This is a genomic window from uncultured Thioclava sp., assembly GCF_913064665.1.
In the GTDB taxonomy this organism is placed as follows: Bacteria; Pseudomonadota; Alphaproteobacteria; order Rhodobacterales; family Rhodobacteraceae; genus Thioclava; species Thioclava arctica.
This window is the reverse complement of record NZ_CAJYBT010000003.1, coordinates 56,618-147,321: the sequence shown is the minus strand read 5'-3', so window position 1 is coordinate 147,321 and position 90,704 is coordinate 56,618. Positions and strand designations below refer to the sequence as shown.

The 90,704-nt window shown below is 59.5% G+C and carries 90 protein-coding genes, 1 tRNA gene and 1 pseudogene (1 of these 92 cut by a window edge); 41 read left to right on the top strand and 51 right to left on the bottom strand.

The window, feature by feature from the left end; all coding sequences use genetic code 11:
* A partial coding sequence (gene infB / locus QZ571_RS02295) for a translation initiation factor IF-2 (RefSeq protein ID WP_295531078.1) occupies positions 1-1,398 on the top strand: 1,398 nt, incomplete at its 5' end.
* Between the two features lie 354 nt (positions 1,399-1,752).
* Here the strand turns inward: infB and mutT are convergent.
* The 3 genes from mutT to QZ571_RS02280 are packed head-to-tail and all read right to left on the bottom strand — an operon-like array spanning position 1,753 to position 4,438.
* The gene (gene mutT, locus QZ571_RS02290) at positions 1,753-2,151 is read right to left on the bottom strand and encodes an 8-oxo-dGTP diphosphatase MutT (RefSeq protein WP_295531075.1); all 399 of its coding nucleotides are present in this window, start codon (positions 2,149-2,151) and stop codon (positions 1,753-1,755) included.
* Positions 2,148-3,518: a bifunctional glutamate N-acetyltransferase/amino-acid acetyltransferase ArgJ gene (gene argJ / locus QZ571_RS02285; protein WP_295531072.1), complete on the bottom strand. Its 1,371-nt coding sequence runs from the start codon at positions 3,516-3,518 to the stop codon at positions 2,148-2,150. Before argJ ends, mutT begins: the two co-directional genes overlap by 4 nt.
* Before the next feature lie 17 nt (positions 3,519-3,535).
* Positions 3,536-4,438, bottom strand: coding sequence for a peptidylprolyl isomerase (locus tag QZ571_RS02280; RefSeq protein ID WP_295531069.1), 903 nt, complete (start codon positions 4,436-4,438; stop codon positions 3,536-3,538).
* 189 nt (positions 4,439-4,627) lie between these two features.
* Here QZ571_RS02280 and secA point away from each other — a divergent pair, with 189 nt between their 5' ends.
* Positions 4,628-7,309, top strand: a complete 2,682-nt coding sequence (gene secA, locus QZ571_RS02275) for a preprotein translocase subunit SecA (RefSeq protein ID WP_295531066.1) — start codon at positions 4,628-4,630, stop codon at positions 7,307-7,309.
* Positions 7,310-7,586: 277 nt separating this feature from the next.
* Positions 7,587-8,549 carry a hypothetical protein gene (locus QZ571_RS02270; RefSeq protein ID WP_295531062.1) on the top strand — a complete coding sequence of 321 codons (963 nt, stop codon included), beginning with the start codon at positions 7,587-7,589 and terminating at the stop codon, positions 8,547-8,549.
* Here the strand turns inward: QZ571_RS02270 and radC are convergent.
* From radC to dnaK, 3 genes are all read right to left on the bottom strand, one after another.
* Positions 8,540-9,313, bottom strand: coding sequence for a DNA repair protein RadC (radC, locus tag QZ571_RS02265; RefSeq protein ID WP_295531059.1), 774 nt, complete (start codon positions 9,311-9,313; stop codon positions 8,540-8,542). The two genes, QZ571_RS02270 and radC, sit on opposite strands and share 10 nt — an antisense overlap.
* Positions 9,314-9,409: 96 nt before the next feature.
* Entirely contained in the window at positions 9,410-10,570 is a 1,161-nt protein-coding gene (gene dnaJ / locus QZ571_RS02260; protein ID WP_295531056.1) for a molecular chaperone DnaJ, read from the bottom strand.
* 76 nt (positions 10,571-10,646) lie between these two features.
* The gene (gene dnaK, locus QZ571_RS02255) at positions 10,647-12,560 is read right to left on the bottom strand and encodes a molecular chaperone DnaK (RefSeq protein WP_295531054.1); all 1,914 of its coding nucleotides are present in this window, start codon (positions 12,558-12,560) and stop codon (positions 10,647-10,649) included.
* A 199-nt stretch (positions 12,561-12,759) separates the two neighbouring features.
* Between dnaK and QZ571_RS02250 the strand changes: the two genes are divergently transcribed.
* Positions 12,760-13,380, top strand: coding sequence for an alpha-ketoglutarate-dependent dioxygenase AlkB (locus tag QZ571_RS02250; RefSeq protein ID WP_295531051.1), 621 nt, complete (start codon positions 12,760-12,762; stop codon positions 13,378-13,380).
* A 16-nt stretch (positions 13,381-13,396) separates the two neighbouring features.
* Here the strand turns inward: QZ571_RS02250 and smc are convergent, their stop codons facing one another.
* Positions 13,397-16,855 (bottom strand): chromosome segregation protein SMC, encoded by a 3,459-nt coding sequence (gene smc, locus QZ571_RS02245; RefSeq protein WP_295531049.1) that lies wholly within the window; start codon positions 16,853-16,855, stop codon positions 13,397-13,399.
* Positions 16,856-17,344: 489 nt separating this feature from the next.
* On the opposite strand from smc, the gene QZ571_RS02240 reads away from it, so the two are divergent.
* Together QZ571_RS02240 and QZ571_RS02235 are read left to right on the top strand one after the other, a co-directional pair.
* Positions 17,345-17,701: a CidA/LrgA family protein gene (locus tag QZ571_RS02240; protein ID WP_295531047.1), complete on the top strand. Its 357-nt coding sequence runs from the start codon at positions 17,345-17,347 to the stop codon at positions 17,699-17,701.
* A complete protein-coding gene (locus tag QZ571_RS02235; protein WP_295531045.1) occupies positions 17,694-18,407 on the top strand; it encodes an LrgB family protein in 714 nt (237 codons plus the stop codon). The genes QZ571_RS02240 and QZ571_RS02235 overlap by 8 nt, the downstream gene beginning before the upstream one ends.
* On the opposite strand, the gene QZ571_RS02230 is transcribed toward QZ571_RS02235, so the two are convergent.
* The 6 genes from QZ571_RS02230 to map all read right to left on the bottom strand — a co-directional run bounded on the left by QZ571_RS02230 (position 18,404) and on the right by map (position 22,386).
* A complete protein-coding gene (locus tag QZ571_RS02230; RefSeq protein WP_295531043.1) occupies positions 18,404-19,060 on the bottom strand; it encodes a trimeric intracellular cation channel family protein in 657 nt (218 codons plus the stop codon). The genes QZ571_RS02235 and QZ571_RS02230 overlap by 4 nt on opposite strands.
* On the bottom strand, positions 19,057-19,521 hold the full coding sequence (rnhA, locus tag QZ571_RS02225; protein ID WP_295531041.1) for a ribonuclease HI: 465 nt from the start codon (positions 19,519-19,521) through the stop codon (positions 19,057-19,059). The genes QZ571_RS02230 and rnhA overlap by 4 nt, the downstream gene beginning before the upstream one ends.
* Complete coding sequence (locus tag QZ571_RS02220) at positions 19,514-20,122, bottom strand: glutathione S-transferase family protein (protein ID WP_295531039.1); 609 nt, start codon at positions 20,120-20,122, stop codon at positions 19,514-19,516. The genes rnhA and QZ571_RS02220 overlap by 8 nt, the downstream gene beginning before the upstream one ends.
* 5 nt (positions 20,123-20,127) lie before the next feature.
* Entirely contained in the window at positions 20,128-20,562 is a 435-nt protein-coding gene (locus tag QZ571_RS02215) for a DUF3429 domain-containing protein (protein ID WP_295531037.1), read from the bottom strand.
* Positions 20,562-21,509: a 4-hydroxy-3-methylbut-2-enyl diphosphate reductase gene (gene ispH, locus QZ571_RS02210; protein ID WP_295531035.1), complete on the bottom strand. Its 948-nt coding sequence runs from the start codon at positions 21,507-21,509 to the stop codon at positions 20,562-20,564. Before ispH ends, QZ571_RS02215 begins: the two co-directional genes overlap by 1 nt.
* Positions 21,510-21,576: 67 nt before the next feature.
* On the bottom strand, positions 21,577-22,386 hold the full coding sequence (map, locus tag QZ571_RS02205) for a type I methionyl aminopeptidase (protein WP_295531033.1): 810 nt from the start codon (positions 22,384-22,386) through the stop codon (positions 21,577-21,579).
* A 116-nt stretch (positions 22,387-22,502) separates the two neighbouring features.
* On the opposite strand from map, the gene QZ571_RS02200 reads away from it, so the two are divergent.
* Genes QZ571_RS02200 through QZ571_RS02190 form a run of 3 tightly spaced genes read left to right on the top strand, consistent with a single transcriptional unit; the run spans position 22,503 to position 24,909 of the window.
* A complete protein-coding gene (locus tag QZ571_RS02200) occupies positions 22,503-23,231 on the top strand; it encodes a molybdopterin-binding protein (protein ID WP_295531031.1) in 729 nt (242 codons plus the stop codon).
* The gene (locus QZ571_RS02195) at positions 23,228-23,953 is read left to right on the top strand and encodes a GNAT family N-acetyltransferase (RefSeq protein WP_295531029.1); all 726 of its coding nucleotides are present in this window, start codon (positions 23,228-23,230) and stop codon (positions 23,951-23,953) included. Before QZ571_RS02200 ends, QZ571_RS02195 begins: the two co-directional genes overlap by 4 nt.
* Entirely contained in the window at positions 23,950-24,909 is a 960-nt protein-coding gene (locus QZ571_RS02190) for an OmpA family protein (protein ID WP_295531028.1), read from the top strand. Before QZ571_RS02195 ends, QZ571_RS02190 begins: the two co-directional genes overlap by 4 nt.
* Positions 24,910-24,948: 39 nt before the next feature.
* On the opposite strand, the gene QZ571_RS02185 is transcribed toward QZ571_RS02190, so the two are convergent.
* On the bottom strand, positions 24,949-25,854 hold the full coding sequence (locus QZ571_RS02185) for a LysR family transcriptional regulator (protein WP_295531026.1): 906 nt from the start codon (positions 25,852-25,854) through the stop codon (positions 24,949-24,951).
* A gap of 289 nt (positions 25,855-26,143) precedes the next feature.
* Here QZ571_RS02185 and QZ571_RS02180 point away from each other — a divergent pair, with 289 nt between their 5' ends.
* The gene (locus QZ571_RS02180) at positions 26,144-28,159 is read left to right on the top strand and encodes an NADPH-dependent 2,4-dienoyl-CoA reductase (protein ID WP_295531024.1); all 2,016 of its coding nucleotides are present in this window, start codon (positions 26,144-26,146) and stop codon (positions 28,157-28,159) included.
* Between the two features lie 40 nt (positions 28,160-28,199).
* Here QZ571_RS02180 and zapE read toward each other — a convergent pair whose 3' ends face one another.
* Positions 28,200-29,285 carry a cell division protein ZapE gene (gene zapE / locus QZ571_RS02175; RefSeq protein WP_295531022.1) on the bottom strand — a complete coding sequence of 362 codons (1,086 nt, stop codon included), beginning with the start codon at positions 29,283-29,285 and terminating at the stop codon, positions 28,200-28,202.
* A gap of 79 nt (positions 29,286-29,364) precedes the next feature.
* On the opposite strand from zapE, the gene QZ571_RS02170 reads away from it, so the two are divergent.
* From QZ571_RS02170 to lpxK, 4 genes are all read left to right on the top strand, one after another.
* On the top strand, positions 29,365-30,186 hold the full coding sequence (locus tag QZ571_RS02170) for a sugar phosphate isomerase/epimerase (RefSeq protein WP_295531020.1): 822 nt from the start codon (positions 29,365-29,367) through the stop codon (positions 30,184-30,186).
* Positions 30,187-30,274: 88 nt separating this feature from the next.
* On the top strand, positions 30,275-30,532 hold the full coding sequence (locus tag QZ571_RS02165; RefSeq protein ID WP_295531018.1) for a DUF4170 domain-containing protein: 258 nt from the start codon (positions 30,275-30,277) through the stop codon (positions 30,530-30,532).
* A gap of 22 nt (positions 30,533-30,554) precedes the next feature.
* Positions 30,555-31,781 (top strand): glycosyltransferase N-terminal domain-containing protein, encoded by a 1,227-nt coding sequence (locus tag QZ571_RS02160; RefSeq protein ID WP_295531016.1) that lies wholly within the window; start codon positions 30,555-30,557, stop codon positions 31,779-31,781.
* Positions 31,781-32,770 (top strand): tetraacyldisaccharide 4'-kinase, encoded by a 990-nt coding sequence (gene lpxK, locus QZ571_RS02155; protein WP_295531013.1) that lies wholly within the window; start codon positions 31,781-31,783, stop codon positions 32,768-32,770. The genes QZ571_RS02160 and lpxK overlap by 1 nt, the downstream gene beginning before the upstream one ends.
* Before the next feature lie 51 nt (positions 32,771-32,821).
* Here lpxK and QZ571_RS02150 read toward each other — a convergent pair whose 3' ends face one another.
* Entirely contained in the window at positions 32,822-33,499 is a 678-nt protein-coding gene (locus QZ571_RS02150; RefSeq protein WP_295531010.1) for a DsbA family protein, read from the bottom strand.
* Positions 33,500-33,502: 3 nt separating this feature from the next.
* On the bottom strand, positions 33,503-34,048 hold the full coding sequence (locus QZ571_RS02145) for a DUF721 domain-containing protein (protein ID WP_295531007.1): 546 nt from the start codon (positions 34,046-34,048) through the stop codon (positions 33,503-33,505).
* Positions 34,049-34,132: 84 nt separating this feature from the next.
* On the opposite strand from QZ571_RS02145, the gene mutY reads away from it, so the two are divergent.
* Together mutY and QZ571_RS02135 are read left to right on the top strand one after the other, a co-directional pair.
* Positions 34,133-35,185, top strand: coding sequence for an A/G-specific adenine glycosylase (mutY, locus tag QZ571_RS02140; protein ID WP_295531004.1), 1,053 nt, complete (start codon positions 34,133-34,135; stop codon positions 35,183-35,185).
* A gap of 55 nt (positions 35,186-35,240) precedes the next feature.
* Positions 35,241-36,383, top strand: coding sequence for an alkane 1-monooxygenase (locus tag QZ571_RS02135; RefSeq protein WP_295531000.1), 1,143 nt, complete (start codon positions 35,241-35,243; stop codon positions 36,381-36,383).
* 5 nt (positions 36,384-36,388) lie between these two features.
* On the opposite strand, the gene QZ571_RS02130 is transcribed toward QZ571_RS02135, so the two are convergent.
* From QZ571_RS02130 to QZ571_RS02120, 3 genes are all read right to left on the bottom strand, one after another.
* The gene (locus QZ571_RS02130; protein ID WP_295530997.1) at positions 36,389-37,660 is read right to left on the bottom strand and encodes a folylpolyglutamate synthase/dihydrofolate synthase family protein; all 1,272 of its coding nucleotides are present in this window, start codon (positions 37,658-37,660) and stop codon (positions 36,389-36,391) included.
* Between the two features lie 85 nt (positions 37,661-37,745).
* Positions 37,746-38,699, bottom strand: coding sequence for an acetyl-CoA carboxylase, carboxyltransferase subunit beta (gene accD, locus QZ571_RS02125; RefSeq protein WP_295530994.1), 954 nt, complete (start codon positions 38,697-38,699; stop codon positions 37,746-37,748).
* A gap of 67 nt (positions 38,700-38,766) precedes the next feature.
* Positions 38,767-39,621, bottom strand: coding sequence for a type II CAAX endopeptidase family protein (locus QZ571_RS02120; RefSeq protein ID WP_295530990.1), 855 nt, complete (start codon positions 39,619-39,621; stop codon positions 38,767-38,769).
* Between the two features lie 211 nt (positions 39,622-39,832).
* Here QZ571_RS02120 and QZ571_RS02115 point away from each other — a divergent pair, with 211 nt between their 5' ends.
* Positions 39,833-40,594, top strand: a complete 762-nt coding sequence (locus tag QZ571_RS02115) for a TSUP family transporter (RefSeq protein ID WP_295530985.1) — start codon at positions 39,833-39,835, stop codon at positions 40,592-40,594.
* Here the strand turns inward: QZ571_RS02115 and QZ571_RS02110 are convergent.
* The gene (locus QZ571_RS02110; protein ID WP_295530983.1) at positions 40,591-41,916 is read right to left on the bottom strand and encodes a FliI/YscN family ATPase; all 1,326 of its coding nucleotides are present in this window, start codon (positions 41,914-41,916) and stop codon (positions 40,591-40,593) included. The genes QZ571_RS02115 and QZ571_RS02110 overlap by 4 nt on opposite strands.
* 81 nt (positions 41,917-41,997) lie before the next feature.
* Between QZ571_RS02110 and QZ571_RS02105 the strand changes: the two genes are divergently transcribed.
* The 9 genes from QZ571_RS02105 to QZ571_RS02065 are packed head-to-tail and all read left to right on the top strand — an operon-like array spanning position 41,998 to position 46,539.
* Positions 41,998-42,384 carry a FlgB family protein gene (locus tag QZ571_RS02105; protein ID WP_295530980.1) on the top strand — a complete coding sequence of 129 codons (387 nt, stop codon included), beginning with the start codon at positions 41,998-42,000 and terminating at the stop codon, positions 42,382-42,384.
* Between the two features lie 2 nt (positions 42,385-42,386).
* Complete coding sequence (flgC, locus tag QZ571_RS02100) at positions 42,387-42,779, top strand: flagellar basal body rod protein FlgC (protein ID WP_295530977.1); 393 nt, start codon at positions 42,387-42,389, stop codon at positions 42,777-42,779.
* A 16-nt stretch (positions 42,780-42,795) separates the two neighbouring features.
* Positions 42,796-43,089, top strand: a complete 294-nt coding sequence (gene fliE, locus QZ571_RS02095; RefSeq protein ID WP_295530974.1) for a flagellar hook-basal body complex protein FliE — start codon at positions 42,796-42,798, stop codon at positions 43,087-43,089.
* Positions 43,089-43,355, top strand: a complete 267-nt coding sequence (locus tag QZ571_RS02090) for a flagellar biosynthetic protein FliQ (RefSeq protein WP_295530971.1) — start codon at positions 43,089-43,091, stop codon at positions 43,353-43,355. Before fliE ends, QZ571_RS02090 begins: the two co-directional genes overlap by 1 nt.
* A 4-nt stretch (positions 43,356-43,359) precedes the next feature.
* Positions 43,360-44,076 carry a flagellar hook-basal body complex protein gene (locus QZ571_RS02085; protein ID WP_295530969.1) on the top strand — a complete coding sequence of 239 codons (717 nt, stop codon included), beginning with the start codon at positions 43,360-43,362 and terminating at the stop codon, positions 44,074-44,076.
* 12 nt (positions 44,077-44,088) lie between these two features.
* Positions 44,089-44,874: a flagellar basal-body rod protein FlgG gene (gene flgG, locus QZ571_RS02080; protein ID WP_295530965.1), complete on the top strand. Its 786-nt coding sequence runs from the start codon at positions 44,089-44,091 to the stop codon at positions 44,872-44,874.
* The gene (gene flgA / locus QZ571_RS02075; protein ID WP_295530961.1) at positions 44,874-45,296 is read left to right on the top strand and encodes a flagellar basal body P-ring formation chaperone FlgA; all 423 of its coding nucleotides are present in this window, start codon (positions 44,874-44,876) and stop codon (positions 45,294-45,296) included. The genes flgG and flgA overlap by 1 nt, the downstream gene beginning before the upstream one ends.
* A 10-nt stretch (positions 45,297-45,306) precedes the next feature.
* Complete coding sequence (gene flgH / locus QZ571_RS02070) at positions 45,307-46,032, top strand: flagellar basal body L-ring protein FlgH (RefSeq protein WP_295530958.1); 726 nt, start codon at positions 45,307-45,309, stop codon at positions 46,030-46,032.
* A gap of 9 nt (positions 46,033-46,041) precedes the next feature.
* Positions 46,042-46,539, top strand: a complete 498-nt coding sequence (locus QZ571_RS02065; RefSeq protein WP_295531090.1) for a flagellar basal body-associated FliL family protein — start codon at positions 46,042-46,044, stop codon at positions 46,537-46,539.
* 43 nt (positions 46,540-46,582) lie between these two features.
* Here QZ571_RS02065 and QZ571_RS02060 read toward each other — a convergent pair whose 3' ends face one another.
* The 10 genes from QZ571_RS02060 to QZ571_RS02015 form a co-directional block, all read right to left on the bottom strand.
* A complete protein-coding gene (locus tag QZ571_RS02060) occupies positions 46,583-46,921 on the bottom strand; it encodes a hypothetical protein (RefSeq protein ID WP_295530955.1) in 339 nt (112 codons plus the stop codon).
* Entirely contained in the window at positions 46,918-48,003 is a 1,086-nt protein-coding gene (locus QZ571_RS02055; protein ID WP_295530952.1) for a flagellar biosynthesis protein FlhB, read from the bottom strand. The genes QZ571_RS02060 and QZ571_RS02055 overlap by 4 nt, the downstream gene beginning before the upstream one ends.
* Positions 48,000-48,776, bottom strand: a complete 777-nt coding sequence (locus QZ571_RS02050; RefSeq protein WP_295530949.1) for a flagellar biosynthetic protein FliR — start codon at positions 48,774-48,776, stop codon at positions 48,000-48,002. The genes QZ571_RS02055 and QZ571_RS02050 overlap by 4 nt, the downstream gene beginning before the upstream one ends.
* Positions 48,773-50,860, bottom strand: coding sequence for a flagellar biosynthesis protein FlhA (flhA, locus tag QZ571_RS02045; RefSeq protein ID WP_295530946.1), 2,088 nt, complete (start codon positions 50,858-50,860; stop codon positions 48,773-48,775). The genes QZ571_RS02050 and flhA overlap by 4 nt, the downstream gene beginning before the upstream one ends.
* A complete protein-coding gene (locus QZ571_RS02040) occupies positions 50,860-51,654 on the bottom strand; it encodes a transglycosylase SLT domain-containing protein (RefSeq protein WP_295530942.1) in 795 nt (264 codons plus the stop codon). Before QZ571_RS02040 ends, flhA begins: the two co-directional genes overlap by 1 nt.
* Before the next feature lie 105 nt (positions 51,655-51,759).
* Positions 51,760-54,096, bottom strand: coding sequence for a hypothetical protein (locus QZ571_RS02035; protein ID WP_295530939.1), 2,337 nt, complete (start codon positions 54,094-54,096; stop codon positions 51,760-51,762).
* Positions 54,096-54,965 (bottom strand): flagellar motor stator protein MotA, encoded by an 870-nt coding sequence (gene motA / locus QZ571_RS02030; RefSeq protein ID WP_295530936.1) that lies wholly within the window; start codon positions 54,963-54,965, stop codon positions 54,096-54,098. Before motA ends, QZ571_RS02035 begins: the two co-directional genes overlap by 1 nt.
* A 64-nt stretch (positions 54,966-55,029) precedes the next feature.
* The gene (locus QZ571_RS02025) at positions 55,030-55,641 is read right to left on the bottom strand and encodes a hypothetical protein (RefSeq protein WP_295530933.1); all 612 of its coding nucleotides are present in this window, start codon (positions 55,639-55,641) and stop codon (positions 55,030-55,032) included.
* A gap of 8 nt (positions 55,642-55,649) precedes the next feature.
* A complete protein-coding gene (locus QZ571_RS02020) occupies positions 55,650-56,003 on the bottom strand; it encodes a hypothetical protein (protein WP_295530930.1) in 354 nt (117 codons plus the stop codon).
* Between the two features lie 11 nt (positions 56,004-56,014).
* Positions 56,015-56,518: a flagellar basal body-associated protein FliL gene (locus QZ571_RS02015; RefSeq protein WP_295530927.1), complete on the bottom strand. Its 504-nt coding sequence runs from the start codon at positions 56,516-56,518 to the stop codon at positions 56,015-56,017.
* A 65-nt stretch (positions 56,519-56,583) separates the two neighbouring features.
* Between QZ571_RS02015 and fliF the strand changes: the two genes are divergently transcribed.
* Genes fliF through fliP form a run of 4 tightly spaced genes read left to right on the top strand, consistent with a single transcriptional unit; the run spans position 56,584 to position 59,890 of the window.
* Positions 56,584-58,266 (top strand): flagellar basal-body MS-ring/collar protein FliF, encoded by a 1,683-nt coding sequence (fliF, locus tag QZ571_RS02010; RefSeq protein WP_295530924.1) that lies wholly within the window; start codon positions 56,584-56,586, stop codon positions 58,264-58,266.
* On the top strand, positions 58,266-58,862 hold the full coding sequence (locus QZ571_RS02005) for a flagellar biosynthesis protein (RefSeq protein ID WP_295530922.1): 597 nt from the start codon (positions 58,266-58,268) through the stop codon (positions 58,860-58,862). The genes fliF and QZ571_RS02005 overlap by 1 nt, the downstream gene beginning before the upstream one ends.
* Positions 58,855-59,136, top strand: a complete 282-nt coding sequence (locus tag QZ571_RS02000) for a FliM/FliN family flagellar motor C-terminal domain-containing protein (protein ID WP_295530920.1) — start codon at positions 58,855-58,857, stop codon at positions 59,134-59,136. The genes QZ571_RS02005 and QZ571_RS02000 overlap by 8 nt, the downstream gene beginning before the upstream one ends.
* Before the next feature lie 4 nt (positions 59,137-59,140).
* Positions 59,141-59,890 carry a flagellar type III secretion system pore protein FliP gene (gene fliP / locus QZ571_RS01995; protein ID WP_295530917.1) on the top strand — a complete coding sequence of 250 codons (750 nt, stop codon included), beginning with the start codon at positions 59,141-59,143 and terminating at the stop codon, positions 59,888-59,890.
* 1,602 nt (positions 59,891-61,492) lie between these two features.
* Here the strand turns inward: fliP and QZ571_RS01990 are convergent.
* Both QZ571_RS01990 and QZ571_RS01985 read right to left on the bottom strand, forming a co-directional pair.
* Positions 61,493-61,668: pseudogene (locus QZ571_RS01990) on the bottom strand (IS481 family transposase); the annotation flags it as partial.
* A 460-nt stretch (positions 61,669-62,128) separates the two neighbouring features.
* A tRNA-Lys gene (locus QZ571_RS01985) sits at positions 62,129-62,204 on the bottom strand.
* 106 nt (positions 62,205-62,310) lie between these two features.
* Here QZ571_RS01985 and dapF point away from each other — a divergent pair.
* Positions 62,311-63,147, top strand: a complete 837-nt coding sequence (dapF, locus tag QZ571_RS01980) for a diaminopimelate epimerase (protein WP_295531087.1) — start codon at positions 62,311-62,313, stop codon at positions 63,145-63,147.
* Positions 63,144-64,403, top strand: coding sequence for a tRNA (N(6)-L-threonylcarbamoyladenosine(37)-C(2))-methylthiotransferase MtaB (gene mtaB, locus QZ571_RS01975; RefSeq protein ID WP_295530914.1), 1,260 nt, complete (start codon positions 63,144-63,146; stop codon positions 64,401-64,403). Before dapF ends, mtaB begins: the two co-directional genes overlap by 4 nt.
* Positions 64,404-64,641: 238 nt before the next feature.
* On the opposite strand, the gene QZ571_RS01970 is transcribed toward mtaB, so the two are convergent.
* Positions 64,642-64,815: a DUF1328 domain-containing protein gene (locus QZ571_RS01970; RefSeq protein WP_295530911.1), complete on the bottom strand. Its 174-nt coding sequence runs from the start codon at positions 64,813-64,815 to the stop codon at positions 64,642-64,644.
* Between the two features lie 263 nt (positions 64,816-65,078).
* On the opposite strand from QZ571_RS01970, the gene QZ571_RS01965 reads away from it, so the two are divergent.
* Together QZ571_RS01965 and QZ571_RS01960 are read left to right on the top strand one after the other, a co-directional pair.
* A complete protein-coding gene (locus tag QZ571_RS01965) occupies positions 65,079-65,495 on the top strand; it encodes a phage holin family protein (protein ID WP_295530908.1) in 417 nt (138 codons plus the stop codon).
* Positions 65,492-66,496, top strand: coding sequence for a hypothetical protein (locus QZ571_RS01960; protein WP_295530905.1), 1,005 nt, complete (start codon positions 65,492-65,494; stop codon positions 66,494-66,496). Before QZ571_RS01965 ends, QZ571_RS01960 begins: the two co-directional genes overlap by 4 nt.
* A 146-nt stretch (positions 66,497-66,642) precedes the next feature.
* Here the strand turns inward: QZ571_RS01960 and QZ571_RS01955 are convergent, their stop codons facing one another.
* Positions 66,643-66,840: a CsbD family protein gene (locus QZ571_RS01955; RefSeq protein ID WP_295530902.1), complete on the bottom strand. Its 198-nt coding sequence runs from the start codon at positions 66,838-66,840 to the stop codon at positions 66,643-66,645.
* 139 nt (positions 66,841-66,979) lie between these two features.
* Between QZ571_RS01955 and QZ571_RS01950 the strand changes: the two genes are divergently transcribed.
* Complete coding sequence (locus QZ571_RS01950; RefSeq protein WP_295530899.1) at positions 66,980-68,020, top strand: AI-2E family transporter; 1,041 nt, start codon at positions 66,980-66,982, stop codon at positions 68,018-68,020.
* Here QZ571_RS01950 and QZ571_RS01945 read toward each other — a convergent pair whose 3' ends face one another.
* Genes QZ571_RS01945 through QZ571_RS01930 form a run of 4 tightly spaced genes read right to left on the bottom strand, consistent with a single transcriptional unit; the run spans position 68,021 to position 72,251 of the window.
* Complete coding sequence (locus QZ571_RS01945) at positions 68,021-69,598, bottom strand: phospholipase D family protein (RefSeq protein WP_295530896.1); 1,578 nt, start codon at positions 69,596-69,598, stop codon at positions 68,021-68,023.
* Positions 69,599-69,655: 57 nt separating this feature from the next.
* Positions 69,656-71,509 carry a sensor histidine kinase gene (locus QZ571_RS01940; protein WP_295530893.1) on the bottom strand — a complete coding sequence of 618 codons (1,854 nt, stop codon included), beginning with the start codon at positions 71,507-71,509 and terminating at the stop codon, positions 69,656-69,658.
* Entirely contained in the window at positions 71,506-72,096 is a 591-nt protein-coding gene (locus tag QZ571_RS01935) for an RNA polymerase sigma factor (protein WP_295530889.1), read from the bottom strand. The genes QZ571_RS01940 and QZ571_RS01935 overlap by 4 nt, the downstream gene beginning before the upstream one ends.
* Positions 72,093-72,251 carry a NepR family anti-sigma factor gene (locus tag QZ571_RS01930; protein ID WP_295530886.1) on the bottom strand — a complete coding sequence of 53 codons (159 nt, stop codon included), beginning with the start codon at positions 72,249-72,251 and terminating at the stop codon, positions 72,093-72,095. The genes QZ571_RS01935 and QZ571_RS01930 overlap by 4 nt, the downstream gene beginning before the upstream one ends.
* A gap of 87 nt (positions 72,252-72,338) precedes the next feature.
* Here QZ571_RS01930 and QZ571_RS01925 point away from each other — a divergent pair, with 87 nt between their 5' ends.
* Positions 72,339-73,136 (top strand): response regulator, encoded by a 798-nt coding sequence (locus QZ571_RS01925; protein ID WP_295530883.1) that lies wholly within the window; start codon positions 72,339-72,341, stop codon positions 73,134-73,136.
* A gap of 58 nt (positions 73,137-73,194) precedes the next feature.
* Here the strand turns inward: QZ571_RS01925 and mgrA are convergent, their stop codons facing one another.
* Positions 73,195-74,226, bottom strand: a complete 1,032-nt coding sequence (mgrA, locus tag QZ571_RS01920; RefSeq protein WP_295530880.1) for an L-glyceraldehyde 3-phosphate reductase — start codon at positions 74,224-74,226, stop codon at positions 73,195-73,197.
* Positions 74,227-74,329: 103 nt separating this feature from the next.
* Between mgrA and QZ571_RS01915 the strand changes: the two genes are divergently transcribed.
* Complete coding sequence (locus tag QZ571_RS01915; RefSeq protein ID WP_295530877.1) at positions 74,330-75,169, top strand: YihY/virulence factor BrkB family protein; 840 nt, start codon at positions 74,330-74,332, stop codon at positions 75,167-75,169.
* Here QZ571_RS01915 and QZ571_RS01910 read toward each other — a convergent pair.
* The 5 genes from QZ571_RS01910 to QZ571_RS01890 form a co-directional block, all read right to left on the bottom strand.
* The gene (locus tag QZ571_RS01910; protein WP_295530874.1) at positions 75,163-78,774 is read right to left on the bottom strand and encodes a translocation/assembly module TamB domain-containing protein; all 3,612 of its coding nucleotides are present in this window, start codon (positions 78,772-78,774) and stop codon (positions 75,163-75,165) included. The two genes, QZ571_RS01915 and QZ571_RS01910, sit on opposite strands and share 7 nt — an antisense overlap.
* The gene (locus QZ571_RS01905; RefSeq protein ID WP_295530871.1) at positions 78,774-80,567 is read right to left on the bottom strand and encodes an autotransporter assembly complex family protein; all 1,794 of its coding nucleotides are present in this window, start codon (positions 80,565-80,567) and stop codon (positions 78,774-78,776) included. Before QZ571_RS01905 ends, QZ571_RS01910 begins: the two co-directional genes overlap by 1 nt.
* 120 nt (positions 80,568-80,687) lie before the next feature.
* Entirely contained in the window at positions 80,688-81,212 is a 525-nt protein-coding gene (locus tag QZ571_RS01900; RefSeq protein ID WP_295530868.1) for an NUDIX domain-containing protein, read from the bottom strand.
* Positions 81,213-81,352: 140 nt separating this feature from the next.
* On the bottom strand, positions 81,353-81,856 hold the full coding sequence (secB, locus tag QZ571_RS01895) for a protein-export chaperone SecB (protein ID WP_295530864.1): 504 nt from the start codon (positions 81,854-81,856) through the stop codon (positions 81,353-81,355).
* Positions 81,857-81,940: 84 nt separating this feature from the next.
* A complete protein-coding gene (locus QZ571_RS01890) occupies positions 81,941-82,441 on the bottom strand; it encodes an FxsA family protein (RefSeq protein ID WP_295530862.1) in 501 nt (166 codons plus the stop codon).
* Between the two features lie 120 nt (positions 82,442-82,561).
* On the opposite strand from QZ571_RS01890, the gene QZ571_RS01885 reads away from it, so the two are divergent.
* Genes QZ571_RS01885 through QZ571_RS01875 form a run of 3 tightly spaced genes read left to right on the top strand, consistent with a single transcriptional unit; the run spans position 82,562 to position 84,703 of the window.
* Positions 82,562-83,221, top strand: a complete 660-nt coding sequence (locus QZ571_RS01885) for a Tim44/TimA family putative adaptor protein (protein WP_295530860.1) — start codon at positions 82,562-82,564, stop codon at positions 83,219-83,221.
* 4 nt (positions 83,222-83,225) lie between these two features.
* The gene (locus QZ571_RS01880; protein WP_295530858.1) at positions 83,226-84,113 is read left to right on the top strand and encodes an MltA domain-containing protein; all 888 of its coding nucleotides are present in this window, start codon (positions 83,226-83,228) and stop codon (positions 84,111-84,113) included.
* Positions 84,110-84,703, top strand: a complete 594-nt coding sequence (locus QZ571_RS01875) for a Smr/MutS family protein (protein WP_295530855.1) — start codon at positions 84,110-84,112, stop codon at positions 84,701-84,703. The genes QZ571_RS01880 and QZ571_RS01875 overlap by 4 nt, the downstream gene beginning before the upstream one ends.
* On the opposite strand, the gene QZ571_RS01870 is transcribed toward QZ571_RS01875, so the two are convergent.
* Genes QZ571_RS01870 through hslV form a run of 4 tightly spaced genes read right to left on the bottom strand, consistent with a single transcriptional unit; the run spans position 84,700 to position 88,772 of the window.
* Positions 84,700-85,794 carry an alpha/beta fold hydrolase gene (locus QZ571_RS01870; protein WP_295530853.1) on the bottom strand — a complete coding sequence of 365 codons (1,095 nt, stop codon included), beginning with the start codon at positions 85,792-85,794 and terminating at the stop codon, positions 84,700-84,702. The two genes, QZ571_RS01875 and QZ571_RS01870, sit on opposite strands and share 4 nt — an antisense overlap.
* Positions 85,795-85,849: 55 nt before the next feature.
* The gene (hslU, locus tag QZ571_RS01865) at positions 85,850-87,157 is read right to left on the bottom strand and encodes an ATP-dependent protease ATPase subunit HslU (protein ID WP_295530851.1); all 1,308 of its coding nucleotides are present in this window, start codon (positions 87,155-87,157) and stop codon (positions 85,850-85,852) included.
* A gap of 3 nt (positions 87,158-87,160) precedes the next feature.
* Entirely contained in the window at positions 87,161-88,222 is a 1,062-nt protein-coding gene (locus QZ571_RS01860) for a hypothetical protein (RefSeq protein ID WP_295530848.1), read from the bottom strand.
* Positions 88,215-88,772 carry an ATP-dependent protease subunit HslV gene (gene hslV, locus QZ571_RS01855; RefSeq protein WP_295530845.1) on the bottom strand — a complete coding sequence of 186 codons (558 nt, stop codon included), beginning with the start codon at positions 88,770-88,772 and terminating at the stop codon, positions 88,215-88,217. Before hslV ends, QZ571_RS01860 begins: the two co-directional genes overlap by 8 nt.
* Before the next feature lie 91 nt (positions 88,773-88,863).
* On the opposite strand from hslV, the gene QZ571_RS01850 reads away from it, so the two are divergent.
* Complete coding sequence (locus tag QZ571_RS01850) at positions 88,864-89,769, top strand: hypothetical protein (protein WP_295530842.1); 906 nt, start codon at positions 88,864-88,866, stop codon at positions 89,767-89,769.
* Between the two features lie 43 nt (positions 89,770-89,812).
* Here QZ571_RS01850 and trxA read toward each other — a convergent pair whose 3' ends face one another.
* Both trxA and addA read right to left on the bottom strand, forming a co-directional pair.
* Entirely contained in the window at positions 89,813-90,133 is a 321-nt protein-coding gene (gene trxA, locus QZ571_RS01845; protein WP_038127961.1) for a thioredoxin, read from the bottom strand.
* Between the two features lie 54 nt (positions 90,134-90,187).
* Positions 90,188-90,704, bottom strand: the final stretch of a protein-coding gene (gene addA / locus QZ571_RS01840) for a double-strand break repair helicase AddA (RefSeq protein WP_295530825.1). It continues 2,876 nt past the right edge of the window; the window shows 517 of its 3,393 coding nt (coding positions 2,877-3,393); the start codon falls outside the window, past its right edge — the gene reads right to left on this strand; the stop codon is at positions 90,188-90,190.

Here is a 90,704-nt window from a genome sequence, read left to right as displayed (position 1 = left end):
CATATCGGCGCCTATCAGGTGACCACCGAAAGCGGCGCGGTTCTGACCTTCCTCGACACACCCGGTCACGCCGCCTTTACGGCGATGCGCGCACCCGGTGCGAACGTCACGGATATCGTCGCGCTCGTTGTGGCTGCCGGTGATTGGGCGATGCCGCAGACGAGCGCAGCGGTCGACCACGCCAAAGCAGCCAAAGTGCCGATGATCGTGGCGATCAACAAATGCGACAAGCATGGTGCCGAGCCGCAAAAAGTGCGCACGCAGCTGCTGCAGCATGAAGTTGTCGTCGAGGCGATGTCGGGTGATGTGCAAGATGTCGAGGTTTCGGCCAAGACGGGCAAAGGGCTCGACAATCTGCTTGAGGCAATCGCGCTGCAGGCAGAACTGCTTGAGCTCAAGGCCAACCCGACGCGCGCCGCTCAGGGCGCTGTGATCGAAGCCAAGCTTGATGTGGGCCGTGGTCCGGTTGCGACCGTGCTGATCCAGAACGGCACCCTGCATCGCGGCGATATCTTTGTCGTGGGCGAGCAGTGGGGCAAGGTCCGTGCGCTGATCAACGATCAGGGCGCGCGTGTCGAAGAGGCGGGCCCGTCGGTTCCTGTCGAGGTGCTGGGCCTGAACGGCACGCCCGCAGCGGGTGATGTGCTCAACGTCGTCGAGACCGAGGCGCAAGCCCGCGAGATCGCCGATTACCGCGAGCAAGCCGCGAAAGACAAACGTGCTGCGGCCGGGGCTGCGACCACTCTGGAACAGCTGATGGCGAAGGCCAAGGCGGATGAAAGCGTGACCGAACTTCCGGTGCTGGTGAAAGCCGACGTGCAGGGCTCTGTCGAGGCGATTGTTCAAGCGCTTGAGAAGGTCGGCAACGACGAGGTGCGCGTGCGTATCCTGCATTCGGGTGTCGGCGCGATCACCGAATCCGATATCGGTTTGGCCGAGGCATCGGGTGCGCCGGTTATCGGCTTCAACGTGCGTGCCAACGCATCGGCCCGGACCACTGCCAACCAGAAAGGTGTCGAGATCCGTTATTACTCGATCATCTATGATCTGGTGGATGACATCAAAGCTGCTGCCTCTGGCCTTCTGTCGGCCGAGATCCGCGAACATTTCATCGGCTATGCGTCGATCAAAGAGGTGTTCAAGGTCACGGGCGTGGGCAAGGTTGCGGGCTGTCTCGTGACCGAAGGTGTTGCCCGCCGCTCGGCTGGTGTGCGCCTGCTGCGCGACGACGTGGTGATCCACGAAGGCACGCTCAAGACGCTCAAGCGCTTCAAGGACGAGGTCAAGGAAGTGCCCTCAGGTCAGGAATGCGGTATGGCGTTTGAAAATTACGACGATATCCGCCCCGGCGATGTCATCGAAATCTTTGAGCGCGAAGAGATCGAGCGCTCGCTCTGATTCTGGTAGACTGACGACAATAGAAAACGGGGGCTCTGACGGGCCCCCGTTTTTCGTATTTCACAGCGGGCATTCAAGACGCACCGCAGGGCAAACTTAGCCGCAGACAGGCCGACCTGCAAAAAGGCTGTCACCCACGCGCACAAGAATACGTCCACATTCAAGTTTGCGTTCAAACACGCCCTGAATAGAAACGCTGCTACCAATCAAAATTGTTCTGAGCATGCTGATATCTCCTTCTCCCTGAGACAGGTTTGGAAAAAATCTTAACAAATTGCAAATGTAATCCGCATGGTTGTTCGCAATTTGTTATATACGCAGCGCCTTGTGGAAACGTTTTCGTTCCCAGCGCGGCTACAACCAGTCACGCAAGATCGGGATAAGTGGCTCATCCGCAGGGGGCATCGGGTAGTCGCGCAGGTCTTTCGCACGCGCCCAAGTCAGTTTCTGCCCCTCTTGCGGGGACACGATTCCTTGCCACCTACGGCAGGCGAACAGCGGCATAAGCAAATGAAAATCATCGTAATTATGGCTGGCGAAGGTCAGTGGCGCAAGACAGCTTTCCTTTGTCTCAATGCCCAGTTCTTCACGCAACTCGCGGATCAGGCAAGCTTCGGGGGTTTCGCCCGGCTCGACCTTGCCGCCGGGAAATTCCCACAAACCCGCCAAAGATTTGCCCTCAGGACGTTGAGCCAGCAAAATTCGACCCTCAGCGTCAATCAGGGCCACGGCCGAGACCAGCAGCAGCTTCACGAACGGTAATCCGCGTTGATGTCGATGTAGCGATGGGTCAAATCGCAGGTCCAGACCGATTTGTTCGCTCGCCCAAGCCCCAGATCAACCCCGATCACCAACTCGTCGCCCTTCATGTAGGCGCTGGCATCGGCCTCGGAGTAGCTTGGCGCGCGCCAGCCCTTCTCGGCCAGCACCATATCGCCAAACGAGATCGTCAGCTTGTCACGATCCGCCTTGGCGCCGGACTTGCCAACGGCTGCCACCACGCGGCCCCAGTTGGCGTCTTCACCCGCGATTGCGGTTTTCACCAGCGGAGAATTTGCCACCGCCATCGCGACCTTATGGGCATCCTCGGCGCTGGCAGCACGGGTCACGCGCACTTCGACGAATTTCGTCGCGCCCTCGCCATCGCGCACCACCTGATGGGCAAGATCCATCATCACAGTGCGCAGGGCGGCTTCGAAATCTTTCGCCACTTGCGACCGCAGATCGTGGATTTCGCTTGCCGGAGATTGCCCCGTCGCGGCCATGATCAGCGCGTCAGAGGTCGAGGTATCGCTATCGACGGTGATCGCGTTGAACGTGTCATCGACCTGCCGCGACAGCATCTTTTGCAGCCGTGCGGGCGTGATCTTCGCGTCGGTAAAGATATAGACCAGCATGGTCGCCATATTGGGCGCGATCATCCCCGAGCCCTTGGCGATCCCGGCGATGGTGATCGGCCCGCCTTCGCCTTCGATCACGGCACTGGCACCCTTGGGATAGGTGTCTGTCGTCATGATCGCGCGCGCCGCATCTTCGATGCCGTCCCCTGACAAGCGTTGCGCCAGACCATCAACCGCCAGCACGATGCGCTCAAAGGGCAGCGGCTCTCCGATCACCCCGGTCGAGGACGAAAACACCCGACTAATAGGCAGATCAAGCGCCTTGGCCACGGCTCCGGTCACCATATCGACCGCTTTTTGACCATTTTTACCAGTGAACGCATTGGCGTTGCCCGAGTTGACGATAATCGCAGCGCCCGCGTCTTTGGGCACGCGCATCGCCAGTTTCGACTGACAATCGAGCACGCAGGCGGCGCGGGTCGACGAGGTGGTGAATACCCCCGCGATCGAGGCCCCCGGCGCGATGCGCGCGAGCATCACATCGGTGCGCCCGGCATATTTCACCCCCGCCGCAGCGGAGGCAAATTCGACTCCCGCAATCGCGGGCAATTCCGGGAAATGGGCGGGCGCGAGTGGCGAAACAGAGACCGACTTTGCCTTGGCTTTCGCTGGCGCAGCGGTGGAAACATCGGATGTCAGCGCCTTGACCTTGGCGCGCAGCTTTTTGACCTTGGCCTTCAGCTTAACGTCCTTATCGTCCTTCTTCTTCTCTTTCGCCATCACGCCCGCCGTTCAGATCAGTTCCCCAAAATCGACTGATCCTTCAGCACGGACGGATCAATCCCTTGCGTCATCTTGTCGATTTTCGCGGCGTTCACAACATCCGTCACACGCTTTTCGACAGCTTGCTGACGAATATCGCCTTCAAGTTTCTTGCGCACATCTGCCAGTTTGGGGGCGTCGACCATTTTTGTGCCGATCAGTTCCACGACATGCCAGCCATATTGCGTCTGGATCGGGCCTACGACTTCGCCATCCTTCATGCCCACCAGCGCATCGCCAAACGGTTTGACCATGTCAGCCAGCTTGAACCAACCCAGATCGCCGCCATTGGCTGCTGCGCCATCGGTCGAGTATTTCTTCGCCTCATCGGCAAATTTCGCGCCGCCGTCGATCTCTTTCTTGATCTTCTCGGCCTCTTCCTTGGTTTTCACGATGATATGGGCGGCGTGATATTCCTTGGTCGGCTCGGCCTTGGCATATTTCGTATCGTAGGCTTTTTGAACGGCTTCATCGGTCACGGCCTTGTCGGCAGTGTAATTGAGCAGCGAACCAGACAGGTAGGCGCGTTTTTGCACCTCAAGCGCGATCTCGTCGCGATGGGTCATGCGTTTTTCGCCGATTTCGGCCAACGCGGTCTGCTGGATCAACTGTTGCAACACGCCTTCAAACAGCTTGTCATCGGGCAAAGACTGATATTGCGCGGGCAGGCCATCGCGCACCGTAATCATCTGGCCCAGCGTGATGTCTTTGCCATTGACCGTTGCAACCACCGTGTCAGCGGTCAGATCGGTGCGCGGCTTGGCCGGGGTTGCGGCCTTGGCGGCATCGCTTGCAGGGGCCGGGGTTTTGGCGTCTTCGGCCATTGCAGCCCCGCCGATCAGGGCCAGTACTGCGACGCTTGCGAAAAGTCTTGTCATTTTGGGCATCCTTGCCACTCCATCTTGGCCGCGTCCTTGGGCGGCGTTGACACTGTGACGGTCGCCGCTTACATCGCCTAAGGTCTGTAAGAGGCGCACCGCCCTTGTTTCGTTCGCTGTTCTAACAGGCCCGCTCGGCGCGACAAGGCGCTCGGTTACACGAAATGGTCAGATACCCCCGGAGAATACATGCTTGGCATCGGAACAGTCGCAAAGAAGGTCTTCGGAAGCTCGAATGACCGCAAAGTGAAGTCGGTGCGCCCGTTGGTGGCGAAGATCAACGCGCTCGAACCTGAATTTGCCGCACTCAGCGATGAGGGAATCATCGAAAAGACGCGCGAATTCCAGCGTCGGGTGCAGGAAGAGGGTGAGAGCCTCGACAAAATCCTGCCCGAAGCCTTCGCCAACTGCCGCGAGGGGGCGCGCCGTGCGTTGGGTCTGCGGGCCTTTGATGTGCAGCTTGTGGGCGGAATTTTTCTGCATCAAGGCAATATCGCCGAGATGAAGACGGGTGAGGGGAAAACCCTTGTCGCAACTTTTCCGGCCTATCTGAACGCGCTTGCTGGCAAGGGCGTGCATATCGTGACCGTTAACGACTATTTGGCGCGGCGCGATGCGGACTGGATGGGCAAGGTTTACAATGCCATGGGGATGACCTGCGGTGTCGTTGTGCCGTTCCAGCCCGATGGCGAGAAACGCGCCGCCTATGCCGCCGATGTCACCTATTCGACGAATAACGAACTGGGCTTTGACTATCTGCGCGACAACATGCGCACCTCGGTCGAGGAGATGGCGCAGCGTGGCCATTTCTACGCCATCATCGATGAGGTCGACTCGATCCTGATTGACGAGGCGCGCACGCCGTTGATCATTTCGGGACCCTCTGATGACCGCTCAGAGCTATATATCACCCTCAATGAGTTCATCCCGAAGCTGACGGAAGAGCACTATGAGGTGAACGAGAAAGACCGCAACGCGACGCTTACCGAAGAGGGTAACGACTATCTCGAAAAGCTTCTGCTTGAAGGTGGAGTCTTGCCCGAAGGTCAGTCGCTTTATGATCCCGAGAGCACCACGATCGTGCACCATGCCAGCCAAGCCCTGCGCGCTCATAAACTGTTCTTCAAAGATCAGAACTATGTCGTCGCAGACGGTGAGATTGTTCTGGTGGACGAATTTACAGGTCGGATGATGAAGGGGCGTCGTCTGTCAGATGGCCTGCATCAGGCGATCGAGGCCAAGGAAGGCGTCGAAATTCAACCCGAAAACGTGACGCTCGCCTCGGTGACGTTCCAGAATTATTTCCGCCTCTATAACAAACTTGGCGGCATGACCGGTACGGCTGCGACCGAGGCCGACGAATTCGCCGAGATTTATTCGCTTGGCGTTGTCGAAGTGCCCACCAACCGCCCGATCGCGCGTAAAGACGAACATGATCGCGTCTATCGCACCGCACGCGAGAAATATGAAGCTGTAATCAAATCGATCGAAATCGCCCATAAAAAGGGCCAGCCAATGCTTGTTGGCACCACCTCGATCGAGAAGTCCGAGATGCTGTCGGACATGCTCAAAAAGGCGGGCATCGCGCATAGTGTGCTGAACGCGCGCCAGCACGAGCAAGAAGCCAAGATCGTCTCGGATGCGGGGCGTTTGGGTGCTGTGACCATCGCCACCAACATGGCGGGTCGCGGGACCGATATTCAGCTTGGCGGCAACGTCGATATGAAACTGCTCGAAGAGCTGGATTCAAACCCCGACGCCGATCCTGATGAGGTGCGCGCGCGCATCGAAGCAGAGCATGCTGACGAAAAGGCCAAAGTGCTTGAAGCGGGTGGTCTGTTCGTTCTGGCCACGGAACGCCATGAAAGCCGGCGCATCGACAACCAGCTGCGCGGCCGCTCGGGTCGTCAGGGCGATCCTGGTCGTTCCCTGTTCTTCCTGTCGCTTGAAGACGATCTGATGCGGATCTTTGGCTCGGACAAGCTGGATGCGGTGCTCTCGAAACTTGGCATGAAAGAGGGCGAGGCGATCATCCACCCTTGGGTGAATAAGTCCCTCGAGCGGGCGCAGGCCAAAGTCGAAGGCCGCAACTTTGACATCCGCAAACAGCTGCTGAAATTCGACGACGTGATGAACGATCAGCGCAAGGCGATCTTCTCGCAGCGCCGCGAAATCATGGAGAGCAATGAGGTCGATGAAATCGCGCGCGATATGCGGGTGCAGGTGATCGACGATCTCGTGGACACCTATATGCCGCCGAAATCCTACGCCGATCAGTGGGATGTCGAAGGTATGCATGCGGCCTTGATCGAGCAGCTTTCCATCGATCTTCCGATTGCAGCCTGGGCCGAGGAAGAGGGCGTGGATCAAGATGTCGTCGCCGAGCGCATCGTGGCCGCGACCGACGCGGAAATGGTGCAAAAGACCGAGGCCTTCAGCCCCGAGCAGATGCGCATGATCGAAAAGCAGGTTCTGTTGCAGACGATCGACGGTAAATGGCGTGAGCATCTGGTCACGCTTGAACATCTGCGCTCGACGATCAGTTTCCGCGGCTATGCGCAGCGTGACCCGCTGTCGGAATTCAAAACCGAAGGCTTCCAGCTGTTTGAGATCATGCTGGATGGGCTGCGCGCAGATGTCTCCCAACAGCTTTCGCGTGTGCGCCCGCTAACCGCAGAGGAGCAAGCGCAAATGCTGGAAATGCAGATGCCACAAAGCGCCGCTGCAGAGCCTGAAGCTCTTGAAGGCGCAACGCCCGCACCCGGCTTCGTCGAGACAGATCCCACGACATGGGGAGATCCGGGCCGCAACGACCCGTGTCCCTGTGGTTCGGGCAAGAAGTTCAAACATTGCCACGGTCAGCTGGTCTGATCTCGGCATGAAGGGGCGGCTTCGGGTCGCCCCTTTTGTTATCTGCGCTACAGTCCATCGCCCAAATCCGACAATCTCGATGCTATCGGGCAAGAATTGGGCGGCCATGCGGCGAGACTGACTTCGCGCTCCGCATCTGGTGTTTGGTTAACGCTATCCCACCATAGATTGCGACACATTGTGTTCCTGATTTGGAAACATTTCCCCATTCCCGCCCAAGCTTCGCCGTGATCGCTTGGTAGCTTCATCCGAAGGCAAGAATGCTGGAGGAAAACATATGCGCAAACTCCAAAAAGTGACGTTGGTAGCCGGGACGTTCCTTCTGGCGGCGGCGACCGGGCACGTCATGCAAAGCGTGAGCCCCGATTTTTCGGCATTTTCGCCCCCCAGCCCGACGAGCGGCGCGATGGTGACAGGCCTATCTCTGCCCAATCCTCAGCCGCGTGTTCAGCTATCGGGCATGACCGTTTTGCACAATCCACCGACGCATCGCATTGCGCAGGATACTGGAGTGGGCGCGATTCCGGAAATGCCGGCCGCAAGTGACTCAGGGTTCGTGAATCTGCAAAGCACCGCTTGCAAAGATGCCTCTCTTGATCTGAGCCTTGTGCCGCCCGGCGCGGTCTCGGTAGCACTGACGGCGGGCTGTGCGCACAATGATACGTTGAATATTCATGAAGGCACCCTGCACATCGCTGCCCAAGCGGATGCCGAGGGAAATTGGCAGGGCTTGCTCCCCGCGATGCAGACCAAAAACACAATTTCTGTGCACAACGCGTCCGGGCCGGTCGCATCCGGCACCATCTCGGCTCCCGAGGTTGCCAAACTGGATCGCGTGATTTTCTCGGCTGATGCCGGGTCCGAAATGCATCTCAATATCTATGAAAAAGGGGCCGGTTTCGATGGTGCGGGCCATGTCAGTGTTGCCACCCCGCGCACACCTGACACGCCGATGGGTGGTTTCATGATGCACTATCAGGGTCCCAAAAACAGCCAGATCGAGGTCTATACTGCCCCTGCGACTTTAACGCCCGTGCGCATGCAAATTGAGACCGAAGTCACCCCGAAAAATTGCAACAAAACCATCACTGGTTCGATTCGCCGGGTGATTGCGGGGAAAAGTCAGGCGGCGGTCCCGATTGCCATCGACATGCCCGATTGCGAAGCGATGGGACAATTCGTCGTCTTACCACTGTCCGACTTTCAAGAGGCGCGCAGCAAGCAGTTGGCTCAAAAATAGCCAGCCGAACGCAGGCTGATTTCGGTACTTTTCCCGATGATCAGATGGTCATGCACCACGATTCCAAAAACCCCGGCGGCCTGTTCAATCTGACGAGTCATCGCGATATCGGCCTCTGACGGGGTTGGGTCGCCCGAGGGATGGTTGTGCACGAGAATTAGCGCCGAGGCGTTGAGTTCCAGCGCGCGCTTGACGACCTCGCGCGGATACACGGGGACATGATCAATCGTGCCCTGCGCCTGCTCCTGATCCGCGATTAGCACGTTCTTGCGGTCCAGATAAAGCGTGCGAAACTGCTCTGTTTCACGATGGGCCATCGCAGTGTGGCAGTAATCTATCAGCGCCTGCCATGAACTGAGCATCGGCCGGTTTATCACCCGCGATCGTGCCAAGCGTTGCGCCGAGGCCTCCACAATCTTGAATTCCTGGATCACCGCCTCGCCCACACCACTCACCTCGCGCAGCCGCGCAGGCGAGGCAGACACGACACGGCCAAAATCGCCAAAGGTTTCCAGCAACCGATGAGCCAGCGGTTTGACATCCTGACGCGGGATGGCACGAAACAGAACGAGTTCTAGCAGTTCATAATCCGGCAAGGGCTGCGCGCCCCCTTGCATAAAGCGGGTACGCAACCGCTCTCGATGATCGCGCAGATACGACGGTTGACGCCCTACAGGTCCGGCCAAAGCCATTGCGCGCGCTTCATCGGGATCCGCAAAAAGCGGCAAAGCAGATTCGTGAAAGGAGGACGGGCGCTGGCTCATTCCCGGAGATTGGCTGATTTCAGGTGAACAAACCGTTAAAATCAGAACAAACCATGATTTTTCGGATATAGAAAAAGGCGCCCGAAGGCGCCTTGATCAATTGGTCATCCCTTCCCAGAAGCTTTTGACTTTCTTGAAGAAACTCGCACCTTCCGGGTTGTTTTCGGCTTCGATCTCCTGAAATTCGCGCAAAATTTCTTTTTGCCGCGATGTCAGATTCACCGGAGTTTCGACCGCCAGTTCGATGAACATGTCGCCCACGCCACCCCCGCGCAGCGCGGGCATACCCTTTCCACGCAAGCGCATCTGGCGGCCCGACTGGCTGCCCGGCGGGATCTTCACCCGGCTCCGGCCACCATCAATTGAGGGCACCTCAACCTCGCCACTCAGCGCGGCGGTCACCATTGAAACGGGGACACGGCAATGCAGATCGGTGTTGTCGCGTTCAAACAGCGCATGTGGCGCGACCTCGATAAAGATATAGAGGTCGCCCGAGGGACCGCCGCGCAGCCCCGCCTCACCCTCGCCTGCATGGCGAATTCGGGTGCCCGTCTCGACCCCCGGAGGGATGTTGACCTGCAACTGACGCTCAACCTCGACACGGCCCGCGCCGTGACATTTCCGGCAGGGATTCTTGACGACCTGACCTTGGCCACCACAGGTGGGACAGGTGCGCTCAACCGTGAAAAAGCCGTTTTGCGCGCGCACTTTGCCCAGACCGGAACAGGTCGGGCAGGTTTGCGGCTCGGCACCGCCTTCAGCCCCGGTGCCATTGCACGAGGTACAAGCGGCCGAACTGGGAACGGTGATGGTCTTTTGCGTGCCCGAGAAGGCCTCTTCGAGAGTAACCCGCATGTTGTAGCGCAAATCCGAGCCGCGTTGCGCGCGCGAGCGCCCGCCGCCGACGCCGGGGCGGCCGCCCATGAAATCGCCAAGCAGGTCTTCGTACACATCCGAGAAAGCTGAGGCGAAAGCGCCCTGCCCTGGACCGCCGCCATAGCCGCCACCGGGACGGCCACCGCCCATGCCACCCTCGAATGCCGCATGACCAAAGCGGTCATAGGCCGCCTTTTTGTCAGCGTCTTTCAGGACGTCATACGCTTCGTTTGCTTCTTTGAACTGGGCCTCGGATTCGGGATTATCTTTGTTGCGATCGGGATGCAGCTCTTTGGCCTTGCCCCGATAGGCTTTCTTGATTTCCTCGGCCGTGGCGCCCTTGGCGATGCCAAGAACCTCATAATAATCGCGTTTTGCCATCGGCTACCCCTTTTGGGAGAACATGGAAACGGGCCCGCCTTGTTTTCGGCAGGCCCGATCCAACATTCATCCGCGCTTATTTGCGCTTGTCGTCGCCCATATCTTCGAAATCGGCATCAACGATATCGTCATCGACATCGCGCGGACCGTCTTCGTCGGGAGCGTCGCCCTGACCGGCTTTGTCCTGCTCGGCCTTATAGATGGCCTCGCCAAGTTTCATCGCCGCTTCGGTGAGGTTTTGCACCGCACCTTTGATCTTGCCGACCTCATCGGTCTTGAGGGCTTCTTCCAGCGCATTGGCCGCCAGTTCGATCACTTCGACCGTCGAGGCATCGACCTTGTCGCCATGCTCTTCAAGCGATTTACGCGTCGAGTGCAGCAGCGATTCGCCTTGGTTGCGGGTTTCGACCAGTTCCTTGCGGGTCTTGTCGGCTTCGGCATTCGCCTCGGCATCCTGCACCATCTTCTCGATCTCATCATCCGAGAGACCGCCCGAGGCTTGGATCGTGATCTTCTGCTCTTTGCCGGTGCCTTTATCTTTGGCCGACACGCTGACGATACCATCGGCGTTGATGTCGAAGGTCACCTCGATCTGAGGCATACCGCGCGGAGCCGGCGGGATGTTTTCAAGGTTGAACATACCCAGCAGCTTGTTGTCGGCTGCCATCTCACGCTCACCCTGGAAGACGCGGATCGTCACCGCGTTCTGGTTATCCTCGGCGGTCGAGAAGATTTGGCTCTTCTTGGTCGGGATCGTGGTGTTGCGGTCGATCAAGCGGGTGAACACGCCACCCAGCGTTTCGATACCAAGGCTCAGCGGGGTCACGTCGAGCAGCACCACGTCCTTGACGTCGCCTTGCAACACGCCAGCCTGAATGGCTGCGCCCATCGCCACGACCTCATCGGGGTTCACGCCTTTATTGGGCTCTTTGCCGAAGAAGTTGGTAACCTCTTCCACGACTTTCGGCATCCGGGTCATACCACCGACCAGAACGATCTCGTCGATTTCGTCCTTGCTCACGCCAGCATCTTTCAACGCGGCAGCGCAGGGCTTCATCGAAGCTTTGATCAGATCGTTCACAAGGCTTTCCAGCTTCGCGCGGGTCAGCTTCATGACCATGTGCAGCGGCGAGCCGTCCTTGCCCATCGAGATGAAGGGCTGGTTGATTTCGGTCTGGCTCGACGAAGACAGCTCGATCTTGGCTTTCTCGGCGGCTTCTTTCAGACGCTGAAGGGCCATCTTGTCTTTGGTCAGATCGACGCCGTGCTCTTTTTTGAACTCGTCAGCGAGGTAGTTGACGATCCGCATGTCGAAATCTTCACCGCCAAGGAACGTGTCACCATTGGTCGATTTCACTTCGAACAGGCCATCGTCGATCTCAAGGATCGTGATGTCGAACGTACCACCGCCAAGGTCATAAACGGCAATCGTCTTGGTTTCTTTGCGATCCAGACCATAGGCCAGCGCAGCCGCGGTCGGCTCGTTGATGATGCGCAGCACCTCGAGGCCAGCAATCTTGCCCGCGTCTTTGGTCGCCTGACGCTGAGCGTCGTTGAAATAGGCCGGAACGGTGATGACGGCTTGCGTCACTTCTTCGCCCAGATAGCTTTCAGCGGTTTCTTTCATCTTCTGCAAGATCACAGCGGACACCTGCGCGGGGGAGTATTTCTCACCCCGAACTTCGACCCATGCATCCCCATTGCCACCATCGACAATGTCATAGGGCACGAGTTTCTTATCCTTCTCGACCTCTGCATCCGTCGTGCGACGCCCGATCAGGCGCTTAACGGCAAAGACGGTGTTGGACGGGTTGGTGACGGCCTGGCGTTTTGCCGGCTGGCCGACCAGACGTTCATCGTCGGTATAGGCGACGATCGAGGGCGTCGTGCGCGCCCCTTCGGAGTTTTCGATCACACGGGGCTGCGCGCCGTCCATGATAGCCACGCAGCTATTGGTGGTCCCGAGGTCGATGCCGATTACTTTGGCCATGATATTCCCTCTCTTGGCGATATGGTGGGGTGCGGGTCCTGTAAGGCACCCGGCCCCTATCCCTTGGGTTTAGGTTTCAACTCTCTGCCCAGACGCGTTACTGGTCCGCGACCGGCTTGGGTGCGTATATAAGGAGGCCTAATTCGGGCTGCAAGAACCGTCCCCCTATGAAGTCCGCGGGAATTTGACGAAAATGCCGATGGAAACCGAAAAACGACCCGCCGCGCAGAAGATTCGCGGATTTTTGCATTATCCGGGCTGGTTGAGCCCGCCAGAACAGCGCGCGCTGCGCGATGATCTGCGTGGCGTGGTGGCCGCCGCGCCGCTATTTTCCCCGATGACGCCCTATGGCAAGGAAATGTCCGTGCGCATGACCTCGGCGGGCCGGTTCGGCTGGGTCTCGGATCGGCGCGGCTATCGCTATAGCGAAACCCATCCCAACGGCTCCCCTTGGCCCGCCATTCCGCCCTCAATTTTGGCGATCTGGAGGGCCGTTTCGGAGAGCGCGCGCGATCCAGAATGTTGCCTGATCAATTTCTACTCCGAAGGCGCGAAAATGGGCCTGCACCAAGATCGCGACGAGGCAGATTTCGGTCATCCCGTGGTGTCGATCAGTCTGGGCGATGACGGGTTATTTCGGATCGGCAATAAGACACGCGGCGGCAAGACCGAAAGCCTCTGGCTACGCTCGGGCGATGTGATGGTGATGGAGGGCGACGCGCGGCTGCTGTATCACGGAATCGACCGAATCGCGCCGGGCACCTCGACATTGCTTCCCAAAGGCGGGCGCATCAATATCACTCTGCGGGTGGTGACCTGAACGCATTGTCGCCGCGTCAGGCGACCAGTGCTTCGGCCTTTTTCAGATCGACCGAAACAAGCTGACTGACGCCCTGTTCCTGCATCGTGACGCCAAACAGACGGTCCATCCGCGCCATCGTCACAGCGTGGTGCGTAATGATCAAAAACCGCGTGTCTGTGCGCCGGGTCATCTCATCCAGAAGATCGCAGAACCGGGTGACGTTCGCATCATCCAGCGGCGCGTCGACCTCGTCGAGCACACAGATCGGCGCCGGATTGGCCAAGAATACCGCAAAAATCAGCGCCATCGCGGTCAAAGTCTGCTCACCGCCCGACAGCAGGCTCAATGTGCTCAGCTTCTTGCCCGGCGGTTGGCACATGATCTCAAGCCCGGCCTCCAGCGGATCATCGCTTTCCACCAGTTCCAGCTTTGCCGTGCCGCCGCCAAAAAGATGGGTGAACAGCGTGGTGAAGCTTTCATTGACCTGCTCAAAAGCCGTCAACAGCCGCTCGCGCCCCTCGCGATTGAGCCCGGAAATGCCGGCGCGCAGTTTGCGGATCGCCTCTTCCAGATCGGATTTCTCTTTAACCAGCGCGTCGTGTTCAGTCTCAACTTCACGCGCATCTTCCTCAGCACGCAGGTTCACCGCCCCCAAGGCTTCGCGTTGCCGCTTGAGGCTGTTGACCTGTGTCTCCAACGCCTCGACATCGGGCATTTTATCCGGGTCACCCGCAAGCGTTTCCAGCAGTTGTTGCGGCGTGCATTCCGACTCTTCGCTGATGCGCTCTGCGGCATGAGTCACCGTTTCGCGCGCGGCATCAACGCGGGCTTCGGCGCGAGCGCGGGATTCGCGCGCCTCACCTGCCAGCCGCTCGGCGTCACGCTCGGCCAGTTGGGCCTCGCGCAAGGCGGTTTCCGCCGCCGACAGCGTGTCCGAGGCCGTGGCCAGACGCGCCTCTGCCGTGGTGATCGCTTCTGACAGGTCAGACCGTTTCTCGGCCAGAATCTCGGGAACAGCCCCCGCCTCGTCCAGCTCATCCTCGGTCTCAAGCTTGCGCGCTTCCAGTTCCGCCGAGCGTTTCTCGGCCGTCTCAAGACGATGCCGCCAGCCCGACATTTCCTTGGTGATTTCCTGACGCCGCTTGAGGCGCGCCTCACCCTCGCGGCGAATTTCGTCATGCGCGGAACGCTTGGTCATCATTGTCATGCGCGCGGCTTCAACCGTCATCTTGATCGCATCGACATCAGAGCGCGCGGCAGCCAGATCGGGCAAACCGTTCAGGGTGTTTTCCGCATCGCGCAAAGCCATACGCGCGCCGCTGGCCTCATCTTCGTGACGCGTTACGGCGAGCTGCGCGCTTTCCAGTTTCGAGCCCGCAATCGCGCGATCGCTTTCGGCGCGTGACAAGGCGCGCCCGGCCTCAGCCAGCCTGCGGTCGGCCTCGCGGCGGGCATCGCGTGCGGCGGCATCGGCGCGGGTCGCCTCGGCCAGATGTGCGGTCAGCATCTCATGGGCTTGGCGCGCCCCTTCGGCGCGGGCCGAAATTTCCTCAAGATCACGCTTCAATTCGACCAGACGGTTGAGCTGTTGCAGGCGCAAGGCCGCCGCCGTGGGCGCATCTTCGGCCCCGGCGCGAAACCCGTCCCAGCGCCACAGATCACCCTCACTCGAGACCAGCCGCTGGCCGGGGCGCAGCTGTTCCTGCAAACGCGCGCCCTCGTCCCAATCCGCAACCAACCCGATCTGCGAGATCCGGCGCGCCAGCACGTCGGGCACCTCAACATGATCTGACAGCGGCTCGACCCCGACAGGCAGCGCCTGCGTGTCGTCATAGCCCGCCAGCACCTGCCAACCCGTCGCCTCATCCCCCGAAACCTCGGGGGCGCGCAGATCATCGGCCAAAGCCGCGCCCAGCGCCGCCTCGTAACCCTTGTCGACGCGCACGCGGTCCAGCAATTGCGTGCCACCCGCACTTTCGCGCTCAACCAGCCGTGCCAAAGCCCCGACCTCGGCGCGCAACGCCCCAGCCTCGCCCTCAGCCTCGGATCGCGCCGCGCGCGCGGTACTTTCGCGCGCCTGAATTTCGCCGCGCGCATCATCGGCGGCGGCAAGCGCCTCATCGGCGGCTTCGGCTGCGGCCTGCGCTTGGGCTTGGGCGGTTTCGGCCTCGGTGAATTCTTCGGAAGACTGCGCCAAGGCGGACTGAGCGGCCTGCGCGGCCTGTTTCGCCTGCGCGGCGGCGGTTTCAGATTTCTCGGCCGTTGCGCGATTATCCGTGACCAACCGCTGTGCCGATTGGTGCCGCGCCGCGAGGCGGGCGACATCTTCGGTCAGCTCCGATAGCCGCGCTTCGCGGTCCTGCAAAATCGTGGCCGCCTCATGCGCATCATCGGTCGCGCGCGCCAGCTTGTCCTCATGCCCCTCGGAGGCCTTGGTGATTTGCCCCTGCTCCCATTCGAGCCGCTCAATCGTTTCGCCCGCATCGCGGTTCAGCCCCGCCTCACGGTCCATATCGCGCATCAACTGCTCGATCCGGCCCTGCAAAGTAGCGATCCGGGCGCGCGCCTGATCTTCTTGATCAGACAGCGCATCACGTTCGACCACCAGCCGCTGCAAGATCGCCGCCGCCACGGTCTGTTCCTCACGCAAGGGCGGCAAAGCCTCGTCGCGCGCGACACGGATAGATTCGGCCTCGCGCGCCGTGCGTTCGGCTTGCGCGGCGTTGGTGACCTGTTCGCGCAGTGCAGATTGCGCCGCCTCGCGCGCCAGATCGGCCTCACGCCAACGGCGATACAGCAACATCCCCTCGGCGCGGCGCAGATCATCGCCAATCGTGCGATAGCGCGCGGCTTGGCGGGCCTGACGCGCAAGCTGCGCCAGTTGCGCGGCCAGCTGTTCGATCACGTCATCGACGCGGAGCAGGTTCTGCTCGGCCCCGTTCAGCTTCAACTCGGCCTCGTGGCGGCGTTGATACAGACCGGAAATCCCCGCCGCTTCCTCTAGAATACGCCGGCGCGCCTTGGGTTTGGCGTTGATCAGCTCGGATATCTGGCCCTGCCGCACCAGCGCCGGGCTATGCGCGCCGGTCGAGGCATCGGCGAACAGCATTTGCACATCGCGCGCGCGCACATCCTTGGAATTAACCTTGTAGGCCGAGCCCGCATCGCGGGTGATCCTCCGAATGATCTCCAGCCCGTCACTTTCGTTAAATCCCGACGGCGCGAGGCGTTCGGTATTGTCGATCTGCAACGAGACTTCGGCAAAGTTGCGCGCCCCACGCGAAGACGCGCCCGCAAAGATCACATCCTCCATCCCGCCGCCGCGCATCGCCGAGGGGCGATTTTCGCCCATCACCCAGCGCAGCGCCTCAAGCAAGTTGGATTTACCGCAGCCATTGGGCCCGACAACACCGGTCAGCCCATCGTGGATCACCAGATCGGTGGGGTCCACGAAGCTTTTGAAACCGTTGAGACGTAGCCGTGAGAAGCGCAAATGCCCTGCCTTTCCGAATCTGCGAAGCGTTAAGAAGTGTCCGCAGCCATGGCGCTCGAGTCAACCAAAACGCACCTCATATCGATGCGCAGGCGCGCTTATCCACAAGATATTGGCGTATTCCCGCGCAGATCTGTCGGGTCATGGCCCAAAGGCAGAGCTGCGCGAGATAGCGCGCCCTGAGCGCCTCGAATGGACAAACGCACGTGACGGCAATGCCGTTGAGGATCGCGATGACGATCAATGTCGGCTTCATCCTTGGGATGGTCTTCGTACCCAGCCTGTGATCGGTCGTGGAATATCGGGTCCCGCTGCCGACCTGAATGGTGCTGCATCTTAGTCGGTGTCATTTCGGGCGCATTGCGGCACAGCCGGTGCCTACCGAGTAATTCTCCTCCTTTAAGTCAGAGGCCGCGAAGGATCTCTCGCGCGACCTTTTTCTTATGCGCGGCATGCCCTAGCATCACGCCAACCGCCAAGGAGTCCCCGATGATCCCCGCATTGTCCTTGATCTTGATGTTTCAACTCGTCGGAGAAATCCTGTCGCGCGCCCTTGTGTTACCGTTGCCGGGACCAGTGCTGGGCATGATCTTTCTGCTCATCGCGCTCAGTGCATCGGAGCGTGTGCGCAACGTCGTGCGCCCGGTGGCGCAATTCATTCTTGCGCATCTGTCGCTGCTATTCGTGCCCGCTGGTGTTGGGATCGTCGCCCATCTCAGCGATCTGCAAGAGCACGGCTTTGGCTTGGCGCTGGCGCTGGTGGTCTCGACGATGGCAGCGATCATCGCAGGAGCTGCGGCATTCGTATTCGTGGCCAAACTGATCGGGAGCCGCGCTGATGACTGATCCGTTCAAGCTATGGTCCTATCTGTCTTCGGAACCGCTGTTGTGGCTTTGGGCCACGCTGCTGGCCTATTGGTTGGGCGATTTGATCTTTCGCATGACGCGGCGCAGCCCGTTCGCCAATCCGGTGATGATCGCCGTGGTGCTCCTAGGCAGCGTGTTGCTGGCGACCCATACCCCTTACGAGCGCTATTTCGACGGGGCGCAGTTCGTTCATTTCATGCTGGGCCCGGCGACCGTCTGTCTGGCAGTGCCGCTTTATGACAATCTTCCCAAGGTCAAACGCGCGCTTTTGCCGATAGCGGCAGGGCTGATCGTGGGCTCGACCACCGCGGTTGTCAGCGTGCTGGCGATTGCCAAGGCGATGGGGGCGGGGCCGATCTTGTTGGCCTCGCTTGCGCCGAAATCGGTGACAGCACCCGTGGCCATCGGGATTTCGCAGCAGTTGGGCGGAGAGCCATCGCTGACCGCAGTACTGGTGATCATCACCGGCATGATCGGCGCGATCGTGGTGACGCCGATGCTCAACCTTTTGGGCTTTCGCGACTGGCGTGCGCGTGGATTGGCGGTGGGCGTTGCGGCTCATGGCATCGGCACCGCACGTGCCTTTCAGGTGCATGAAACGGCGGGGGCTTTTGCCTCGATCGGGATGGGGATGAACGCGGTGCTGACGGCGTTTCTCGCGCCGGTTATCCTCAGTCTGTTCTAGAAATTGCGCGGCGGGCGAGGTTTGTAGACCGGCAAGGTCCAGCCAAACCGTAGCGATCCCGCGCGCAACACAAAGGTCGTCGCCGCACAGATCAGCAGCGCCGTGAACCGATCAACCCCTAGGCCACTCGCAATCAGCGCGCTGGCAGCCCCCGCAAAGGCGCAGCTTAGATACAGCTCGCCCTGTTTAAGCATCAAGGGCACCTCGTTGCACACCACATCGCGCATTAGCCCACCAAATGACCCGGTCACGACGCCCATGATCAGCACGATCACCGGCCCGTGGCCCAGCTTCATCGTGATCGCGACGCCCGCAGGCACCGCTATGGCCAGCGCGCAGGCATCCAGCCACAGCAGCGCGCGATAGCGGCTTTCCAGCAGATGGGCGGTGAAAAACACCACGACCGCGGCCCCGGCGGCGATCACCACAAAGGTCGGATCGCCCACCCAGAACACCATGTCACGCCCCAGCAACAGATCGCGCAGCGTGCCACCGCCCACCGCCGTCAGCGCCGCGATAAAGATGAAGCCCACGAGATCCAATTGTTGGCGCGAGGCCACCAGCGCCCCGGTCAGCGCGAAAACCAGCACCGAGGCGTAATCGAGCCCGGTGCCGATGGGTAGATCGCTTAGCCACGCGGGCAGCGGGCTCATCCGGCTTTGCCCAGCTTGAATGGGGCCATGCCGGCGCGGGCCAGTTCGTCAGCCAGCTCGTTCTCGGCGTGGCCGGCGTGGCCCTTGATCCATTTCCACGTCACCGAATGGCGCGCCTGCGCCGCATCGAGGCGTTGCCACAGATCGACATTCTTCACTGGCTTCTTGTTCGCGGTTTTCCAACCGTTGCGCTTCCAGCCGTGAATCCAACCGGTCACACCGTTCTTCACATAGGCCGAATCGGTGGTGATGGTGATTTCCGAATCTCGCTTCAGCGCCTCAAGCGCGTTGATCGCGGCCAGCAATTCCATCCGGTTGTTGGTGGTATCGGCCTCGCCGCCCTTGAGCCTGCGCTCTTTGGCGATCCGCGCGCCATCCATCGCGCGCATCACCACGCCCCAGCCACCGGGGCCGGGATTGCCGCTGCACGCGCCATCCGTCCATGCGTGAATCTCAGCCATCAAGCCCCACATATCCATCCAGCGCCGCGATCCGGTCCAGCCACGCGCCCAGCGCCGGGAAAGGCGACAGATCGAACCCACCACGACTTTCAGCGGTGTGGGTATAGGCGTAAAGGCAGATATCGGCGAGGCTGATCGCATCGCCCACAAGCCAGTTTCGGCCCTTCAGCGCATCCTCCATCACCTGCAATAGCGCATTGCCGCGCTCCAGCAGATCGGCCAAGCGTTGCGGCGTGGCCTCGGGTTTGCGATGCGCATAGTGCAGCAGGGCGGCGCGCACTGCGATCACACCCTCATGTTGGTTTTGCTCCCAGAACATCCATGACAACATCTGCGCGCGCGCAAAGGCGTCTTGCGGGAAGAAATTGCTGCCCTCGCCCAGCCAGAACAGGATCGCATTGGATTCTCCCAACACCCGGCCATCGCTCAGATGCAGGGTCGGTGCTTTGCCAAAGGGCAGCGCGCCGCTTTCATGGGCCTTGGCCAGCGCTTCGGTGTCATATTCCACATCAATGCACTGATAGGCGCGCCCTTGCAGCGCCAGCAGCAACCGCACCTTGTAGCTATTGCCCGACGAGGGCATCGAATACAGCGTCATCATATTATTCAGGTCCTTACCAAGGCCACCAGACAGGCCACGACCACCACCGTCAGCCCAAGGCGCAACTTCATCCACCAGCCAGGGGCCAGCCCGCTGCTTGCAAAGACATAATCAAGCGGTAGCAACAAGATAAACCCGATCAGCAGGACAAAGTTGATCGGCATCCCCAGCACGGCCAGCAGGATAAAGATCAGGATCGGCGCGATGGAAATCGCATAGCCCGCGGACCACTCGGCCTTGGCGGCAAAGCCCCAAAGACAGCCCGCCATAAAGCAATAGATCATCAGCGCATAGCCCAGCACCGCCACGCGCGGATCGACCATGCCCGGCGGTAGCAGCGCGCCGGTCTGCACCACCAACACGCCCCAGACAAAGGGGATCAGCCCGGCGACGCCCAGCATCAGCGCCAGCCCCGGAATGCGCGGTCCGATCGCGCGCATCACGCGGTCTCGCGCAGCACGCGCGGCACTTTGAACTCGATATCTTCGCGTGCGGTCTCGATCTGATCGACGGTCAGGTCATAGCGGTCGCGAAAGGCCACTATCACCTCGTCGATCAGCACCTCGGGCGCGCTCGCCCCGGCTGTTACGCCCACCGCCTTAGCGCCTGCAATGGCACGCCAGTCGATATCATCAGCGCGCTGCACGAGCTGCGCATAGCCACAGCCCGCCGCGCGCCCGACCTCGACCAGACGGCGCGAATTGGACGAATTAGGCGCGCCAATCACCAGCAGCGCATCAATCTGCCCCGCCATCGCCTTGACCGAGGCCTGACGGTTCGTCGTGGCATAGCAGATGTCTTCTTTCGCGGGCCCGACGATCGCGGGAAACCGGTCTTGCAAAGCCGCCACGATGGCCGCCGTATCATCGACCGACAAGGTGGTTTGCGTGATGAAGGCCAACTGATCGGGATCGCGCGGCGTAATCTTTGCCACGTCCTCGATCGTTTCGACCAGCAGCACTTCGCCCTCGGCCAGTTGCCCCATCGTGCCCAGCACTTCGGGGTGACCGGCATGACCGATCATCACCATCTGATGACCATTATCCGAGTGTCGCTCGGCTTCTTTGTGCACCTTGCTCACCAGCGGGCAGGTCGCATCAACATAGATCATCTCGCGCCGCTCAGCTTCGGCGGGCACGGATTTGGGCACACCATGAGCCGAGAAAATCACCGGCCGATCCGTCGGGCATTCGTCCAGCTCTTCGACAAACACCGCGCCTTTGTTGCGCAACGTATCAACGACATATTTGTTATGCACGATCTCATGGCGCACATAGACCGGCGCGCCCCATTTTTCGAGCGCCATCTCGACGATCTTGATCGCCCGGTCCACGCCCGCGCAAAACCCGCGCGGGGCCGCCAGATAAAGGGTCAGGGAAGGTTTCATCGCGCTCTCCTTCGGTCTGGTTACTGACCTAATGCGGGTATTGGCGCAGGTCCAGTGGCCGCGTAGCTTAGCGCCAAGTCGGATGGAAACGCCCTGCCGGTGAGAGTGTGAAAATATCCACCCCATCCGCCGTGACGCCCACCGAATGCTCAAACTGCGCGCTCAGCGATTTGTCCCGCGTCACCGCTGTCCAGTCATCGGCCAGAACCTTGGTTTCAGGGCGACCCAGATTGACCATTGGCTCGATCGTAAAGATCATGCCCTCTTCCAGCATCGGCCCAGATCCCGCGCGCCCGTAATGCAGCACGTTTGGCGGGGAATGAAATACTTCGCCCACGCCGTGACCGCAGAAATCGCGCACCACTGACATCCGGTGACCCTCGACAAATTTCTGAATCGCATGGCCGATATCGCCGAAGGTGTTGCCCGGCTTGACCTGCTCAATCCCGATCATCAGCGCATCATGAGTGACCTGAATCAGCCGTTCGGCCTTGCGTGACAACGTGCCCGCCACATACATCCGCGAGCTGTCGCCAAACCAGCCGTTCAAAATCACAGTCACGTCGATATTGACGATATCACCGTCTTTAAGGCGCTTGTCGCTGGGGATGCCGTGACAAACGACGTGGTTAATCGAGATGCAGCTTGCGTGGCGATAGCCGCGATAGCCAATCGTGGCCGAGGTCGCACCCATCTCGCCGACGCGTTTTTCGATAAACGCATCCAACTCGCCGGTCGACACGCCGGGCTTCACGAGATCGGCGACCTCGTCAAGGATCTGGGCCGTGACCTGGCTCGAGGCACGCATTCCCTCGAAATCATTTTGGTCGTAAATGCGAATGCCGTCTTTGGTCACACGGCCGTGGCTATTGTCCAAGGCTCTACTCCTAACGCTTTTGCGCTTTAGATAGTCACAATTACACCGCTTGGCCAGTGCCCGGCCTTTCCCGCGCAGGGGCTGCGCCCTATACCAAGGCAAAAGGAGGCCAATCCATGCCCAATCCCACCGCCGCAATCTTGATTATCGGAGACGAAATCTTGTCCGGGCGCACCCGCGAAGGCAATGCCCATTTTCTTGCCAGCAAGCTGGTGGAACACGGTATTGATTGCCGCGAAATCCGCGTCATTCCCGATGACCACGCCGGAATCATCGAGGCGGTGCGCGCGCTGTCAAAGCGGTTCGATCATGTATTCACCAGTGGCGGCATTGGCCCAACGCATGACGATATCACCGCCGATGCGGTGGCCGAGGCGATGGGCGTCGGCATAGATGTGCGCGACGATGCGCGTGCGCTCTTGGCCAAGCATTACGCCGCGCGCGATACTGAATTCACCGCCGCACGCCTGCGCATGGCGCGCATTCCCGATGGCGCGACGCTGATCGACAACCCGGTTTCGGTCGCGCCCGGGTTCTCCTGTGACAATGTGCATGTAATGGCAGGCGTGCCCAATATCTTTCAGGCGATGGTTACAGGTCTGCTGCCGCGCCTGACCGGAGGGGCGCCCGTGATCTCGCGCAACTGGCAGGTGATGGAGGCGGAATCGACAGTGGCCGATGAGCTGCGCGCGATTGCGGGACAGTTCGGCGATCTTTCCTTCGGTTCCTATCCCTTTGTGCAAGAGGGGCGCTACGGCACTAATCTCGTGGTGCGCGGACAGGACCCCGCGCAGGTTGAGGCTGGGCTTGGCGCACTGAAATCAGCCTTTCCGGAGGGGCAATGAGCAAGGACCCAAGCACCATCCCAAGCACCATCATTGACGCCACTTGGCCTGCGGCAGCTACGCAAGTTGCGGGCGGCTTCTTGATTCGCGAGGGGCAAGGCGGCGGCTCACGGGTGAGTTGCGCCACGCTGATTGCTCCGTTCGGTGACGCCGACATAACCGCTGCCGAGGCCGCGCATCGCGCCTTGGGCCAGACCCCACGCTTCATGATCCGCCCCGAGGACAGCGCGCTGGATGCCGCGCTCGAGGCTCGGGGATATATTGCCTATGACCCGGTCTTTCTGTGGTCCGCCCCGATCGCGCAGATGCAGGGAGAGGTGCCCCCTGTTACGGCGTTCGCGCATTGGCCGCCGCTGCAAATCGCGCGCGATCTTTGGAGCGAGTTGGAGGTCGGCCCCGAACGCCAAGCGATCATGGACCGGGTGACAGGGCCGAAGGTCTGTGTGCTGGGCCGCAAACAAGATCGCGCCGCCGGGGTCGCCTTTGTCGCGATGCACGAAGGCACGGCGATGTTGCACGCGCTCGCGGTCGCGCCGCAATTTCGGCGCAGCGGGCTGGCGCGCGTGATGGTGCATGAGGGCGCGCGCTGGGCGCTGGCGCAGGGGGCCAGCCAGTTTGAAATGCTTGTCACCCATGCCAATGACGCCTCGAACGCGCTGGCGCAAAGCCTCGGGATGACGCAACGTGCTGGCTATCACTATCGCCGGGAGGGCGGAAAATGAGAGGCGCGGCTTTCGTCTTGATGTTGGTCCTAAGCGGCGCACCTGCGCTGGCAGAGCCGCTCAACCTGACCCTGCCCGCTGGCGCCATTCAAGCGGACCAAGAATCAAGTCCTGCCACCAGCTATGCGCTGGCTGTGGGGCCGTGGAAGGGCGATTCGATGCAGACGCTGGCGCTGGAAGGCGCGCGCAGCGACACCGCTTGGCGGCTGCGCGCGAACCAGAATACCACGCTGCAATTGCTTGCTACGCTGCGCGAACAGCTTGCTCAGGCGGGCTATACGATGCTCTATGAATGCGACACCGAGGCCTGCGGCGGGTTTGATTTTCGCTACGCGCTTGATTTGCTGCCCGAGCCCGCAATGCATGTCGATCTGGGCGATTTTCGCTATTTCGCGGCACATAAGGGCAATGACTACGTGGCGATCACGGTCTCGCGCAGCTCGGAATCGGGCTTTGTCCAGATCACGACGATAAGCGTGCAAGACGTCACCCCGATCGTGCCCGACAATCCGCTCGCGATCCCGCAACAATCCGCACCACTTCCCGGCAGTGCGGCAGCAACGGCCCTCTCACCATCGGTCTTTGCGGCACAGTTGGAATCGCAAGGCTCGGTCGCACTGGATGATTTGGACTTTGCCAGCGGCGAAGTGGCGCTGGGCTCGCGCGAGTATGCCTCGCTCAAAGACTTGGCCAGCTATCTGTCGGACCATCCCAAAGCGCAGGTGGTTCTGGTCGGCCATACCGATGCGGTCGGTTCCTTGGCGGCCAATATCGCGCTGTCCAAACGCCGCGCAACGGCCGTGCGCGCTAAACTCATTGCCGATTTTGCCGCCAACCCGGCCCAGATCAGCGCCGAAGGGGCAGGCTATCTGGCTCCGCGCGCCAGCAATCTGACGAAAGAGGGCCGTGAGAAAAACAGGCGGGTCGAAGTGGTTCTCACTTCGACCCAAATGTGACAGCGTCCGACGGATAGAAAGCACTGTGGGAGGGAAAACTTACCAGTTGTCCGGGCCACGCTTCTCAAAAGTGTTGGCCAGGAAATCAATGAAAGCGCGCACTTTCGGCTGGGTAAAGCGGCCCGGCGGATAGACCGCGTAAATGCCCAGCGTTTCCATCGGCAATTCGGGCATGGCCTCTTTGACAAGGCCATCCTTGAGCGCCTCGGCGTATAGGAAAGACGGCAGATAGGCGATGCCAAGCCCCGCGATCGCAGCATGCAACAGCGACTGCCCGTCATTGACCGTCAGCCAGCCATTGGAGCGCACCTGACGCCGCTCGCCCGAGGGCGCGGTCAGCTTCCAGACATTACCAGCCGATTGGTTGGAATAATGTAGCAACTTGTGCTCGTTGAGATCGTCGATTTTTTGCGGGCGACCATAGCGTTGGAAATAGCCCGGCGAGGCGATCATACGGCGCGAGGTCTCGGTCAGTTTGCGCGCGCGCAGGCTGCTATCTTCCAGCTCGCCCACCCGGATCGCCATGTCGAACCCTTCCGAGATCAGTTCAACATAGCGGTTATTGAGAACCATGTTCACGGTAATCTCGGGAAACTCCTGCAAGAACTCCCCCAAAACCGGAGAGAGCAGATTGACCCCGAAATCGGTCGCGACTGAAATGCGCAACACCCCTGAAGGCGCCAGTTGCATTGAGGTTACCAGCGCATCCGCCTCGCCTGCATCATTGAGCACACGGCGTGCCCGGTCATAATAGGCCAGCCCAATTTCGGTCGGGCTCACGCGGCGCGTCGTGCGATTGAGAAGCCGCGCCCCAAGTCGCGCCTCTAGTGCCGAAACATGCTTCGAAACAGCGGATTTGGAAATACCCAGCTTTTTCGCGGCATCGGTGAACCCCCCCTGATCCACGACCATCGCGAAGGCTTCCATTTCAGTCAGGCGATCCATATGCGCACCTTTTCGGTCTCGGTTTATTGCTTGTTCGGGAACAGTTCTGGCCCCCAATTCGGGCGCAAATGGGGCCAAGGGGGGACAATACCGCGGTATTGTCACACGTTGGTTACTATTGAGAAACGATAGCCGCCCTTGCGCGAAACATCCCACCGGCAGGCGCAGCCGCCTTTCTACCAACGCTCACATGCGCGCAATCACACCCGAAAAGCAGCGTGACGCCGCGTTTGGCGTGACAAGATCGCGGTGCGCTTTCACAGTGACGCGCAGGTTATGGGAGGACGACATGAGCCAGTTTCCGCATCTTTTCGCGCCGCTCGATCTGGGGCATGTGACCCTGCCCAACCGGGTCCTGATGGGCTCCATGCACACCAATCTTGAAGAGCGCGGCGACTGGAACGCGGTGGCGGAATTCTACGCCGAGCGCGCGCGCGGCGGTGTCGCCCTGATGGTCACCGGCGGCATGGCCCCCAATAGCGAGGGTGGCGTGTTTCCCGAAGCGGCGGGCCTGTTCACCTCTGATGACATCGCCCATCACAAGATCATCACCGAGCGCGTGCACGCGGCGGGCGGGCGCATCGCGATGCAGATCCTGCATGCCGGGCGCTATGCCTATGGGCCCGAATGCGTCGCCCCTTCGGCGATCAAATCACCGATTTCGCCGTTTCCGCCCAAGGAGTTGGACGCAGCCGGGATCGAAAAACAGATCGCCGATATCGCAACAGCCGCCGCGCGGGCGCGCGAGGCGGGCTATGACGGCGTCGAGATCATGGGGTCTGAGGGCTATTTCCTCAATCAGTTCCTTGTACGCCACACCAACAAGCGCACGGATGACTGGGGCGGCAGCTTTGAGAACCGGATGCGCCTACCCGTCGAGGTGATGAAACGCGTGCGCGCCGCTGTTGGCGAGGATTTCATCGTGATTTTCCGCATTTCGCTGATTGATCTGGTGCCCGACGGCTCCACCTGGGACGAGGTCGTGACGTTGGCCAAGGCGATCGAGGCGGCGGGGGCGAGTATGCTTAATACCGGCATCGGCTGGCATGAGGCGCGCGTGCCCACCATCGCCACCTCGGTGCCGCGCGCGGCGTTCACGTGGCTAACCGGTCGCTTGCGCCCCGAAGTCTCGATCCCGGTGATCACCTCGAACCGGATCAACACGCCCGGCGTCGCCGAAGAGGTCTTGGCAGAAGGCAGCGCCGACATGATCTCGATGGCGCGACCGTTCTTGGCCGATCCCGATTTCGTCAATAAAGCGCAAGCGGGACGCGCCGCCGAAATCGCGCCCTGTATCGCGTGCAATCAGGCCTGTCTGGATCATACGTTCCAAGGCAAAGTGTCGTCCTGCCTCGTGAATCCGCGCGCGGGCCATGAGACCGAGATCGTGATTACCCCCACCGCCAGCCCCAAGACAATTGCCGTGGTTGGCGCCGGGCCTGCAGGTCTGTCCGCCGCGATCACGGCGGCGCAGCGCGGGCATAAGGTCACGCTATTTGATCGCGCAAATGAGATCGGCGGGCAGCTGACGATGGCGCGCATGGTGCCGGGCAAAGAAGAATTCCACGGCCTCACCGATTGGTTCGCCACGATGGTGAACAAGACCGGCGTCACGCTGCGGCTCAACACGGAAGCCACCGTCGAGGCGCTAACCGATTTTGACGAGGTGATCATCGCCACCGGCGTGCGCCCGCGTGATCCCGAGATTCCGGTCGAGGGCGGGCAAGTGGTGTCCTATATCGACATCCTGAAAGGCCGCGTGAAAGCCGGACCACGCGTCGCCATCATCGGCGCGGGCGGGATCGGCTTTGATGTAGCCGAGTTCCTGACGGTCGATGACAGCCCGACGCTTGATCTGGAGGAGTGGAAGCGCGAATGGGGCGTGGGCGATCCGGCACAAACACCGGGCGGGCTGGCCGAGCCTCATCCCGAAGCGCCCACACGCGCTGTCACCCTGTTACAACGCAAGCGCGAGAAGCTGGGGCGTCGTCTTGGCAAGACGACGGGCTGGATCCATCGCGCCGCGCTGCAGATGAAGAATGTGCAGATGATCGGCGGTGTGAATTACGAGCGCATCACCGATGAGGGCCTGCATGTCAGCTATGGTGAGGCGCGCGAAAACCCCGGCGTGATCGCTGCGGATACCGTGGTGCTATGTGCCGGACAGTTGACCGAGCGCAGCCTTGCCGATGCGTTGATCGAAGCGGGCCGGTCGCCCCATGTCATCGGCGGCGCAGATGTTGCCGCCGAACTCGACGCCAAGCGCGCGATTGATCAAGGCACACGCCTCGCCGCCGCGATCTGAGAGTTGCAATCAAGGGCCGCGTCGAGACACCCGCGCGCCCTTACGCCTCTTGCGCCCAATCGGCCGCCTGCATCTCGCGCAGGCGGCTGGCGGTGCGTTCAAACTCAAACGTGCCTTCGCCCTCGACATACAGCCGTTCGGGCACATCCGCCGCCGAACAGATCAGCCGCACTTTCGCCTCATACAAAGCGTCGATAAGCGTCACGAACCGCTTTGCCTCGTTAAAATTCGATGCCGAAAGCAGCGGGATATCATCCAGCAGCAGTACCCGCACGGCATCGGCAATGGCGAGATAATCTGCCGGGCCCAATGCCACCGCGCAGAGATCCCAGAAAGACGCCCGCGCTACACCGGCATGGAAATGGGGCAGCACGACGTTGCGGCCCTTGACCGTCAGTTCCAGCTTGTGGGTGAGGTCATGGCCAGACAAATCGTCCCAAAGCGCATCCATCCGCGCGCGCGCCTCGCGCCCGACGGGGTGGAAATAGACCTCTTCCCCTGACAGGCGATGCTGGCGATAATCGGTATCGGATGCCAGCTCATAGACTTGCAGCTTGTCGCGGATCAGCGCGATGAAGGGCAGGAAAAGCTGGCGGTTGAGACCGTTCTTATACAGGTCCTCTGGCAAGCGGTTCGAGGTGGTCACAATCGTTACGCCGCGCTCGAACAGCGCCTCGAAAAAGCGCCCCACAATCATCGCATCGGCAATATCGGTGATCTGCATCTCATCAAAACACAGCAGGCGTAGCGACCCGGCCACCTCTTCGGCCACCGGGCGCATCGCATCGACCGTATTCGCGCGGCGCGCATCTTCCAACTTGCCCTGAATTTCCTGCATGAAAGCATGGAAATGCACCCGGCGCTTGGGCACGTCAGTCGCCCCGAAGAACATGTCCATCAGCATCGACTTGCCGCGCCCGACGCCACCCCAGAAATACAGCCCCCGCACCCCTTCGACAGGGGCTGCCTTGCGCGAGAAAAACCCACGTTTGCGTGGCTCTGGAGCCGTTTCAAGCTTGGTGCGAATATCTTCGAGAATTGGCAGAACGGCGCGTTGGGCCGGATCGGGGTTCAGCGCCCCTTCGGCCAGTTTCGCATCGTAGATGTCGGGCAATGTACGTCTCATGACGGTGCGATATAGCGCGTTTGCGGGATTGAAAAGCCCTCATGCTTGCGCAAGCATCCTCCGCAAGAGGAGAATACCCATGACCAAAGACCTGCCATTGCTGGGCGCAGCGCTGAGCCTTGATATGCTGGCCCATCATCAAGACTGGATTTTGGCCGATCATCGCGATCTGGAACTGCAAAGCTTTTGCTGGCCCAACACGCCCGAGGCGGACTTTGTGAAGATGGCGGCGCGCGCCAAAGAATTGCTGACGGGCTATCGTGGGCGGCTGGGGCTGCACGGGCCCTTTTCGGGTTTCAACATCGATTGCACCGATCCCGCGATTGTCGAGGTGATCCGCACGCGGATGCTGCGCACGCTTGATATCTGCGCCGAGCTTGGGGCCGATCAGATGGTGATCCATTCGCCCTACACGATGTGGAAGGAAAGCGATCTGGATGCGAATCCCTCGAAAGGTTTCATGCAGATTGAACGCGTGCGCTACATTCTGACACCGGTGATCGCGCAGGCCCGCGATCTGGGCGTGACTTTGGTGATCGAGAATGTCGAGGATCTGACACCGCGCCTGCGTGTCGATCTGGCCGCGGCGCTTGATAGCAAGACTGTTAAGGTCTCACTGGATACCGGACATGCGCAGTTCATGCATCGGCGTTTGGGCGCGCCCCCAGTAGATGTCTTTGTCAATGCGGCGGGGGCTGCGTTGCAGCATGTGCATTTGCAAGATGTCGACGGGTATGGGGACCGCCATTGGCATCCGGGCGAGGGCTCGATCGCGTGGCATGCGGTATTTGCAGCCCTCAGGCGGCTGCCCAAAATGCCACGCCTGATCTTGGAGGTGAATGACGAGGCGGGGCTGCGCAAAGGCGCACAGTATCTGGCCGATCAGGGATTGGCGCGGTAACGGCTTCGTGCACAATGGGCCAGCGCCTTGTGAACCCCGATGGCAGCGCGTAATCTCTGCGCTGCAGCAAAAGCCGACAGGAGTTAGCATGTCCAAAGCCGATCCGCAGCGTCTTCACCTTGTCTTCGGTGGTGAGCTGGTGAACCCGAGTGTCACCGAATTTACCGATGTCTCGAAAATCGACATTGTCGGGATATTCCCCAATTACGCCAGCGCCTACGCCGCTTGGAAAGGTGCCGCGCATAGCACCGTTGATGACGCGCATACCCGCTATTTCATTGCGCATCTGCATCGTCTGCGCGACGAAGCGGTCGAGGTTTCCCCGACCGAAGAACTCGGCAACTGAGCCGATAAGGACCAGCAGCAGGATGCGCCACACCCTTCCGTCATGGATCGAGCGCCCCCTCGCTGCGATGCGTCCTCCGGGGCCGCGTGCGCGCAACGCAGCGGCCCACTCACCGCCTGACGGGCCACTTTTGTGGATCTGGGACAGCACCGGGGCCGGATCGGGGGCTGCGCTCGTTGCGCGCCGTGTGATCGCGCGGCTGCCCGATCTGCAAATTGCGCTGACCCCGACAAGCGATCCTCCCGATGATGCGGGGCTGCCCCCAGACGCACTGTGCCTGCCCGCCCCCGAAGATCGTCCGGCCTCTGTGAAGCTGGTTCTTGATGCCTGGCGCCCCGAGATGATCTTGCTTTTGGGCAATGTCTTGCCCGCGGCCCTGATTACCGAGGCCGCTCGGCGCGACATCCCGATCGCCTTGGCCGATGCGCAATTCGACACCGGTGTGGCAGCTTTGTCAGGTGACAAAATCACGGCTTTGCTAGGCCGCCTCAGCCGGATTTATCTGCGTGATGGCGACAGTCGGCGCGCGCTGGAGCGACGCATACCCGCAGAGCGCATCGAGGTCAGTGAGGGCGCATTGGTGGAACCCGCCGAACCGCTGACCTGCTCGGAGGTCGAGCGCGCTTCCATGGCCGATGCGATCGGTGCGCGCCCGGTCTGGCTGGCGACGAGCGTTCCGGGAGAAGAGCTTCGCGCCGTTTTGAATGCCCATAGCTATGCCATGCGTCACGCGCATCGCTTGTTGTTGTTGCTTGCGCCTGATCGCGACCAAGATGGCCCGGCCTTGGCCCAACAACTCAGCGATGAGGGCTGGTCGGTGACGCGCCGTTCGCTTGAGGGTGAGCCGCAAGCCACGACCGAGATTTTCGTGGCCGATGATGCGCAGGAATATGGGCTTTGGTATCGGCTTGCACCGCTCTCGTATATGGGCGGCACCCTAAGCGGTTTGGGGCATGCCCCGCGCGCGCCCCTCGAAGCCGCCGCTTTGGGATCAGCGGTGTTGCACGGGCCGCATCTGGGACGCCACCGCGCGCAATATCTACGCCTCGAAGTGGCACATGCCTGTCGTGGAATTCGCACCGAAGATGATTTTCCCGATGCGATGGCCGATCTGATCGCCCCTGATCGCGCAGCGCATCTGGCACATAACGCGTGGCTCGTGTCATCGGGGGGTGCGGGCGCGGTTGAAACCGTTGCAGGGGGCATCGCCGCGTTGCTGGAAGCGCGCCTCACGAAAGGCGGTCGGTGATGGGCGCGCCGCTGTTCTGGTTCAATGCGCCCACAAAGACCGGCCTGACGGCGCGGCTTTTGTCGCCTCTGGGCGCGCTTTATGCACAAGCCACCGCGCGGCGGGTTCGACAGCCGGGAGCGGCGCTGGACGTGCCGGTGATCTCGGTTGGCAATATCAACGCAGGTGGCACCGGGAAAACGCCCACGGTGATCTGGTTGGTGCAACGTCTCGCGGCGCGCGGGGTGACGGCGCATGTCGTCACGCGCGGTTATGGCGGCACCTTGCAAGGCCCGGTGCGCGTCGATGAGCGCACCCATCGCGCCGATCAAACCGGGGATGAGCCGTTGCTGCTATCAGCCTTTGCGCCGACTTGGGTTGCCAAGGATCGCGCTGCGGGGGCACGCGCTGCGGTGGCGGCGGGGGCACAGGTGGTGGTGCTGGATGACGCCCATCAGAACCCAGCGCTGCGCAAGGATCTGTCAATCGTCGTTGTCGATGCGCAAAAGGGGTTTGGCAACGGGCGCTGCTTGCCCGCCGGGCCTTTGCGCGAGCCGGTGGATGCCGGGTTGGCGCGGGCTGATCTGTTGATCTCGATCGGGCCGGATGCTGCGCAGCATGATTTCGCCGCCGCTTGGCAATCGCGCGTGAAAATTCCACATTTGACGGGCGCGCTGATGCCGCTGCAAACAGGGATGGATTGGCAGGATTTGCCCGTTCTCGCCTTTGCAGGCATTGGCCATCCCGAGAAATTCTTTGCCACGCTGCAATCGCTGGGCGCAAAATTGCTGCGCAGCGAAGCGCTGGAGGATCACCAGCCTTTCACCCCCCGATTGCTGACCCGGATCGAGGCCGAGGCCAACCTGCTCGGCGCGCAACTCGTGACCACCGAGAAAGACGCCGTGCGCCTACCTGCCGAATTCCGACCCAAGGTTCTCGCGCTACCGGTGCGGCTGGAAATCGCGGTGGCGGATGCGCTGGATGCAGCGCTCGCCAAGCTTGGACTGTAACGCAAAAGGCCGACCCAATCGGGCCGGCCTTTCGATAAACTCAACCTGCGCTTACTGTGCGGCTTTGGCCAGATCATCGTCGATGATCTTCTTCATATCCGACCAAACCATATTGGAATATTTCGTGCCGTTGATGATGAAGGTCGGCGTTGCGTCGATCTTGTCCGCTGAAGCATTCTTCTGGAAGGTCGCGACCAGTTGCTCGGCGCGCTTTTCATCGTTCATGCATGTGGTGACCTGATCATTGGTCAGCCCGGCCTGCAGCCCGATCTTGTGCAGATTGTCCGAAATCGTCTGCTGCTTGCCATCGCCGATCCAGTCGCGCTGCTTGTTGAACAGCATATCCGAAATCGCGTAATATTTCGGGTCACCGCCACATTGCGCGATCAAGCCAGCCCAAATCCCGAACATGTCGAAATACACTTCGCGCTGAATGAACTTCACCTTGCCAGTGTCGATGTAGTCTTTCTTCAGCGTCGGGTATTCTTCGGTGTGCCAATCGGCGCAATGGGGGCAGGTGAACGAGCTATATTCGATGATCGTCACCGGCGCGTTCTCTTGGCCAAGGCTGACATCGGGCAGGGTCTGCACCGTTTTGTCGGCAGTTGCCTCTTGCGCCTGCGCGGCGGTGATCAGGCTCGCTTCGCTATGCTGAGAGGCAAACCAGCCACCCACTGCAAGAACGCCTGCAACGGCAACGCCGCCAAGGATCGTAAGAGTTTTGCTCATGTATCAGCCTTTCTTCTGCGCGGCCCGTTCCGCGGACCTCGATAGAACGTTTTGTGCCAAAGTTTCCAGCGCTGATCTAAGATCAGCATCCCCACATCCCGCTGCCGTACGCGCTGCCGCCTCAATTATTTGCGGATCAATCGCCTTTGGCTCGGGCTTCGGGGCTGGGGTGAATTGCGCCTGCCCTTCGGCAAAGCCGATGGGCGCGGTCTGTGTCAGCGAAATGCGCGAGATCGCATTATAGCCGTAACACGCGTTTACCTTTTCGCGAATCTGGGGCAGTTGCATTTGCACCATTGGTGCTGCGGCCCCCGTGGTCAGCAGCGTCAGCGTCGCCCCAAATCCGCCCTTGGAATAGCCGATTTTCACCGGGCGGGTCTGGGCGGCAATCTCTTCGCCGACCACCTCGGACCAATGGGTCAACAGGCGCGACACCGCGAATCCCCGCGACTCGCCGGCCGCGCGCACCCTCTGACGCAGCAGCTTGCCTGCGGGCTCAAAGCCGCGCATGCGCCGGTCTGACTTGGATTTCGGGTCTTTCGCACTCATTGCCGATAGGTTCCTCTTGATCGGCCCCATTGTAAGCAGCACATCGGGTCAGGCCAACCGATGGCCAAGAGGGGAGCATAAACATTGCGTGACGGTAAAGGGGCAATCGGCGAAAGCCTGCTGAAATGGTATGATACCGATGCCCGAGTGATGCCGTGGCGGGTGTCGCCGCAGGACCGCGCCTCGGGCGTGCGCCCCGATCCCTATCGCATCTGGCTCTCCGAGGTGATGTTGCAGCAAACCACCGTGGCCGCCGTGCGCGATTATTTCCGCCGCTTTACGGCGCGTTGGCCTGACGTCGAGGCGCTGGCCGCGGCCGAGGATGGCGCTGTGATGGCCGAATGGGCCGGGCTTGGCTATTACGCCCGCGCGCGCAACTTGCTGAAATGCGCGCGTGTGGTGGCGCATGAGATGGGCGGTCAGTTCCCGCAAACGGCGGCTGAGTTGCAAAAACTTCCCGGCATCGGCCCCTATACTGCGGGCGCGATCGCGGCGATTGCCTATGACGAGCCGGTCGCGGTCGTCGATGGCAATGTCGAGCGCGTCGTCTCGCGCCTGTTTGCCGTGCAGACTCCCCTACCCGCAGCCAAGCCCGAGTTGACCAATCTGACCGCGCAGATCACGCCCCAATCCCGCCCCGGCGATTTCGCCCAAGCGATGATGGATCTGGGCGCGACGATCTGCACGCCGCGCAACCCTGCCTGCGCGATCTGCCCGCTGATTGCGGATTGTGATGCTCAATCGCAGGGCATCGCCGCCGATCTGCCGCGCAAGCTGGCGAAGAAACCCAAGCCGACGCGACTGGGATTCGCCTATGTCGCGATGAATGCGGCGGGGGATGTTCTGCTGGAACGTCGCCCCGAGAAGGGCCTGCTGGGCGGCATGCTGGGCTTTCCCGGCTCAGACTGGTCAGAGGCCCCCGCGCCCGCCCCGCCGCTGCGCTCCGACTGGCAGGAGGCCGAGGCCGAGGTGCGCCACACTTTCACCCATTTTCATCTGATCCTACGCGTCTTTGTGACCCGCGCAGAGGGCGCAAATTTTACCCCCGGCGGCGATTTTGCACCCGGTGATCTTCCTACACTGATGCGCAAGGTCTGGGACGCGGCGCAAAGCGCTGATTGGCCGCAACCTGAGTGATTGTATCAGGAAATTCCCGCGCTATCATGGCCGCGCTTGCAACTCCGAGGCCCCGATGTCCAGCCGCGACGAAATCCGCAGCCCCTCTCACGCGTTGCCCTTCTGGCTGTCGCTTGGCACCGTGCCGCTGGCCGTGATCGAGGCGCGCTACGGTGGCTGGACGCTGATCCTGCTGCCGACCTATGCGTGGTGGCTGGTGACATTTCTCGACCAAATTCTGGGGCGCAACGAGGATCAACCCGATGTCGAGACGCCCGAGAGCGAACTGAGTTGGTATCGCGCGATCACGATGATCTGGTTCCCGATTCAGGCGGCGGTGATCTATGGCACGATCTGGTATGTGACGCGCAGTTCGCATCTGAACGGCTTTGAAATCGTGGCGCTGATGTTTGGTGTGGGCGTGATCTCGGGGACGATCGGAATCGTTTATGCCCATGAATTGCTGCATCAAAAGAACAGACTGGAGCGCTGGCTGGGTGATCTTCTGCTGGCAAGTGTTCTGTATTCGCATTTCCGCACCGAGCATCTGCTGGTGCATCACCTCTGGGTCGGCACGCCGCGCGATGCGGTCAGCGCGCGCTATAATGAGGGGTTTCACCGCTTCTTCCGGCGGGTACTGTTCGAGTGCCCCGGCTCGGCATGGAAGGCCGAGGCGCTGATGCTGCGCCGTGCCGGGCGGCCGCTTTGGCATCGTTCTAACCCATTCTGGCGCTACGCTGCGTTGCAGGCGCTGGCGCTGATCGCGGCTTTTGCGGTAGGCGGCTGGATGGGGTTAGGGCTGTTCGCGCTGCAGGCGTTTTTCGCGATCTGGCAGCTGGAGCTGACCAATTATGTCGAGCATTACGGGTTAACGCGCGAATATCGCGGCGAAGGGCGGTATGAGCACGTGCTGCCGCGTCATTCCTGGAATGCCGATCATACCGCGTCGAACTGGCTTTTGATCAATCTACAGCGCCATTCGGATCACCACTACAAGCCCGACCGACGCTTTCCACTGCTGCAAACCTATGATGCCGACGAGGCACCGCAATTGCCGTTCGGCTATCCGGGTATGACCGCGCTTGCGATGATTCCGCCGCTTTGGCGACGGCGGATGAACCCGCGCGTTCGGGCGTGGCGGCGCAAATACTATCCCGAAATCAACGACTGGTCCGATTATAATCGCGGCGCGACACCCTTGCCGCGCGGCTCGTATTAGAGCCTTCAGCCGTTCTCGCGCAGCACTTGACCTGCCAGATAGAGCGAGCCGCAGATCAACACCCGCGCATGCGAGTCCTGCGCGGTGATCGCAGCTAACGCTGCGGCGACATCGGGTGCGGTTGAGGCGGCAATACCGACCTTGCTTGCCGCCGCAGCCGTGTCCTCGGCGCTCAATGTATTAGCCTCGCCGGGGATCGACACGGCGACAAGCTGCGCGGCATGCGCAGCCAGCGGGCGCAGGTAGCCCGTCACATCCTTGGTGTTGAGCATCCCGCAGATCAGATGGGTCGGGCGGCGCGGCATGCTGGCAAGCGTCGCGGCGATCATCTCACCCGCCGCCGGATTATGCCCACCATCAAGCCATAGCTCGGTATTGGGCGCGCAAAGGGCAAGCGGCCCCTGACGCAGGCGCTGCATCCGGGCGGGCCATTCTGCGCGCGTGACAGCCGCCTCACAGGCCAACGCCTCCACCCCGAGATGGCGCAGCGCGGCCAATGCGGCCCCAGCATTCTGGATCTGATGCGGCCCCGGCAGATTGGGCAAGGGCAGATCGAGCAAGCCGGTTTCATCTTGAAAAATCAGCCGCCCGCGCTCCTCCCAGACCTGCCATTGCTGAGCATAGGCCAGAACAGGTGCGCCCAATCGCGCGGCGCGGGCCTCGATCACCTCAAGCGCCAGGTCTTGCTGCGGGCCAATGACAAGCGGCACGCCGCGCTTGATGATCCCGGCTTTCTCACCTGCGATTTCGGGCAGGGTTTCGCCCAAAAATTGCTGATGGTCGATCGAAACAGGGGTGATGATGGTCAGCGCGGGCTGGTCGATCACGTTGGTCGCATCGAGCCGCCCGCCAAGCCCGACCTCAAGCAAGGTAAAATCGGCCGGGCTTCGCGCGAAGGCCAGAAAGGCAGCGGCCGTGGTAACCTCGAAAAAGGTGATCGGTGCACCGTCATTAGCGGCTTCGACCTCATCAAGAAGCGCTGCCAGATCGGGTTCGGAGATCAGCGTGCCTGCCAGCCGAATCCGTTCGTGAAACCGCGCCAGATGGGGCGAGGTATAGGCGTGCACGCGCTTACCCGCCGCCTCGAGCCCCGCGCGAATCATCGCCTGCGTCGAGCCTTTGCCATTGGTGCCCGCGATATGAATCACCGGCGGGATCTGGCGTTCGGGATGGCCCAAAGCGGCCAGCAACCGCTCCATCCGGTCCAGCGAGAGATCAATCACCTTGGGATGCAGGCCCATCAGCCGCGCGAGGATCGTATCGGAAGCGTCGGACATGGTCGGACCTGTCATATTCGTGGATCACGCCGAAAGGGGGCGCTGCCCCCGTCGCGCGCGGCGCGACTCCCCCGGGATATTTCGATCAAGAGGAAGGCGTGAGCGGTGTCTCATCCGTGGGATCGAGCATTGGTGCGGATGTCGCAGCATCCATTGGCTCGGGTGGCGGCAGATCGCCAGCAACAGCGGGAGGCATCCCCATCAACATGCGCAAGATCGTGATCAGTTCGTCGCGCAGTTTCATGCGATGTGTCACGCGATCCAGCATGCCGTGATCAAGCAGGTATTCTGCGCGCTGAAAGCCTTCGGGCAGTTTCTCGCGGATCGTCTGTTCGATCACGCGCGGCCCGGCAAAGCAGATCAGGGCATTGGGCTCGGCGATCTGCACATCGCCCAGCATCGCATATGAGGCCGTGACCCCGCCGGTCGTGGGATGGGTCAGCACTACGATATAGGGCAAGCCAGCCTCTTTGAGCATCTGCACCGCGACAGTCGTGCGCGGCATCTGCATCAGCGAGAGAATCCCCTCTTGCATGCGCGCGCCGCCCGCAGCGGAAAACAGCACCAGCGGACGTTTCAGCAGCACCGCACGTTCGGCAGCCGCGACAATCGCATTGCCGACATACATGCCCATCGAGCCAGCCATGAAGGTAAAATCCTGCGCTGCCGCGACGATGGGCGTGCGCCCGATCTCGCCCTCGGCCACCAGCATCGCCTCTTTTTCGCCGGTCGCTTTCTGCGCCGCTTTCATCCGATCGGGATATTTCTTTTGATCTTTGAAATGCAGAGGGTCGTGGATCGGTTCGGGAACCTTCACCTCGGCAAAGATTCCGCCGTCAAACAGCGCGTTGAAACGCACACGCGGCGTGATTGCGAGGTGATGGTCGCAATTGGTGCAGACATTGAGGTTGTCCGCCAATTCGCGGTGAAACAGCATGGTCCCGCATTCCGGGCATTTCGTCCACAGGTTCTCGGGCGTATCGCGACGCGAGAAAAGCGAGTCGATCCGCGGGCGGACATAATTGGTGATCCAGTTCATCGGCAGGCCCCTGAGCTGTGCTGATTTGGCATCCGCCTCAGATACGCGCAGCGCGCGGGAATTGCAATCAAACGCGCAAGATCAGCCGGATCATAAGCCAGCCGATGAAAATCATAAGCGCGTCAATCGCCAACCAAGGCGCAAGTATCGCAAAATCGCGGGCGTTGATCACAATTGTATAGAGAGCCAGCCCGTCGAGATCGCCGTAAAAACCGACGATGAACATGCTGGTGAAATTATTCACCAGGTGCAGCGCCAGTGCAGCCCCGATATTACCTGTGCGCGCGGTCAGATCGGCGGCAAAGCAGCCAAAGGCAAAGGCCCAGATCGCCAGCCAGATCGCATTTGGCCCAAAACTTCCCGGATCGTAATGCAGCGCGCCAAACAGCGCCGAGGGCAGCACCATCCACATCCAGCGCGAGCGCCATCGCGCCCCCAGTTGCGCCAATAGATAGCCGCGAAACAGCACCTCTTCTGCCGTGATCTGAACCGCCAGCAACGGAAGGGCCAGACCTACCCAGCGCAGCGATGTGCCCAGCCGGGTGGAGCGCCCAACATCACTATCAAATAGCGCCAGAGTGGTGCAGAGCAGCGAGACAATCAGCAGCCAGGGCAGCACAGCCCTCAGATCGCGCAGAACGTTCGGGCCAAACAGGCTGCCTGCCGCGCGCCCATGCCACCAGCGCGCAACAAAAAGCGTGCCCAAAAGGAGCGGCGCGAAGCTTGCGAGCAAAATGACCAAACCACGCGGGCTTGACCCTGTTGCGATCTCGGAGAGCAAGCCGACGAGGCGCAACGACGGCACCGATTGCGTCATGACCAGCAACAGCAACCAACCAGCGCCGACATAGATCGCAACGATCATGATCGCGCCCAGAACGGTGCGCCAGAAGGCGCAGTCATGACGTGCAGGCGCTGTCATTTGCACCAATGCCGGATATCGGGCGCTGGATATCATTGCAGATGCACGCAATCGCAGGCCGTGGCAAAACGTGCGGGATGAATGGTTGGCATGGATGGCCCCCTTTTGGTGCGATCAATTAGCGCCTGCACAAGTGTGCGCGCAACAGCGCAGGGTTTACATTCGCGCGGGCGCGGCGGAAGAAGGCCTGAATTTAGCCAAGGAATACGCGATGTTCGACCTCTCTTACGAATTGGTTGTGATGCTGATTGGCGCAGCCTTTGTCGCAGGGTTTGTTGATTCGATTGCCGGGGGTGGCGGGCTGATCACGGTTCCCGCGCTGCTGCTGGCAGGGATTTCACCACTTCAGGCTTTGTCCACCAACAAGATCCAAGGGACATTCGGCGCGGCCACGGCGGCGCTGTCTTATGCGGCCTCGGGGCGGGTCGATCTGAAGCGCCAGCTTCCGGCGGCGGCGCTGGCCTTTGTGGCGGGGCTGTGCGGTGCGTTGCTTGTCTCGGTGATCCCAACCGAGCATCTGCAAACCGCGCTGCCCTTTGTGTTGATCGCGATCGCGGTGTTTTTTGCGCTGCGTCCGGGTCTTGACGATACTGACCGGGTCGAGCGCATCCGGCCCGCCGCTTTCACCGCGTTTTTCGTGCCGGTCATCGGGTTTTATGATGGGCTGATCGGGCCGGGCACGGGGGCGTTCTTTATGATCGGTTTCGTTATGCTGGCTGGTTACGGCGTGTTGCGGGCCACGGCGCATACCAAATTGCTGAATTTCGCCTCCAATATCGGGGGCCTTGTTGGGTTCATTGCGATGGGCGCACCGCTATGGGGCCTTGGGCTCGCGATGGGTGTGGCGCAGATTGCGGGTGCGCGGCTTGGGTCTAAGCTGGCGATGCGCATTGGCGCGCGGCTGATCAAGCCGCTTCTGGTCGCGACCTCCTCATTGCTGGCGCTCAAGCTGATCTGGGACCGGTTCCTTTAGCGCCCCACTTGCGCCAGAATCCCCCCAAGCTGGGCAAAGCTGCTTGCGACACCTTCCGGTCCGGGCAAGGCGATGAACCCATCCAACTCCGCCCAGATTCGAATCGCTGCATCCACCATCGAATCAGACCCGGCCGCATATAGCCCAGCCTGAATCATCATCTCCGCCCGGTCATAGGCGCCCAGCAAGGCGCGGGCCCGCGCGATCAACTGGTTCTCCTCAATGCTCGCAGCGTCTGGCAAAGATCGCGAAACCGAGCGCAGAAGGTTGATCGCCGGGAATCGCCCACGTTCGGCGATCTCGCGTTCCAGCACGACATGGCCATCCAGCACGCCGCGCAGGATATCCGCCACCGGCTCATCCATATCCGAGCCCGCGACCAGCACCGAAAACACCGCCGTAATATCGCCCGACCCATCAATCCCCGGCCCGGCGCGTTCGCCCAGCGCCATGATCTGATACGAGGTCGAGGGCGGATAACCGCGCAAAGACGCGGGCTCGCCACCCGCCAGCGCCACCTCGCGATGCGCCTCGGCGAAACGGGTCACCGAATCGGCGAGATACAGCACGTGCTTGCCCTGATCGCGGAAGTATTCTGCCACCGACATCGCCGCCCACGCACAGCGCCGCCGCACGAGGGGCGATTGATCGGAAGTGGCCGCAATGATCACCGCGCGCGCCATCCCCTCGGGGCCCAAGGTTTTTTCGACGAATTCACGCAGCTCGCGCCCGCGCTCTCCGATCAAGGCGATCACCACCACATCGGCCTGCACGCCGCGCGCAAAATTCGCCAAAAGCGAGGATTTCCCGACGCCAGAGCCAGCAAACAGCCCAATCCGCTGACCGCGCACAAGCGGCAACAGCGTGTTGAACGCCGTCATGCCGGTTTCCAAACGCGCGCCCAACCGCTTGCGCTGTGCCGCCGGCGGCGGGGCCGCGCGCAGTTCGCGTTCCTGGGCGCCGTGAACCAGGGGCCGCCCATCCAGCGCCACCCCGAACGGGTCGATGATTCGCCCGATCCAGCTTTCATGGGGTGCGATGCCGCCCTGCCCCAACAGCTCCACCTCATCACTGATCGCCACGCCATCAGCGGCACCATCGGGCAGCACCGTCACCCCGCCGCGCGAGAGCGACAACACTTCTGCGCCAATCTCGCGACCCGATTGGCAGCGAATCAACGCGCGATCCCCCAATGCGGCGCGGCGCGTCAGTCCGCTGACATCAATCGTGCCTTGGCGCACCTGCGTGACACGCCCAACCGAGTGCACCGATCCAATGGCGCGCATTTCCGCGCGCAAAAGGTCAAATCCTGCGAAAGCCATTCTGGTCTCCTCATGTTCTCTAAATGTTTTTTAAACGATTCACCCTTAAGGCTTGATTGATAGCTCGGAGGAGAAGCCCCGATGTTCGAAAAAATTGAGATCCTGCAAATGGCCAGCGCGATGGCCACCCATGCGTCCGCTCGGCAAAATGCCGTGGCGCAAAACATCGCGAATGCGGACACGCCGGGTTACGCCGCGCGTGATCTCGCGTCCTTTGAATCGCTGTATCAAAGCGAAAGCACCTCTGGCATGCGCGCCACCCGCGCCGGTCACGTCGGGGCGGATCACACCGTCAGTGCCTCGTTTGAGGCGCGCGTTGATCCCGGCACGATGTCGCCAGATGGCAATTCGGTGTCTCTTGAAGATGAGATGGTCAAGGCCGTGGAGGTGAAGCGCCAGCATGATACGGCGCTCGCAATCTATCGCTCGTCGATGACGGTTCTTCGCACCTCTCTCGGGAGGGGCTGAGCATGAGTGATTTTTCCAATGCTCTCTCCCTATCAGCCTCGGGCATGAAGGCTCAGGCAATGCGCCTGCGCTATGTCTCCGAGAATATCGCGAATACCGACACGCCCGGCTTTCATCGCAAGACCACCGCATTTCAAGAGGTCGTCGATGGCGGTGTTGAAACCGGTCGCGTGCAGCTTGGTCCCGTGCAACTGGACCAACGCGAACTGGCGCAAGTCTATGATCCTGGCCACCCGATGGCGGATGAGAACGGCTACTATGACGGCTCTAATGTCGATCTGGTGGTCGAAATTGCTGACGCGCGCGAAGCGCAGCGCAGCTACGAGGCGAATCTCAAAATGTTCGATCAGGCACGGCAAATGTCGTCCTCTCTGCTCGATTTACTTCGCCGCTAGATAAGGAGACTCCAGAATGGACGTAACTACCTCTCTTGCATCGCAAAGCTATGCCAAAGCCCGCGCCGCTGCGGCCCCAAATCCGCAAGCGGGCGGGCCGGTTGGCGATGCGTTTGAACACACCGCCAATGCCTTTGCCGAAACACTGAAGGCGGGTGAAGACACTGCAAAAGCAGCAATGGCTGGCGGTGCTGATCCACATGCTTTGGTTCAGGCTCTGGCGCAGACCGAACTGGCGGTTGAGACCGCCGTTACCCTGCGCAACAAGGTCGTCGAGGCCTATCAGGAAATCCTGAGGATGCCGGTCTGATGCAGGAAGCCATTTTCTTTGACACGATGCGTCAGGGGCTGTGGATCGCCGTGATGATTGCAGCGCCGATGTTGGCGGTCGCCCTGATCGCAGGCGTTACCATCGGTCTGTTTCAGGCCCTCACCTCGGTGCAGGAAATGACGCTGACTTTCGTACCCAAGGTTGGTGCGATGCTGATCGTTTTCTGGGCCTCAATGTCGTTCATGTCCGATACGCTGGTGGATTTTTTCACCCGGTCGCTCGTGCCATTGATCGCAGGAAGCTGAACCGATGGATAACGCAATTTACGCAACACTCACGCGGCAATCCGGGTTGATGCAGGAAATGCGCACGGTGGCGAATAATATCGCTAACGCCTCGACCACCGGGTTTCGCCGCGAGGGGGTGATCTTTTCGGAATATGTCGCAGGTCTTGAGGGGGACGAACCCTCGCTTTCGATGGCCTATGCGAATGGGCGCAACATCGACCTGCAACAAGGCGGGCTGACCCAAACGGGCGGGCGTTTTGACTTTGCGATCGAGGGTGACGGGTTTTTCATGATCGAGACGCCGCAGGGCAATCAGTTGACCCGCGCGGGCAGCTTCATCCCCTCGCCCGAAGGGGAATTGCTGAGCCCTGATGGCTATCGCCTGCTTGACCCCGGCGGCACGCCCATCGCGGTGCCCAATGGGGCGCAAGATATCGCGCTCGCCTCGGACGGGACTTTATCTGCGGCGGGTGAGCCGATTGCGCAAATCGGGGTGTTCCTGCCGAACGACCCGAACGGGCTAAACCATGTTGGTGGCACCCGCTTCGCAATCCCGGCAGGGGCGCAACCCGTCGAGCAAGCGACATTGCTGCAAGGCTTTCTCGAAGACTCCAATGTCAATCCGGTCTCGGAAATCTCTCGGATGATCGAGGTGCAGCGCGCCTATGAGCTGGGCCAAAAATTCCTCGACCGTGAGGACGAACGTATTCGTGGCGTCATTTCGACGCTCGCAAGATAACAGGAGAGAGCCATGCGTGCCCTTCAAATCGCCGCCTCCGGTATGAGTGCGCAGCAAATGCGCGTCGAGGTGATCTCGAACAACCTCGCGAACATGTCCACCACCGGCTACAATCCGCGCCGCGCCGAGTTTGCCGATCTGCACTATCAACAAATGACGCGCCCCGGCACAATCAACGCAACCGATGGCACGCAAATTCCTGCTGGCGTGCAGCTGGGCCTTGGCGTGCGCCCGACCGCCGTGACCGTGAACCTCTCGCAAGGCTCGCTTTCAGCGACCGGGGGCGATCTGGATTTGGCGATTGACGGTGCGGGATATCTTGAGGTGACGCTGCCCTCTGGAATTTCGGCCTATACTCGCGATGGCGGGCTCAAACGGTCTGCGGACGGTCAGGTTGTGACATCCGATGGCTTTCCTGTCGTGCCCAGTGTCACCATCCCCGAAGATGCCCGCGCCATTGCGATCAACGCCGATGGCGAGATTTATGCCTATTTCACCGATCAGGTTCAGCCCCAGCTTTTGGGGCAATTCACCCTGGCCAATTTCACCAATGACAAGGGGCTTGAGGCGATAGGCTCGAACCTGTTTCGCGAGACTGGCGCATCCGGCCCACCCAATGTGAACACCCCCGGCCAAGACAGTCTTGGCACACTGCGCCAAGGTTATCTTGAAGAAAGCTCCGTCGATCCGGTGCGCGAAATCACCGAACTGATCAAGGCGCAGCGCGGCTATGAACTGAACGCCAAAGTCATCACCGCCGCCGATCAGATGCTTGGCGCAACGACGCAGGTGCGCTGATGAAACGAGCGTTAATCCTTGCCACGCTACTTCTGACACCACTGCCCGCACTGGCAGATTACCTTGTGGCAACGCGCACAATCCGGGCGAAATCAGTTCTGACGCCCGACGATCTGGCACTGAATCCGGGCGATATGCCCGGCGCAATCGCGTCGCCTGCCGATGCCGTCGGTCTGGAAACCCGTGCGACACTTTACGCCGGACGGCCGATCAGCAGCAACGATCTGGGCGCCCCCGCAATCGTCGAGCGCAACCAATTCCTGCCATTGGTCTATCGCAACGCAGGCTTGGAAATTCGCGTTGAGGGTCGCGCGTTGGACCGCGCCGGCATCGGGGACACGATCCGGGTCATGAATGCAAGTTCCAGAACCACCGTGAATGCGCGGCTTGCCGCGGATGGTGCCGCCTATGTCATGCAATGAAGGACCCGTCATGAAATCTCCCGCCCTGCTCTTCCTGATGATCGCGCTCACCGCTTGTGGACGTCTTGAAGACGTCGGCAAAGCCCCGGGGTTTACGCCTGTCGAAAGCGGCAATGAATTCTTTGCAATGTCGAGCGTGCCGATGCCAGAAACAACCTCCAAGCGCCAACCCACAAAAGAGGCATCCCTGTGGTCTGGCGCGCGCAATTCGTTGCTGGGGGACCGGCGCGCAGCACAGCGTGGCGACATTCTCACTGTGGTCATCGAGATCAACGACAAAGCCGAGATTTCCAATTCCTCCGGGCGCTCGCGCTCTGGATCCGAGAGCATGGGAATCCCTTCTCTGCTGGGCATTCCGCAACGCCTCGATCAGCGGCTGCCCGAAGGGGCCTCGATGGCCGATGCTATTTCGACCAATTCGAATTCGGCCTATCAGGGCGATGGCTCTGTGTCGCGCAATGAAAAACTGACCCTGCGCGTCGCAGCCACCATCATCGAGACGCTTCCCAACAGCGTGCTGCGCATTCAAGGCAGCCAGGAGGTCCGGGTGAATTTCGAGGTGCGCGAGCTGATTGTGAGTGGCTTCGTGCGCCCCGAGGATGTGAGCCGCCAGAACGAAATCACCTATGACAAGATCGCAGGCGCGCGCATTTCCTATGGCGGTCGGGGGCAAATCACGGATGTGCAGCAGCCCCGCATCGGCCAGCAAGTCGCCGATATTCTCCTGCCGTTCTGAGGTGACATGATGCTTGGTAAAATACTGCCCATTCTTCTTGCCCTGATCGGGCTCGGCGCAGGCGGCGGCGCTGGATATTTCCTGCGCCCGCCGCCGCCAGATCCAACCGCGATGGCCGAATGCGCGCAGATTCCGCAAGATCACGCCAGCACCGATTCAGAGCATGCCGATGAGGAGATACCGACCACGGAATTCGTCAAACTGAACAATCAGTTCATCGTGCCGGTTGTTGAAGCTGGCCTTGTCCATTCGTTGGTGATCATGTCGCTCAGCATCGAGGTCAAAGTCGGCGCAACCGAAAAGGTCTATCGCGCCGAACCGAAGCTACGCGACGCCTTTTTGCAGGTTCTATTTGATCATGCCAATACCGGCGGGTTCGCAGGCGAGTTCACCAGCTCGGCCAATATGGACCGGCTGCGCACCGCACTTGGTGAAACTGCGCGCAATGTTCTGGGCGATTATGTGGTCGGCGTGCTTGTTTCGGATATCGTGCGCCAAGACACCTAACGCATCTTTGAAACGCTGAGGACGGGGTCGCGATACGCGGCCCCTAAACTTTGCGCGTAAGCTTTTGCAAAACGGAATGACGCCCTACGGCCCGCGCCGCCATTGCGCGCGCCTGATCAATCTCGGGTGTGAGTTCCGCAATCTGCGCATCCAATTCATCCCTGCGTTGATGCGCAAAACTCTCAAAACGCCCCTCTATAATCGCGTTTGCGGGGCTTTCAATTGCAAAGCTATGCGCAGATCGGCGCGCTTTCTGCAGATCAGCCACCTGAGCTTCAATCTGGCGTTGGCGTTGACCCAAGGCGCTCAGTTTGGCCAGTTGCAACTCGCGCTGCATCTCTGCCAAAGCGGTCAGACGCAGCAATTGCTTATGGCGATTCATTTCATCCCCCGAGCACGGGCACGCTGGCGCATCTTTTCAGCGAACCGGATAGCAGCAGCGACGGGCTTGTAATGCTCGGGACGGATCTCATCGCCGACCTCGATCGTTGCGTAAATTGCGCGCGCCGTGGGCGGATCTGAATGGATGGGCACCGCATTTTCCGCCGCAATTTCACGAATGCGCGCGGCAATTTCGTCGACGCCTTTGGTCAAACAGGTCGGGGCCCGACCACTTGCGCGGTCCCATTTCAACGCAACCGCATAATGGGTCGGGTTGACGATGATGACATCGGCATCTGCGGCATTGGCCACCGATTGCCCCATTGCGATCTCATAGCCGCGTTGGCGGCGCTGCCCCTTGAGATGAGGATCGCCTTCGGATTGCTTCATCTCGTCCGTCAGCTCCTTGCGGCTCATCCGGTTGCGGCGCAGGAATTCCGCGCGCTGCCATAGATAATCCAGTGCCCCCATGATCGCGGCAATTGCTGTGACCAAGGCAAGAAACTCGACGATCATTTCCAAAAGGGCACTGGTGGCCTGTCCCGGAGATACGCGCTGCCCCGTCAGAATGACGTCGAATTTCGCCCGTAGATAGAATCCAAGAACGACCGCGATCACCAACAGTTTGACCGCGCTTTTGAAAAACTCGAACAACCCGTTGCGCCCGAATTTCTGCACAGCATTGGCCATCGGATTGATCCGACTCAGCTTAAACTGCAGCTTTTCGGGTGCCACGACGATCGCGCGTTGCGCCCAATAGGCGATCAACGCCGCAATCATCGGGGCCAGCAGGAAAGGCGCGACGGGTGCAAGCACCGAAAACACCGCTCCCATGCCAAGCGTGGTTCCCCCTTCGAAAATATCGCGCGACAAAGTATCTGCTTGTTCGAGCATGACCATGGCACGCGTCCCGAACTGGCGCAGACTGACAGCACCCAACGCCAGGATCGCCAGCAAAAATCCACCATAGACCGCCGCCACAGCAATCTCAGAGGAGCGCACCAGATCACCCTTGCGCCGGGCTTCGTTCAGCTTGTGCTCGGTTGGCTCATATTCCTTTTCGCCAGCGTCTTCCTCACTCATGGAGACACCGTGAACGGGTTGAGCAGGAAATCGACCACCGCTTCGCGCCAGATGATGATACCGCTGGGCAAGGCGATGGCCAGCAGGATCAACCCGCCTGCTGTCAGCGCCGGCGCACCGACAAAGGCCACCATCAACTGCGGCATCGCCCGGTTGATCGCGCCCAGTGCCACGTTGTAAATCAGCCCAGTCATCACGAAGGGGGCCGCGATCATGAAGGCCAGCGAGAACGCCCGCGCAATCCCGGCCAAACCCCAGTCATGAAAGGATTGCGCATCAGGAATCGTCCCGACCGGCATCACGCGGTATGAACCGAGTATGAATTCCGCCAAGTGCACGTGAAACCCCATCTGCATCAACAAAGCGATCCCCGCGACTACCATCAGATTGCCGATGGCGGGTTGAGGCTCACCGCCCATGCCACCCAAAAGTTGCGACAGAGACGTGGCTTGCGCCGCTATCGTGCCCGCCACCTGCAGCGCGAAAATGAACGCGCGCAAACCAAGGCCCAGAAAGACCCCGGTGACGATCTCGAAGAGCATCCAGAAGGGCACCCCGGAACGCGCGCGCAATGGCGCCAGATCGCTCGAGAGTGCCGGGATTAGCAAGATGGTAAAACCAAGCGCGATCACCGTTTTGATCCGCGCAGGCAATGTTGATTCCCCAAAACCTGGCGCAAGCGCCACCAAGCCGCCCACCCGCAACAACACGACGAATCCAAGGAAAAGGGCCTCTTGGCTTGCCTGCAGCAACTGGGAGAGCAACTCATTCATGCTGAGACCAGTCCGACCATGGCAGGGCGTGCCTCAAACCCGATTTCTTCGAAACTCAAAACCGGTGCGGAGATGCCTTTGGCGCTGAGAACTGTGTGCAAAAATCGCCGCCGCCGCCCCGATGTTACCAATGCGGGAAACACGCCTGTTTGACCGGCGGCCGCGACTCGCTCGGCGATATTTGAAGCGAGGCGGTTGAATTTTTCCGGCGGCAACGCGACATCACCCGCGCCACGTTCGGTACCGAAAGTGTAGCTGCCAAAGGTCTCTTCCCATTCCGGCGCTAGCTGAATGAGCGGAATCGTCCCATCAGCGCGACGCAGTTCGGCTACCAACTGGAAACCCAAGCGCTGGCGCACATGCTCGCAGATCGCTTCGGGGGATTGCAGATTGCGCACCTCCGCCACTGCCTCGGTGATCAGCAGCAAATTGCGAATCGAGACCCGCTCTTCGAGCAGCAAACGCAGCACCGCAAGCAGCATATCGATCGATACTTTTTCGGGAATCATCTCGTCCAGAACCCGGCGATTGGCGTCGGCGCGCGCTGGATCAGACAGGTTCACCACCTCATCAAGCAAGCGCCGCAACGCGCGCAGGGTCATCAGCCGCGAGAAATTCGCCTTGATCACCTCAAGCAAGTGGGTTGCCAACACTTCGGTCGGGCTGACCACGGTGGACCCGGCAAGCGCCGCATCCTCTTGCGCATTGACCGACACCCAGCGCGCAGGGGCATTGAACACGGGTTCGCGCACCTCGGGGCCTTCGGGCAGGGCCTCACGATTATCCGCAATCAGCGCCAAAACGCGGTCGGGATAAAGACGGTCACTGGCCTGTTCGACCCCTTGAATGCGAATGCGATAACAGCCCGGTCCCAGACTTGCGTCATCGGTGAGCCGAATTTCAGGCAGGATAAGCCCAAAATTCGCCGCCACATGATTGCGCATATTTGAAATACGCGCATCCAATCCGGTTGCCGGATCAAGCGCCATACTAACCAAATCAGGGGAGAATTCGACATGAATGTCATCAACATCAAGGACGTCCCCCAATGATTTTCGTTGGGTCTTTTCTTCGGGTGCGGGCATTTTCATTGCTTCTCGCCGCAGCCGCGCCTTTTCGGCCCGCGTGAGCATATAGGCCGATCCGCCCAAAATCACTGCGCCCAACATGAAGGGGACAAAGGGCAGGCCCGGGACCAAGCCGAACAACGCCATCAAGACAGCCACAGTCGCCAATGCAGGCGGGTATTTTCCCAACTGGCGGAACATCTCGAGATCGGTGGAGCCTTTGGAGCCCGTGCGCGACAACAAAATCGCTGAAGCGATGGAAATGATCACGGCCGGAATCTGGCTGACCAACCCATCGCCTACGGTCAAAATCGTATAGGTCTCAAGCGCGCGCGCAAGCGGCATACCATGCACCGCTGTGCCGATAATCAGCCCGACGACCAGGTTCAGCATGGTAATCAGCAACCCTGCGACCGCATCGCCTTTGACGAATTTCGACGCACCATCAAGCGACCCGAAAAACGTGGTCTCCGCTTGTTCGCGTTCTCGCCGCTCACGTGCCTCAGCATGATCAATTGCGCCAGCATTCATGTCGCTGTCGATTGCCAATTGTTTGCCCGGCATCGCATCAAGTGCAAAACGCGCACCCACTTCTGCCATTCGGCCAGCGCCTTTGGTGATCACGATGAAGTTCACGATCAGGATCACACAAAACACGACAAGCCCGATCAGAACCGAGCCGCTCATGATGAAATTGGCGAACCCCTCAATCACTTCTCCCGCCGCACCGGTGCCAGTATGGCCCTGTCCGATGATCAGTTTCGTCGAGGTAACGTTAAGCGAGAGGCGCAGCATCAGCGAGCCCAGTAAAATCGTGGGAAAAGCTGAAAAATCAAGCGGGCGCTCGATGAAAAGGGTGACGGTGAAGATTAGGATCGCAAGCGCAAAAGACGTCGCCAGCCCGACATCCAGCACCCAGGAAGGCACCGGCAAGATCATCATCACAATGATCGCCATCAAGACGAGCGCCAACATGATAGTAGGCTGGAAAATCCGTGAGAGAAGCGGCGCAGCCATTAGAGGCCCTCACGTTTTGCAAGTGCATTGGCAAACAAGGACGCGCCTGCAGCGCGGCCTAAGGACGGGGCCCCTGTTTCTTTTCGGATCAGCAAAGGATAGGTGTTTTCGCGCGTTTGTTGGCGTCGGTTTTCTTGCTGTGCCAAAACGATATCTGGAATATCGGGAATCTGCGAATTTCGTGTATCGAGCGGCTTCGCAGACCGTTGCGCCCCAACCAGATCCGCAGGGTCTGACGGAGCACCATCCTCATGTAGGAATTTCTTTCGGATCGAAGAAAAGCGGGTCGAGTAGCTGTCGGCATATTTCTTTGTCCGCGAATGAAACGCCCCGGCCGCCTTTTTCCAATCGCCCATTTCCGAGTAGAGGTCGCTCAAAAACTGCGCTGCGTAGCGACCATTTGCCAGCGGATCAAACATCTCTTCGATCGATGAGAAATGCTCTCCATGCCATTTATAGTTGATCTGAAAACAGCCGACATCGAAACTGCGTGCGCCACGTTTGAACTCTTTGAACACATAGGCCAGCGCCGTGTCGCGCGTCTCAAACCAATGACCCGCACCCTCCATGTTCACCGTCCATGGCCACGGGCGAAAAGCTCCGTTGCGTTTGCGACCGGTCTCGTTCAGGGAGATTGCCTTGAGCACAGAAACCGGCACGCCGCTTTCACGCGACACTTGTTCTGCCGCGGCTTCACAGATAGCGGCAAGATCAAGTGTGCTTGCACGCAAAGCGTGCCCGTTTCCAAGACAGAGCAGGGCAGACAAAGACAGAAGACGGAGTGTTCCGAGCATTGGGTTTTCCCTTCGCGAAGCAATTCTTGCTTTCCAAACTGCTAAGGGAAAAGTCTTGATATTCCGTTTTCGTTCTCCAGATCATCAGGCGAAAACAATCCGCATTCAATTCGTTGGAACAGCTTCGCTCTGGACGGGTTTTTGCGCAGTATTTGCATCTGTCACAGCAAAGCTGCCGAGCAATTTCTCAAATATTTCGCGTTCTTTTTGGCTCGCGGCAATCAACTCCTCCGCTTGAGAAAGCGGGCCGCTCGGCTCCGGCCTGGTGGCAGTCGTGCGAGACGCTGGCGCAAATGTATTGGCAAAATCGCGTTCAGTGCCATCTGCATTTTCACGCACGAAATCCCAATTGCCACCACGCCACGCCTCGCGAATCGCATCTTTGGGCTCATTGGCTTTAGAATAGGCCTTTTGCGCAGATCCATGTTCGCCAATTAATGCAAGCGCCTGGGCACGCAAAGCCTCAACCTCGGGTCCAGCAATACCTGCAAAATGTGTCAGAGCGGCCGCCGCGTCTTGCGATGCCAAGGCCGCTTTGCCCAATAGCAAACGGTCCTGCTCATTCGGTGATTTTGCTTGCGCCAAAAACTGCTTTGCAGTGCTCGCGAAGCCCAGGTTGATCAAGCGATCAGCCAAACCGAAACGCAAATCGGCCTGCATCGCAGAGCGCTGCACAGTTTCCATATGGGCAAACAGAGCACGCAAAAATTTACCATCATCGGGAACCTTGACGAGCAACCTCACCATCTCATCGCGGGTGTTCATCCTAAGCGCAGCCTCAGCTTGAACTGGCCAGCCTGCAAGCAGATCAACAGCTGCGTCAAATTCGCCGACAGAAGCGTGGCCAAGTGTCGCCGCACGCAACAAACGATAAGACAACGGCGTGCCCCTGAGTTCAAATGCCAAGGCGCGCGCATTTTGCGTGGTTTTTGACTCGATCGCCTGTCCGCGGCTCAACTTGTCGTCGATCAAAAGCAACAAGGCCTGCGCCGCATGCAGCCCATCCTGCGCAACGACATCAGCCAAGGAATGATCCGCATCAGCGCCACCTTTCTCAAGTATCAGTTGCGCATCTACCATATGCAAAGCGCTACGATCTTGTTCGGTAATGCGCGAAAGAGCCGGACGGATCGCACGCGCGATGTCGGGAGCGCCAAGTGCAATCAATCGCGCCACCAGATCTGGGCCAATCGTCTGGCGCAATTGCGGCGACAAACCCTGATAGCTCCGTCGCACCGCCGCGAAATTCACATCCTCTTTTGGCGGTAGCGGATCAGCACCCAGCAACGCCCAAGCAGCTACATTCCCATCACATCCCGTCATTTGCGCAAAAGGAGATTGATGTGCGTCTGGCAGTTCATCGAACAAATCGGCAAGATAGAAAAGGGCATCCCGCGCCTCTCCGGGCGCGCCCATATCGTTTAAAAGCATGCGTGATTCAGCCCCGAACCCAAATGCGAGGTAGGTGCGCGCGAGCTTGATGACCTCGTCTTGATTGGGCTTGTCGAATTCCCCCATCACAGCCCGGCGGCCTTTGCCGATTTGATCACTCGCATCTCCATCCCCAATCCACCCACCCAAATCGAACAGGGAATCCGACGCGCAGCGTAGACCGCTTTCCGTAGGATCCGTAGCGGAGCGTGCCGAGTGGTTTGCCTGATCAATCGAAGTTTTCGACTTAAACGCTATTTGATCATTCGTTTTATGGGCCGAAGCGGATTGCTCGGGCGTTACCTCGGGGGCGGCATCAACCATCCCCTGTTCTGTTGGCACCGCAGGTTTGTGCAGCTTCGTTGTATCTACTTCGACCAAACCTTGTGCTGCGGCGCGCGAAAGTTCTTGACGCAAACGCTCCTCTACCGCGCTAACACGCTCGTCGACTTGCTCGATCTGAGGCACAGAAAGCGGGGCCTCCGCTAAAACTGGCTCGTTGGGCGTATGATCTTGCTCTTCTGGCGCGTTTGTCGGTGGCGTGTCTATCAGCCCCTGCCAATACAGGTCGAGATGCGCGGCACCGATGGGAACGGGTTGAAGATTGCGGCTGGTGGACGTCACAGCGTGCGGCGCAACTGTTTCCTCGACAGCCTGCGCGGGTGCATCGTAAAAATCCAGAACGAGCCCCCCCAGGCGAAGGGGGAATGAGCGGATTTTGACCCCTTCGGTCGTTGTAAAAAGCAAACCACTGGCCTTTGCGTCGTCCTTGATCTCAACAACCCGGCTGCGCGGGATCAAACGAAATACATCCTCAATCTGAAATTGCGCCTCATCTACATCGGTCTCAAGGCGATAGCCTTCAGCGGTTGGGTCCAACTTCCAATCTGCCTCTTTCGGCAACATGATGACGAGTCGCGAAAAATCGGCGTGCTCTCCCGAACGCACGGCAATCGGCATTGCCTCAGCAGACAAAGCCATACAGCAGAATATCAGCGCCAGACGCAGCATCACGCCGCCTCCGATTTCACTGCCTTGAGCGCCTCTTCGAGATCAGAGAAGCTAGGACGGATGTGATGCGGAGTATTCTGGCGCCCCACCTCAATGCAGATATTGGTGGCATGGTTGTGCAGGTTCGCCACCAACACCTCGCGGATCAGTTTGTAGAAATGGCTGTCTTCATCAATCACGGACTTCATCCGGGTCGCGAAAGGCCCGATGAAACCATAGGCCATGAACACACCCAAAAATGTCCCGACGAGCGCGCCGCCAATCATCTTACCCAGAATCTCGGGCGGCTGGTCAATTGACGCCATCGTCTTGATTACGCCCAACACAGCCGCCACAATTCCCAATGCTGGCATCGCATCTGCGACTGTTTGCATCGCATGACTTGAGTGCATCGCATGATGATAATTCGCCTCCAACTGCTTATCGAGAACCTCCTCGACCTGATTGGGGTCGTCATAATTCATCGAGGCAGAACGCAAGGTGTCACAGATGATTTCGATCGCCTCGTGATCGTGCAGGATCTTGGGATATTTGCCAAAGATCGACGAGTTTTCCGGGTCTTCAATATGTTCTTCGATCGCGACCGGGTTTTGACGGGCCAAGCGGATCAATTCGAACAGAAGACACAGCAAGTCGCGATAATCTAAGGGTTTCCATTTCGGGCCCTTAAAGACTTTGCCGATATCCTTGAGCGTGTGTTTGATCGCAGCCAAATCATTGGACAGCACGAATGCCCCAACCGCTGCGCCGCCGATCATGATCATCTCGAAAGGCAAAGATTTGAGGATAATCCCCATCTTGCCCCCGGCCGCGACGTAGCCGCCAAAGACCATCGCAAAGATGATAACGATACCAATGATGCCGACCATAAGAGACACTCCAACAACTGCGCCGAAAGCATTGCAGAATAGGATTAAGAAATGACTGGCTTACTTAATTTTTTGGCGCCCCGGCATTTCTGCCAGCCATCATCACGCTGATCGTATAGGCGGTCTTTGGATCAAGGCTCGCCATGACGGCCGCCGCCGAAGCGGGGCGCATCCGACCCAAGAAACCCGCAGCAAACTCTGGTGCCATCTCTTCGAACAAGGGGGCTGCCTGTTTGGGTTTCATATTCTCGTAAAGGGTTACAAGGCGGGTAACATCCTCATCTGCAGCTTTGTCGGCGATTGAGACGGTTTTCGATAAAGCTTGTTCAGCAGCGACCAATTCAGTCAGCCGCGATTCAATGCGCTTTTCAGCCAGCTTGATGGCCTGTTCGCGATCGAGAACGAGCCCCTCACGATCAGACAATTGGCTCTGTCGTAACTGCAACTGAGCATGCAGCTCCATTAAACCGGGCTCTGTCACGCAGTCATCCTGGCCTTTGGCGCCTCCTGCATCAGACGCCAACATCTGCTTGGCCACCGCGAAGCCACCTGTTTCGACAAGTTTAATCGTGCCCGACATCGCAAACAAAAGCGCAATGATCCACAGCATGCCGCGGCCGAGCCAACGCCGCTTGCGCTTGGCCTGTTTTTGACCGCGTTTCGGCTTTGCAGCCACTGGGGTCTTCATTCCGCCGCCTCCAGATCACTGTCGCGATGGCGCCGCCGCTTCACGGTGCGGCGGGGTTCCTGCCCATCGGGCAGATCGTGAAGCGAGGCCAACAGCAGTTCGAGCTTTTGCGCCCCACCCTCGGCACGCTCTGTTAGCGCCCGAAGCTGAATTTCCGACTGACTCGCCGTCATCTGCGCCTTTTCAAGTGCGCGCGTCATGTCATCGACCTGCGCCGAAAGCACCGCAATCGCGCCGCCCATGCCATTTTCCAACTGATTGAATCGCTTCAGTCGCCGTGCAAGCACGAGGCAATAGGCCGCTGCAGCCATAGCTGCGAGGCCCAGAAAAAGATCCGCAATAAGCTGCATCAAGCCCTCCATCAGTTCAGCACAAATTCGACGATTAAGAGGTCGCGCACCCGGCCATCCCCGGTCACGATCTGAACCCGGCGCAACATCTGCGCACGCAGCCGCATCAATGCGGACGGATCTTCGAGCAGCGCAGGATCAACCGCGCGCAAATAGCCATTCAACACGTCCATAACCCGCGGCTTGAGATGCGCGACATCTTTTTCATAGGCTAGGGGCACTTCGAGCTGCGCCACAAAGCGCAAATGTTTCGCGCCATTGCCGGCCAGCGAAATCAACATCGGATCAAGCGCGACGAACCCGATTTCGGGCAAGGCGTCGGGCACAATCTCGGGGTCATGCGCTGCGTCGCCATGCGCATCGCTCTCAGCCGCCGGGCCAAGGATCATCCCGGAATACACCGCATAAAACCCACCGCCGCCAAGCAAGAGCATAAGCACCAGCCCAATCAGCAGAGGCAGTTTCGATTTCTTCTTGGGGGCCTCATCTGCGGCCTCAGTCGTTGCATCTGCCATGTCATCACCGATTTCTTCCTCACAAACAGACTTAACCGAAGACGACTAACCGATTGTTAAGCGCGATGAGGGAATGTGGGGACACGCGACGGGGCAGAACGCCCACTCAAGGGAGGTGCGTCTTGCAACAGTTAATCGGCGTCTGGCAGGCTCTCGATCTGCGTAAACGGATGATTGTGATCGGGGCCACTGCGGCGATGTTCGCCGCGATTCTCGCGATTTCCTCAATGGCCTCGAAACCCTCGATGAGTCTGCTTTACGCGGGCCTCGAAGGGGTCGAATCAGGAGAGGTGGTGAGTGCGCTCGATCAAAGCGGAGTTGCTTATGAGGTGCGCGGTGATGCGATTTTCGTGCCAAGCACTCAACGCGATTCGCTTCGCATGACACTGGCCGCGCAGGGCCTGCCTGCACAGGGCGCAGCGGGCTACGAACTGCTTGATTCGCTGTCCGGCTTTGGCACGACTTCGCAAATGTTCGACGCGGCCTATTGGCGGGCACAAGAAGGAGAGCTGGCGCGCACAATTGCCTCGTCTCCATCGATTCGTTCCGCGCGCGTTCATATCGCGCATTCGACAAATCAGCCGTTTCGCAAAGATCTCAAGCCGACCGCCTCGGTCACCATCACGGCCACGTCGGGTGGGATCGGCGCGGCGCAGGCCAAGGCATTGCGCTACCTCGTGGCCTCGGCGATCAGCGGCATGTCGCCCGACGATGTCTCGGTGATCGATTCGGCGCGCGGATTGATCGCCTCTGGCGATGATGCGAACGTGATGACCTCTGCCAACGATCGCGCCAGCGCACTGAAAAAGAATGTTGAACGCTTGCTGGCGGCGCGCGTTGGCGCAGGAAATGCAGTGGTCGAGCTATCGGTTGAAACCGTCAATGAGCGTGAGGCGATCACCGAACATCACTTCGATCCTGAGGGTCGGGTGGCAATCTCGACCGATTCTGTCGAGACCACGAAGCAATCCGATGCGTCTCAGCCCGGGGAGGTGACGGTGGCCTCAAACCTGCCGCAAAACGCCGGCGGAAATAATGGCCAATCCAAAAGCCAAAGCACCGAGACACGCGAGCGCACCAATTATGAAGTATCCGAGACGCGGCGCGAATTGCTGCGCACTCCGGGGGCGGTCAAACGCCTGAGCGTGGCGGTGCTGGTCGATGGCGTGACCACCACGAACAGCGATGGCACGACCAGCTGGCAGCCCCGCTCCGAGGCAGAACTGGCCGCGCTCAAGCAGCTTGTCGCGTCGGCGGTGGGCTTTGTTGAGGCGCGCGGAGATGTCATCACGCTGCAATCCATGCAATTCGAAGCGCTGCCAGAACTGGGGACAGCCGCCACTGCCGGGGCGCTTGGTGACATCTCATTCGACCTGACACAGATCATCCAGATCGCCGTTCTGGCCTTGGTGGCGTTGATCCTGGGCCTGTTCGTCGCACGTCCGATCCTGATGCAAAAGCTACAAACCTCAACGGCTGAGCTGCCTGCGCCAGAACGCTCGACCACCGCTTTAACCGGAGAAATCGCAGAAGATGAGATGCCCGACATGAATATGCAGTTGGTCTCGGATTTTGACGTGGGTGATCTGCCGATGACCATGAATTCCGCCTTCGACATGGGCGATTTGGACGACATGTCCCAATCCAGTGACCCCGTCGAGCGACTCAAAAAGATGATCGAGGCGCGTCAATCCGAGAGCATGGAAATCCTGCGCAGCTGGATGGAAGACACTGAGGAGAAAGCATGATGGCGCAGCGTCTAAAACTTGAATCCTTCGAGCCCCGTCCGGCAGACGACGCCGCGATCGAGATCGAACCTGTTGCCTTCGAAGAGGCCAAGCTTGCCGCCTTTGAAAAGGGCTATCAAGCCGGTTGGGATGACGCGGTGGCAGCGCAAAACAGTGAAACCGTGCGGCTTCATGGCGATCTGGGACGCAATCTGCAAGCGCTCTCCTTCACCTTTCACGAGGCGCGACGTCATATGCTGGATGCGCTGCGCCCGCTATTGATCGACATGACCGCCAAGGTGCTACCCGAAGTCGCGCGCCTCAGTTTGCCCGCGCTGGTGGCCGACCAGTTAATGCCGCTGGCCGAAGATCTCGCCTCGGCACCTGTTACGGTCATCGCCAACCCCGCCGCGCTGCCTCAGATCGAAGAAATTCTGACCCGCGACGACACCCTGCCACTGGCCTTTGCCTCTGAAAACAGCCTGAGCGAAGGGCAGGTCTATCTGCGCTTTTCCGAGACCGAAACCCGGATCGATCTGGATGCCGTGATCGCCACGATTTCTCAGGCCGTTGCCACTTATTTCAACTCTTCCGCTGAGGAGCCCAGCGATGACTGACGCCACCCAAGACATGCCCAACAGCAATCCGTTCAGCCAAGTCCCGATCGAAATCACGATCTCGGTCGGCAAAGCACGCCCCTTAGTGCGCGACATGCTGCGACTGCAACGCGATTCAGTATTGCCGCTTGATCGGCGCGTCGATGATCCGGTCGAGCTTTATGTCGGCGATAAGTTGATCGCACGGGGCGAATTGACCGAGGTCGAGGGGGATCCGAACGGCCAATTGGCCGTGCGCCTGACCGAAGTCGCCGACTTGCAAAACGGGCTGTGATTTTATGCAAAACGCCCCCTCACGCGCGCTGGCTCTCGCTGGATTTGCGATATTAACCCTAACGCTTTCGCTTCAACCCGTCTGGGGGCAGGATATCTCGCTCTCGATGGGCGATGGCGAAAGTCTTGCGGGCCGCTCGATGTTGATCATTGGCGCGATCACATTGCTCAGCCTCGCGCCGGGGTTGGCGATCATGGTGACATGCTTTCCCTTCATCGTCACCGTGCTCTCGATTCTGCGTCAGGCACTTGGCTTGCAACAATCGCCGCCCAATATGCTGATTGTCAGCCTCGCGCTGTTCCTTACTTGGTTCATCATGGAGCCGGTGTTCATGCAAAGCTGGAACACCGCAGGCCAGCCGCTGATTGACGGCACCATCGATTGGCAAACCGCGTTTTCGCGCGGAATAGAGCCGTTTCGCGCCTTCATGGGCAATCGCACCAATCCCGAGACATTTTCGTCGCTCTCCGCGCTGCGCACCGGCATGCCCTATCAAGGTGATCTGAACGCGGCACCGCTATCGACCCTTGTGCCCTCATTCATGCTCTCCGAGATCACCCGCGCCTTTCAGATCGGATTCCTGATCTACCTGCCGTTTTTGATCATCGATCTCGTCGTATCGGCCGTCCTGATGTCGATGGGGATGATGATGGTGCCACCCGCCGTTGTCGCGATGCCCTTCAAACTTGCCTTCTTTGTGGTGGCAAATGGTTGGGTGCTGATTTCTGGTGCGCTCGTACGAAGTTACTTCTGATTGTCAGATACACAAAAGCCCGGGCCGGACCCGGACTTTTGCTAGGATGGTGAGCCGTGTTGGTTTGAACCAACGACCTACTGATTAGAAGAGAGTGGCGGAGTTTCGGCTAATTGTCATCGTTCGCGTCGTGAATATCCAGGACTATTGGGGCACGGCTAGCTTGCGACTTGGTATTTGGTCGGTCACGCAAAATTCGGACTGCTGGTGACGCTTCATGAGCGGCTCTGATTCCTCGAAAAGCAGGGGCTCATACAGCTTAAAATTGAGCTGAAAGCGTTTCGCCTGCACCGTGGGGAATACTCAAAATTTCCACAAAAAGAATCTAAAGACATGATCTTTGACGCCGTGGCAACAATAGAATCTGCATCTCCTGCGCGATTCATCTCTCTGTTTAGAGACTTGGAAACGCTTCCAAACGAAATTCAGTGAGTCGAAAAAATTGCACGTTTACAATGGACTAAATAGGGATCCCATCGAATCCGGCATTGGATCCTCAAACGCGTTGCATCAGCTTTCTACATACTGTCCTTGCGTCATCTCCAATATCTGCTACAAAAATATCAACGCAACCCAAGCGTGAGTCTTGACATGGAAATGATGCCCATCAACCTACACCAAAGGCAGCATGTTTCGCCGCCTCTGCACCACCGTTCCGCTTGGAGACCAGACTCGCTTCTCCTTGTACCGGCAGGTGAAATATCCCTGTTGGAAAAGGCCCGGAACGGGCGCTTACGAGCCCTCCGCAGCATCAAGGCCCGACCAAAGTCGGCGGCGACCAAAAGGCTTTTGCTTTGGTCAGACAGCAAGAACCAAGAGTAAACTGACGATAGCGAGAACCAGTCGAATTCACTCGGCGCATGTCTCGCCTTTTGAAATGCGCCGCTCCTATGTTGGGTGCGCGGTGACCGCAGACGAATCCGTTGCGTAAATCGGTTGAGAGCCGAACCTCCCTTCCCCTGGTTGCTGTCGGCAAGATGCTGGAACGGCAAGTGTTCATTTATGACAAGCGGCGCGAAGTGATCGACCGCCACAAGCCGATCTGGTGGGATATCTAGAACGCACCCTTGCAGTCGATGACTTGCCGCCGCTCAATCCGACAGACCGCACGGCAAGCCGCGTCTGGCGCGCTGAAATCCGCGCCGTAAAAGACTTGCCCAACGATCGCTGGCCCAATTATCTGCTATGGGATTCGATCAGTGCCTGAACTGAGGGTGATCTGACGGAAATGCGCAGCCCCCTGCCGCAGAACCAAATCAAACAACTCCACCGCGCCGAACCTATCCGCCTGATTATGGCGCAACTTGCACGCTCGCGGCGCTGGAGGGCGCAGAGGCTAAGCTCGCCGATTATATGACCCGAAGACGCCTGCGAGAGGCCATCAAGGCCGATCTGACGTGCGCAGTGAGCAAACTGGATCAGGCGAGAGGTCGGTATCGGTTCGTGGATGGTTGGGCTTGGTGAACCCGTGCTCGATGCATTGGCCTCACAGATCATGTCGAAGCGCATTGCCCGGGAATAGATGGTGTTGCGATGTCCGGGCTGCTCTGCGAACTGAATTCCATTATTCGTTTAGATCGTGTGGACCCTGTTGGGCACGGCCGTCAGGCGCGGGATGGAGAATTGAACGGCATAGAGACTGTCGTCCAGCGGCAGCAGCGTGTTACGCCGGAAATCAACAACCATCGCCTCTTCGGCATCGGTCAGAACCGTGGAGCGCGGCTCTTTGGGGCCGGCCTTAGATCCTCAAGCGTGGTGCGCTTGCGCCACTTCACCATCGTTTTTGGGTTGATCTCAAACTTCAGGCTCTGTTCCGAGAACGAGGCGCCCCTCTCGGGACAGTGCAGTGCAATGCCCTGCCGGGCAGCGGGTCGGTGTATTGCAGCCCTGACGACTTGCGCCCCTCTCGATGAATGCGCGCATTCACCTGCCGGTCAACGGGGTCGTAGCGCTTCCGTCACGAACTTGTCCCAAAATGCCTCCTTCCATCCCTTCGAAAGGATCGCACCAGCAAACCGTGGGATCAAACAGCTAGGGGCCGCGAGCCTCGCCAACGGCTCATCGTCTTCCCCTACCAGCAGCCCACACAAACATCGAAGCTCGGCTCAGTCGATTCGGATGTCGCGAAATCGCAACGCCAGAATTGGCGCACACTTGCTTCCGTATTGCTTCCGGGAACGGCGGGCGCGGTTGGCGTCGATAGCCAGACATCGCGCATCCCTTTGAAAAAGGGTGTGATGGTGAGCCGTGTTGGGTTCGAACCAACGACCTACTGATTAAAAGTCAGTTGCTCTACCAACTGAGCTAACGGCCCATCACAGGGCGCTTCTCTATAAACCCCGGCCATGGGGGTCAAGGCCAAAAACTCTCAAAAATTGCATGTCTGGAAAAAACCTTTGCGCAAGCGTATATCGCGCAGCATGAACAACGCGCAAAACACCGCTGGCCTGCCCTTCATGAAAATGCATGGACTTGGCAATGACTTCGTCGTCATCGACGCCCGAGGCGCGGCCGATCCGGTCACCCCTGCGCTAGCGCGCGCCTTGGGGGATCGTCGTCGCGGCGTGGGCTTTGACCAGCTTGCGGTGATTCGGCCCGGGCAAGGCACCGATTTCACCTTGGATTTCTGGAACTCAGACGGATCACGCGCGGGCGCTTGCGGAAACGCCAGCCGCTGCGTCAGCGACTATATGATGCGCCAACTTGGGCGTGATCAAGTGACGCTAACCACGGAACGCGGGCACCTTTTGGCGCTGCGGCGCGAAGACGGGCTGGTCTCGGTCAATATGGGCGCACCGATTCTCGGCGCGGCGCAGATTCCGATTGTCGCAACCGCCGATCCACAACACTTGCCCTTGGCGGGCGATCCAATTGCCATCGGCATGGGCAATCCGCATTGCATCTTTTTTGTCGCAGATGCCGAGGCCGTCGACGTCGCGCGCCTTGGCCCCGCAATTGAACACGACCCGCTATTCCCGCAACGCACCAATGTCGAATTTGTCAGCCTCATCGGCCCCGACCACCTGCGGATGCGCGTGTGGGAACGTGGCGCGGGAATCACGTTGGCCTGCGGCTCGGGCACTTGCGCCACCGCCGTGGCCGCCAATCTGCGTGGACTGACGGGCAAGCGCGTGCTGGTTGATGTCGATGGTGGCCAGCTAGAGATCGACTGGCGCGACGATGGCGTCTGGATGACGGGCCCAGTCGCGCATGTCTTTGACGCGACCCTCACCCCCGACTTTCTGGCGACGCTATGAAACCACCCGTTTTCTCGACGCTCGGCTGTCGGCTCAACGCCTATGAGACCGAGGCGATGAAGGAACTCGCCGCGCAGGCCGGGCTGGAAGGCGCTGTCGTGGTCAATACCTGCGCCGTCACTGCCGAGGCCGTACGCAAGGCGAAACAGGAAATCCGCCGTCTTGCGCGGGAAAATCCCGATGTGCCGGTGATCGTGACCGGCTGCGCGGCCCAGACCGAACCCGAAACCTTTGCCGCAATGGCGGAGGTGACCCGCGTGATCGGCAATCACGAAAAGATGCAGGCCGAGACCTGGGCCGCACTGGCCCCGCAAGGCCCAGATTTCATCGGCCAAACCGAACGCGTGATGGTCGATGACATTATGTCGGTGCGTGAAACCGCTGGCCATCTGATCGACGGATTCGGCCGTCATCGCGCCTATGTTCAGGTGCAAAACGGCTGCGATCACCGCTGCACCTTTTGCATCATTCCCTTCGGGCGGGGCAATTCGCGATCGGTGCCTGCGGGCGTGGTGGTCGAGCAGATCAAACGCCTCGTGGATCGCGGCTTCAACGAGGTCGTGCTGACGGGCGTCGATCTGACCTCGTGGGGGTCCGACCTGCCCGGCCTGCCGCGTCTGGGCGATCTGGTGATGCGGATTTTGCGGCTGGTGCCGGATCTGGCGCGACTGCGAATTTCCTCAATCGACAGTATCGAGGCTGATGAAAACCTGATGCTGGCGATTGCGACCGAGCCGCGCTTGATGCCGCATCTTCACCTGTCGCTACAACATGGCGACGATCTGATCCTCAAACGGATGAAACGCCGCCATCTGCGCGACGATGCGATTGCCTTTTGTGAAGAGGCCCGCAAACTGCGCCCCGGAATCGTTTTCGGCGCCGACATCATCGCAGGCTTCCCGACCGAAGATGAGGCAATGTTTCAAAATTCGCTGAAACTGGTGGATGAGTGTGGGCTGACATTCCTGCATGTCTTTCCCTACTCGGCGCGTCAGGGCACGCCAGCGGCCCGTATGCCCGCCGTCAAAGGTCCCGCGATCAAAGAGCGCGCAGCACGCCTGCGTGCCAAGGGCCAAGCCGCGCTAAGCGCCCATCTGGACGCGCAAGTCGGACGCGAGCACGTCGTGCTCACCGAAGGTGCGCGCCTTGCACGGACCGAGGGCTTTGCTGAGGTCACCTTTGACACCGACCAACCTGAAGGGACGGTGATGCGCGTGCATATCAAAGGTCACGACGGCACACGCTTGATCGCGTGAATGCTAACTACACAGCCTAAAGTTCTCACTGATGCCATTCGATATAACTTGCGGCGGTAGAACCGGCGCAATCGGATTGTCATCAGGCGGTCTCTCACATGCGCGGCTCTAGAAACGCGATTTTAGGCTCTAAGAAGGCTGATTTGGGCACTTGGGTCGCTGAAAAACACTAAGGGGCCGCCCGATAAGAACGACCCCTTTCAAGTTTCATGTGCCTTCAAGGCTGGCACTGGTGTGATCACATCGGCGGTCTGCCTCTGACTGCACGCGCCACCAGCGCGACCACGAACAGGATCAAGAACACCACGAAGAGTATTTGCGCGATCCCGGCAGATGCACCTGCGATGCCGCCAAAGCCAAGTGCTGCGGCAATAAGTGCGACGACGAGGAACGTTAGGGCCCAACCTAGCATGGGATATCTCCTTACAGCTTGTTTCTACCAATCGTTGACGCGTTTTTGCTCGCGTCTCATGGAGAGATAACGAGAGCTTGAGCAACAAGTTCCGCGAAAAGATTCTGCGTCTTGAGGGGAACTTTCTTGCAGCGATCATGTTTCATGCGCCCTGAAGCGGCCCTACCTGTTACACTGCAGCACCAAGGAACTGTTCGCGCAGTGCAGCGTTATTTTGCTAGAATCGTAACGCGAAACGTGACGCTGGCTTCAAAGGAGCGACGATGAACCCGAAAGATGCCGACCAAGACAGCCAGCACGCCGAGCGGAGTGTTTCCGCGATGCTGGCCCATGTCGTCGAACAAGCCCGCGAGATTGCTCGAGCTGAGGCTGATCTTGCGCGCGCCGAGGCGGTGCATCGCATCTCACTCGTGCGCAACGGCATGATTTTCGCAGCGATCGCGTTGATTCTTGGACTGGGGGCGATTGGGCCATTGGTGCAGTCGATGGTCTTTGCACTTGAATATTATGGGCTAGAGACGGGCCCGGCCACGCTGATTGCAGGCGCCGTTCTCGCCATTTTTGCAATCATTCTGGCGCTGGTCGCGATTGCCCAAATACGCCGCGCCACGCGCCCGATTCACCGGATCAAGGAAAACCTGTCTGCGGATGCGCAGACCATCAAGGAGAGCTTCAAGTGACCGAGAAAGCAACCATCAAAGACATCGAAAGCCGTCTGCGTGATGACCGCGCGGACCTGGCCTCAACCTTGGCTGATCTCACGGGCCGAATCGCCCCGGAATATTTGTCCGAGCAAGTTTCGCAATTGGTGCATGACTACGCCCGCCCGATGGCCAAGAAAGCCGAAGAGACGGTGCGCGCCAATCCATTGGCCTTCGCTTTGGCTGGGGCCGGGTTGGCTTGGCTGGTTCTGAGCACGCGCAAGGGCATGGAGGATACGGCAGAGCCAGCACAGCCTGAAAAAGACCCTATTATGGCTCAAGAGGGCCTTTCAGACGCATGGCTTGATGAGATCGATGAGCTGCGCGACACCGCATCCGAGCGCCTCCAACAGCTTGAAATCGACGCGGCGAGCAATACCGACAAAGCGATTGATTATGCCAGCGAGCGCGCCCGCATGGTGAGTGAATTTGCCTCGGATCTGAGGGCGTCTCTGCATTCTGGGCTGAATGATCTTAGCGAAGAGGCCCGCAATCGCGTTGTCAGCGCCCGTGAGGCGGCCTATTCGGCGCGGCTTCGCCTTCAAGATCGCGCGACAGAAGCCGGGCGCTCTGGCAAGCAGATGATCAAGGATCATCCGCTGATCACTGCGGCTCTTGGAATCGCGATTGGCGCGGCAATCGTTAACGCAATGCCCAAGCCCGAGGTGAACCGCCGCGCTTTTGGCCCTCGCACTCGACGGCTGTTGGATGAGGCGCAAGAGATCTTTGCCGAAGAAAGGGCGCGCGCCAAATCTCTGGCTGCGTCCGTTGGCAAAGAGGTAAAGCGCACTGCACGGTCGGTGGCCGACAATGCAACCGACGAAGCGCGCAAGACCGCGCGCGACATCTCTGATCAGGCAAAGAGTGCGGGTCAGGACTTGAGTGCGCGTCTGGCGCAGGAACTGGCTGATGAGGCGAGCAAAGCGATCAAAGAAGTGGGTGAGCATTTGCGCGCCCGCGCCCGTGGCATCACGCATTGATCCAAGCCAAAGGCGTATGAGAAAGCCGGGCCCTGCGCCCGGCTTTTTCGTGTCTTTGCACTGCAGGCCTGACCCCAAAAGGAAGCACCAAGAAAAAGGGCGCCTCGCAACTGCGAAGCGCCCTTTTCAGCTAGTTTAGTGTCGATTTAGTACTTGGAGTACCAATCATCGACTTCTTTTTCGGCAGCTTCTTTGGTCTTGCCGTATTTTTCTTGAACAAGGCCGACAAGCTGCTCGCGCTTGCCTTCGGCACGGTCCAGTTCGTCATCAGTCAATTCGCCCCATTTCTCGCGGGCTTTGCCTTTGACTTGCTTCCAGTTTCCTTTAATTTCATCCCAATTCATATTGAACTCCTTTCTCTAAGGTTCCTTGTGAGAAGAACGCGATATCAATCTGAATCGTTCCCGGAATAATTTGCTCAAATCACGGGAACCGCTGCGCTAATCAAGCGTTGCACACGAAATCAGGAGTATAAAACACACCATGAATCGCCTGGAGACCCTGTCGCGCGTCTCCCTCATCGTGATCGCTGTGATCGCTGTGGTTGGCGCGCTTGAACAGGTGGAGAGCCTTCTCGCCCCCGTCGTGCTTGCACTTGTCGTCGGGATTGTCCTCTCGCCTATTTCCGATGCATGGGAAACTAGAGGTCTGTCGCCCGTCTGGGGGGCGCTTACCTCGCTTCTTATCTCGCTGATGGTGGCGGCTTTGCTGCTGCTGGTGATCCAACCCTTGGCGGCGCAGATGATCGCGCAAGCGCCCAAGGTCTGGAATGATCTGCGCTCCAGCGTGCTTGATCTGCGCCAGATGTTTCAGGGGATTCAGGACGCCAGTGACGAGGTCACCAAGGCAATCGCGCCCGCGTCGAATCCGGGCAAAGATAGCGCCGCCCCCTCTGCGATGCCCAATGCGACCGATATGCTGATGCTCGCCCCAGCTCTGCTGGCTCAAGCGCTGGTCTATATCGGAACGCTTTTTTTCTTTCAGCTGTCACGGCGTGATATTTATGATTGGGTCGCCAAACATCTCGCGGATTCCACGCAACGCGGAAATACGGCGCTGCGTTTGCGTGCCGCTGAAAACCGCGTGTCGCGCTATTTCCTGACGATTTCGGTGATCAATGCAGGCCTTGGCCTGATCGTCGCAGCGGCGATGCAATTGATCGGCATGCCCAATGCAGCGCTTTGGGGCGTTATTGCCTTCTTGATCAATTACATTCTCTACCTTGGCCCGGCAGTGCTGGCAGTGGCGCTGATTTTCGCAGGTATCGCCGCGTTTGACGGGCTGCGTGTGCTGCTTCCCGCGCTCATCTATCTCGGCCTGAACAGCACCGAGGGGCAATTCGTAACACCCACGCTGGTCGGCAAGCATATGCGGATCAATCCGCTTTTGATCTTCTTGTCGCTGACATTTGGAATTTGGCTGTGGGGGCCGCTTGGCGGTGTGGTGGCAATCCCGCTGCTGTTGTGGGCCCTGGTGCTGACCAACAGTCTGCCTGAAGATCGCAAGCCCGCAGTCGAAAGCTGATCAAACCATCTCGTCGGGTATGAAAGGCAGCCATCTGCCCACGCGCTGAGCGGCTGCACGATCATAGGGCATCAAGAAGCCACCACGCTCATCCGGGGGCAGGTCGGCGTTTTGCTGGGCGATTTTCGCCCAAGACGCTGCGGCATTGTCCAGCTCAAAACAGCGCGGATCCGCGCCTTCGGGCAGCCAATGGCGCATGATGCGGCTGCGCATTGCCTCGATGCCATCGCTCCGGCGCAGATATATGCCAGCTTCCGTATCCCAAGCCAACGAGCGCCCGTTGAGATTCGCCGAAGACACGACCGCGGAATCGTCATCGAAAATCGACACTTTCGCGTGCAGATACACCATCGGCGCGCCATTCAGCCGGTCGCTTTCAGTCTGCTGCAGCGTAGAAGAGCGCATAGATCGCGGCTGCGCTGGATTGCCGATGAAAGCGCGTGTGCCAAAGGCCCGCTGCACGATACCAATCGCGCGGGCCTGCAGATACTCCCCAAACCGCACATCCGAGGTCAGACCTTTGCCAAAGGCCAGTTTCTCTGGGGCGGCGGGCACGATCAGGATCAGGTTGAGATCGGGGCGCTCTTTGGCCGCCTTGGCCAGGTGCTTGGCCAGCGACAGCGAGCGGAAATACTGCGTTTCAAGATAGATCAGCTTTTGCGCGCGCGCGATCAGCATTTCATGCGCAGTGGCGATCTCTCGATGCTGCGGGCTGGGCCCGATTGCAAAAGGCGCAAAGCGACGGCGGCGCGAAATCGTGCGCAGTAAACGACGAGGCGGCGCGGCGTCCTGCTCGCGTGCGGCAACCTCATGGAAATTATCAAGATGCAAGCGCGCCTCGCGGGTCACCGGACCCGTCACCATCAACTGAACATCATGCCAAGTCTGCGACCCGGCACGGGCATGATCTGGCGTATCATATCTGCGGTCATTCAGGTCTAAACCGCCAATATAGAGCCATTTTCCATCGAACAGCGCGATCTTCTGATGATGTGTCGCGGGAAAGAGTTTTGGCAGTGACAACATGCGCCGCTTAAAGCCTCGCCCGCCGTCACCCGACAAATACGCAACGAGACCGGGCATGTCGCGCAGCAAGGTTTCCCGCGAATTCTCGGGCTGCGCGTTGAGCCATTGCGCGTGTTTCGCCAGCTTTCCCATCACCATTGGCCAGAACGCCAAGCGCATGAAAAACCCCGATTGCGCCGGATGCATCAGCGCGCGGGCATCAAGACGCGCCCGCGGCCCCGCCAACTCACGCGCAGCCGCCAATAGCCGCATCGTGCGCCAAGTGCCGCGATGCAAATCTGGCCGCGCGCAGGGATCAAAATCGGCCAGGTCAATTCGGATCGGCACGCCGCGGCGCAAAACATGCACGAGCAAGTCAAACCACGTCGCCCCCACCTCGCGCCCACGCATCGAGCGCAGTTTGGTCTCAAGGTCGAAAATGCGAAACGAGAGATGAATATCCTGCCGGGCATCCAGAAATGCGCCTTCAAGCGCTGGATACGCCTCTGCCGCGGTCAGAAGCAGCTTTGTCCTGCTTGCGGCCTGAATTCCGGCTTTTAATAGACGTTCCATGCAACCCGTTCATCTACGTCGAACTCAATCGAAACTAACCACACGCCTGTCGTATGGTCACGAACTCACATCCTTACTAGCTGTCTCGCTGGCCTTGGATTTCAAGTCTTCTTCATGTCGCAACTCGCTCTCTTCCAGCGGACGCAGCGCGAAGTCCGTCACAAGTGTGTAGATTTCGCCCTCTGCCTCGATTTGTAGCTGCCCCGAGAGCTGCTGCACGAACGCATTCACCAATTGCGAGCCAAGCCCGGAACCATCGACGGTCGCAGACGGTGCAGCGTTGGGATCAACCGTGTTGCTAACACGCAGGCGGGCGCGCATGTCCTCAAACTTGCGCAGCGTGATGTCGAGCTTGGGCGTGCCGTTAGCGTTAGACGCGTATTTCATCGCATTGGTCATCGCCTCGGTTAGCAACAGCGACAGCGGCACCGCCTGATCGGGCGTCAGATGGATATCATCTATCTGACAATCCACAGCGATCCGGCGTCCCGGCCCAGTCGCCAAGCGCGTGATCTGGCGCACGATGTCTGGCAGCAATTCTTGAGCCCGAATGTCGGTCAATCCCGAGGTTTGATACAGCCCTCGGTGAATGGTCGCGAGTGAGATCACCCGTTCCTGCAGGCTTTTCATCAGACCCTTAGCCTCAGGCGTGCGGGCCTGACGCATCTGCATATTGATGATCGAGGCGATGAGTTGCAGGTTGTTCTTCACCCGGTGATGCACTTCGCGCAGCAGCACCTCTTTGTGGTGAACAATATCTTCAAGCTCTGCCTCATCATGCAGGATCGTCTCGGTCATCCGATCATAGGCTTCGGCGAGATCGCGAATTTCCGACGGGGCGCCCGACAGGCTGAGCTTGCCCACAATCCGGCTGCCCGTCGCGAAATTTGAAATCGCATAGACCAATTTTCGAATGTGGCCGATCACCAATTTTTGCATCGCAAAATAAGCTACCAGCAGGCTTGCCGCCCACATCAGAGCCGGGAACAAGATCGGCGATATATCCGCGAAAGGGCTCAGGGACGAGATTTTTTCTGCCGGCCAACTGCCCAGCGCATAAAGCTGATTTGGCACCACCTCGACGACGGAATAGACCCGCTCATGACCAAGATTTGACACGCCCGAGAAGGTCACCGCACCGGCCCCGGACAGCAGCTTAAGCGAGCGATCCGCTGGCAGATGGCCCTGCGTTCTACTGAGCCCGTCTGACGAGGTCAAAATCGTGCCTTCATGATCAAACGTCATCATCACCAAAGGGCGTTCATCGTTCATCTTGGGGCCGTCCTTGGCCAGCGACAATTCCGTGTGGGGCATCGAGATTGAGATCACCCCGATATGATCGCCCGCCTCATCATAGACCGGGTGCGCCACGCCCAGAACGGAAGTTTCAGACACTGGTGCCGCGCGATTGACGAAAAAGGTCGTGTCAGTCGCTGCCGAAATCTGTTTGAAAATATCGTGACCCGAGAAATCGTATTGCTCGCCAGTGTTGGAGCAAGTCATCAGCCCAGAATTGGGAATATAGGCAACAAGCGAAAAGCTTGGGAAGGTCGCCGCAACTTGGCGCATCAGTGCCGAACAGGCTGTTGGGTCATTGACCCGCGCCACGACGCTGCGCGACAGCAACCGCGCCGAGTCTTGGGCATGCTGAATGACGCGGGTCTCACCCGCCACAGCGCGCATCGTCTCCCCCATCAAGGCGGCTTCGGACCGGGCCTGCGCCTCGCGTGCGACCGATGAGGATTGCAGGATCGCAATGATCAGAAGCGGGAAGAGCGCGATCGCCAGCATCAGCGCCAAACGCACCCCCAAGCCATTGAATAACGCGCGCACACCTTTCGGGCGTGCGCGCCAAACTTCGGTCTCTGGCGGGATCTCGGAAGGCGCTCCTTCGGGAGCCTCAGGCGTCATGCTGCGGCGACCCCTGAACGACCCATCACAGCCAGCGAGTTCCGGTCAGGACCTGACATGATATCTTCGCCCTCTTCCAATTCGAGCATCTCAGCCAGTCGGGCTCGCGCCCGGTTTGCCCGGCTTTTGACCGTGCCGACAGCGACACCCATCATCCCGGCCGCTTCCTCGTAAGAAAAGCCCGACGCCCCGACCAAGGTCAGAACTTCGCGGTGTTCGGGGCTGAGCTGATCAAACGCGCGTACGAAATCATTCATCGCAAGGCGACCGTCATGCGCGGGTTTTTCAAACAAGGCTGCCGCGTGCACCCCATCAGGGTCGGCCACCTCACGTTTACGCTTGCGTCGGTCGGAATAAAACGTGTTGCGCAAAATGGTAAACAACCACGCCCGCAGGTTTGTGCCGCGCTCGAATTTCTCGATATTCGACCACGCTTTGACAATTGTATCCTGCACCAGATCGTCCGCCGAGGCCCCGTTTCGCGTCAGTGACAACGCAAAGGCACGCAATGCGCCAAGGTGGTCAGTCAGTTCTTCGCGCGGATCAAGGCTCTCGCTGGCTTTGGCGGTTTTGGAGGGCGTATTCATTTGCCGCCCTCCTTCGCCTTGAGCTGTGCCAGAAGATCTTTGAACCGATCAGGAACTTCTTCTTGCAAGGCCTCTTCGTAGACTCGCTTCAGATTTTCATTGATCTGTTCTTTGATACTGGACTTGGACTTTTCATCAGCCATGTCACTATACATTCTGGTTTCCGATCCCACATACTTTGCACGGAACCGAACGCAGGGCTAGGACGTTTGGTTCCCAGAAAATGAAAAAGGGGGGCTTTTATGTCCGAAGACATCGCTGGCACTATTGGGGCCAACCTACCGTATCTCCGGCGTTACGCGCGGGCCCTGACCGGCAGCCAAGACAGTGGCGACCGTTACGCGGCGGCAACGCTCGAAGCGATCCTCGAAGATACGGCGCCTTTCGAGAATAACGACCCAAAGCTTGCGTTGTTCCATGCGTTTCACCTTGTTTGGGCGTCTGCTGGTTCGCCCCTGGGAGAGCCTGACAGCCGCCTTTCGGCAAGCGCCCAAGATCACATGTCATCTTTGACGCCGAACACGCGTGAGGCGCTGCTGCTGCACTCAATCGAAGGGTTCCGCGTCGAAGAGATCGGCACGATCATGCAGGTCGATTCCGGGGAAGCTCAGGAATTGATTGATATCGCAATCCGAGAGATGGAATCCTCCGTTGCGGGCAAGATCATGATCATCGAAGACGAAGCGATCATCGCAATGGATATTCGCGCGATCGTCGAGGATATGGGGCATTCCATCACCGGAGTCGCGCGCACTCGGACCGAGGCCGTCGATCTTGCCGCCCGGGAAAAACCCGACTTGATCCTCGCCGATATTCAGCTTGCCGATAACTCGTCGGGCATTGATGCGGTCAACGATATTCTCGCCCAATTCGGTCCCGATCTGCCGGTGGTGTTCATCACCGCCTTCCCCGAACGGCTGTTGACGGGCGAGCGGCCCGAACCCGCCTTCCTGATCACCAAGCCTTACACAGAGGCGCAGGTGCAATCGGCAGTTTCTCAGGCGATGTTCTTCTCCTCGACCGAGACGCTCGCGGCCTGATCAAGCCGCATGGTCTGAATATGAAAGCCCCGGCACTGCGCCGGGGCTTTTGTTTTACCTAGCCCATCTCGGAGGAGCGTGCCCAAAGGTTGATCGCCTCATCCTGCGCGTGGCGGTCAATCTCGGCCAGTTCGGCCTCGGTAAAGTCCAAATTAGACACTGCACCAGCGCAATCGATCACCTGCGAGGGCTTTGACGCCCCAATCAACGCCGTGGTGATCCGCCCCCCGCGCAGCACCCAGGCAATCGCCATCTGCGCCAAGCTTTGACCACGCGATTGCGCGATCTCATCCAGCGCTTTGATCTTGGCGATCATCTCAGGGGTGATCACATTGCTATTTAGCGATTTCTCCTGCGCCGCGCGCGAGCCTTCGGGAATGCCACCCAGATATTTCTTCGTCAGCAATCCTTGCGCCAGCGGCGTAAACGCGATGGAGCCCACGCCCAATTCGTCCAGCGTATCCGTCAGCCCGTCACGTTCCACCCACCGGTTGAGCATGTTGTAGCTGGGCTGGTGGATCAGCAGCGGCACCCCCATATCGCGCAAAATCGCGGCGGCTTCCCGGCTGCGCTGCGAATTATAACTGGAAATCCCGATATAAAGCGCGCGGCCCGACCGCCAGATATGTTCAAGTGCGCCCATCGTCTCTTCTAGCGGCGTATCAGGGTCGAATCTGTGCGAATAAAAGATGTCGACATACTCAAGCCCCATCCGCTTGAGCGACTGATCACACGACGCAATCAGATATTTGCGCGAGCCCCATTCACCATAGGGACCGTTCCACATCTCATATCCCGCCTTTGAGCTGATGATCAGCTGATCGCGAAACCCGGCAAAATCGGTGCGCAGGATTTCCCCGAACGCTTCCTCGGCAGAGCCAGGCGGTGGGCCGTAATTATTCGCCAAGTCGAAATGGGTAATGCCGTGATCAAAAGCCGTCTGACAGATCGCACGTTTCACCTGATGGGGTGTATCATGGCCGAAATTATGCCACAGCCCCAGCGACACGGCGGGCAATTTCAATCCGGACTTTCCGCAACGACGATAGACCATTTTGGAATAGCGATCTTCGGCGGGATGATAGGTCATACTGTGTCTCCTCCTGTTAGCGGAAACACAAGCATAGCGCGCGAGGCTTCGCAAGTTGCACTCGGATGACGCTTGCGCGATGGTGCCCCAAAAGGAGAGCCCATTGCGCGATTTGGCAAAATTCGGGATCAAACTGCTGGGCAGACTGATCGACTCCAATATTACTTTGGTGGCAGCCGGCGTGGCATTTTACGCGATGCTTGCGGTCTTTCCCGGTATTTCAGCCACAATCGCCATCTGGAGCGCATTTTCCGATCCTGCGATCATCCACCAATATCTTGCGGTCGCCAGAGAGTTTATTCCCGAAGAGGCATATGGCTTGATCAACGATCAGATCCAAAGCTGGCTGATTGGGCCGCGCCCCTCGATTGGCATTGGCACGCTTCTTTCGGCTCTGGTAACCCTGTTGTCGGCGCGCGCTGGCGTCGCCGCCTTGGTCTTGGGCCTGAACGTGATCCACGACACCAAACCGCGCAACACGATCTGGAGCTTTATCTTGGGCTACCTGATGACAGTGTCATTGGTTGGCGTAATGCTGCTGGCGCTGGCGACCATCGTGATCGTGCCCATCGCGATCAACTTTCTGCCGTTTCACGAATATACCAGCATTTTGCTTACAGGTCTGCCATGGGCAGCGATGCTGTTGCTGATGCTTACAGCGCTTGGCATTCTGTATCGCTACGGCCCCAATACAAAGGGACAGCGCGATCCGGTTTTGACGTTGGGAGCGGTTTTAGCAACGGCCGTTTGGGGGATTAGCTCGCTGGCGCTCACCTATTATCTCGCCAATTTCGGCTCTTATAATAAGGTTTATGGCTCTATTGGCGCTGTAATCGCGCTGATGTTCTGGCTTTATCTAAGCGCCCTGTCGGTACTTTTGGGGGCGGCCCTGAATGCGGAACTGAATGCCCATCGCGCGAAGGCGCGACAGGGCGATCAGTAATTGCGCTCATAATAGATCCCGATCCCGCTTTTGCCATCAGACCCAACGGTGCCGCGCGCCGTGACGTTTTTGTTCACATCCAGGTTGAGATTGATTTCGGATGTGCCATCACCGGCCACAGTGACATCGGTATACAGGTTCTGAGACAGGTACTTCCCGGCCTTCAGTTGCGCATTGCCCGACGCATCGGTCGAGATATCAAGATCGTCAAGCCCGGTGCTTTTGCGCAGCTTACCGATGATCCCCTCTCCGCCTTTGCCTGCCAATGTCGCCACCGCCGAGGCCAGCTGTGCCGCTTGAATTGCTGACAGGCTTGAGACGCCCCGACCAAAGATCAAGCGTGACAGAACCTCGTCTTGGGGCAGATCAGGCGAAGATGAAAACGACACTTCCGGTGAATTCGCCTGCCCCGAAATCGCGATGGCAATCGTGTAATCGCCCTGCGTGGTGACTGCTGCGAAATCAATATAAGGCACCAGCGCCCCTTGCAGCGCAATCTGACCTTTGTTGAGCGTGAAGCGCTGCCCCAGAATATCGAGCCGCCCGCGCACAAGGTTGAACTGCCCGATCGGTACAACATTGGCGCTGGTGCCCGTGATGCGCAAACTGCCGCCCAGCTCGGCATCCAGACCCCGACCGCGCACGAAAATCCCACGGCTCGCTGCGATCGTCACATCCATTGGGTAGGGGCGCGCGCTGCTTGTCTTGGCGCCAGCATTATCCTTGCCGTCGTCCAAAAGACCGGCACGTATCAGCGTTTGGCGCACCGCCGCATTCTCGCCCACATGGGTCAGCCCGTCAGGCACCGAAGCCGCGCCGCTGATCCCCGATGAGGGCACGCGCAGCTCGGTATCGGCAAGCGTGATTTTGCCCGCAATCTTTGCGCCCCCGCTTAGCGGCCCGTCCATCGTGATCGTGCCCGAGGCGTAGGTGTCATACAGCTCTGGATCGCGCAGTCGCGCCCGATCGAGCCGGATCGTGAGATTGCCATTGAATGGCGGGCTTAAATCAATCGGGCCGTTCACCGCCAGCGTTCCGCCCGATCCCAACTGACCCGTCACCCCAAGCTGCGCCTTGCCATCCGAAAGCTGCACGCGCGTATTCACCTTTTCCAGCACCATACCAAGATTGGGCGCAACAATGCGCGTGTCATTCGCCGTGATCGTGCCCGACAAGGCGGGCAGCCCCGGTTTCCCATTCATTCGCAGATCGAAGCTTAGCGGCCCTTGCACCGAGCGCGGCGCGATAAACGAATTGGCCAAGGCTGTTTGCGCCGAGCCAGTGATCGTGAGATCAGAATTGGAGAAATCCGAGGCAACTTGGCCTGTAACTTTCGCGCTGGTGCCGCCCGGTCCATCGCCCGAAATATTCACCTGATAACCGGTGCCGTCATCCGTCACCGTGCCGCTCAGGCTGAGCGGGCCGGGAAAACCGGGTGCCAGCAAAGCCGCATTGGCAAGGCGTGCGTCCAGCGTGATCTGGCGGTTCGTATCGGTCACCGCACCATTCGCCGATATCGTAACCTGCGGGTTCTTCACGCTCAGATTCTGCAACTTCACCCGGCCGCCAGTGTAATCAGCCGCCAACGAGATAGCCGTTTTTCCTGCAAGAATAGTGTCGATTTCGGCCTGACCAATAGCAAGGTTTTGCGTCTCGGCATCCAGCTTGGCCGAGAATGTCTCACCCAAGCGCGTTACCTTGGCGTCTGCGCTTAGCCCGCCGCGATAGCCACCGCCCAGCAACGACAGATCCTTGGCCTCGACATGCGCATTCAGAACGCCATCCTTGCTGCTCAGAGTGCCCTGCGCCGAGGCCACGACGGCCCGCGTGGTCGCATTGAACGCCTTGATTGTCAGACCGTTTTCATTCCGGCTGGCGGACAGCGAAATCTTGGAGCTACCTTTGAGGGCTGCATCGGCTTGCGGCTGATTGATCGTGACATCCTGCCCCGTCACATCAAGATTGGCGTCAAACGCCCCCGTCAGCACCGTGTAATTCCCCGAAATCGAGCCTAACACCGCCCCGCTCAACGGTCTTCCGGCCAAATCCGACAGTGCCGAAATGTCGCCATCATCAAACTTAGCCGTGCCGCTGATTTTAGCGCCCTTGTTCAGATCCGCGATCCGCAGGTTGGCATCGGCGCGATAGCCCCGACCCAGCAGCGAAAGTTGCGACAGGCGCAGCGGCTGATCTTGCTGCCACGAAAACACGGCCTTGCCCGACACGAATGGTCCCACGGCTTTCGCAAGCTTCTCGTCTGCCAGCTCGATCCCGCTCGCACTTAGCACCACAGTACCGCCCACGCTGCTGGGCGAGCCTTGGCGAATACGCCCCGAGCCCGACAGAATTGCGCTGAGCATTTTGGTGCCATCTTCGCGGCGCAATGCGTTCAAGCGCCCAGAAAGAGACCAGCCATCGCCCGTCGCCTTATCATAGGCAAGTTTGATATTGCCCGATTGCACCCAAGTTTTGACCCCCGAGATCGGCAGCAGCACCTCTTGGCCTTCACCCAGACCCAACTGCCCGGTCAGGTCAAACTTGTGCGGCAGACCGCTGGCGCCAACAACCGCCGAGCCTTGCAGATTGAGCGCACGCGATTTGATATCCAGCGCACTCAGATTCGTTTGCCCCGTAGCGGTGCGCGCCCCCTGCGCTACGAATGAGACGTTTTTGCCAAAGAAATCACGATATTCCGGTGGCAATAGCGGCGAGACATCGCCCGAGAACTCCGCCGAGAATCCGGTTTCCGGCGCTACCCCTTGCACCGCGCCCTCGGGCACGGCTTTGCTAACCGAGACCTTGCCCGCGAGTCGCTGCTGGCCATCGGTGCTGAGAACGACATCGGCGGAAAATTTGTCGATCGGTCCGCTGCCCGATACGGCCAACGTAATCGCAGGGCGTCCCGGAAGGCCGATCATCTTGGAAATGATGCCCCCCTTGCCCTCATCGACCAACAGATCCAGACCCAACTCGCGTGAACCGTTGTCATAGGCCCCCGTTAGTGAGAACTTTCCCTTCTGCCCATCAATTCGATCGATATCGAGCTTGGCCTTGCCCTCGCCTCCGGCCAGCGACATTGAGCCGGTGATTTTCACCGTTGCGGCTTCGCCGATGACCGTCTGGCCAATGATCACCTTTTTCGCGTCGATCTTGCCGATCTTCAGTGCGACAGGCAGGTCGGGCAATGAAAACGGCTTGGCCTCGGGCGAGGGCGCAGGCGTGCCGGTCGCAGAGGTGCCGGGCAAGCGCGGCAAGTCTATTTCATTGGCGGAAAGCTCATCTATCTCGATTTTACCGGTCAAAAGCGCGGTGCGGTTCCATTGAATCGCCCCGTCCTTGATCGTCAGCCACGCCCCCTGATCATCCGAAATCGTCAGCGAGGTAAAGGTTGCACGCGAACTCAAAGCACCCGCGAAGCCATCAAGGCGCACCGACCGCCCGGCACCCGAAAGCGAATCCTCGATCAGCCCGGTAAGATAAGAGCGATCACGCTGCGTCTGTGCCTCGGTCGCCGCCCCGGCGCCTTGATCTGCAGGCGTGCTGTCTTGGGCAAAGCCACCCAAAGGCCAAATCACCAGCGCAAGCGATAGAAGAACCCGTTTCATCAAAATGCCTGCCCAATCCCGATATAGACCTGTGCGCCGCTGCCCGTGCCGCCGCTGACCGGGAAGCCAACATCAAGGCGGATCGGGCCCACCGCTGTTTTATAGCGCAGACCCAGCCCCGCGCCCGCCTGCGAACCGCTTTGGCCACCGCCCGCGATATAGCCGTAGTCATAAAATGCCACGATACCGATAGACTGGGTCACACCGATGCGTGCCTCACCCGAAACGCCGACAAATTCAGTGCCACCGGTTGTCAGAGTGCCGCCATCCAGAACCGTGACGCCAAGCGATTGGTAGGGTTGGCCGCGCACGCTTCCACCACCGCCGGAATAAAACAGATAGTCGCGCGGCGTTTCTCCAAGGCTTGATCCGAATACGCGCCCAAGTTGCAGCCGTCCCGCCAAGACGAACCGGTCCCGCGCGCCAAAGCCCTTATAGCCGCGCAGGTCTGTGCTTAGCTGCGCACCCGTCCCGGTCTCTCCTCCAAGGCCGACGAACGGTGTCAATCCGGTCTTGATGTAATATCCCTTGGTCGGATCGAGATCATTGTTGCGATTGTCATAGATCGCAGTGGTCGGGAAATAGATCTGGCGAAAGAAGGTCTCGCCAGAGCTATCGGTCACTTTCGACCAGCCATATTTGATCGCCGTGTCGACCGTCAGTTTATCGCTGAAGATGCGGCTGGCACCGAAGCCAATGTCAAAGGCGTTCTCATCGTAATCTACTTCGTTAACTTGGCTGATCTCGGTCTCGAAATAGGCCGAGGTGTCGGGGCCGAAGGTTGCCGGGCGTTCGATCCGCGTGCCCAGCGAATAATCGGTGCCTCCCGTTGCGCCGCCGATCCCGCTGATCGCACCATCGAGGCGAAACCGCTCACCGCCACCAAACAGATTGCGATGCAGCCAATAGGCAGTCAGCCCGATCCCTTCATCACTGTTCAACTCGGCCCCCGCGCCGATCTTACGTGGCTTCTGCTCGACCACGGCAAGGCTGACATCCATGCTGTCATCGGGGTTGAGGGTTTTCGCCTCGGTCACGGCGACAGAGCTGAAAATGCCGGTGCGCCGCAGCCGCGTCTGTACCTTGTCCAGTTCCTTAGGGTCATAGACCTTGCCCGTGGGAAAGCCCGCAATCTGGCGCAGACGCTTGGTCCGCAGGCGTTTATTGCCCGACACGTCCAGCGCACCAAAATGCACCAAGGGCCCCGGGGCAAGCCGAACGTCAGCCGCGAGCGTATTTGTGCGGTGATTGGCAACGATCGACTGACCGGAGACCTGCGCCTTGGCATGGCCATCCTCGCGCCAACCGTCTACCCCAGCCGTCGCCGCCTCGACGACCAAGCCTGATTTTGCAGGCTGACCGACGGCGAACCCCTCGGGCAGCTTTGTGTCTGGCGCGAGCGGTGCGACTATCGCCTTGGAGAATCGAAAATTCGGGCCCGGCATGACGGAGACGACAACATTTCGGACGGCCTTGGGGGCATCCAAGGGCGAAATCGACGCCGCCTCACGCCCATCAAGTTTGATCGACACGACCCCCGAATAGTAGCCTTGTGAAAACAGCGTCGTGACGATGCGATTGTAATCAGCGCGCGCCGCGGAAAAGATATCCTGCGCATCTTTGCTTTTGTCGCCGACCGATTGCTGCAGCAAGGACGCGCCCGTGATCGTATCGCGCAAGCTGCTTGAAGCGCCCGGGGTTGTGAAGCTCAGATCATATGCCGCCGCCGGCATTGCCGCCAACGCGCTTATCGCGAGGCTGAGTGTAAATTGCTTGATTTGTCCCGGTCCCATATCGCGCCCCTATCTGCCGGGGCAAGGTCGCAAGTATTAGAGTTAAACGCCAGAGGATGCGCGAAGTTCCGCGACCATTGTGAACGTAATAGGCGGAAATCTACCAAGGCAATGTCAGGTCTAGCAGATTAGAGTCGAAAAAATGCGGTCCATATGCTCGGCGAGATAGATCCGCAGCCATTTTGAAAAACGCTCGGGATGGCGGCGGACCTCGGCGGCCAAATCATAAAGCCCCACCCAACGCGTCGCACTGACCTCGTGGGGATCGGGGGTGATCTGCAATCCGGGACGGAAATGGGCGAGATATACCTCTACCACCTCATGTTCGATAAACCCGTCCTCCACGTCGGCGCGATATTCCACACGATCCGCATGGGCCGGATACAGCCCGGTGATCCCCAGTTCTTCGCGCAGGCGGCGAACGGCGCAATGCTCGGGGCGCTCATCCCAATCAGGGTGCGAACAACAGGTGTTTGACCATTTCCCCACCGAATGGTCTTTGCCCGCCGCGCGCTTCTGGATCAGCAACTGGTCGCCATCCATGACAAAAATAGAGACGGCCCTGTGGCGAAGTCCCCGCGCATGCGCTTCATTCTTGTCAACCGGCATCAGCGTGTCGCCGACCCAGGCTTGAATCCGTGTCATCGTGATCGCGCCCCATGCGAACGCGCGCTGCAAACGCAGAACGCCGCCATAGGATGAGTATGGCGGCGTTCAAAGTCACGGTGTCAGCTTGTCCCTGAGGCAGCATGCCGCGCCTCGGGGCTGTCAAGCGGGCAGAACGATCAGGACAGGGTCGCTTGCTCGCCCGATTCCGATTGCTGGCGACGTGCCAGTTCGGCGCGATACAGCGCTACGAAATCCACGACCTCAAGGTTGAAGGGCGGGAAGCCACCATCGCGCGTCACGTCCGAAACGATCCGGCGCACGAAGGGGAACAACTGGCGCGGGCATTCAATCAGCAGGAAGGGGTGCAACTGGTCTTCGGGCACGCCCTCGATGTGGAAAATTCCGCCGTAATCGACTTCGAGCAGATAGAGGGTCGAATTGTCGGTCTGGTTCGTCGCGGTGACTTTGAATTTCGAGATCACTTCATACTGGTCGTCTTGCGCGCGTTTCTTGGCGTCAAGGCTCACCTGAACCTGCATTTCGGGCTGGATATCAGCCGCTTGCAGCCCTTTGAGAGCGACGTTGTTCTCGAACGAAAGATCGCGCACAAATTGCGCGAGAATATTCATCCGCAATTGTGGCTGTTCAGTGGTATCAGCGCCATTGGCTTGATCAGTCATCTCTATCTCCAACCTTGTTTGCGCCGGGTGTAGCATTGCTCGGCGCGCGTCTCAATTCTCAATAACGGGTCTTGGCAACTTGTCTCAATGCCGAGTCCAACCGGATGGCCCGTCGCGCGGTGGCGTGCGTGGGGTTATCTCGTCGATTTCCTCGGCATCAATGACATCAGGATCGTGCGGACGCCGGCGATCTGCCCCACCCGGAGGAAACGGCCCGCCGCCCATCTCAAAGCGCGCGACCGTCACCCGGCTGGCCAGCCGCGTCATCACCCAGTTGCGCACACCGGGGATCAACAGCAACAAACCCAGTGCGTCGGTGAAAAACCCCGGCGTAAGCAGTAACACACCTGCAACCAAAATCATCGCCCCATGCGCCAGGGGCCGCGAAGGGTCGCTTAGCTCATTGAGGGAACGGCGCAAATCCTCAAGCGCGCGCGCGCCTTCGCGACGCACAAGCGTCGTGCCCAGAACAGCTGTGATCACCACGATTGCAAGCGTCGGCCCCAAGCCGATCATCCCACCGACCTTGATGAACAAACCGATTTCAATCAGCGGCACGGCCAAAAAGGCCAAAAAAATCCACATATCATCCTCTTTTTCCGGTCCGCGCGCTTATGGTCGCGCAGGTGGACTTGATCCTGTTGCTGCCTTACATAAGTAGCCTACACGCGATACACAAATGCAGTCCGTTTCACAGGGGTTTCGATGTCCAGCGCCGTCATCCAGTTAATTGTTCTCGCGGCGATCGCGATCTTTTTGATTATTAAGCTGAAAAATGTCCTCGGGACGCGGGACGGCTATGAACATCCGATCGAGCCCGAGCAACAACCCGCCCCCGTCGCGAAGCGCGATTTTGAGGTGATCGAAGGCGGGCCCGACCCCGACATCGTCGATCATGTTGACGAAGGATCAACCGCCGCCGTGTCGCTGACTGCGATGAAGCGGGTGGAGCCGAAATTTTCGGTCTCGGAATTCCTGCAAGGTGCGCGCGGCGCGTATGAAATGATCCTGATGGCATTTGAGACGGGCGATATCGAGAAGATCAAGCCATTCCTCTCGCCCGACGTCTATGAGGCGTTTGAGGGTGCGGTGAATGCGCGCAAGGAACAAGGGCTTGATGTTCAAGCCGAGTTCCTTGGATTGCGCGAACTGGTTCTGAGCGGTGCCGATTTCGACCATGCCACGAACGACGCCGAGGTGACGGTGCGTTTTGGCAGCGAACTGATCTCGGTGGCGCGCAATACGGCAGGCGAGGTCGTCGAGGGCGATCCCAAAGCCCCACGCAAACAGCGCGACGTCTGGACCTTTGCGCGCAAGATGGGCAGCAATGACCCGAACTGGCAGCTTGTCGCCACGGGCGGCTGAGTGCGTGGCTTCTAAGTTGCACAACCTTCCCGGCTGGGACCGGGATGATCACGCCGCCGCATGGGCGGCGTTTTGCATCACTGCCGATCTGTTCGGTTTTGCCCCCGTCCAGACTGACGATCCACGTGCTGCGTTTGAGACCTTGTTCGAACCTGTCGAGATCGATGGTGAAAACGGTGCGCATTTCACCGGATATTACGAACCGGAACTGACGGGCGCGCGCATGAAATCCGCGCGCTTCACACATGCGCTTTATGCGAATCCCGGCGGTATAGAGCCTGATCAGCCTTGGTTTTCTCGCGCCGATATCGCGGCAGGTGATTTGCTGGCAGGCCATGAACTTGTCTGGGTTGAAGACGCGATCGAGGCGTTCTTGGCGCAGGTGCAGGGCTCGGTGCGCATCAAGCTGGACGATGGTCAATCGCTGCGCCTTGGATATGACGGCAAGAACGGGCACCCCTATCGTTCGATCGGTGCGCAACTGGTGGCGCAAGGTGTCGCCCCCGTCGCAGAAATGACGCCTGACCGCATCCGCGACTGGTGCAAGGCGCATCCCGAACAGGTGCAAGACCTGCTCAATCACAACCCGTCCTTTGTCTTTTTTCGCACTCTTGATCTGCCCGACGATATGGGCCCGCCCGGTGCAATGGGACGCCCTGTCACGCCCGGGCGCACCCTTGCCGTCGATCCTGAAATCGTTCCCTTGGGCAGCCCGGTCTGGATTGACTGCCCCGGCTTTGGCGCACGTCTGATGGTCGCACAAGATATCGGGTCCGCCATCAAGGGCACGGGACGTGGCGACATCTTCATCGGGTCGGGTTTGCAGGCAGGCGAACGTGCGGGCGCGATCAACACCCTAGGTCGCATGGTCGTCCTGCGGAGACGCGCATGAGTGGGCGGCGCAAACTCACCCCCGAAGAGCGTGAATTGTGGTCCCGCGTCGCCGCCAGCACCCGCAGCATCCGCGAGAAACATGACGATTCCGCTGAATTAGAGTCTTTTCTTGACGGAACACCACCGCCAAAACCGCCCAAGCCAGAGCTACGCGGTTTTCATCTGGGGCAGCATTCGAAACCCAGCGCGCAACGCTTTGACCTCGCGCCCAGCCCGGGCGAACACCTGGCACGCCAACCCGTGGTGATGGATCGCAAGGCCCATAAGGCGATGACGCGCGGCAAGCTGAAACCCGAGGCGACGCTGGATCTGCATGGCATGACGCTGACCGAGGCGCATCCTGAATTGATCCGATTTATCCTCAACACCCAAAGTCACGGCAAACGGCTGGTGCTTGTGATCACAGGCAAGGGCAAGCGCGGCGACGATGATGGGCCGATCCCGCGGCGCGTTGGCGTGCTGCGCCATCAGGTGCCGCAATGGCTGCGCATGCCACCACTTGCGCCTGCGGTGATGCAGGTGAACGAGGCCCATCTCAAACATGGCGGCGGCGGTGCCTATTACGTATATCTGCGCCGTCTGCGCTAACCCCCGGATTGCGCCAGAGGGCTGAGCACGATCTGGGTCGCGTTGTCGACCGTCAGTATGACCGCCGAGGCAAGGCTTGTGCGGCCGATCTGCTCTCCAGTCAGAACCTTTGCCACCTGCCCGGCCCGGTCCAGCAATTTGATGAGCGCCGGAGATTGGGCGAGATCGAAATGCCCGTCGCCCACGCTGAACGCACCAACATCAACGATGGTGATCTTGTAGCGCGCGACGCGTTTGAAATCCTTGAGATCGCCCAGCCGATCCTCGGCACCGGAAAGTCGCGCCGATAGTTGCAGGGCTCGATCGCGCTGAGAGGTGAAGATAACGAAGGGCTGCGGCAGTGTTTTGAGCGCTTGCGCCTGCGACAGAAACACATCGACGGCAATATCTGGCGAGATCAGAATCACGCCGTTAATATCCCTCAACAGGCTCTGATCATGCCCCAAAGCCTCTTGGCGCAGCACTTCCATCGTCAGCTGCGCCCCCAAAGAATGCCCAATCAACAAAATCTGGCGCGCCCCGGCTGCCTGCAAATCCTCGAGTAGCTCGGACAAGCCATCGCGCGCGAACAGGGCGGAATCGCGATCATAGGCATAGCCCAGAACATGCGCGCGCGAGGGCCACGAATAATGAACGAACACGCCGGGCAGATCGAAATCCGTGCCCAACTGCGCCATCCGATACAGCCCCTCGGAGAAGTCGTTATTAAAGCCATGAACGAACACCACCGCTTGCCCGTTCTGCCGCGCCAGAGCAGCCCTTAGATCGCGACGAAACGCATTTTGCGACATGTCGATCTGGGCGCTTGAAACCATGAACTGGGTCTGCGGGTCCGCAGGTTGTCCGTCCTTTGGGTAGTCGATGGTGCCGCTCTGATGATCGGGGGGTGTCGCCACGTCAAACTTCGCCAGACGCAAATCGAAACTGCGCTCCGTCCCAAAAGGCTGCCCGGTTTCAGGATTAGGCGCACGCGTGGAGCCGACAAAAATCGTGCGTGCCTCGGGGGATGGCTGGGCCAAATAGGCAAGCCGGCCGCGCGGAGCGCAGCCAGCCAGCACGACCAAAACCATGACAATCAGCACGCGCAGCATGTTCGCCCCCGATCAGACGCCCACACGATAGCAAAGCTGCGCTACGATACCACCATCAAAGAACGTAACGGCTTAAATCGCTGTCACGAGTCAACGCCCCGATTTCCTTTTCAACGAATGCGGCATCAATCGTCACGCTTTCGCCTGCACGGTCGGGCGCGGTAAAGGCCAACTCCTCAAACACCCGTTCTATGACGGTATAGAGTCTGCGCGCGCCGATATTTTCAACCGAATAGTTCACCTCTGCAGCGATCCGGGCAAGCGCCTCAATGCCATCTTGCGTGAACTCAACGCTGACGTCCTCAGTCGCCATCAGCGCCTTATATTGCCGGGTGAGCGCATTATCCGTCTCGGACAAGATTCGCGTGAAATCTTGTTCCGTCAAAGCGCGCAACTCGACCCGGATCGGCAGGCGACCCTGCAATTCGGGCAGCAGGTCCGAGGGTTTGGCGATGTGGAACGCGCCGCTGGCGATAAACAGGATATGATCGGTCTTCACCGGGCCGTATTTGGTCGAGACGGTCGTGCCTTCGATCAAAGGGAGCAAATCGCGCTGCACCCCCTCGCGTGAGACATCCGCGCCGCGCGCATCGGCCCGCGCCGTCACCTTGTCAATTTCGTCGATAAACACGATGCCGGAATTTTGCACCGCCTCAAGCGCGGCTGTTTTGACCTTTTCATCGTCCAACAGCTTGTCCGCCTCGTCCGAGATCAGCGCCTCATAGCTTTGCGCGACCGTCATCTTGCGTTTGGCCGTGCGGTTGCCGCCGAACGCCTTGAACAGGTCTTGCAGACCCTGCATCTGCGTTTCCATGCCCGGTTGGCCGCCCATCATCCCCATCGGCATGCCACCTGAGGTGTCGGCGATCTCTACCTCGATCACCTTGTCGTCCAGCACGCCATCGCGCAGCTTCTTGCGAAACATCTCACGTGTGGCCTCACGCGCATCTGTGCCCGCCAAAGCCTCGATCACCCGATCTTCGGCCGATTTATGCGCCTGGGCCTTGACCGCCTCACGCATCTGTTCGCGGGTTTGCGTCATCGCTACATCGGTCAAATCGCGGATGATCTGTTCCACATCGCGCCCGACATAGCCAACTTCGGTGAACTTGGTCGCCTCAACCTTGAGGAAGGGCGCGCGGGCCAGCTTGGCCAGACGGCGCGAAATCTCGGTCTTGCCGACCCCGGTCGGGCCGATCATCAGGATATTCTTGGGATAGACCTCATCGCGAATATCATCGGCCAGCTTATGGCGACGCCAGCGATTGCGCAGCGCCACGGCGACGGCACGCTTGGCTTCTTTCTGCCCGATAATGAACCGGTCGAGTTCGGAAACGATTTCGCGGGGGGTCAGATCGGTCATGGATCACTCCGTAACATAAGGCGGCAAACGAGACTTGCCGGGGAATTGTGGAAGCAGGCGCATCAGGCGGGTGCGCAGCTCGGTCCAGAACGAGCCAAGCGCGGTCAGCGCCAGCCCGATCAGGATCAGCACCACCCACCAACTGCGCGGATCGGCGGCATCGCCAAACGCATAGAAGCTGAGAAAGATCATATAGCCGATGCCTGCGGTAAAGAATGACCGTCGGTCGATAATCAGCGCTAGTGCCGCGGCCACGATCAACGCCACCAAAAGCAAGCCATACCCGGTGCCCGGCCCCATCTTGTAGAATGTCAGCGCCACGGTATTCACCAGCGCAGGCGCAGCCAGCACATGCAGCCAAAAGCCCGAGGCCGATTGCCGCCCCAGCCGGTACGGATCGCGCATATCAAACCAGATGCCGCCCGCCAATGCGAGACAGCCAAACAGCAGCATCGCCAACGAGATTGACGAGCCGCGCGCAAGATCGAACATATCGACCGCCCGCGCCATCTCGACATTCGGTCCCAACCCCTTGGCAAGGTTAAGCAGGATTGCAAGCACGCATAACCCGACCAAGAACATCGAAAAAGGCACGCGATAGCGCAAGAACCACGCAATCAGTGCCAACGCCGTGACGCCCAGCGCGAGGTTAAGACTTGGGTCCTCCGCGACAAAGCGCATGCCGAGCACAGGAATGCCGAGGAAACTCGCCAGAACCGCGCCCGCCAACGTCACCGTCAGCAGGATTGAGGGCAGCACCATGCGGCGCTTGCGGGTGAAATACTCGGCAAACAGTGCGGTGAGGGGGATCAGGAAGATATAGCCACTGTGCCCGCCCAGAAACAGCAAGAAGCCAAACGAGCCCGTGATCAGGATCGCAAGGCCGACGGTCACGAAAATCTCGGCAAAACCGCGAAATAGCTCAAACGGTTCGTCCTCTGCCGGGAGGGCGGCACGACCGGAGATGCGGTTGGCGGCCAGCGCCATCACGCTCGCTGCCTGTGCCTCGCTCAGATGACCGGCGGCGACTGCAGCGCGCAGATCGTCCTTCGTGATCTCACTCACCGATTGTCTCCACGGTCAGGTTTCCGTTGGTGTAGACGCAAATATCGGCAGCGATTGCCATCGCCTTGCGCGCCACGGCCTCGGCGTCCAGATCGGCTTCCATCAAGCCACGCGCTGCCGCCAAGGCAAAATTCCCGCCCGAGCCAATCGCCGCGATGTCATTCTCGGGTTCAAGCACATCGCCCGCACCCGTCAGAACGAACAGATCCTTACCATCGGTCACGATCAGCATCGCCTCAAGATTGCGCAGATATTTGTCCATCCGCCAGTCTTTGGCCAGATCGACGCAGCTGCGCGCCAGCTGGCCCGGTGATGCCTCGAGCTTTTTCTCAAGCCGTTCGAGCAAGGTGAAAGCATCCGCCGTCGATCCCGCGAAACCCGCAACGATATCATGCCCGCCGGGGCTCAGCCTGCGGACCTTGCGCGCGGTGCCTTTGATGACGGTCTGGCCAAGGCTCACCTGCCCATCGCCCGCCACGACCACGCGGCCCCCTTTGCGAACGCCAATGATCGTTGTGCCGTGCCAGCCGGGGAACTTGTCATCTGCCATAACTACCTCCGTGTTATCGCAGATATGAGGCCGCAAGCCGCGCCCTGCAACCCCGCTTGCCCGGTTCGCCCGCGCGCGCTAGCGTCCGGCCATGACAGAGCGACACCTCTCCCTCTACCTTGACCCCACGACCCTTTCTCAGGTTCGCGAGGGACAGCACAATTTCTTTGCGCGTCTGACCGGTGCTTTGAAAGCCGTGGATTGGGGTGTCAGCCTGCATGAAACCGGCCCAATCGCCCGGCGCGATGCCCGCAATAAACCCGGCTACGCACTGTATCACATGGAGCCACCAACGCATGTGCGGGCCCTTACCTGCCGACGCAGCTATGTCGGCGCGTTCTGGCATATTGAAGACAGCGCTGAACGCTGGGAATGGCCCGTCGCCAAGGCAGCATTCAACGCTGATGAAATTGACGGACAAGAGGCAGCCAAGTTCTTCGGAATATGGAAAAATAGGCTCTATCCCGGCGTAAACCCGACGAATGAGCGCGATCTCGCACTGATCGCCTTGCAGGGCAAGCTGCTCGATCACCGCTCGTTTCAGGCGATGAGCCCGATCCAGATGATCGAAGAGGTCTTGGCGCGCCATGCGGGGCCCGTGGTGGCAACTTTGCACCCGAAAGAGATTTACACAGCTGACGAGATCGCCGCGCTTGAGCAGATCGCGTCACGCTTTTCTCGCTTTCACTTTCAATTGGCCGGCTCGCCAGCCTTGCTGCCCGAATGCCAATTCGTCGCCACGCAGAACAGCGCCTTGGCGATTGAGGGGTTTTTCCTGCGCAAACCGGCAATCCTCTTTGCGAAGTCAGAGTTTCATCACATCGCAGGTTCGGTTCCGCGCGACGGCCTTGAAACGGCGTTTCAATACCGCGATCAAACACCACCGGTCGCGCGTTATCTTTACTGGTTGTTACAACTCAACGCGCTGAACGCAGGCCGCCCTGAATTCGAAGAGCGTCTGCGCGCTCATCTAAAGAATTTCGGCTGGCCGATATAAAAAAGGCGCCCGAAGGCGCCCTTTCGTAGCAGTTTCAAAACGCTCAGATCGACGATTCGATCCAGCTTTGCAGCGCGGCTTTGGGGGCTGCGCCGACTTTATTCGAAACGACCTCGCCATCCTTGAACAAGAACAGCGCCGGGATCCCGCGCACACCCAGCGTCGCCGGGCTGTCAGGGTTTTCATCGACGTTAATCTTCACGACTTTGATCTTGCCCGACATTTCTTCGGACAGTTCTTCAAGCGACGGACCGATCATCCGGCAGGGGCCGCACCATTCGGCCCAGAAATCAACGACGACGGGAACGTCGGATTTGCGCACTTCTTCATCGAAAGTGGCGTCGGTAACAGCAACGGTAGCCATATCAGCCTCCTGAAAATTCGGTTGGTGTGAACGTATGGTCCGCCCCGGCCTGCGTCAAGATACAGGGGGTGTGCGCAATGACGCATCAAGCTGTGCGTCACTGAGCGGCATCACCTCGCCTGAGGCCGTCCACAAAATAGCGCAGCGCACTGGCATGCCAGGATGGATCAGGCGCAATGCCCCGCGATAGGCTGCCATCTGACGCACGATCCCGGTTGGCACCTGATCGGGCGTTTCGGGCACCACGGCATTAGATTTGTAATCAAGCACACGGATTTCATCCGCATCAATCACTAACCGGTCGATGAAGCCATGAATGCGCCGATGACCCAACTCGGGCAGTTCGGCGCTGATCTCGACCTCGGCCAAGGCACTCTCACCCAACCAAGGCGCCAAGTTTGGGGCCGTCAAAACGCGAACAGCTTCGGCCAAAACAGGCTCTATTTCGTCCCAAAGCAGAGCGTCCTCCCCATAACCAAGAAGCGAGTGGGCAACGTCGGGCCACTCGGCTTGATCGCGCTGCGGCAGATGTTCGAGCAATAGGTGCAATTGACGCCCACGTTGCTTCGCA

Excerpts from the sequence above, each read along its gene's own strand:
- mtaB (WP_295530914.1), top strand. The coding sequence starts at position 63,144 with ATGAAACCACCCGTTTTCTCGACGCTCGGCTGTCGGCTCAACGCCTAT.
- radC (WP_295531059.1), bottom strand. The coding sequence starts at position 9,313 with ATGAGCCAGCGCCCGTCCTCCTTTCACGAATCTGCTTTGCCGCTTTTT.
- QZ571_RS02235 (WP_295531045.1), top strand. The coding sequence starts at position 17,694 with ATGACTGATCCGTTCAAGCTATGGTCCTATCTGTCTTCGGAACCGCTG.
- QZ571_RS02015 (WP_295530927.1), bottom strand. The coding sequence starts at position 56,518 with ATGGCAGATGCAACGACTGAGGCCGCAGATGAGGCCCCCAAGAAGAAA.
- flgG (WP_295530965.1), top strand. The coding sequence starts at position 44,089 with ATGCGTGCCCTTCAAATCGCCGCCTCCGGTATGAGTGCGCAGCAAATG.
- hslU (WP_295530851.1), bottom strand. The coding sequence starts at position 87,157 with ATGACCGATCTGACCCCCCGCGAAATCGTTTCCGAACTCGACCGGTTC.
- fliE (WP_295530974.1), top strand. The coding sequence starts at position 42,796 with ATGGACGTAACTACCTCTCTTGCATCGCAAAGCTATGCCAAAGCCCGC.
- QZ571_RS02270 (WP_295531062.1), top strand. The coding sequence starts at position 7,587 with ATGCGCAAACTCCAAAAAGTGACGTTGGTAGCCGGGACGTTCCTTCTG.
- QZ571_RS01910 (WP_295530874.1), bottom strand. The coding sequence starts at position 78,774 with ATGAAACGGGTTCTTCTATCGCTTGCGCTGGTGATTTGGCCTTTGGGT.
- QZ571_RS01950 (WP_295530899.1), top strand. The coding sequence starts at position 66,980 with ATGAATCGCCTGGAGACCCTGTCGCGCGTCTCCCTCATCGTGATCGCT.
- QZ571_RS01900 (WP_295530868.1), bottom strand. The coding sequence starts at position 81,212 with ATGACACGGATTCAAGCCTGGGTCGGCGACACGCTGATGCCGGTTGAC.
- QZ571_RS02200 (WP_295531031.1), top strand. The coding sequence starts at position 22,503 with ATGCCCAATCCCACCGCCGCAATCTTGATTATCGGAGACGAAATCTTG.
- lpxK (WP_295531013.1), top strand. The coding sequence starts at position 31,781 with ATGGGCGCGCCGCTGTTCTGGTTCAATGCGCCCACAAAGACCGGCCTG.
- secA (WP_295531066.1), top strand. The coding sequence starts at position 4,628 with ATGCTTGGCATCGGAACAGTCGCAAAGAAGGTCTTCGGAAGCTCGAAT.
- QZ571_RS02000 (WP_295530920.1), top strand. The coding sequence starts at position 58,855 with ATGACTGACGCCACCCAAGACATGCCCAACAGCAATCCGTTCAGCCAA.
- argJ (WP_295531072.1), bottom strand. The coding sequence starts at position 3,518 with ATGGCGAAAGAGAAGAAGAAGGACGATAAGGACGTTAAGCTGAAGGCC.
- flgA (WP_295530961.1), top strand. The coding sequence starts at position 44,874 with ATGAAACGAGCGTTAATCCTTGCCACGCTACTTCTGACACCACTGCCC.
- QZ571_RS02130 (WP_295530997.1), bottom strand. The coding sequence starts at position 37,660 with ATGTCCGACGCTTCCGATACGATCCTCGCGCGGCTGATGGGCCTGCAT.
- QZ571_RS01945 (WP_295530896.1), bottom strand. The coding sequence starts at position 69,598 with ATGGAACGTCTATTAAAAGCCGGAATTCAGGCCGCAAGCAGGACAAAG.
- QZ571_RS01930 (WP_295530886.1), bottom strand. The coding sequence starts at position 72,251 with ATGTATAGTGACATGGCTGATGAAAAGTCCAAGTCCAGTATCAAAGAA.
- zapE (WP_295531022.1), bottom strand. The coding sequence starts at position 29,285 with ATGAGACGTACATTGCCCGACATCTACGATGCGAAACTGGCCGAAGGG.
- QZ571_RS01935 (WP_295530889.1), bottom strand. The coding sequence starts at position 72,096 with ATGAATACGCCCTCCAAAACCGCCAAAGCCAGCGAGAGCCTTGATCCG.
- QZ571_RS01955 (WP_295530902.1), bottom strand. The coding sequence starts at position 66,840 with ATGAATTGGGATGAAATTAAAGGAAACTGGAAGCAAGTCAAAGGCAAA.
- QZ571_RS02085 (WP_295530969.1), top strand. The coding sequence starts at position 43,360 with ATGGATAACGCAATTTACGCAACACTCACGCGGCAATCCGGGTTGATG.
- QZ571_RS02170 (WP_295531020.1), top strand. The coding sequence starts at position 29,365 with ATGACCAAAGACCTGCCATTGCTGGGCGCAGCGCTGAGCCTTGATATG.
- ispH (WP_295531035.1), bottom strand. The coding sequence starts at position 21,509 with ATGAAACCTTCCCTGACCCTTTATCTGGCGGCCCCGCGCGGGTTTTGC.
- QZ571_RS02020 (WP_295530930.1), bottom strand. The coding sequence starts at position 56,003 with ATGCAGCTTATTGCGGATCTTTTTCTGGGCCTCGCAGCTATGGCTGCA.
- QZ571_RS01925 (WP_295530883.1), top strand. The coding sequence starts at position 72,339 with ATGTCCGAAGACATCGCTGGCACTATTGGGGCCAACCTACCGTATCTC.
- fliP (WP_295530917.1), top strand. The coding sequence starts at position 59,141 with ATGCAAAACGCCCCCTCACGCGCGCTGGCTCTCGCTGGATTTGCGATA.
- QZ571_RS01905 (WP_295530871.1), bottom strand. The coding sequence starts at position 80,567 with ATGGGACCGGGACAAATCAAGCAATTTACACTCAGCCTCGCGATAAGC.
- flgC (WP_295530977.1), top strand. The coding sequence starts at position 42,387 with ATGAGTGATTTTTCCAATGCTCTCTCCCTATCAGCCTCGGGCATGAAG.
- dnaJ (WP_295531056.1), bottom strand. The coding sequence starts at position 10,570 with ATGGCAAAACGCGATTATTATGAGGTTCTTGGCATCGCCAAGGGCGCC.
- QZ571_RS02005 (WP_295530922.1), top strand. The coding sequence starts at position 58,266 with ATGGCGCAGCGTCTAAAACTTGAATCCTTCGAGCCCCGTCCGGCAGAC.
- QZ571_RS02060 (WP_295530955.1), bottom strand. The coding sequence starts at position 46,921 with ATGAATCGCCATAAGCAATTGCTGCGTCTGACCGCTTTGGCAGAGATG.
- QZ571_RS01850 (WP_295530842.1), top strand. The coding sequence starts at position 88,864 with ATGACAGAGCGACACCTCTCCCTCTACCTTGACCCCACGACCCTTTCT.
- QZ571_RS01890 (WP_295530862.1), bottom strand. The coding sequence starts at position 82,441 with ATGTGGATTTTTTTGGCCTTTTTGGCCGTGCCGCTGATTGAAATCGGT.
- QZ571_RS02110 (WP_295530983.1), bottom strand. The coding sequence starts at position 41,916 with ATGGCTTTCGCAGGATTTGACCTTTTGCGCGCGGAAATGCGCGCCATT.
- QZ571_RS02115 (WP_295530985.1), top strand. The coding sequence starts at position 39,833 with ATGTTCGACCTCTCTTACGAATTGGTTGTGATGCTGATTGGCGCAGCC.
- QZ571_RS02240 (WP_295531047.1), top strand. The coding sequence starts at position 17,345 with ATGATCCCCGCATTGTCCTTGATCTTGATGTTTCAACTCGTCGGAGAA.
- QZ571_RS02135 (WP_295531000.1), top strand. The coding sequence starts at position 35,241 with ATGTCCAGCCGCGACGAAATCCGCAGCCCCTCTCACGCGTTGCCCTTC.
- accD (WP_295530994.1), bottom strand. The coding sequence starts at position 38,699 with ATGAACTGGATCACCAATTATGTCCGCCCGCGGATCGACTCGCTTTTC.
- QZ571_RS02160 (WP_295531016.1), top strand. The coding sequence starts at position 30,555 with ATGCGCCACACCCTTCCGTCATGGATCGAGCGCCCCCTCGCTGCGATG.
- QZ571_RS02180 (WP_295531024.1), top strand. The coding sequence starts at position 26,144 with ATGAGCCAGTTTCCGCATCTTTTCGCGCCGCTCGATCTGGGGCATGTG.
- dnaK (WP_295531054.1), bottom strand. The coding sequence starts at position 12,560 with ATGGCCAAAGTAATCGGCATCGACCTCGGGACCACCAATAGCTGCGTG.
- QZ571_RS02050 (WP_295530949.1), bottom strand. The coding sequence starts at position 48,776 with ATGAATGAGTTGCTCTCCCAGTTGCTGCAGGCAAGCCAAGAGGCCCTT.
- QZ571_RS02055 (WP_295530952.1), bottom strand. The coding sequence starts at position 48,003 with ATGAGTGAGGAAGACGCTGGCGAAAAGGAATATGAGCCAACCGAGCAC.
- QZ571_RS02035 (WP_295530939.1), bottom strand. The coding sequence starts at position 54,096 with ATGCTGCGTCTGGCGCTGATATTCTGCTGTATGGCTTTGTCTGCTGAG.
- QZ571_RS02150 (WP_295531010.1), bottom strand. The coding sequence starts at position 33,499 with ATGAGCAAAACTCTTACGATCCTTGGCGGCGTTGCCGTTGCAGGCGTT.
- QZ571_RS02230 (WP_295531043.1), bottom strand. The coding sequence starts at position 19,060 with ATGAGCCCGCTGCCCGCGTGGCTAAGCGATCTACCCATCGGCACCGGG.
- QZ571_RS01965 (WP_295530908.1), top strand. The coding sequence starts at position 65,079 with ATGAACCCGAAAGATGCCGACCAAGACAGCCAGCACGCCGAGCGGAGT.
- QZ571_RS01885 (WP_295530860.1), top strand. The coding sequence starts at position 82,562 with ATGTCCAGCGCCGTCATCCAGTTAATTGTTCTCGCGGCGATCGCGATC.
- secB (WP_295530864.1), bottom strand. The coding sequence starts at position 81,856 with ATGACTGATCAAGCCAATGGCGCTGATACCACTGAACAGCCACAATTG.
- QZ571_RS02040 (WP_295530942.1), bottom strand. The coding sequence starts at position 51,654 with ATGCTCGGAACACTCCGTCTTCTGTCTTTGTCTGCCCTGCTCTGTCTT.
- QZ571_RS02280 (WP_295531069.1), bottom strand. The coding sequence starts at position 4,438 with ATGACAAGACTTTTCGCAAGCGTCGCAGTACTGGCCCTGATCGGCGGG.
- QZ571_RS01940 (WP_295530893.1), bottom strand. The coding sequence starts at position 71,509 with ATGACGCCTGAGGCTCCCGAAGGAGCGCCTTCCGAGATCCCGCCAGAG.
- QZ571_RS02065 (WP_295531090.1), top strand. The coding sequence starts at position 46,042 with ATGCTTGGTAAAATACTGCCCATTCTTCTTGCCCTGATCGGGCTCGGC.
- flhA (WP_295530946.1), bottom strand. The coding sequence starts at position 50,860 with ATGGCTGCGCCGCTTCTCTCACGGATTTTCCAGCCTACTATCATGTTG.
- fliF (WP_295530924.1), top strand. The coding sequence starts at position 56,584 with ATGAGGGAATGTGGGGACACGCGACGGGGCAGAACGCCCACTCAAGGG.
- QZ571_RS02165 (WP_295531018.1), top strand. The coding sequence starts at position 30,275 with ATGTCCAAAGCCGATCCGCAGCGTCTTCACCTTGTCTTCGGTGGTGAG.
- QZ571_RS02220 (WP_295531039.1), bottom strand. The coding sequence starts at position 20,122 with ATGATGACGCTGTATTCGATGCCCTCGTCGGGCAATAGCTACAAGGTG.
- trxA (WP_038127961.1), bottom strand. The coding sequence starts at position 90,133 with ATGGCTACCGTTGCTGTTACCGACGCCACTTTCGATGAAGAAGTGCGC.
- QZ571_RS02190 (WP_295531028.1), top strand. The coding sequence starts at position 23,950 with ATGAGAGGCGCGGCTTTCGTCTTGATGTTGGTCCTAAGCGGCGCACCT.
- dapF (WP_295531087.1), top strand. The coding sequence starts at position 62,311 with ATGAACAACGCGCAAAACACCGCTGGCCTGCCCTTCATGAAAATGCAT.
- QZ571_RS01875 (WP_295530855.1), top strand. The coding sequence starts at position 84,110 with ATGAGTGGGCGGCGCAAACTCACCCCCGAAGAGCGTGAATTGTGGTCC.
- QZ571_RS02185 (WP_295531026.1), bottom strand. The coding sequence starts at position 25,854 with ATGGATCGCCTGACTGAAATGGAAGCCTTCGCGATGGTCGTGGATCAG.
- QZ571_RS02120 (WP_295530990.1), bottom strand. The coding sequence starts at position 39,621 with ATGACAGCGCCTGCACGTCATGACTGCGCCTTCTGGCGCACCGTTCTG.
- mgrA (WP_295530880.1), bottom strand. The coding sequence starts at position 74,226 with ATGACCTATCATCCCGCCGAAGATCGCTATTCCAAAATGGTCTATCGT.
- QZ571_RS02250 (WP_295531051.1), top strand. The coding sequence starts at position 12,760 with ATGGAAACCGAAAAACGACCCGCCGCGCAGAAGATTCGCGGATTTTTG.
- hslV (WP_295530845.1), bottom strand. The coding sequence starts at position 88,772 with ATGGCAGATGACAAGTTCCCCGGCTGGCACGGCACAACGATCATTGGC.
- QZ571_RS01970 (WP_295530911.1), bottom strand. The coding sequence starts at position 64,815 with ATGCTAGGTTGGGCCCTAACGTTCCTCGTCGTCGCACTTATTGCCGCA.
- QZ571_RS02145 (WP_295531007.1), bottom strand. The coding sequence starts at position 34,048 with ATGAGTGCGAAAGACCCGAAATCCAAGTCAGACCGGCGCATGCGCGGC.
- QZ571_RS02215 (WP_295531037.1), bottom strand. The coding sequence starts at position 20,562 with ATGCGCGCGATCGGACCGCGCATTCCGGGGCTGGCGCTGATGCTGGGC.
- flgH (WP_295530958.1), top strand. The coding sequence starts at position 45,307 with ATGAAATCTCCCGCCCTGCTCTTCCTGATGATCGCGCTCACCGCTTGT.
- rnhA (WP_295531041.1), bottom strand. The coding sequence starts at position 19,521 with ATGGCTGAGATTCACGCATGGACGGATGGCGCGTGCAGCGGCAATCCC.
- motA (WP_295530936.1), bottom strand. The coding sequence starts at position 54,965 with ATGGTCGGCATCATTGGTATCGTTATCATCTTTGCGATGGTCTTTGGC.
- QZ571_RS02090 (WP_295530971.1), top strand. The coding sequence starts at position 43,089 with ATGCAGGAAGCCATTTTCTTTGACACGATGCGTCAGGGGCTGTGGATC.
- QZ571_RS01870 (WP_295530853.1), bottom strand. The coding sequence starts at position 85,794 with ATGCTGCGCGTGCTGATTGTCATGGTTTTGGTCGTGCTGGCTGGCTGC.
- QZ571_RS02105 (WP_295530980.1), top strand. The coding sequence starts at position 41,998 with ATGTTCGAAAAAATTGAGATCCTGCAAATGGCCAGCGCGATGGCCACC.
- QZ571_RS02195 (WP_295531029.1), top strand. The coding sequence starts at position 23,228 with ATGAGCAAGGACCCAAGCACCATCCCAAGCACCATCATTGACGCCACT.